The sequence below is a fragment of the Phytobacter palmae genome, from assembly GCF_039409775.1.
GTDB classification, from domain to species: Bacteria; Pseudomonadota; Gammaproteobacteria; order Enterobacterales; family Enterobacteriaceae; genus Phytobacter; species Phytobacter palmae.
Map to the genome: position 1 here is coordinate 113,328 of NZ_JBCIVJ010000002.1, position 113,769 is coordinate 227,096.

General features: G+C 53.3%; 110 protein-coding genes and 1 pseudogene (2 of these 111 running past the window's edge). 49 read left to right on the forward strand and 62 right to left on the reverse strand.

The genetic code is table 11. The annotated features are described in order from the left end of the window. The 8 genes from ugpA to livK all read right to left on the reverse strand — a co-directional run. Positions 1–733, reverse strand: partial view of a sn-glycerol-3-phosphate ABC transporter permease UgpA gene (gene ugpA, locus AAIG39_RS03210; protein ID WP_249572364.1) — the 5' portion only. 155 nt of this gene lie to the left of the window's left edge; the window shows 733 of its 888 coding nt (coding positions 1–733); the start codon lies at positions 731–733; its stop codon lies beyond the left edge, outside the window. Positions 734–861: 128 nt separating this feature from the next. Then, positions 862–2,178, reverse strand: coding sequence for a sn-glycerol-3-phosphate ABC transporter substrate-binding protein UgpB (ugpB, locus tag AAIG39_RS03215; RefSeq protein WP_249572365.1), 1,317 nt, complete (start codon positions 2,176–2,178; stop codon positions 862–864). 192 nt (positions 2,179–2,370) lie between these two features. Further along, on the reverse strand, positions 2,371–2,640 hold the full coding sequence (locus tag AAIG39_RS03220; protein ID WP_090083925.1) for a hypothetical protein: 270 nt from the start codon (positions 2,638–2,640) through the stop codon (positions 2,371–2,373). 95 nt (positions 2,641–2,735) lie between these two features. Then, entirely contained in the window at positions 2,736–3,449 is a 714-nt protein-coding gene (gene livF, locus AAIG39_RS03225; protein ID WP_041851341.1) for a high-affinity branched-chain amino acid ABC transporter ATP-binding protein LivF, read from the reverse strand. Positions 3,450–3,466: 17 nt separating this feature from the next. Next, positions 3,467–4,234, reverse strand: a complete 768-nt coding sequence (gene livG / locus AAIG39_RS03230; RefSeq protein WP_090083923.1) for a high-affinity branched-chain amino acid ABC transporter ATP-binding protein LivG — start codon at positions 4,232–4,234, stop codon at positions 3,467–3,469. Continuing rightward, positions 4,231–5,508: a high-affinity branched-chain amino acid ABC transporter permease LivM gene (locus AAIG39_RS03235; RefSeq protein WP_090083922.1), complete on the reverse strand. Its 1,278-nt coding sequence runs from the start codon at positions 5,506–5,508 to the stop codon at positions 4,231–4,233. The genes livG and AAIG39_RS03235 overlap by 4 nt, the downstream gene beginning before the upstream one ends. Next, positions 5,505–6,431, reverse strand: coding sequence for a high-affinity branched-chain amino acid ABC transporter permease LivH (livH, locus tag AAIG39_RS03240; RefSeq protein WP_090083920.1), 927 nt, complete (start codon positions 6,429–6,431; stop codon positions 5,505–5,507). Before livH ends, AAIG39_RS03235 begins: the two co-directional genes overlap by 4 nt. Before the next feature lie 47 nt (positions 6,432–6,478). After that, a complete protein-coding gene (gene livK / locus AAIG39_RS03245; RefSeq protein WP_090083919.1) occupies positions 6,479–7,588 on the reverse strand; it encodes a high-affinity branched-chain amino acid ABC transporter substrate-binding protein LivK in 1,110 nt (369 codons plus the stop codon). A gap of 427 nt (positions 7,589–8,015) precedes the next feature. Between livK and panM the strand changes: the two genes are divergently transcribed. Beyond that, positions 8,016–8,408 (forward strand): aspartate 1-decarboxylase autocleavage activator PanM, encoded by a 393-nt coding sequence (gene panM, locus AAIG39_RS03250; RefSeq protein ID WP_090083917.1) that lies wholly within the window; start codon positions 8,016–8,018, stop codon positions 8,406–8,408. 203 nt (positions 8,409–8,611) lie between these two features. Here the strand turns inward: panM and AAIG39_RS03255 are convergent, their stop codons facing one another. Then, positions 8,612–9,715 carry a branched-chain amino acid ABC transporter substrate-binding protein gene (locus AAIG39_RS03255; RefSeq protein ID WP_343193175.1) on the reverse strand — a complete coding sequence of 368 codons (1,104 nt, stop codon included), beginning with the start codon at positions 9,713–9,715 and terminating at the stop codon, positions 8,612–8,614. A gap of 252 nt (positions 9,716–9,967) precedes the next feature. Further along, positions 9,968–11,233 (reverse strand): 4-aminobutyrate--2-oxoglutarate transaminase, encoded by a 1,266-nt coding sequence (locus AAIG39_RS03260; RefSeq protein WP_343193176.1) that lies wholly within the window; start codon positions 11,231–11,233, stop codon positions 9,968–9,970. 108 nt (positions 11,234–11,341) lie between these two features. Between AAIG39_RS03260 and pdxR the strand changes: the two genes are divergently transcribed. Continuing rightward, positions 11,342–12,868, forward strand: a complete 1,527-nt coding sequence (pdxR, locus tag AAIG39_RS03265) for a MocR-like pyridoxine biosynthesis transcription factor PdxR (RefSeq protein ID WP_343193177.1) — start codon at positions 11,342–11,344, stop codon at positions 12,866–12,868. A gap of 62 nt (positions 12,869–12,930) precedes the next feature. Here the strand turns inward: pdxR and rpoH are convergent, their stop codons facing one another. From rpoH to ftsY, 4 genes are all read right to left on the reverse strand, one after another. After that, positions 12,931–13,788: an RNA polymerase sigma factor RpoH gene (gene rpoH / locus AAIG39_RS03270; protein WP_041851334.1), complete on the reverse strand. Its 858-nt coding sequence runs from the start codon at positions 13,786–13,788 to the stop codon at positions 12,931–12,933. A 267-nt stretch (positions 13,789–14,055) separates the two neighbouring features. Further along, positions 14,056–15,114 carry a permease-like cell division protein FtsX gene (gene ftsX, locus AAIG39_RS03275; protein ID WP_090083911.1) on the reverse strand — a complete coding sequence of 353 codons (1,059 nt, stop codon included), beginning with the start codon at positions 15,112–15,114 and terminating at the stop codon, positions 14,056–14,058. Then, on the reverse strand, positions 15,107–15,775 hold the full coding sequence (gene ftsE / locus AAIG39_RS03280) for a cell division ATP-binding protein FtsE (protein ID WP_090083910.1): 669 nt from the start codon (positions 15,773–15,775) through the stop codon (positions 15,107–15,109). Before ftsE ends, ftsX begins: the two co-directional genes overlap by 8 nt. Before the next feature lie 2 nt (positions 15,776–15,777). Beyond that, entirely contained in the window at positions 15,778–17,157 is a 1,380-nt protein-coding gene (gene ftsY / locus AAIG39_RS03285; RefSeq protein WP_343193178.1) for a signal recognition particle-docking protein FtsY, read from the reverse strand. A gap of 190 nt (positions 17,158–17,347) precedes the next feature. Here ftsY and rsmD point away from each other — a divergent pair, with 190 nt between their 5' ends. The 4 genes from rsmD (at position 17,348) to zntA (ending at position 21,238) form a co-directional block, all read left to right on the forward strand. Next, on the forward strand, positions 17,348–17,950 hold the full coding sequence (gene rsmD / locus AAIG39_RS03290) for a 16S rRNA (guanine(966)-N(2))-methyltransferase (protein WP_343193179.1): 603 nt from the start codon (positions 17,348–17,350) through the stop codon (positions 17,948–17,950). Then, positions 17,934–18,209 carry a DUF1145 family protein gene (locus AAIG39_RS03295; RefSeq protein WP_090083906.1) on the forward strand — a complete coding sequence of 92 codons (276 nt, stop codon included), beginning with the start codon at positions 17,934–17,936 and terminating at the stop codon, positions 18,207–18,209. The genes rsmD and AAIG39_RS03295 overlap by 17 nt, the downstream gene beginning before the upstream one ends. A gap of 125 nt (positions 18,210–18,334) precedes the next feature. Then, positions 18,335–18,961, forward strand: coding sequence for a lysoplasmalogenase (locus AAIG39_RS03300; RefSeq protein ID WP_343193180.1), 627 nt, complete (start codon positions 18,335–18,337; stop codon positions 18,959–18,961). 75 nt (positions 18,962–19,036) lie between these two features. Beyond that, on the forward strand, positions 19,037–21,238 hold the full coding sequence (gene zntA / locus AAIG39_RS03305) for a Zn(II)/Cd(II)/Pb(II) translocating P-type ATPase ZntA (protein ID WP_343193181.1): 2,202 nt from the start codon (positions 19,037–19,039) through the stop codon (positions 21,236–21,238). Positions 21,239–21,480: 242 nt separating this feature from the next. Here the strand turns inward: zntA and AAIG39_RS03310 are convergent, their stop codons facing one another. From AAIG39_RS03310 to tusA, 4 genes are all read right to left on the reverse strand, one after another. Further along, on the reverse strand, positions 21,481–22,767 hold the full coding sequence (locus tag AAIG39_RS03310; RefSeq protein WP_090083901.1) for a TRAP transporter large permease: 1,287 nt from the start codon (positions 22,765–22,767) through the stop codon (positions 21,481–21,483). Between the two features lie 10 nt (positions 22,768–22,777). Further along, positions 22,778–23,287 (reverse strand): TRAP transporter small permease, encoded by a 510-nt coding sequence (locus tag AAIG39_RS03315; RefSeq protein WP_343193182.1) that lies wholly within the window; start codon positions 23,285–23,287, stop codon positions 22,778–22,780. Between the two features lie 23 nt (positions 23,288–23,310). Further along, positions 23,311–24,294, reverse strand: a complete 984-nt coding sequence (locus AAIG39_RS03320) for a TRAP transporter substrate-binding protein (protein WP_090083897.1) — start codon at positions 24,292–24,294, stop codon at positions 23,311–23,313. 187 nt (positions 24,295–24,481) lie between these two features. Beyond that, positions 24,482–24,727 carry a sulfurtransferase TusA gene (gene tusA, locus AAIG39_RS03325; protein WP_090084089.1) on the reverse strand — a complete coding sequence of 82 codons (246 nt, stop codon included), beginning with the start codon at positions 24,725–24,727 and terminating at the stop codon, positions 24,482–24,484. 307 nt (positions 24,728–25,034) lie between these two features. On the opposite strand from tusA, the gene AAIG39_RS03330 reads away from it, so the two are divergent. Together AAIG39_RS03330 and AAIG39_RS03335 are read left to right on the forward strand one after the other, a co-directional pair. Further along, the gene (locus AAIG39_RS03330; protein WP_090083895.1) at positions 25,035–25,700 is read left to right on the forward strand and encodes a 7-cyano-7-deazaguanine/7-aminomethyl-7-deazaguanine transporter; all 666 of its coding nucleotides are present in this window, start codon (positions 25,035–25,037) and stop codon (positions 25,698–25,700) included. Positions 25,701–25,773: 73 nt separating this feature from the next. Then, complete coding sequence (locus AAIG39_RS03335) at positions 25,774–26,334, forward strand: DcrB family lipoprotein (protein ID WP_041851322.1); 561 nt, start codon at positions 25,774–25,776, stop codon at positions 26,332–26,334. Here AAIG39_RS03335 and AAIG39_RS03340 read toward each other — a convergent pair whose 3' ends face one another. Further along, positions 26,335–27,537, reverse strand: a complete 1,203-nt coding sequence (locus AAIG39_RS03340; protein ID WP_090083893.1) for an MFS transporter — start codon at positions 27,535–27,537, stop codon at positions 26,335–26,337. Positions 27,538–27,681: 144 nt separating this feature from the next. On the opposite strand from AAIG39_RS03340, the gene AAIG39_RS03345 reads away from it, so the two are divergent. Beyond that, entirely contained in the window at positions 27,682–28,731 is a 1,050-nt protein-coding gene (locus AAIG39_RS03345) for an AI-2E family transporter (RefSeq protein WP_090083892.1), read from the forward strand. A 6-nt stretch (positions 28,732–28,737) separates the two neighbouring features. Here the strand turns inward: AAIG39_RS03345 and AAIG39_RS03350 are convergent, their stop codons facing one another. Then, the gene (locus AAIG39_RS03350) at positions 28,738–29,244 is read right to left on the reverse strand and encodes a phenolic acid decarboxylase (protein ID WP_090083890.1); all 507 of its coding nucleotides are present in this window, start codon (positions 29,242–29,244) and stop codon (positions 28,738–28,740) included. A 99-nt stretch (positions 29,245–29,343) separates the two neighbouring features. On the opposite strand from AAIG39_RS03350, the gene AAIG39_RS03355 reads away from it, so the two are divergent. The 7 genes from AAIG39_RS03355 (at position 29,344) to nikR (ending at position 35,707) form a co-directional block, all read left to right on the forward strand. Then, complete coding sequence (locus AAIG39_RS03355) at positions 29,344–30,204, forward strand: LysR family transcriptional regulator (protein ID WP_343193183.1); 861 nt, start codon at positions 29,344–29,346, stop codon at positions 30,202–30,204. 171 nt (positions 30,205–30,375) lie between these two features. Further along, positions 30,376–31,947 (forward strand): nickel ABC transporter substrate-binding protein, encoded by a 1,572-nt coding sequence (gene nikA / locus AAIG39_RS03360; RefSeq protein ID WP_343193184.1) that lies wholly within the window; start codon positions 30,376–30,378, stop codon positions 31,945–31,947. After that, positions 31,947–32,891, forward strand: coding sequence for a nickel ABC transporter permease subunit NikB (gene nikB / locus AAIG39_RS03365; RefSeq protein ID WP_343193185.1), 945 nt, complete (start codon positions 31,947–31,949; stop codon positions 32,889–32,891). The genes nikA and nikB overlap by 1 nt, the downstream gene beginning before the upstream one ends. Next, positions 32,888–33,721, forward strand: coding sequence for a nickel ABC transporter permease subunit NikC (nikC, locus tag AAIG39_RS03370; protein ID WP_343193186.1), 834 nt, complete (start codon positions 32,888–32,890; stop codon positions 33,719–33,721). Before nikB ends, nikC begins: the two co-directional genes overlap by 4 nt. Beyond that, a complete protein-coding gene (gene nikD / locus AAIG39_RS03375) occupies positions 33,721–34,482 on the forward strand; it encodes a nickel import ATP-binding protein NikD (RefSeq protein WP_090083882.1) in 762 nt (253 codons plus the stop codon). Before nikC ends, nikD begins: the two co-directional genes overlap by 1 nt. Beyond that, on the forward strand, positions 34,482–35,270 hold the full coding sequence (gene nikE / locus AAIG39_RS03380) for a nickel import ATP-binding protein NikE (RefSeq protein WP_343193187.1): 789 nt from the start codon (positions 34,482–34,484) through the stop codon (positions 35,268–35,270). Before nikD ends, nikE begins: the two co-directional genes overlap by 1 nt. Beyond that, positions 35,258–35,707 carry a nickel-responsive transcriptional regulator NikR gene (nikR, locus tag AAIG39_RS03385; protein WP_343193188.1) on the forward strand — a complete coding sequence of 150 codons (450 nt, stop codon included), beginning with the start codon at positions 35,258–35,260 and terminating at the stop codon, positions 35,705–35,707. Before nikE ends, nikR begins: the two co-directional genes overlap by 13 nt. Here the strand turns inward: nikR and AAIG39_RS03390 are convergent. Then, on the reverse strand, positions 35,655–36,761 hold the full coding sequence (locus AAIG39_RS03390) for an iron-containing alcohol dehydrogenase family protein (RefSeq protein WP_343193189.1): 1,107 nt from the start codon (positions 36,759–36,761) through the stop codon (positions 35,655–35,657). The two genes, nikR and AAIG39_RS03390, sit on opposite strands and share 53 nt — an antisense overlap. A gap of 227 nt (positions 36,762–36,988) precedes the next feature. Here AAIG39_RS03390 and purB point away from each other — a divergent pair, with 227 nt between their 5' ends. From purB to AAIG39_RS03410, 4 genes are read left to right on the forward strand one after another with little or no spacing between them, the layout of a single operon-like run. Then, positions 36,989–38,356: an adenylosuccinate lyase gene (gene purB / locus AAIG39_RS03395; RefSeq protein WP_343193190.1), complete on the forward strand. Its 1,368-nt coding sequence runs from the start codon at positions 36,989–36,991 to the stop codon at positions 38,354–38,356. Beyond that, on the forward strand, positions 38,353–38,880 hold the full coding sequence (locus AAIG39_RS03400; protein ID WP_343193191.1) for a GNAT family N-acetyltransferase: 528 nt from the start codon (positions 38,353–38,355) through the stop codon (positions 38,878–38,880). Before purB ends, AAIG39_RS03400 begins: the two co-directional genes overlap by 4 nt. Before the next feature lie 10 nt (positions 38,881–38,890). Beyond that, complete coding sequence (locus AAIG39_RS03405) at positions 38,891–40,036, forward strand: amidohydrolase (RefSeq protein WP_249572380.1); 1,146 nt, start codon at positions 38,891–38,893, stop codon at positions 40,034–40,036. Continuing rightward, complete coding sequence (locus tag AAIG39_RS03410) at positions 40,033–41,343, forward strand: MmgE/PrpD family protein (RefSeq protein ID WP_343193192.1); 1,311 nt, start codon at positions 40,033–40,035, stop codon at positions 41,341–41,343. Before AAIG39_RS03405 ends, AAIG39_RS03410 begins: the two co-directional genes overlap by 4 nt. On the opposite strand, the gene AAIG39_RS03415 is transcribed toward AAIG39_RS03410, so the two are convergent. The 4 genes from AAIG39_RS03415 to AAIG39_RS03430 are packed head-to-tail and all read right to left on the reverse strand — an operon-like array spanning position 41,318 to position 46,192. After that, positions 41,318–43,618 carry a molybdopterin-dependent oxidoreductase gene (locus AAIG39_RS03415; protein ID WP_343193193.1) on the reverse strand — a complete coding sequence of 767 codons (2,301 nt, stop codon included), beginning with the start codon at positions 43,616–43,618 and terminating at the stop codon, positions 41,318–41,320. The two genes, AAIG39_RS03410 and AAIG39_RS03415, sit on opposite strands and share 26 nt — an antisense overlap. After that, entirely contained in the window at positions 43,619–44,380 is a 762-nt protein-coding gene (locus tag AAIG39_RS03420) for an amino acid ABC transporter ATP-binding protein (protein WP_343193194.1), read from the reverse strand. After that, entirely contained in the window at positions 44,373–45,299 is a 927-nt protein-coding gene (locus tag AAIG39_RS03425; protein ID WP_343193195.1) for an amino acid ABC transporter permease, read from the reverse strand. Before AAIG39_RS03425 ends, AAIG39_RS03420 begins: the two co-directional genes overlap by 8 nt. Further along, the gene (locus tag AAIG39_RS03430) at positions 45,299–46,192 is read right to left on the reverse strand and encodes an ABC transporter substrate-binding protein (protein WP_343193196.1); all 894 of its coding nucleotides are present in this window, start codon (positions 46,190–46,192) and stop codon (positions 45,299–45,301) included. The genes AAIG39_RS03425 and AAIG39_RS03430 overlap by 1 nt, the downstream gene beginning before the upstream one ends. A gap of 249 nt (positions 46,193–46,441) precedes the next feature. On the opposite strand from AAIG39_RS03430, the gene AAIG39_RS03435 reads away from it, so the two are divergent. After that, entirely contained in the window at positions 46,442–47,236 is a 795-nt protein-coding gene (locus AAIG39_RS03435) for an SDR family NAD(P)-dependent oxidoreductase (protein WP_343193197.1), read from the forward strand. A gap of 42 nt (positions 47,237–47,278) precedes the next feature. On the opposite strand, the gene AAIG39_RS03440 is transcribed toward AAIG39_RS03435, so the two are convergent. After that, positions 47,279–48,253: an AEC family transporter gene (locus tag AAIG39_RS03440; protein WP_090083874.1), complete on the reverse strand. Its 975-nt coding sequence runs from the start codon at positions 48,251–48,253 to the stop codon at positions 47,279–47,281. Between the two features lie 176 nt (positions 48,254–48,429). Further along, positions 48,430–48,705: a LysR family transcriptional regulator gene (locus tag AAIG39_RS03445; protein WP_249572385.1), complete on the reverse strand. Its 276-nt coding sequence runs from the start codon at positions 48,703–48,705 to the stop codon at positions 48,430–48,432. Positions 48,706–49,054: 349 nt separating this feature from the next. On the opposite strand from AAIG39_RS03445, the gene AAIG39_RS03450 reads away from it, so the two are divergent. From AAIG39_RS03450 to AAIG39_RS03470, 5 genes are all read left to right on the forward strand, one after another. Then, the gene (locus AAIG39_RS03450; protein WP_090083871.1) at positions 49,055–50,008 is read left to right on the forward strand and encodes a hydroxyacid dehydrogenase; all 954 of its coding nucleotides are present in this window, start codon (positions 49,055–49,057) and stop codon (positions 50,006–50,008) included. Positions 50,009–50,018: 10 nt separating this feature from the next. After that, complete coding sequence (locus tag AAIG39_RS03455; RefSeq protein WP_090083869.1) at positions 50,019–50,717, forward strand: RraA family protein; 699 nt, start codon at positions 50,019–50,021, stop codon at positions 50,715–50,717. A 68-nt stretch (positions 50,718–50,785) separates the two neighbouring features. Then, on the forward strand, positions 50,786–52,180 hold the full coding sequence (locus tag AAIG39_RS03460; protein ID WP_249572386.1) for a DASS family sodium-coupled anion symporter: 1,395 nt from the start codon (positions 50,786–50,788) through the stop codon (positions 52,178–52,180). A 16-nt stretch (positions 52,181–52,196) separates the two neighbouring features. Further along, on the forward strand, positions 52,197–53,357 hold the full coding sequence (locus AAIG39_RS03465) for a metallo-dependent hydrolase (protein WP_343193198.1): 1,161 nt from the start codon (positions 52,197–52,199) through the stop codon (positions 53,355–53,357). 139 nt (positions 53,358–53,496) lie between these two features. Continuing rightward, entirely contained in the window at positions 53,497–55,371 is a 1,875-nt protein-coding gene (locus tag AAIG39_RS03470) for a sigma 54-interacting transcriptional regulator (RefSeq protein WP_343193199.1), read from the forward strand. Positions 55,372–55,436: 65 nt separating this feature from the next. Here the strand turns inward: AAIG39_RS03470 and AAIG39_RS03475 are convergent, their stop codons facing one another. The 5 genes from AAIG39_RS03475 to AAIG39_RS03495 all read right to left on the reverse strand — a co-directional run bounded on the left by AAIG39_RS03475 (position 55,437) and on the right by AAIG39_RS03495 (position 61,840). After that, a complete protein-coding gene (locus AAIG39_RS03475; protein WP_343193200.1) occupies positions 55,437–57,377 on the reverse strand; it encodes a methyl-accepting chemotaxis protein in 1,941 nt (646 codons plus the stop codon). Between the two features lie 145 nt (positions 57,378–57,522). Next, entirely contained in the window at positions 57,523–58,521 is a 999-nt protein-coding gene (idnR, locus tag AAIG39_RS03480) for a DNA-binding transcriptional regulator IdnR (protein ID WP_090083860.1), read from the reverse strand. Positions 58,522–58,590: 69 nt separating this feature from the next. After that, positions 58,591–59,910, reverse strand: coding sequence for a gluconate:H+ symporter (locus tag AAIG39_RS03485; protein ID WP_090083858.1), 1,320 nt, complete (start codon positions 59,908–59,910; stop codon positions 58,591–58,593). 64 nt (positions 59,911–59,974) lie between these two features. Further along, the gene (gene idnO / locus AAIG39_RS03490) at positions 59,975–60,739 is read right to left on the reverse strand and encodes a gluconate 5-dehydrogenase (RefSeq protein ID WP_090083857.1); all 765 of its coding nucleotides are present in this window, start codon (positions 60,737–60,739) and stop codon (positions 59,975–59,977) included. Positions 60,740–60,763: 24 nt separating this feature from the next. Beyond that, positions 60,764–61,840: an L-idonate 5-dehydrogenase gene (locus AAIG39_RS03495; RefSeq protein WP_343193201.1), complete on the reverse strand. Its 1,077-nt coding sequence runs from the start codon at positions 61,838–61,840 to the stop codon at positions 60,764–60,766. A gap of 215 nt (positions 61,841–62,055) precedes the next feature. Here AAIG39_RS03495 and idnK point away from each other — a divergent pair, with 215 nt between their 5' ends. Further along, a complete protein-coding gene (gene idnK, locus AAIG39_RS03500) occupies positions 62,056–62,580 on the forward strand; it encodes a gluconokinase (RefSeq protein WP_249572391.1) in 525 nt (174 codons plus the stop codon). A gap of 13 nt (positions 62,581–62,593) precedes the next feature. On the opposite strand, the pseudogene AAIG39_RS03505 reads toward idnK, so the two are convergent. From AAIG39_RS03505 to AAIG39_RS03525, 5 genes and pseudogenes are all read right to left on the reverse strand, one after another. Then, positions 62,594–62,686, reverse strand: a pseudogene (locus AAIG39_RS03505) (type II toxin-antitoxin system YoeB family toxin); the annotation flags it as partial. A 59-nt stretch (positions 62,687–62,745) separates the two neighbouring features. Next, the gene (locus AAIG39_RS03510; RefSeq protein WP_343193202.1) at positions 62,746–63,873 is read right to left on the reverse strand and encodes a metallophosphoesterase; all 1,128 of its coding nucleotides are present in this window, start codon (positions 63,871–63,873) and stop codon (positions 62,746–62,748) included. Between the two features lie 220 nt (positions 63,874–64,093). Beyond that, positions 64,094–65,236: an iron-containing alcohol dehydrogenase gene (locus AAIG39_RS03515; protein ID WP_090083852.1), complete on the reverse strand. Its 1,143-nt coding sequence runs from the start codon at positions 65,234–65,236 to the stop codon at positions 64,094–64,096. A gap of 272 nt (positions 65,237–65,508) precedes the next feature. After that, a complete protein-coding gene (gene map / locus AAIG39_RS03520) occupies positions 65,509–66,294 on the reverse strand; it encodes a type I methionyl aminopeptidase (protein WP_343193203.1) in 786 nt (261 codons plus the stop codon). Next, positions 66,291–66,542 (reverse strand): ParD-like family protein, encoded by a 252-nt coding sequence (locus AAIG39_RS03525; protein ID WP_090083849.1) that lies wholly within the window; start codon positions 66,540–66,542, stop codon positions 66,291–66,293. The genes map and AAIG39_RS03525 overlap by 4 nt, the downstream gene beginning before the upstream one ends. Positions 66,543–66,734: 192 nt before the next feature. Between AAIG39_RS03525 and AAIG39_RS03530 the strand changes: the two genes are divergently transcribed. Continuing rightward, a complete protein-coding gene (locus AAIG39_RS03530; RefSeq protein WP_090083845.1) occupies positions 66,735–66,983 on the forward strand; it encodes a biofilm development regulator YmgB/AriR family protein in 249 nt (82 codons plus the stop codon). Positions 66,984–67,101: 118 nt separating this feature from the next. On the opposite strand, the gene AAIG39_RS03535 is transcribed toward AAIG39_RS03530, so the two are convergent. The 7 genes from AAIG39_RS03535 to AAIG39_RS03565 all read right to left on the reverse strand — a co-directional run bounded on the left by AAIG39_RS03535 (position 67,102) and on the right by AAIG39_RS03565 (position 71,595). After that, positions 67,102–67,410 (reverse strand): hypothetical protein, encoded by a 309-nt coding sequence (locus AAIG39_RS03535; RefSeq protein ID WP_090083844.1) that lies wholly within the window; start codon positions 67,408–67,410, stop codon positions 67,102–67,104. A gap of 54 nt (positions 67,411–67,464) precedes the next feature. Beyond that, positions 67,465–67,704 carry a hypothetical protein gene (locus AAIG39_RS03540; protein WP_090083842.1) on the reverse strand — a complete coding sequence of 80 codons (240 nt, stop codon included), beginning with the start codon at positions 67,702–67,704 and terminating at the stop codon, positions 67,465–67,467. A 299-nt stretch (positions 67,705–68,003) separates the two neighbouring features. Further along, on the reverse strand, positions 68,004–68,255 hold the full coding sequence (locus AAIG39_RS03545; RefSeq protein WP_249572395.1) for a hypothetical protein: 252 nt from the start codon (positions 68,253–68,255) through the stop codon (positions 68,004–68,006). Between the two features lie 62 nt (positions 68,256–68,317). After that, the gene (locus AAIG39_RS03550) at positions 68,318–68,533 is read right to left on the reverse strand and encodes a hypothetical protein (protein WP_090083839.1); all 216 of its coding nucleotides are present in this window, start codon (positions 68,531–68,533) and stop codon (positions 68,318–68,320) included. 348 nt (positions 68,534–68,881) lie between these two features. Continuing rightward, the gene (locus AAIG39_RS03555) at positions 68,882–69,097 is read right to left on the reverse strand and encodes a hypothetical protein (RefSeq protein ID WP_090083837.1); all 216 of its coding nucleotides are present in this window, start codon (positions 69,095–69,097) and stop codon (positions 68,882–68,884) included. A gap of 299 nt (positions 69,098–69,396) precedes the next feature. After that, a complete protein-coding gene (locus tag AAIG39_RS03560; protein WP_090083835.1) occupies positions 69,397–70,128 on the reverse strand; it encodes a MerR family transcriptional regulator in 732 nt (243 codons plus the stop codon). 246 nt (positions 70,129–70,374) lie between these two features. Beyond that, the gene (locus AAIG39_RS03565; RefSeq protein WP_090083834.1) at positions 70,375–71,595 is read right to left on the reverse strand and encodes a diguanylate phosphodiesterase; all 1,221 of its coding nucleotides are present in this window, start codon (positions 71,593–71,595) and stop codon (positions 70,375–70,377) included. Positions 71,596–71,945: 350 nt separating this feature from the next. Between AAIG39_RS03565 and ycgZ the strand changes: the two genes are divergently transcribed. The 3 genes from ycgZ (at position 71,946) to AAIG39_RS03580 (ending at position 72,953) form a co-directional block, all read left to right on the forward strand. Beyond that, positions 71,946–72,188, forward strand: a complete 243-nt coding sequence (gene ycgZ / locus AAIG39_RS03570) for a regulatory protein YcgZ (protein WP_343193204.1) — start codon at positions 71,946–71,948, stop codon at positions 72,186–72,188. 131 nt (positions 72,189–72,319) lie between these two features. Beyond that, positions 72,320–72,631: a hypothetical protein gene (locus AAIG39_RS03575; RefSeq protein WP_090083831.1), complete on the forward strand. Its 312-nt coding sequence runs from the start codon at positions 72,320–72,322 to the stop codon at positions 72,629–72,631. Between the two features lie 55 nt (positions 72,632–72,686). Continuing rightward, positions 72,687–72,953 carry a biofilm development regulator YmgB/AriR family protein gene (locus tag AAIG39_RS03580; RefSeq protein ID WP_249569548.1) on the forward strand — a complete coding sequence of 89 codons (267 nt, stop codon included), beginning with the start codon at positions 72,687–72,689 and terminating at the stop codon, positions 72,951–72,953. Between the two features lie 48 nt (positions 72,954–73,001). On the opposite strand, the gene AAIG39_RS03585 is transcribed toward AAIG39_RS03580, so the two are convergent. Then, positions 73,002–74,192, reverse strand: a complete 1,191-nt coding sequence (locus tag AAIG39_RS03585) for a BaiN/RdsA family NAD(P)/FAD-dependent oxidoreductase (protein ID WP_090083828.1) — start codon at positions 74,190–74,192, stop codon at positions 73,002–73,004. Positions 74,193–74,422: 230 nt separating this feature from the next. On the opposite strand from AAIG39_RS03585, the gene pitA reads away from it, so the two are divergent. Then, positions 74,423–75,919 (forward strand): inorganic phosphate transporter PitA, encoded by a 1,497-nt coding sequence (gene pitA, locus AAIG39_RS03590; RefSeq protein ID WP_249569471.1) that lies wholly within the window; start codon positions 74,423–74,425, stop codon positions 75,917–75,919. 38 nt (positions 75,920–75,957) lie between these two features. Here the strand turns inward: pitA and uspB are convergent, their stop codons facing one another. After that, positions 75,958–76,293 (reverse strand): universal stress protein UspB, encoded by a 336-nt coding sequence (gene uspB / locus AAIG39_RS03595; RefSeq protein WP_041851285.1) that lies wholly within the window; start codon positions 76,291–76,293, stop codon positions 75,958–75,960. A 518-nt stretch (positions 76,294–76,811) separates the two neighbouring features. Between uspB and uspA the strand changes: the two genes are divergently transcribed. Then, positions 76,812–77,249, forward strand: a complete 438-nt coding sequence (uspA, locus tag AAIG39_RS03600) for a universal stress protein UspA (RefSeq protein ID WP_047372731.1) — start codon at positions 76,812–76,814, stop codon at positions 77,247–77,249. Positions 77,250–77,405: 156 nt separating this feature from the next. Here uspA and rsmJ read toward each other — a convergent pair whose 3' ends face one another. Together rsmJ and prlC are read right to left on the reverse strand one after the other, a co-directional pair. Further along, a complete protein-coding gene (gene rsmJ, locus AAIG39_RS03605) occupies positions 77,406–78,158 on the reverse strand; it encodes a 16S rRNA (guanine(1516)-N(2))-methyltransferase RsmJ (RefSeq protein WP_343193205.1) in 753 nt (250 codons plus the stop codon). Positions 78,159–78,286: 128 nt separating this feature from the next. Beyond that, entirely contained in the window at positions 78,287–80,329 is a 2,043-nt protein-coding gene (gene prlC / locus AAIG39_RS03610) for an oligopeptidase A (RefSeq protein WP_090083823.1), read from the reverse strand. A gap of 231 nt (positions 80,330–80,560) precedes the next feature. On the opposite strand from prlC, the gene AAIG39_RS03615 reads away from it, so the two are divergent. Beyond that, complete coding sequence (locus tag AAIG39_RS03615; RefSeq protein ID WP_090083821.1) at positions 80,561–81,010, forward strand: hypothetical protein; 450 nt, start codon at positions 80,561–80,563, stop codon at positions 81,008–81,010. Positions 81,011–81,048: 38 nt separating this feature from the next. Here AAIG39_RS03615 and AAIG39_RS03620 read toward each other — a convergent pair whose 3' ends face one another. Next, positions 81,049–82,320, reverse strand: coding sequence for an acid phosphatase (locus tag AAIG39_RS03620; RefSeq protein ID WP_090083820.1), 1,272 nt, complete (start codon positions 82,318–82,320; stop codon positions 81,049–81,051). A gap of 193 nt (positions 82,321–82,513) precedes the next feature. On the opposite strand from AAIG39_RS03620, the gene AAIG39_RS03625 reads away from it, so the two are divergent. From AAIG39_RS03625 to AAIG39_RS03640, 4 genes are all read left to right on the forward strand, one after another. Beyond that, on the forward strand, positions 82,514–83,356 hold the full coding sequence (locus tag AAIG39_RS03625; RefSeq protein WP_090083818.1) for a 23S rRNA (adenine(2030)-N(6))-methyltransferase RlmJ: 843 nt from the start codon (positions 82,514–82,516) through the stop codon (positions 83,354–83,356). 227 nt (positions 83,357–83,583) lie between these two features. Then, entirely contained in the window at positions 83,584–84,936 is a 1,353-nt protein-coding gene (gene gorA / locus AAIG39_RS03630) for a glutathione-disulfide reductase (protein ID WP_249569473.1), read from the forward strand. A gap of 165 nt (positions 84,937–85,101) precedes the next feature. Beyond that, the gene (locus AAIG39_RS03635; RefSeq protein ID WP_343193206.1) at positions 85,102–85,467 is read left to right on the forward strand and encodes a VOC family protein; all 366 of its coding nucleotides are present in this window, start codon (positions 85,102–85,104) and stop codon (positions 85,465–85,467) included. Between the two features lie 33 nt (positions 85,468–85,500). Continuing rightward, positions 85,501–86,211: a helix-turn-helix transcriptional regulator gene (locus AAIG39_RS03640; protein ID WP_343193207.1), complete on the forward strand. Its 711-nt coding sequence runs from the start codon at positions 85,501–85,503 to the stop codon at positions 86,209–86,211. A 65-nt stretch (positions 86,212–86,276) separates the two neighbouring features. Here AAIG39_RS03640 and AAIG39_RS03645 read toward each other — a convergent pair whose 3' ends face one another. The 3 genes from AAIG39_RS03645 to AAIG39_RS03655 all read right to left on the reverse strand — a co-directional run bounded on the left by AAIG39_RS03645 (position 86,277) and on the right by AAIG39_RS03655 (position 90,576). Further along, the gene (locus AAIG39_RS03645; protein WP_343193208.1) at positions 86,277–87,017 is read right to left on the reverse strand and encodes a class I SAM-dependent methyltransferase; all 741 of its coding nucleotides are present in this window, start codon (positions 87,015–87,017) and stop codon (positions 86,277–86,279) included. Positions 87,018–87,159: 142 nt separating this feature from the next. Then, on the reverse strand, positions 87,160–89,058 hold the full coding sequence (locus AAIG39_RS03650) for a methyl-accepting chemotaxis protein (RefSeq protein WP_343193209.1): 1,899 nt from the start codon (positions 89,056–89,058) through the stop codon (positions 87,160–87,162). Between the two features lie 570 nt (positions 89,059–89,628). Then, positions 89,629–90,576 carry a helix-turn-helix domain-containing GNAT family N-acetyltransferase gene (locus AAIG39_RS03655; RefSeq protein WP_343193210.1) on the reverse strand — a complete coding sequence of 316 codons (948 nt, stop codon included), beginning with the start codon at positions 90,574–90,576 and terminating at the stop codon, positions 89,629–89,631. Positions 90,577–90,875: 299 nt separating this feature from the next. Between AAIG39_RS03655 and AAIG39_RS03660 the strand changes: the two genes are divergently transcribed. After that, positions 90,876–91,634, forward strand: coding sequence for a glutamine amidotransferase (locus AAIG39_RS03660; protein ID WP_249569549.1), 759 nt, complete (start codon positions 90,876–90,878; stop codon positions 91,632–91,634). A 40-nt stretch (positions 91,635–91,674) separates the two neighbouring features. Here AAIG39_RS03660 and AAIG39_RS03665 read toward each other — a convergent pair whose 3' ends face one another. Both AAIG39_RS03665 and AAIG39_RS03670 read right to left on the reverse strand, forming a co-directional pair. Further along, positions 91,675–92,637 (reverse strand): fimbrial protein, encoded by a 963-nt coding sequence (locus AAIG39_RS03665; RefSeq protein ID WP_343193211.1) that lies wholly within the window; start codon positions 92,635–92,637, stop codon positions 91,675–91,677. A gap of 296 nt (positions 92,638–92,933) precedes the next feature. After that, a complete protein-coding gene (locus tag AAIG39_RS03670) occupies positions 92,934–93,848 on the reverse strand; it encodes a LysR family transcriptional regulator (RefSeq protein ID WP_343193212.1) in 915 nt (304 codons plus the stop codon). A gap of 129 nt (positions 93,849–93,977) precedes the next feature. Here AAIG39_RS03670 and aguB point away from each other — a divergent pair, with 129 nt between their 5' ends. Both aguB and aguA read left to right on the forward strand, forming a co-directional pair. After that, on the forward strand, positions 93,978–94,865 hold the full coding sequence (aguB, locus tag AAIG39_RS03675) for an N-carbamoylputrescine amidase (RefSeq protein ID WP_090083804.1): 888 nt from the start codon (positions 93,978–93,980) through the stop codon (positions 94,863–94,865). Further along, positions 94,865–95,947, forward strand: coding sequence for an agmatine deiminase (gene aguA / locus AAIG39_RS03680; protein ID WP_343193213.1), 1,083 nt, complete (start codon positions 94,865–94,867; stop codon positions 95,945–95,947). The genes aguB and aguA overlap by 1 nt, the downstream gene beginning before the upstream one ends. Before the next feature lie 115 nt (positions 95,948–96,062). Here aguA and AAIG39_RS03685 read toward each other — a convergent pair whose 3' ends face one another. Both AAIG39_RS03685 and AAIG39_RS03690 read right to left on the reverse strand, forming a co-directional pair. Further along, on the reverse strand, positions 96,063–96,515 hold the full coding sequence (locus AAIG39_RS03685; RefSeq protein ID WP_343193214.1) for a GNAT family N-acetyltransferase: 453 nt from the start codon (positions 96,513–96,515) through the stop codon (positions 96,063–96,065). An 82-nt stretch (positions 96,516–96,597) separates the two neighbouring features. Continuing rightward, positions 96,598–97,359, reverse strand: coding sequence for a sulfite exporter TauE/SafE family protein (locus AAIG39_RS03690; RefSeq protein ID WP_343193215.1), 762 nt, complete (start codon positions 97,357–97,359; stop codon positions 96,598–96,600). Between the two features lie 163 nt (positions 97,360–97,522). Between AAIG39_RS03690 and AAIG39_RS03695 the strand changes: the two genes are divergently transcribed. Together AAIG39_RS03695 and AAIG39_RS03700 are read left to right on the forward strand one after the other, a co-directional pair. Then, positions 97,523–98,428, forward strand: a complete 906-nt coding sequence (locus tag AAIG39_RS03695; RefSeq protein ID WP_343193216.1) for a LysR substrate-binding domain-containing protein — start codon at positions 97,523–97,525, stop codon at positions 98,426–98,428. A 252-nt stretch (positions 98,429–98,680) separates the two neighbouring features. Next, positions 98,681–100,330, forward strand: coding sequence for an alpha,alpha-trehalase (locus tag AAIG39_RS03700; RefSeq protein ID WP_090083796.1), 1,650 nt, complete (start codon positions 98,681–98,683; stop codon positions 100,328–100,330). Between the two features lie 13 nt (positions 100,331–100,343). Here AAIG39_RS03700 and AAIG39_RS03705 read toward each other — a convergent pair whose 3' ends face one another. Further along, complete coding sequence (locus AAIG39_RS03705) at positions 100,344–101,933, reverse strand: STY4199 family HEPN domain-containing protein (RefSeq protein ID WP_343193217.1); 1,590 nt, start codon at positions 101,931–101,933, stop codon at positions 100,344–100,346. Positions 101,934–102,084: 151 nt separating this feature from the next. On the opposite strand from AAIG39_RS03705, the gene AAIG39_RS03710 reads away from it, so the two are divergent. Beyond that, positions 102,085–102,621 carry a GNAT family N-acetyltransferase gene (locus AAIG39_RS03710; RefSeq protein WP_090083793.1) on the forward strand — a complete coding sequence of 179 codons (537 nt, stop codon included), beginning with the start codon at positions 102,085–102,087 and terminating at the stop codon, positions 102,619–102,621. Positions 102,622–102,688: 67 nt separating this feature from the next. Continuing rightward, positions 102,689–103,087, forward strand: coding sequence for a YdeI family stress tolerance OB fold protein (locus AAIG39_RS03715; protein ID WP_090083791.1), 399 nt, complete (start codon positions 102,689–102,691; stop codon positions 103,085–103,087). A 92-nt stretch (positions 103,088–103,179) separates the two neighbouring features. On the opposite strand, the gene AAIG39_RS03720 is transcribed toward AAIG39_RS03715, so the two are convergent. Then, positions 103,180–103,938: an SDR family NAD(P)-dependent oxidoreductase gene (locus AAIG39_RS03720; protein WP_343193218.1), complete on the reverse strand. Its 759-nt coding sequence runs from the start codon at positions 103,936–103,938 to the stop codon at positions 103,180–103,182. A gap of 118 nt (positions 103,939–104,056) precedes the next feature. Between AAIG39_RS03720 and AAIG39_RS03725 the strand changes: the two genes are divergently transcribed. The 3 genes from AAIG39_RS03725 to AAIG39_RS03735 all read left to right on the forward strand — a co-directional run bounded on the left by AAIG39_RS03725 (position 104,057) and on the right by AAIG39_RS03735 (position 107,631). Then, positions 104,057–104,956: a LysR family transcriptional regulator gene (locus tag AAIG39_RS03725; RefSeq protein ID WP_090083788.1), complete on the forward strand. Its 900-nt coding sequence runs from the start codon at positions 104,057–104,059 to the stop codon at positions 104,954–104,956. Between the two features lie 53 nt (positions 104,957–105,009). Beyond that, positions 105,010–106,053, forward strand: coding sequence for an inner membrane protein YhjD (gene yhjD, locus AAIG39_RS03730; protein WP_090083787.1), 1,044 nt, complete (start codon positions 105,010–105,012; stop codon positions 106,051–106,053). Between the two features lie 261 nt (positions 106,054–106,314). Continuing rightward, positions 106,315–107,631 (forward strand): MFS transporter, encoded by a 1,317-nt coding sequence (locus AAIG39_RS03735; RefSeq protein ID WP_090083783.1) that lies wholly within the window; start codon positions 106,315–106,317, stop codon positions 107,629–107,631. Between the two features lie 202 nt (positions 107,632–107,833). On the opposite strand, the gene AAIG39_RS03740 is transcribed toward AAIG39_RS03735, so the two are convergent. After that, complete coding sequence (locus AAIG39_RS03740) at positions 107,834–109,888, reverse strand: AsmA family protein (protein ID WP_343193219.1); 2,055 nt, start codon at positions 109,886–109,888, stop codon at positions 107,834–107,836. A 72-nt stretch (positions 109,889–109,960) separates the two neighbouring features. Beyond that, the gene (pdeH, locus tag AAIG39_RS03745; protein ID WP_090083780.1) at positions 109,961–110,731 is read right to left on the reverse strand and encodes a cyclic-guanylate-specific phosphodiesterase; all 771 of its coding nucleotides are present in this window, start codon (positions 110,729–110,731) and stop codon (positions 109,961–109,963) included. A gap of 231 nt (positions 110,732–110,962) precedes the next feature. Between pdeH and kdgK the strand changes: the two genes are divergently transcribed. Next, entirely contained in the window at positions 110,963–111,892 is a 930-nt protein-coding gene (gene kdgK, locus AAIG39_RS03750; protein WP_343193220.1) for a 2-dehydro-3-deoxygluconokinase, read from the forward strand. A gap of 106 nt (positions 111,893–111,998) precedes the next feature. On the opposite strand, the gene AAIG39_RS03755 is transcribed toward kdgK, so the two are convergent. Further along, a complete protein-coding gene (locus AAIG39_RS03755; RefSeq protein ID WP_090083777.1) occupies positions 111,999–113,492 on the reverse strand; it encodes a M16 family metallopeptidase in 1,494 nt (497 codons plus the stop codon). A 219-nt stretch (positions 113,493–113,711) separates the two neighbouring features. Then, positions 113,712–113,769, reverse strand: partial view of a dicarboxylate/amino acid:cation symporter gene (locus AAIG39_RS03760; RefSeq protein ID WP_090083776.1) — the 3' portion only. The gene runs 1,229 nt beyond the window's last position; the window shows 58 of its 1,287 coding nt (coding positions 1,230–1,287); the start codon falls outside the window, past its right edge — the gene reads right to left on this strand; its stop codon occupies positions 113,712–113,714.

Below are 113,769 nucleotides of genomic sequence, written 5' to 3' on the forward strand. Positions count from 1 at the left end.
CCTGTACCGGTCCACCCGCCGTCGCGGCATCAATCACCGGGAAGGTATCGAAGAAGGCATACACCAGGTTGACCACCAGCAGGAAGAAACTCACCGGGGCAATCAGCGGCAACGAGAGCCTGAAAAAGCGTCTAATCGGCCCTGCTCCGTCAATCGCCGCAGCTTCCACCAGGGAACGGGGGATCGATTGCAGCGCGGCGAAGAAGAATAAAAAGTTGTAACTAATCTGCTTCCAGATAGAAGCAAAAACCACCAGGAACATGGCCTGTCCACTGTTTTGCGCGTGGTTCCAGCTATAGCCAAATTGTTCAAGAAAGTGGGTTATCAAACCGCGACCAGGATTGAAGAGAAATATCCACAACACAGCGGCGACTGCCGGGGCGACGGCATACGGGAGCAGCATCAATGTCTGGTATACACGGCTGCCGCGCACAACGTTGTCGACCAGCGCGGCAAAGAACAGGGACGATAACAGACCAAAAAAGGTGACCAGCGCGCTAAAACGCATCGTTGTCCAGAAGGACTCAAGGTAATAGCTGTCATGGAACAGGGCCACAAAGTTATTCAGGCCAACAAACTGGCTCGACAGGCCGAACGGATCAACGCTTTGTACCGAATACCACAGCGCTTCGCCTGCAGGCCAGATAAAGAAAATAATGGTGATAACCAGTTGAGGCGCGACCAGCAGGTAAGGCAGCCAGCGCGAACGAAACACCGGACGGGATGAGGACATGAGGTTACTCTTCGGCTAAACGGTGCTGAATGAATCCCCGGATGGCGGCGCAAGCGCCTTATCCGTACTTCTTAATGATGTAGCCCCGGTAAGCGCAGCGCCACCGGGGAACATCCAGCATCTTTACATTAAGACTTAGTCGACTGCTCGAAGCGACGTAACAGTTGATTACCACGCTCTACAGCCGAATCCAGCGCCTGCTGCGGAGTTTTCTTGCCGGTCCAGACGCTTTCCAGTTCTTCATCCACAATGGTACGAATCTGTGGCATGTTGCCCAGACGTAGACCTTTGGTGAACGGCAACGGCGGCTTATTCAGCATCTGACGCGTTGCGATGTCCGCACCAGGGTTTTTGTCATAAAAACCTTCTTTACGGGTGAGCTCATACGCAGCGGTGGTAATCGGCAGGTAGCCGGTTTTCTGGTGCCATTCGGCAGCAATTTCCGGTTTAGTCAGGAACTCAAGGAACTGCGCGACACCGGTATAGGTAGGTTTGTCTTTGCCCTGCATAACCCACAGGCTGGCCCCACCGATGATGGCGTTCTGCGGCGCGCCTTTCACATCAGCGTCGTAAGGCATCATACCTACGCCGTAGTTAAATTTGGCGTAATGACGGATATCCGCCAGCGAGCCAGAGGACGCAGTGGTAATCGCGCAGTCACCGTTATAGAACTTCTCAGTCGACTCATCTTTGCGACCGAAATAGCTGAAATCACCCTTCTTGTTCAGTTCTTCGAGCATGGCGATGTGTTTCACCTGCTCCGGTTTGTTGAACTCCAGCACCGCATCCGTACCGTCGAAACCATTGTTTTTGGTCGCAAACGGCAAGCCGTGCCAGGCACTAAAGTTTTCAAGCTGAATCCAGCCCTGCCAGCCGCTGGCGTAACCGCATTTCATCCCTGCGGCTTTCAGTTTGGCCGTGTATGCCGCCAAATCCTGCCAGGTTTTAGGCGGTTGTTCCGGATCCAAGCCCGCTTTTTTGAAGGCATCTTTGTTGTAGTACAACACAGGCGTAGAACTGTTGAACGGCTGGGATAGCAGGTGACCCGTTTTCGAATCGGTGTAGTAACCGGCCACGGTCGGCACAAACTGAGATTCATCAAAGTTGATACCCGCGTCTTTGAACACTTCGTAGACAGGCTTAATGGCTTTCGATGCCATCATGGTCGCCGTGCCCACTTCGTAAACCTGCAACATAGCAGGTGCATTACCGCTACGGAACGCGGCGATACCGGCACTCAGACTCTGCTCGTAGTTGCCCTTGTACACCGGCACAATTTTGTAATCCGGGTGGGTTTCGTTAAAACGTTGCGCCAGGGAGTCAACTTCTTTGCCTAACTCCCCTTCCATGGAGTGCCAGAATGGGATTGTCGTGACAGCCATTGCGTTGCCTGCAAAGATCAACCCAAGAGCCAGTCCTAAAGCTGTGTGTCGTAACGGTGTCATTCGGTTTTCTCTCTTGTTGTGCCGGATGCGCGATTTCACGCGTTTTATGCTCGCGAGGTAACATGACACGCGCGTATGACAGAAAAATAACTGTTCAGTTACAACACGATGAAGGCGGGGAGTCAGCAGGATGATAGAACGATGACGCTCAGATGGCAGTTGCCGGGCGGGAAAACACACCCGGAAGCGGTATTACTCCCGCCATTTTCCAGTTTCAACTCTTTTATACCAGCGGTTTTTTTCCCGCCGCTCCTGCTCTTTTTGCAGGTCGGTTTTCTTGTCATCGTAGCCCGGGCAGGCAGATGGCTGTAATACTTCGCAGGGGTCTGGGTTTTCGCGATCGGTCGTTTTTTTCTCCTGCCAGATTTCAGGATTACTGAGGTCTGGCCTGGCGTCAGCGAGAACGGGAAAGGTGATACACGCGAGGATCAATAAAGGCTTAACGTTCAGGGGCCGTAACATGCTGCTCTCCTTGTCAGCGGGAAAATAGGCCCAGCAACAATAGCAAAACGGCAAAAAAAAAGGAGCCCGCAGGCTCCTGATTCAGAAAAGCACTCTTATCCACCGAGATAGGCGCTACGTACCGCTTCGTTAGCCAGCAGCGCATCACCGGTATCTTCCAGCACCACGTGTCCGTTTTCCAGCACATAACCACGGTCGGCGAGTTTCAGAGCCTGGTTGGCGTTCTGTTCAACGAGGAAGATGGTCATCCCTTCTTTACGCAACTGTTCGATGGTATCGAAAATCTGTTGAATGATGATCGGCGCAAGACCCAGAGAGGGTTCATCCAGCAACAGCAGGCGCGGCTGGCTCATCAACGCCCGGCCAATCGCCAGCATCTGCTGTTCACCGCCTGACATGGTGCCCGCACGCTGAATGCGGCGTTCATGCAGGCGTGGGAACAGCTCGTAGACCCATTTAATGCGGTCCTGGAACTGATCACGGTCGGCAAAGAAGCCGCCCATCGCCAGGTTCTCTTCCACGGTCATACGCGAAAAGACGCGACGCCCTTCCGGCACAATCGCCACCGCTTCACGCATGATTTTCGCCGTCTGCCAGTCGGTGATGTCTTTACCATCAAATACAATACGACCGCTGGTTGCACGCGGATCGCCGCACAAGGTGCCCAGCAGTGTGGTTTTACCCGCGCCATTGGCACCGATCAGGGTGACAATCTCACCCTGATTGATATGCAGGCTGACATCATGCAGCGCCTGGATTTTGCCGTAGTGAGCGCTAACTTTGTCAAAGGACAACATGACTTTTTCCATCTTATGGCTCGCCCCCATTATGCTTCACCTAAATAGGCACGGATTACATCCGGATTGTTACGAATTTCTTCCGGCGTACCGTTAGCCAGCGGCGTGCCCTGGTTGACGACATAAATACGGTCGGAGATCCCCATCACCAGCTTCATATCATGCTCGATGAGCAGGATAGTGGTGTTGTGGTTGTTACGCAGCTCAACGATTAACTCGTCCAGCTCTTTGGTCTCTTTCGGGTTCAAACCTGCTGCCGGTTCGTCCAGCATCAGGATTTCCGGCTGGGTCACCATGCAACGGGCAATCTCCAGACGTCGCTGGTCACCATAAGCGAGGTTACTTGCCTGGCGGTTGGCATGCTCAAGCAGACCAATACGCTCAAGCCAGGTGGCGGCCCGATCCAGCGCTTCGCTCTGCGCGCGGCGGAAAGATGGCGTTTTCAACAGGCCGGAGAATACACCGGTCTTTAGTTGCTGGTGTTGTGCTACCAACAGGTTTTCTATCACCGTCATTTCACGAAACAGACGCACGTGCTGGAAAGTTCGTACCACACCCATGCGTGCGATTTGTTGACCTGGTAGTCCTTCCAGGTGCTGATCGCGCAGCATAATGGTGCCGCCCGTCGGTTTGTAGAAACCGGTCAGGCAGTTAAAGACGGTCGTTTTTCCCGCACCGTTAGGGCCAATCAGCGAGACTATCTCCTGCGGATGTAAATCCAGCGCCACGTTGTTGACGGCCAGCAGGCCGCCAAAGCGCATCATCAGGCCGTTTACGGATAACAATGGCTGACTCATGCCTGCTCTCCCTTTGCCTGACCGTTTTTCAGTTTCAGTTGCGGACGGGTCATCGGCAGCAAGCCTTGAGGACGCCAAATCATCATCAGTACCATCAATCCACCCAGCATCAACATGCTGTATTCATTGAAATCGCGCATCAACTCGCGGGAAACCACCAGCAAAATCGCCGCCAGGATAACCGCGAACTGCGAACCCATACCGCCTAGTACCACAATTGCCAGCACAAATGCGGACTCCGCAAAGGTGAAGGACTCCGGGCTGACAAACCCCTGACGTGCAGCAAACAGCGTACCGGCAAAACCAGCAAACGCGGCGCTGATAGTAAATGCAGTCAGTTTGATGCGGGTCGGGTTGAGGCCCAGAGAGCGACAGGCAATTTCATCTTCACGCAGCGCTTCCCAGGCACGACCGAGCGGCATACGCAGCAGACGGTTGATCACAAACAGGGTGACTACCACCAGCAGCAGCGCAACCATATAGAGGAAGACGACACGGTCGCTGGGGTCATAAGAGACACCAAAAAAGTTGCTGAACGTATCCCAGCCCCCCTCGCGCGCGGTGCGGCTAAACTCCAGACCGAACAACGTCGGTTTTGGAATCTGGCTGATCCCGTTCGGGCCACCGGTAATTTCAGTGTTGTTAAGCAGCAGGATACGGACGATTTCGCCGAAACCGAGGGTGACAATCGCCAGGTAATCTCCGCGCAGACGCAGTACCGGGAAGCCAAGCAGGAAGCCCGCAGCCGCCGATACCAGGCCCGCCAGCGGCAGACATGTCCAGAACCCGAGGCCGTAATAATGGTTCAGCAGCGCGAAGGTGTAAGCACCGATAGCGTAGAAACCGCCATAACCCAACACCAGCAGACCGGACAACCCCACCACCACGTTCAGCCCGAGGCCGAGGATGATATAAATCATGGTCATAGTGGCGATATCCACCGTACCGCGCGAAACCACAAACGGCCATGCCACGGCAGCCACCAGCAGTGCCACCAGGAACAACTTCTGTTTAACGGTCGAACCGTCGATGGCTGGCAGAATGAATTTCGGCCCTGAGACGTTTTTCAGGGTTTTCTGGTAAACAGGGCGCAGCAACTGGAAGAAAAAGACCACAGCCGTGCCAATGAACACCCACTCCCAGCGAATGCTCGCTGCGGTGTTAACCACCAGTTTCGTGCCTGCCAGTTCCAATTGCACGCCCATAAAGACGGACGCCAGCACAAAAAACATGGCGGCTGAGAGCAACGCCATCGCAAAATGCATCGGTTTCATACTTTTTCAACCTCCGGGCGACCCAGGATACCGGTCGGCATCACCAGCAGCACGACGATCAACAGGGCAAACGCCACTACGTCTTTATATTCCGTACTCAGGTACGCCGAGGAGAGTGCTTCGGTGATACCCAGAATCAGGCCGCCGATCATTGCACCCGGAATGCTACCAATTCCGCCCAGCACCGCTGCGGTAAAGGCCTTCATCCCCGCCATAAAGCCGATATAGGGGTTGATTACGCCATAGAACTGGCCAAGCAACACGCCCGCCACTGCCGCCATCGCTGCGCCGATCACAAAGGTCAGGGCAATCACGCGGTCAGTATTGATGCCAAGCAGGCTCGCCATTTTCAGGTCTTCTGAACAGGCGCGGCAGGCGCGCCCCATACGGGAATAACGGATAAACACCGTCAGCGCCAGCATGGAAACAAAGGTCACGATCCAGATAACCAGCTGCATAGTGGTGATGGTGGCAGCGAAATTGTCACTGCTGCCGACCGTCCACTGGCCGTTAAACAGGCTCGGCAAAGCCACATCGCGTGAACCTTCGGTCAGACTGACGTAGTTTTGCAGGAAGATTGACATCCCGATGGCGGAGATCAGTGCAATCAGGCGTTTGGAATTGCGCACCGGCCGGTAGGCCACGCGCTCAATACTCCAGCCATAAGCGCTGGCAATGACAATAGCGCCGACAAAGCCTGCGGCGATCAACAACCAACTGGCGTCGATCCCCATCATCATCAAAGCGGCGATAATCATAAAGGAGACATAACTGCCGATCATATAGACCTCGCCATGGGCGAAGTTGATCATGCCGATAATGCCATACACCATGGTGTAACCAATGGCGATCAATGCATAAGTGCTTCCCAGCGTCACGCCGTTAAACATCTGCTGCAAGAAATAGAGAAACTGCTCGGACATAACGTAACCTTTCTAAACCCGCCCGTATTGCACGGGCGGCGGGATAATTATTTGGCTACCGTGGACGAACCATCGGCGTGCCACTGGAAGACTCCGAAATCAAATCCTTTCAAATCGCCTTTCTCATCCCAGTTCAGCGGCCCAATCACGGTTTTAGCTCCGTTAGCTTTTAAATCTTTCACCAGCGCGAGCGGTTCATTGCTGCCAGAACGCTCCATTGCCTGCGCCAGAGACTGTACTGCGGCATAGGTGATCCAGACATACGGACCACTCGGATCTTTCTTCTCGGCTTTTAACGCGTCAACGATAGCCTGGTTAGCCGGATCCTGATCGTAACGCTTCGGCATCGTCACCAGCATGCCTTCCGCCGCATCGCCCGCAATGTTGGAAAGAGATGCGTTACCTACGCCTTCCGGCCCCATAAACCGGGTCTGCAGGCCATTCGCACGCGCCTGACGCAGAATCTGCCCCATCTCCGGGTAATAACCACCGTAGTAGACAAAATCGATATTTTCTTTCTTCAGGCGAGCAATCAGCGCGGAGAAGTCTTTCTCACCGGCGGTGATACCGTCAAAGAATACGATGTTTGCGCCGCCAGCTTTCAGCCCTTCCTGAACGGAACGCGCCAGACCTTCACCGTACTGCTGCTTGTCGTGAATAATGGCAATACGCTGCGGCTTAACCGTGCCAAGAATATATTTCGCGGCGGTCGGCCCCTGAGATGAGTCCAGGCCCGCAGTACGCATGATGTGCTGATAGCCGCGCTGGGTCAGTTCCGGGTTGGTCGCGCCAGGGGAGATCATCAGAATGCCTTCGTCTTCGTAGATGTCAGACGCAGGCTGCGTTGACGATGAGCAGAGATGTCCAATAACGTATTTGATACCGTCGTTAACGACTTTATTCGCCACCGCAACGGCTTGTTTCGGGTCACAGGCGTCGTCATATTCCACAGCGACCAGTTTGTCGCCCTTAACGCCGCCTTTAGCGTTGATATCTTTGATAGCCTGGCGCGCACCGTTGAACTCCATATCGCCCCATTGAGCAATCGGACCGGACATCGCCCCCACAACCGCAACTTTTATATCCTTCGCCATGGTCGCGTGAGACATCGCAAGTGCAACCATCCCCGCGATTAATGTCTTCGCGTTCCTTCTCATTCTGCAATCCTCGTTCGTGATGTCGTGTGTAAATATATTGTTTTTTTATGGTTAAAAAGCATTCTGTACTTTTTATAGACAACGCTATTTTTACCAGCGCCATGAATGGTTTAGCGCAGTTTTTTGGCAAAAACCAGACTAAATACTCTATTTTTCAGGCGATTAAGCAGAGATAATATTCTGAATTACGCTGGAGATAAACCAAAAAAGTTCAGTTTACAGCATAAAATAATGGCACAATGAGCGGAATAAAACGCTACCTTTCAGGGGAAAATGCTACCTGTTTTTCGATCCCTAATGTTTAAATCTGCCGCAACGCCTGGCTCAAAAGTAATCGCCTGCAAACCGAAAAATAAAAAAGTAACAGCCTGCGTCAGAGGAAATTGTTTACACTGCAGTTATCTTTTGAGACATGGACAAGCTGTGAATGAAATTGACCATTATCCATCTGGTAAGTTTTACCGAGCAGGATCATATTGATTTAGCTAAAGTCTGGCCTGAGTACTCCCCTGCATCGCTGGAGGTTGACGAAACGCATCGCATTTATGCGGCGCGTTTTAACGACCGGCTATTAGGCGCTGTTCGCGTGACCCTGAGTGGCACTCAGGCAGCTCTGGACTCCCTGCGCGTGCGTGATGTCACCCGTCGCCGTGGCGTTGGCCAATATTTGCTCGAAGAAGTGATCCGCGATAATCCGAATATCACCACCTGGTGGATAACCGAAGCCGGCGTGGAAGATCGCAGCGTAATGGCCGCATTCGCTCAGGCGATGGGGTTTACCGCGCAAAAAGATGGCTGGGTGAAGCATATAGAAGCGTAACCCGGATAAATGCAGCGCATCCGGGAAACCCCAACGACGTAAAAACGGCAACCCTCAGGGTTGCCGTTTACATTTATCGCTGTGCAGCCTGATGCCCTTCCCCCACTCCTCTCCCGCAGGGAGATGAGTAAGTGACCGGGGTTAAGGGATGTAGCCAACGCACTTGCGGTGCGAAAGGCGACGGTCAGGTTGCCGTTTACTGTTTATTTTGCGTCTGTCGCGGTGCCATTCGCGTGCCAGGTAAACACGCCAAACTCAAAGCCTTTCAGGTCACCCTTCTCGTCCCAGAACAACGGCCCCATAACGGTCTCAACAGAGTTGCCTTTCAGCCAGGTCGCAATAGCCGCCGGGTCGGAAGACTGGTTCAGACCAGCAGCCAGAGACTGCAACGCAGCGTAGGTAGTCCATACAAATGCGCCGCTCGGATCCTGTTTCTTCGCTTTGATCGCCTCTACGATAGGTTTGTTCGCCGGAACCTGATCGTAGTTCTTCGGTTTGGTCACTAACATGCCTTCGGCAGAGCCGCCCGCAATGTTAGACAGGGAAACGTTCGCTACGCCTTCCGGCCCCATGAATTTGGTTTGCAGACCTGCAGCACGAGCCTGACGCAGGATCTGGCCCATTTCCGGGTGGTAGCCACCGTAGTAAACGAAGTCGATGTTTTCTTTTTTCAGACGCGCAACCAGCGTCGAGAAGTCTTTCTCGCCAGCAGTGATACCGTCAAAGAACACCACATTCGCACCGCCTTTTTTCAGGCCATCCTGTACGGCACGAGCCAGACCTTCGCCATACTGCTGTTTATCATGGATAACAGCAATACGCTGCGGTTTAACGTGTTCCAGAATGTATTTTGCCGCAGTCGGGCCCTGATCAGAGTCCAGACCGGTGGTACGCAGAGTCAGTTTATAACCGCGAGCAGTCAGCTCCGGTGCGGTCGCTGCTGGCGTAATCATCAGAATACCTTCGTCTTCATAAATATCAGACGCAGGCTGGGTGGAAGAGGAGCACAGGTGACCAATAACATATTTGATGCCGTCGTTAACCACTTTGTTCGCTACTGCAACAGCTTGTTTCGGGTCGCAGGCATCATCATATTTCGTGATAACCAGCTTGTCGCCTTTGATACCGCCTTTGGCGTTGATATCAGCAACAGCCTGCTCAGCGCCAGTAAACTCCTGATCACCGTATTGCGCAACCGGGCCAGACATCGCACCCACGACAGCAACTTTAATATCTTTCGCGAATGCCATGTTGCTCATCGCTAACGCGACACATCCTGCCAGTAACGCTTTACCCGTCATTTTCATCCTGAGATTCCCCATTGTTTATGGTGATTGCATTTGTTGTGATGTTGTTGTTTGACACATTATTTTGCTGGCGGTCATAAGCAAAGAATATGATAGTAGCCAGCAAGCATGCCGCCCGTGTCCTGGCAGCATTCTCTGCTAAAACATACCCCATTTTCTGAAATTTGAAACAACAATTTTGAAGGTTATATAACAGTCGGATGACAGTGAGTAAGAAAGCCGCCAGGGGGCGGCTTTCATTGAGCAGATAAATTAGTGGGTCAGCGACTGGTAGAGAATATCCAGCGCTTTACGGAACTGAACTTCCGGAATAGTCAGCGGATAGAGGAAGCGAATCACGTTGCCGTAGACGCCGCAACTCAACAGCAGCAGCCCGGCGGCCAGTGCTTTATCCTGTACCTGTTTAGTGAATTCCGCCGAGGGTTCCCCGCTTTGCGGATCGTTAAATTCCACGGCCACCATAGAACCCTGGGCGCGAATATCCGCGATGTACGGACAGTCCGCTTTCGCTTTAGTCAGCACTTCAACCAAATGTTTACCCAGGTGGTTCGCGCGTTCACACAGGTTCTCTTCGTCAATCACATCCATTACGGCGTGTGCGGCGGCTACGGCCAAAGGGTTACCGGCATAAGTACCGCCCAAACCGCCCGGCGCTGGTGCGTCCATGACCTCCGCACGCCCCGCCACCGCAGACAGCGGCAGGCCACCTGCCAGGCTTTTCGCCATGGTGATCAAGTCCGGTTTGACACTGTAATGTTCCACCGCGAAGAGTTTACCGGTACGCGCAAAACCGGACTGCACCTCATCGGTAATCAGCAAAATACCGTGGGTATCACACAGTTTACGCAGCGCCTGCATAAAATCGTCAGGGGCGATATTAAAGCCACCTTCGCCCTGTACCGGTTCCAGTAAAATGGCAGCAACCTGATCGGGGGCGATATCCGCTTTAAAAATACGATCCAGACTTTTTAGCGCATCAGCCGTACTTACTTCATGCAACGCATTCGGGAATTGCGCATGGAAAATCGATCCCGGGAACGGGCCAAAACCGATTTTGTACGGCGCCACTTTGCCGGTCAGCGCCATGGTCATATAGGTACGTCCGTGGAAACCGCCGCCGAAGGTAATGACACCCGGTCGTTTGGTATAGGCGCGGGCAATTTTCACCGCGTTTTCCAGCGCTTCAGCCCCGGTCGAGAAAAAAGCCGTTTTCGCCGGGCCGTCTACCGGTACACGTTCATTAATGCGCTCTGCCAGCGAGACGTAGCTTTCGTAAGGGACAATCTGATATGCCGTATGGGTAAATGCCTGTAACTGTTTTTCCACTGCTGCAACAACTTTAGGATGGCGATGCCCGGTATTGAGGACCGCAATCCCGGCGGCGAAATCGATGACTTCGTTGCCTTCCACATCCCACAGTGTGGCGTTTTCTGCTTTCTCAGCATAGAAGCCGCACATCACGCCAATACCACGCGGTGTCGCCTGTAAACGGCGTTGATGTAATTCGTTATTCTTCACCTTAAACTCCCCCCGTCATTGATTCATTTCGCAGCAACCCTCTTTTGCAACAATGACACAAGCGGTCCTATAATCGAGTACCAGTTTTGAATAATTAAGGGATCCAATTTGCGTTCGCTCGTGTGTGATTTACTGCAGTTGCGTCTGGACGAACAAACCGAAGGCAAACTGCATAAGAAATTATATAACGCGATTCGCCTGTCGATCCTCGAAGGGAGCCTGGCCCCGCAAAGCCGCCTGCCGCCGAGCCGGGATTTAGCCGCAGAGCTCCGCCTCTCGCGCAACACGGTGCTGACGGTTTACGAACAGCTTGTGGCGGAAGGATATGTCGTTTCCCGTGCCGGAAGCGGTACCTTTGTGGCACAAACGGTGCCTGATAGTCTGCTCTCGGCGCCCCTGTCGCCTGCCGGACGCGCCGCGGGCGATCTCCCCTCTCATCTTTCCTCACGGGGGCAGGCGTTACTGCAAAAAAGCAGCGCCAGCCCGCGTCAGTGGGGAGCATTTTTACCCGGCGTGCCTGATGTCAGTGCTTTTCCACACGCTCTGTTTCGAAAAATCCAGGCACGTATCAGCCGCAAACCTCAGGCCAGCCAACTCTCATACAGCAATGCAGGCGGTAGCCAGGCGTTGCAACAGGCGCTGGTGGAATATCTGCGCGTCACCCGCTCCGTGCGCTGTAGCGCCGGGCAAATTCTGATAACCGAGGGTATACACCAGGCCATCGATCTGGTGTCGCGTATGTTGTGTAATCCCGGCGATAGCGCATGGATTGAAGAGCCAGCCTACTGGGGCATACGTAACGTATTGGCGATGAATGGCGTCGACCTCCAGGCTATTGATGTCGATCATTCCGGCATGCAACCACCGGAGGTCGGGTACACGCCCCCCAGACTAATTTTTGTGACCCCTTCTCATCAGTATCCGCTGGGCTGTGTAATGAGCCTGGAGCGACGACAGCGCCTGCTGGCGCTGGCGCGGCAAACGGGAAGCTGGATTGTTGAGGATGATTACGACAGCGAGTTTCGCTTTTCCGGCCAGCCGATCCCCGCGCTACAGGGGCTGGTTGATGACGCGCCGGTTATCTACACCGGGACATTCAGCAAAACACTCTACCCAGGACTGCGTCTGGGTTATCTGGTATTGCCGCAACCATTGATGCAGGCGCTAAAGACGGCGCATGCAGAGCTGTATCGCGGCGGCCGATTGCTGGACCAGGAGGCGCTCGCACAGTTTATTACCGAAGGACATTACACGGCACATATCCGGCGGATGCGTCTGCTCTACGCCCGTCGCCGCGCCCGACTGGCGGGCCTGATTATCGATGCGCTGGGTAAAGAGGCGCTAAGCGAATATAACGACAATGCCGGTCTGCACCTGGTACTTTCACTGCCTGCTGAGTGTGATGACGTTGCGCTTGCCAGACGTGCGAATGAGCGGGGGATTCTGGTGCGAGCGTTGTCACGGTACTACTCCGGCGATAAACCATTAAAAGGTCTGCTGATGGGGTTTGCCGCCATGGAGGAAGAGGAGATGGAATCGGCGTTTAAGGTATTGCTGGACTGTCTGCCCCAGGATGTGGCGCCGCCTTATCCGGACCACATACCTCCGGCTCCAGCTCTGAAAACAAAAAACTGAACGCCAGAAAACAAAAAGCCGGGTAGCTCTCGCTGACCCGGCCCATTTTTTAACGCGCAGCGTTACGCTTCGATCGCGGCACGCAGTTTTTTCATCGCGTTCTTTTCCAGCTGACGCACACGTTCGGCGGAAACGCCGTAACGATCTGCCAGTTCCTGCAGCGTTGTTTTGTTCTCTTCATCCAGCCAGCGTGCGCGAATAATCGCCTGGCTACGCTCGTCGAGACCTTGCATCGCATCCGTCAGCTTATTAGCAGCCTGCTCTTCCCAGTTATCGTCTTCAATGCCATCGGCAAAGTTCGACGATTTGTCCTGCAGATAAAGAACCGGTGCCATAGGCTGGCTATCGGAAGATTCATCATCTGGCGACATATCGAAAGTCATGTCCTGCGCCGCCATACGTGATTCCATTTCACGCACGTCTTTGCTGGTCACGCCCAGTTCACGGGCCACCATTTCCACTTCGTCCTGGTTAAACCAGCCCAGACGCTGCTTGGTTTTACGCAGGTTAAAGAACAACTTACGCTGTGCTTTCGTGGTCGCGACTTTCACAATACGCCAGTTACGCAGCACGTATTCGTGAATCTCAGCTTTAATCCAGTGCACGGCGAAAGAGACGAGGCGCACACCCACTTCGGGATTGAAGCGACGTACGGCTTTCATCAGGCCGATATTGCCTTCCTGGATCAGATCCGCCTGCGGCAGACCATAGCCCGAATAGTTACGAGCAATATGAACAACAAAGCGCAGGTGTGACAGGATCAGCTTCTTAGCTGCTTCCAGATCGCCCTGGTAATGCAGCTTTTCAGCCAGTGCCCTTTCTTCATCAGCCGTCAACATCGGCCATGCGTTAGCGGCCCGGATATAAGACTCCAGGTTACCAACAGGGGCTAAAGCTAAAGTTTGCATTTCTTTGGTCATTCAAATCCTCTCAAATTACATTCGACTGGCGGCGGTCTGTCCCCATCAGGCAACAAACATGCCAGCGTTAATGAGCAACGAGAATATCATCCACTCTTGTATCAGACAGTGATTTTATCCACAAGTTCCAGGCTGGATTGTGAATAAATTAGGCACAAAATGTGACATAAGAATGAAAAACCGCGGCAAAGGAAAGGAGATATACGCTATACGCTTTCCCTGCGACGGGAATACTGCATTGCAGGGAAAGAGTATATCAGACTTTTTTTACTGCGGAGTAAAGTGACGTAAATGTTGCACAGTTGCAAGCCAGGCAGCGACCCAGCCAATCATTGAGCACACCAGCAGCAACAGCAGACATTCATCAAACGACAGGCCGTCCAGATCGAACTTCGTTCCGAATACCTGCGCCACTTCGCTCACCGCAGAGGAGAGTCGCAGCACCAGAATCTCAGAAAGAATCAGAGATAAAAACGCGCCACTAAACCCCAACAGCGCCCCGCCATACAGGAAAGGACGCAGAATAAATCCGTCCGTTGCGCCAATCAATTTTTGTACGTTAATCGTGTCGCGTCGGGCAAAGATGCTCAGACGGACACTGTTGCCGATAACGAGGAACACCGCCGCGACCATCAGTACGCCAATCATTGCCGATACCCGGCCAACCAGCCCGGTTAGCGCCGCAAGGCGGGCAAACCAGCTGTCGTCCATCCGCACTTCATCAATACCGTGCAGTTTCGAAATACGATCGCGCAGGGTTTTTAGCGATTCTGTGCTCTGGAAATCGAGTTTGGGAATCACCACCGCCACCGCAGGCAGCGGGTTCTCTTCAAGCATATCCAGCGCACCGCCAAAACCAGACCAGTTGCGGAATTCACCGAGCGCATCCTCACGGGAAAGGTAGTTTACCTTCTCCACCCCCTGCTCAGCCTGGAGCTGACCCACCACCTGTGCCGCTGCGTCGTCATCCAGCGCCTTATCGAAATAGACCGTAATTTGCGGGGATGGATAATACTGCGAAGCTGCCTGGTTAACATTTTTGTACACCATATAGCAGACACTTGGCAGCGTCAGGGAAATGGCAATCACCATTACCGTCAGGAACGTGGCAAAAGGTTTGCTTTTCAGGTCCTGTAACGCACCGTGGAAGGCATAACGCACCTGTTCGTTAAAGACGTTGGTCTTACGCGAACTGACTTTCGGCGCACCTTTACCACGTCGCGGCGCGTTACGGCCTGCATCACCGGCACCGCTTGCCGATTTACGAAAACGGTCAAGTTTGCTGCCAAATTGCCGCATTTGATTCAATGCATCACGCTTATTCACCCGCCAGGCCTCCATGCAAATGGCCATCGCTTAAAGTCAGCATGCGGTACGAACGCCGGGAAATCAGCCCCAGATCGTGCGTCGCCATCAACACAGTGACCCCAACACGATTGAACTCCTCAAACAGACGTAAAATCCCTTCTGAAAGGGCCTCGTCCAGGTTACCGGTCGGTTCGTCCGCCAGCAGCACCGCAGGTTTGTTCACTACCGCGCGGGCAATACCCACGCGCTGTTGTTCACCACCGGAAAGCTGAATCGGAAAACTCTTCGCTTTGTCGAGCAGACCCACCTTATCCAGCGCCGCAGAAACACGACGACGGATGTCATCACCGCTGGCCCCGGCAATGATCAACGGAATAGCCACGTTGTCATAGACCGTCCTGTCCATCAGCAAATGGTGATCCTGGAAAATCATGCCGATCTGCCGACGCAGAAAGGGCACTTCACGGTTTTTCAGGCGCGTAATGTCGTGCCCGCCAAACACAATTTTCCCGGCGCTTGGCCGCTCAATGCCACAGATAAGCTTGAGCAGGGTACTTTTCCCTGCGCCGGAGTGGCCGGTCAGAAAGGCCATCTCGCCCGGTTGCAGATGGAATGTCACCCCCTGCAACGCTTGTCTCCCACCGAGATAGGCTTTGCTGACGTGTTCAAAGCGAATCATTGTTAATCCTCTCGGGCAAAAAGTGCCTCTATAAAATCGCCCGCGTTAAACGGACGTAGATCCTCAATTCGTTCGCCGACCCCAATGTAGCGGATAGGAATACCAAACTGGTCCGCTACCGAGAAAATCACACCGCCCTTCGCCGTACCGTCCAGCTTGGTGAGGGTGATACCTGTCAGGCCAACGGCTTCATGGAACAGTTTGGCCTGGCTTACTGCATTCTGCCCGGTGCTGGCATCAATGGTCAGCATCACTTCATGCGGTGCGTCTTCGTCCAGCTTTTTCATCACACGAACGATTTTTTTCAACTCTTCCATCAGGTGCGCTTTATTCTGCAAGCGCCCGGCGGTGTCGGCGATGAGCACATCCACATGACGCGCTTTTGCGGCCTGGATGGCATCGAAAATCACCGAGGCTGAGTCGGCCCCCGTATGCTGGGCGATAACCGGAATATTGTTACGCTCCCCCCACACCTGCAACTGCTCGACAGCCGCAGCACGGAAGGTATCCCCGGCCGCCAGCATCACCGATTTGCCCTGTTGTTCAAACTGACGCGCCAGTTTACCAATGGTGGTCGTTTTACCCACCCCGTTGACGCCAACCATCAGAATAACAAACGGTGTTTTGCCTTCAACATTCAGCGGTTCATCAACTTTGGCAAGGATGTCACCCATCTCTTCTTTGAGCAAACCATACAGTGCCTCGGCATCACGCAGTTGTTTGCGCGACGCGCCCTCCGTCAGACTCGTAATAATTTTACGCGTGGTTTCCACACCGACGTCGGCAATCAGTAACTGCTCTTCCAGTTCTTCGAAGAGATCATCGTCGATTTTTTTACCACGGAACAGACTGATAAATCCGGAACCGAGATTCTCTTTCGTTTTCAGCAGGCTGCGTTTGAGGCGTGCAAAGAAACCCTCTTTAGTCGGTTTCTCCTGTTCAATAACGGCCTCATCAGCAATCTCCTGGTCTGGCTCTTCGGCTTCGTCAAGCGGCACCACCACCAGCGCTTCCTCGGCGGCCTCGGCAGCCAGCGCCTGAGCTTCCAGCTCTTCATCGCTGATCGCTGCGTCTTCGTCGACCGGCTCTTGCTCCGGTTGCCACTCTTGCGCGGCACTTTCCGGTTCGCTCACCTCTTCGGGAAGCGGCAGTTCTTCGCGCGCAACGATCTCAGGCTGTGTAACCTCTTCTACTGGCTGCGGCTTTTCGCTTTCAACCAGCTTTTCAGTAACCTCAACGACCTCTTCTGCAAAGGTTTCGCTCTCTTCCTGAGTATGCGGCGGCTGCGTTTCGGCTGCCTGCTCCGCTTCTTTTTCTTTTACCTGATCTTTTTGCCCAAAGCCCAGCCAGGAAAAAAAGCCACGTTTCTTCTCATCTGCCATTTGCGACTACACTCCTCGCGGTTTATTCATGGCGCAGCCCGTACTGGCGCAACAGGGCTGAAAATTAGGGTTAATTAGAGAGATAGTCTATCACTTTCCTTAACTCGCATCACCGCCTGCGGATTAAGGTTTCGCGCCGCGCCGGGCATCGCTAGAATAGCAGGCCGAAATGATGAGCTAAGCGATAACCATGAAGAAACCCAATCGGGCCGCCACCGGCCAGATACGTATTATTGGTGGGCAATGGCGGGGACGCAAACTCCCGGTGCCGGATAGCCCTGGCCTGCGCCCGACAACTGACCGCGTGCGCGAAACCCTGTTTAACTGGCTGGCGCCGTCCATGGTCGACGCGCGTTGTCTCGACTGCTTCGCCGGAAGCGGCGCGCTGGGCTTAGAGGCCTTGTCGCGCTACGCCGCCAGTGCCACGCTACTTGAAATGGAACGCGGCGTCGCACATCAGTTACAGCAAAACCTTGCAACATTAAAAGCCGCCAACGGCAAAGTGATCACCGGGAACACACTGGCGTATCTCGCCCAAACCGGTACCCCGCACGATATTGTGTTTGTCGACCCGCCGTTTCGCAAAGGGATGCTCGAAGAGACATTAACCCTGCTGGAAAACAACGGTTGGCTGGCAAATGGCGCACTAATCTATGTTGAAAGCGAAGTAGAAAATGGCCTGCCACCGGTCCCGGCAAGCTGGAGTTTGCACCGGGAGAAAGTCGCGGGACAGGTTGCCTATCGCTTATATCAGCGTGAATCACAAGGAGAGGAAGATGAGCATACTGATTAATCTGGGACGACTATTAATGCTCTTTATCTGGGCTTTTTTACTGCTGAATCTGTTTTCCCCGTTTCCTAAACCGCTCAATATTTTCGTCAACGTGGCGCTGTTTTTCACCATCTTTATGCACGCCATACAGGCGACGATGATGAAAAAAACGCTGCCGAAAGATGGCCCGCAAATGACGCGGTTCGAAGAGTTTCGCATCTTTGTTTTTGGCGTTTTTGAGCTGCTGATCTGGCTGAAAAAGCTGAAAGCGAAAAAATAAAAGGCACCATTTTAAGATTCCCCTGTCTTCCGTAACATTGTCATTCACCAGTTACGACCACTAAACTCATAAATAGAGCCGTGGGCATGGTGCTCGCGATACAATAACGGATTCAGGGACTTAATATGCTTTGGTCATTTATTGCTGTCTGTTTTTCCGCCTGGCTGTATGTGGATGCTTCCTATCGTGGGCCTGTCTGGCAGCGTTGGGTCTTCAAACCTGTCACGCTGCTGCTATTACTCTTACTGGCCTGGCAAGCCCCGATGTTTGATGCCATCAGCTACCTTGTACTCGCCGGGTTGTGCGCCTCGTTGATTGGCGATGCGCTAACCTTACTGCCGCGCCAGCAACTGCTTTACGCCATTGGCGCTTTCTTCCTTGCCCATCTGCTTTACACCATCTATTTCGCAACACGGATGTCGCTCTCCTTCTTCTGGCCGCTGCCGGTTGTGCTGCTGGTTGTTGGCGCCCTGCTGATTGCGGTGATTTGGTCACGTCTGGAAGAGCTGCGTTTACCCGTTTGTACATTTATCGCCATGACGCTGGTGATGGTCTGGCTGGCGGGTGAACTGTGGTTTTTCCGTCCTACCAGTCCGGCACTCTCTGCGTTTGTTGGGGCGGCGCTGCTGCTGATAAGCAACGTTATCTGGCTGGGTAGCCACTATCGTCGCCGCTTTCGTGCCGATAACGCGATCTCCGCTGCCTGCTACTTTGCCGGGCACTTCCTGATCGTCCGTTCGTTGTACATTTAAAACGCTTGACTCTGGAGTCGACTCCAGAGTGTATCCTCCGGTTAATGAGAAAATTATCATTCACCGGAGGATGCCATGACACCCCTCGATAATAAAAAGCCCCCGCAGTTTGCGGCTATGAAACTTCGCCCATTGCCGGAGAAAACTGCGTCATGTGCATGCGATATCCCCTGTGAAACGCCCGCCTCGCCTGTCGAAAGTGTCAGCGGCGAACGTTACAGCTGGCTGGTGACGGGAATGGACTGCGCAGCCTGCGCCCGTAAGGTTGAAAATGCCGTTCGCCAGATAGCCGGGGTCAATCAGGTCCAGGTCGCCTTCGCTACCGAAAAACTTACGGTCATTGCCGATAACGATATTCGCCGGCAGGTGGAAAAAGCCGTTCAGCAGGCCGGGTACGCTGTCCATGATGAAAATGCCCCCGGGGCGTCCGCCCCGTCGCGCTGGCAGGAGAATATGCCGCTTCTGGTACTGATGGTGCTGATGGGTGTCAGCTGGCTGCTGGAGCAATTTAACCATCCGCTGGGCCAGACGGCTTTTATCGTGACCACGCTGGTGGGGCTCTATCCCATTGCGCGTCAGGCACTGCGCCTGATGCGTAGCGGTAGCTGGTTTGCTATCGAAACATTGATGAGCGTTGCAGCCATCGGTGCGCTGTTTATCGGTGCGACGGCAGAAGCCGCCATGGTGCTGCTGCTGTTCCTGGTGGGTGAGCGGCTTGAAGGCTGGGCAGCCAGCCGCGCCAGAAAAGGGGTGAGCGCGCTGATGGCGCTAAAACCCGACACCGCCACACGCATCCACGAGGGCGAGCGGCAAACCATTAGCGCACAGGAACTGCGCCCCGGCGATGTTATTGAAGTCCCGGCAGGTGGGCGTTTACCGGCGGATGGCAAGCTTTTGACGTCGTTCGCCAGCTTTGATGAGAGCGCATTGACTGGTGAATCCCTGCCCGTCGAGCACAGCAAGGGCGACAGTATTCCTGCGGGGGCAACCAGCGTTGACAGACTGGTGACGCTGGAAGTGGTTTCCCGCCCCGGCGAGAGCGCCATTGACCGTATCCTCAAACTGATAGAAGAAGCCGAGGAGCGCCGCGCGCCCATTGAACGCTTTATTGATCGCTTTAGCCGAATTTACACCCCGGTGATTATGGTCATCGCCCTGCTGGTCGCTGTGTTGCCGCCGTTACTGTTCTCAGCAAGCTGGCTGGCATGGATCTACAAAGGGCTGACGTTGCTGTTGATTGGTTGCCCGTGCGCACTGGTTATCTCAACACCTGCCGCCATCACATCAGGCCTGGCAGCGGCGGCACGTCGTGGCGCGCTGATTAAAGGCGGCGCGGCGCTGGAACAGCTCGGCCGCATTCAGCATGTGGCGTTTGATAAAACCGGCACACTGACCATCGGTAAACCTCAGGTTGTCGGCGTATATCCACTGGCCGGGAGTAACGATGAGACCCTGCTGACATTGAGCGCTGCCGTAGAGCAGGGTTCGACCCACCCGCTGGCGCAGGCTATTGTGCAGGAAGCACTGGCGCGCAAACTGGCGCCGCCTCCGGCTACTGAACAACGCACGCTGACGGGGAAAGGTATTGAAGCCCGGGTTGAGGGCGAGCACATCCGCCTGAGTGCCCCGGATAAACTGCCGCCAGAGGTGCTGGATGCCACGCTGCTGGCTGATATCAATGCCCGCGAAAGCCAGGGGGAAACGGTGATCGTCGCTCTGCGTGATGGCGTTGTTATTGGTTACCTGTCGCTGCGCGATACCCTGCGAGAAGATGCGCGGGAAGCCATAGCCGCACTCCGTAACCTGGGCGTGGAAGGTGTGATGTTGACCGGCGATAACCCGCGTGCCGCTGCCGCCATTGCCGGAGAGTTGCAGATGGACTTCCGCGCCGGTCTCTTGCCAGAAGACAAGGTGAGCGCAGTGACTATGCTGAACAAAGATGCTCCGCTGGCGATGATTGGCGACGGTATCAACGATGCCCCGGCGATGAAAGCCGCGACGATAGGCATTGCGATGGGCAGCGGGACGGACGTGGCGCTGGAAACCGCCGATGCAGCGTTAACCCATAACCGGCTGAGTGGGCTGGCGCAGATGATTCACCTTGCCCGCGCCACGCAGGCCAACATCCGGCAGAACATCGCTATCGCTCTGGGGCTGAAAGCGATTTTCCTGGTGACAACACTGCTCGGGATAACGGGCCTGTGGCTGGCGGTACTGGCAGATACCGGCGCCACGGTGCTGGTAACCGCCAACGCGCTTCGTTTATTACGCAGATAAAAAACCCGGATGTCACTTCGCAAGTCCGGGCTACATTTTTAAAAATGCACGATAGCGCTCTCCCCGGAGGGGAGAGCGCGAGGGTAAGGAGAATATGCGGCTCAGGAGGTGGCCCCCTTTCACCTTTTGTTCATGGCGAAATGGAACCTCCGAATATATGAACGGGTCAGCGTGACTAAACGTTCACCGCATCTACGGTCAAAGAGTCGCCCGGGTAAGGCCTTGCCGCACCCGGGACGTTCTCATTGCATTCCCAGCATCCCTGGCAGCCAGAGAGAAATCGCCGGAATATAGGTCACCATTCCCAGCACAACCAACAGCATCGCGTAAAACGGCAGCATCGCCTTCACCACCGTTTCAATCTTCTGCTTACTCACCGCACTGGCGACGAACAATACCGATCCCACCGGCGGGGTAATTAAGCCGATCCCGAGATTAACCATCATGATCATGCCAAAATGAACCGGATCGATACCCAGTGCATTCGTAACCGGTAACAGCACTGGCGTCAGGATCAAGATGATCGGCGCCATATCCATCAAGGTGCCAATCAGCAGCAGCATGACATTCAGGTACATCAAAATGACGTACTTGTTATCCGACAGCGAAGTAAAGAATTCGGTGATACGCACCGGAAGCTGCATATAGGTCATCACCGCGCCGAAAGCGGCGGCAAAACCAATTAAAATCATCACAATGGTTACGGTCTTAACCGTGCGACACATTAATTTTGGCAGCTCATTCCATTTGTAATCACGGTAAATGAACATGGTGACGAAGAAGGCCCACAGGCAGGCAACAGCGGCAGATTCAGTGGCGGTAAAAATCCCGGAGAGAATGCCGCCGAGAATAATCACGACCGTCATCAGCCCCCATAGCGCATCAACGAACATCCGGATCGCCTGCTTAAACGGAATCCGCTCCCCTTTCGGGTAACCGCGTTTGTGGGCAAAACCCAGACACAAAATCATCAGGCACAAACCCAACAGTAAGCCCGGCAGGACACCTGCGATAAACAGCGTCGCAATAGATACCGTGCCCCCTGCCGCCAGCGAGTAAATGACCGAGTTATGGCTGGGCGGGATCAAAATCGCCTGTACCGAGCCGCTGGCTGTCACCGCCGCCGCGTATTCGCGCGGATATCCTTTCTTTTCCATTTCCGGGATCATCACGCTGCCGATTGACGCCGTATCGGCGACCGACGAGCCAGAAATCGCGCCAAAAAAGGTCGATGCGACAATGTTCACCAGCGACAGCCCGCCGCGGATAAAGCCAACAAACAAGTAGGCGAAGTTGACCAGCCGCCGGGCTATCCCCCCTTCCGCCATGATCGCCCCCGCCAGAATAAAAAACGGAATTGCCAGCAGCGTGAATTTGTTCACCCCGCTGGTTATCTGGATCATCAGCGCCTCCAAAGGCAGATCAATCCACAGCGCCCCGGCTACTGCGCTCAAACCAACCGCAAAAGCGACCGGCATCCCCAGCGCCAGCAAAATGGCGAGGGTGAACAACAAGACAAATGCATCCATTTTTCACCCCTTACCCATGATTACCAATCAGCACGACCGGGCGGTTCTCCTGCGAACCGAACAACAATCGTTCAAGCACAAACAGGATCAGAATGGCCGATCCTACCGGCAACGGCAGATAACTTTCGCCTGAGGTCAGTAAAGGAAATTCCGCGACAGGTTGTTCCCACAGTTCCACGCACAGCCAGTAGCTGTACCAGCACATTATCAGAGAGATGAGCAGCATCAGCAGATCGACAAGCCGCGCGCATACGGTCTTTAGCATGTCAGGCAGACGATCCGTGAGCATATTGACCGCAATGTGGGAACCGGCGCGGTAACCCACCGCCGCGCCAATGAAGGTAAAAGTGACCATGCAGATGATGGCAATGGGCTCCGGCCATGACTCTCCGCGATTCAATACGTAACGCGAGAAAATGCCAATCGGAATGACGATCGTCATCACCAGTAATGATATTCCGGCTACCGTCATGGCAAGCAGGTACAGACGATCCATCCACTTTAAGTAGAGTTCTGACATAGGTTCTCCGCAGAAAGTGGGGGTTATTTGACGTCAGCGATAGCTTTCATCAGATCCTGGTGCTTGTCGCCATACTGGGCTCGCACCGGCTCTGTCGCTTTAATAAACACCGATTTATCGATGTCATGAAATTGCACGCCGCCTGCTTTCATTTTATCCAGCGCCTGCTGGGTATAGGCTTCCCAAAGCTTGCGCTGTTCAAACTGGGCTTCACGTGCCAGGGCGAGGATTTTTTTCTGATCATCCGCACTGAGTTTGTCCCATTTCACTTTCGAGTAGAGCAGCATTTCGGGGGTAATAAAGTGGCCGCTGAGGGTATAGTTTTTGGCGACCGGCATATAGTTATGGGCAATAAACGTCGGCGGATTGTTTTCCGCGCCATCAATTACGCCCGTTTGCATGCCGCTGTACACCTCACTCACCCCCATCGCCACCGAGTTAGCCCCCATCTGCTTTAACGTCGCCAGTGCGACGGGGCTGCCCTGAACGCGAATTTTCATTCCGTTCAAATCCTCAGGCTTCACAACCGGTTTTTTAGTGATGAGATTGCGCGTACCAGAGTCCATCCAGCCAAGAAATACCAGCCTCGATTTTGGATTGGCGGTCAGCTTATCGCCGATCTCTTTACCGATATCGCCATCAATGACTTTATGCATATGGTCTTCATCACGAAACACATACGGCAGGGTGAACACCTCAATATCCGGGAGAATGGCGGCAACGGGTGCCATTGAGACGCGAATCATATCGATTGCGCCCATTTGCGCCTGCTCGATCATCTGTTTTTCATCGCCCAGGACGCCGCCAGGAAAGACTTTAATCTCCAGCTTACCGTCTGTTTGTTGTTTGAGTTTTTCCCCCATATTCTGCACAGCAACAATATTGGGATAGCCTTCCGGATGCACATCGGCAGCTTTAATCGTCTGTGCGTTAACAGCGGATACAGATAACAGTGACACGGTGGACAGGCACAACGCGGCCAGCAACGGCTTGAAAGTCGTTTTCATCGGGTCTTCTCCAGGGCAGTGAAAGGTAAATGTTAAAACAATGTTTTATTTTTACGCTTAAAAACTAGACTACCGCTGAAAAAGGGAGGGTGAAGCGCCTCACAAAAAGCGCTAAAAAATGAAACAACGGTTTAGAATGGTGGCAAGGATCGCAAACGGCGTAAAAACGCGGCCTGTCATGGGGGAGTTATTGTCCTTTACGCACCAGATAGCGATACGGCAGCGATTGTGTTTCATGGGCCACCAGTTCATGTTCCATAAAACGGCAGAAACCTGGAATGTCGCGGGTGGTCGCCGGATCGTCGGCAATCACCAGCAGGGTTTCACCCGGCTGCATGTTGCGTACGGTTTTGCGCACCATCATCACCGGCTCAGGGCAACGCAGGCCCAGCGCATCAAGAGTATGGTCGGCGGTAATAAACAGGTCGGTCATTTTCATCTCACACGGGGGAAAAACGGCATTAGTTTACGCTGCCCATTTTATGACGCAAGCCAGGTTAACGATTGCGTTAAAAATAACCATTGCATCGCCAAAATGTTGCAGTATCATTCTGCGGCTTTGCACAGTATCAACACGCATTATTGGCGCAGCCCGTTTGTTTGAGGCCAGCACGCCGGCATCGTTACGTACACGGAGTACGTGAAGATGACCAGTGCTTCCCGATATGAAAAGGGCAACGAAGATAAGGCGTTACATGTTTATTGGGTTCCCTCACCCCAAACACTAAAAAGGTCACAATATGACGCAGTTTTCGCAAACTCAGCGCATGAAAGCGCTGTTCTGGCTATCCCTTTTTCACCTGCTGGTGATCACCTCCAGCAACTATCTGGTACAGCTACCGGTCAGTATTTTCGGCTTCCACACCACCTGGGGCGCATTCAGTTTCCCGTTTATTTTCCTTGCGACAGATTTGACCGTGCGTATTTTTGGCGCGCCGCTCGCCCGACGGATTATTTTCGCCGTGATGGTGCCTGCGCTGGTTATCTCCTACGGCATATCTTCACTGTTTTATATGGGAAGCTGGCAGGGCTTTGAAGCATTGACCCATTTCAACCTGTTCGTTGCCCGTATCGCCACCGCCAGCTTTATGGCTTACGCGTTGGGGCAGATCCTTGACGTGCATGTGTTTAACCGCCTGCGTCAGAACAAACGCTGGTGGATGGCACCTGCGGCCTCCACGGTGTTCGGTAACGCCAGCGACACCCTCGCCTTTTTCTTCATCGCCTTCTGGCACAGCCCGGACCCGTTTATGGCTGAACACTGGATGGAAATCGCGCTGGTGGATTACGCCTTTAAGGTCATTATCAGCATCGCCTTCTTCCTGCCGATGTATGGCGTGTTGTTGAATATGCTGTTGAAAAGACTGGCAGACAAATCTGAAATATCAGCGTTACAGGCCAGTTAAGAGTACGCGTTGCCAGTTGTGGTAAGATGGCCCGCATGAGCCGTTATGGCTGTTTATCGAAAGGAAGAAGTCAATGCGCAATCTGGTTAAATATGTCGGTATTGGCCTGCTGGTGATGGGTCTGGCGGCCTGCGACAACAGCGACAGCAAAAAAACGCCCGCACAAGGGGCTTCCGCAGAAAGCAACGCGACCGGGCAACCGGTGACGCTGCTTGATGGCAAACTCAGCTTCTCGCTGCCCGCAGACATGACCGACCAAAGCGGCAAACTGGGTACGCAGTCTAATAATATGCACGTTTACTCTGACTCAACCGGTCAGAAAGCGGTGATTGTAATTGTGGGCGACGACACTCAGGAAGGGCTGGATACGCTGGCAAAACGCCTGGAAGACCAGCAGCGCAACCGCGACCCGCAGCTGCAGGTCGTGACCAACAAGTCTATCGAACTGAAAGGCCAGAAGATGCAGCAGCTCGACAGCATCATCTCCGCCAAAGGTCAAACGGCCTGGTCTACCGTGGTGCTGGGTAAAGTGGACAACAAACTGCTGACGTTGCAGGTAACGCTGCCGGCCGATAACCAGCAGCAGGCGCAGACCGCAGCGGAAAACATTGTTAACACCCTGGTCATCAAGTAATCAGGAAACGGCCTCCAGCGGAGGCCGTTTTTTTAGCCGCCACGTCAGCAATAAAGCCCCCGCCACCAGCACCGCCGTCAGCAGATAAACCATCGATACCCCTGACCATGCCATCAACAGCCCGGCAAGCGGCCCGGTTATCCCCAGCGACAGATCCATAAACACCGTATATGTGCCCAACGCCGCGCCCTGATTGTGCTGCGGCACGGCTTTGACCGCCACCACCCCCAGCGCCGGGAAGACCAGAGAGAAACCGGCCCCGGTCAGGAAAACCCCTATTTTCGCCACCAGCGGGGCATCGGCGATCCCCACCAGAATAAGGCCGACCACTTCCACAGCAAGGCTTATCATCGCCACATTCAGGCCACCCAGGCGGTTAATACTGTTCGGGAAAACCAGCCGTGAGCCTACAAACGCCAGGCTAAACAGCGTCAGGGCGAAGGCGGCGCCATCCCACCCTTTAGCGTCATAAAAGAAGGTAATAAAGGTGGCAATAACGCCAAATCCGGCCGTACCCAGCGCCAGCCCCATCCCATAGATCCAGACAAACCCGAGCACCGCACGAAACGGCAGTGGCTTACCTTTGCTGGCTTTTACCGCCGCACGCGGCAACGCACAGGCAATGGCAACAAACGCCACCGCCATAATGAAGCCACCCAGGCCACTCAGTCCGGCGTAGTTGTAGCAAATGACGCCAAGCGGTGCCCCCAGCGCCATTGCGCCATAGGTTGCAATACCGTTCCAGGAAATAACGCGGGCAATATGCAGTGAACCGACCACCCCTACGCCCCATAGCATCGACCCGGTCCCGGCAAAACTTTGCCCGATACCGAGAATGATGCGCCCTGTACAGAGCAGCACCAGGCTCACCAGCGGCGAGGCGCTTTGCAGATCCGCCAGCAGGTAACTCAACCCGCAAATGAACGCGCCACAGAGGCCAAACACCACCACCTTTTTCGGACCGAGCATATCGGCGTAGCGTCCGGCATGTGGACGACTCATAAGGGTGGCGAAGTATTGCAGGCTGATAACCAGCCCTGCCCAGAAGGCGCTATACCCCAGCGTTTCATGGACATAGCCTGGCAAAACCGCCAGTGGCAAACCTATCGTGAGGTAACTTGCGAAGTTGAAGATAACGACGGAGAGAATCCGCAGATTAAGACGTAATCCGCTTAGCGCCGGTTCAGCGGCTTGTTCGGGCATGGGGTTCACCAGATTTTCACAACGATGTTTCACTATTACCACGTCATGGACTGGAAATCAGCATGCAGTTTAAGAATATCTGCCTCGGGCGAAGCGCCCGCCAGTGGCTACACTTATCGGGCGGTATAGAAAAAGGAATTGCCCATGACACAGCCCCAACCCGATCGTGCGGGTTTACATATTCTTCTCAAACTGGCCTCACTGGTCATTATTCTGGCCGGTATTCATGCCGCCGCCGATATCATTGTTCAATTATTACTGGCGCTCTTTTTCGCCATCGTGCTTAACCCGCTGGTGACCTGGTTTCTTCGCCGGGGTGTGAAACGACCTGTCGCCATCGCTATTGTGGTACTGGTGATGCTGATCTTCCTGACCGCGCTGGTTGGTGTGCTGGCCGCCTCAGTGAATGAATTCATGACGATGCTGCCGAAATACAATCGGGAGTTCACGCGTAAATTTCTCCAGATTCAGGATGCGCTCCCCTTTCTGCACCTGCATATATCGCCAGAACGAATGCTGCAACGAATGGATTCTGAGCGGGTGATGAGTTTTGCCACGACGATGATGACGCAACTGTCTAACGCGATGGCGAGTATCGTTTTACTGGTAATGACCACGGTATTCATGCTCTTCGAAGTGCGTCACGTGCCCTATAAAATGCGTTTCGCCCTGAATAATCCACAGATTCATATCGCCGGTTTACACCGCGCGCTTAAGGGCGTCTCTCACTATCTGGCGCTAAAAACGCTGCTCAGTCTGTGGACGGGAGTGATCGTCTGGGCGGGGCTGGCCATTATGGACATTCAGTTTGCGCTCATGTGGGGGGTACTGGCATTTCTGCTTAATTACGTGCCGAATATCGGATCGGTGCTTTCTGCGATCCCACCGATGATTCAGGCTTTGCTCTTTAATGGCCCATATGAGTGGCTTCTGGTCGGCGCCCTGTTTCTCATCGTGCATATGGTTATTGGCAATATTCTGGAGCCACGCATGATGGGTCACAGACTCGGTATGTCGACACTGGTGGTTTTTCTTTCGCTACTGATTTGGGGCTGGTTGCTCGGTCCGGTGGGGATGCTACTTTCTGTGCCACTTACCAGCGTCTGTAAAATATGGATGGAAACCACCACTGGCGGAAGCAAACTGGCCATTATGCTTGGCCCGGGCAGGCCGAAAAATCGCCTGCCCGGCTAGCCTGCGTTAGCGCAGGTTGTTCGGGAAATCCGCCGGAAGTTCACTGGCTGCGCAGGCGATGACGCTGTCATTGTCTGCGCCACAGTCGCGCACAAATGTAATAGTCGCAAATTCATCAATCACTTCGGTCGGATAGGCCGGCCCTGCCTCACGATAGGATTCCATCAGCGGAATATGATCGTTCTGGAAACAGACGGTTTTTTCCGGATTGTTGATCACCCAACGTGGGAAGAAGATCGTGCCATGAAACAGGCGATCGCCGAGGTTTACGATCAAACTCACGTCAGTGCCTGTCGGCTCGGTCCAGGAGATTTTATAAATGCTCTCGCCAACACGTACAATGTAAGCCTGCTGATTTTTCACCCAACGATTCGCCACGATACCGCTATGAATACGGTAGTCCAGGGTAGTCTCGTTTTTGACATAAATCTCGTAGTTCCAGCCGTTATCGTAGGTATAAACCAGATGTTTGCCGACAAAACCGCTCAGATCATGTTTATCAAAGCTGCTCATAATTGTGCTCCTCTTAGTTGATAAGAAGATCGTACCGCTTCAAAAAATGAATGAATAACGCTATGTTTGAATTAAATTCATTCATTTTTTAGATGATTTATGCATAAAACCACCCTTGAACAATGGTCGCTACTGCAAAAGGTAGTAGAGCTGGGCAGTTTTGCGAAGGCCGCCGAAGAGACTCACCGTAGCCAGTCATCCGTCAGCTACAACCTGGCGCTATTACAGGAGCGTCTGGGTGTGGCATTGCTGATACAGGAAGGCCGCCGTGCGGTACTTACTCCTGCTGGCGAGCTGTTGCTTAATCAGGTTAAACCGTTACTTAAAGCGTTCGACTACGTTGAAACCCGGGCGGTCACACTACGCAACGGGCAACGGACCCGGCTCGACCTGGTCGTCGACAGCATCTTTCCCCGCTCACGGTTGTTTGCCATTTTGCGCCAGTTTCAGCAGCGCTATCCGCAAACGCAGGTGCATCTGACCGAAGTGCTTGAAAACGCCTCTGTGGAGCGCCCCGCCCACGCCGAAGCCGATGTGCTGGTGCTGACCCGTCGCCAGGACATGACCGGGCGCGGTGAATGGCTGATGAATATTGATTTTGTCGCTGTCGCCCACCGGGACCATCCCCTTTGCGCCGAAACCACGATTACTGAGGATATTCTCGCCGCCTGGCCACTGATTCGTATAGCAGACCGTGAAAATCGCCTTCCCCTGGAGAGCGGCGAGTCATGGACTTTTTCTACCATCGATGCTGCCGTAGAAGCAGTGCAATATCAGGTGGGCTACGGCTGGCTGCCCGAGGAGCGCATCCAGTCTCTGCTCTCCAGCGGGGTGCTGAAAATCCTGCCGCTCAGCCACGGTTCGCGTCGCGCCACGCCGCTGCATTTGATTGTCAAAAAAGATCTGATGCCGCCCGATGAGCAGGTAGACACGCTGCTGCAACTGTTTAAGGGGCTGTAGTTAAAGATAGGGAGTTTACTGTCGGCGGAAGGGTTCCGCTGACCAGTCCCCTTCGCTCGTTTCACGATTTCCACACTTTTATCATGCCTTTTTTGATCCCGCGCACCGCATTCGTATGATGAATCCATAAAATCGTCATACTCCTTTTGTGGCAGACTTTCAGGGAAAACCATGTCGTCCTTTCGCTCTCTTAGTGCGTTACTACTGGCCTGTACTACGTTTTTTGCCCAGGCTTCATCCCCGCAGGAGTTGACCACCGCATGGCCGGTCAACGCAGGACCGCTTAATCCGCATCTCTATACGCCGAACCAAATGTTCGCCCAAAGCATGGTTTACGAGCCGCTGGTTAAGTATCAGGCCGACGGCACGGTAAAACCCTGGCTGGCCAAAAGCTGGACCTCGTCTGAGGATGGAAAAACCTGGGTCTTCACGCTGCGTACTGATGTGACGTTCTCCAACGGCGAGCCGTTTAACGCACAGGCAGCGGCGGAAAACTTCCGTGCTGTGCTTGATAACCGCCAGCGTCATGCCTGGCTTGAGCTTGCCAACCAGATAACCGACGTGAAAGCACTCAGCGACAGCGAACTGCAAATTACCCTGAAAAGCGCCTACTACCCGTTCCTGCAGGAGCTTTCCCTGCCCCGGCCGTTTCGTTTTATCGCCCCCTCCCAGTTTAAAAATCACGAAACAATGAACGGTATCGTTGCTCCCATTGGTACCGGGCCGTGGGTATTGCAGGAGTCGCGCCTGAATCAATACGACGTGATGGTGCGTAACGAACACTACTGGGGCGAAAAACCGGCGCTGAGCAAAATCACCATCAAAGTGATCCCGGACCCTACCAGTCGCGCGGTGGCGTTTGAAACCGGCGAGCTCGACCTGCTGTATGGCAATGAAGGGCTGTTGCCGCTTGATACCTTCTCCCGTTTCAGTCAGAACCCGGCGTTACGCACGCAGCTTTCCGCCCCGGTCGAAACGGTGATGCTGGCGCTGAACTCCGCGAAAGCGCCCACCAATGAACAGGCCGTCCGCGAAGCGCTCAATTACGCGGTCGATAAAAAGACGCTGATTGATAGCGCGCTGTACGGCACCCAGAAGGTAGCCGATACGCTCTTTGCCCCCACCGTGCCCTACGCTGATATTGGTCTGAAAGCGCGTGAATACTCCCCGGCAAAAGCTCGTGCGCTGCTGGACGCCGACGGCTGGAAACTGCCGGACGGCAAAACTACCCGTGAAAAAGCAGGGCAGCCCCTGCATGTCGAACTGGCGTTTATCGGCACCGACGCGATGAGTAAATCAATGGCCGAAATTATTCAGGCCAATTTACGCGACATCGGCGTGGACACGGCACTTGTGGGCGAGGAAGAGAGCAGTATTTATGCCCGCCAGCGCGACGGTCGTTTTGGCATGATTTTCAACCGCACCTGGGGGGCGCCTTATGACCCGCACGCCTTCTTAAGCTCCATGCGTGTACCGTCTCATGCGGATTATCAGGCACAACTTGGCCTGCCGGACAAAGCGCAGATCGATAAAGAGATTGGCGAGGTGCTGACGACACGCGATGAGACAGAGCGCCAGGCGCTTTATCGCGACATTCTGACCCGTCTGCACGACGAGGCGGTCTATCTGCCCATCAGCTATGTATCAACGCTGGTGGTGGCGAAGCCTGAACTGGGCGTGATTCCTTTCGCCCCTATCGCCAGTGATATTCCTTTTGAACACATTACCCCGGTGAAACCCTGATGCTGCGCTATGTCATTCGCCGTTTGTTACTGCTTATTCCGATGATTTTCGCCGCCTCGGTGGTCATCTTCCTGCTGCTGCGCATGGGAGCCGGCGACCCGGCGCTGGATTATCTGCGCCTGTCGAATCTGCCTCCTACGCAGGAGATGGTCGCCTCGACGCGCACCATGCTGGGGCTGGATAAACCACTGCCACAGCAGTATCTGCACTGGTTATGGCAGGCGCTGCATCTCGATTTCGGTATCTCATATGCGACCCAACGCCCGGTACTGGAAGATGTTCTGCACTTCCTGCCAGCCACATTGCAACTGGCGGGCGTCGCGCTGATCCTGATTCTGCTTACCTCCGTACCGCTGGGTATCTGGGCCGCGCGCCACCGCAATAGCCTGCCGGACTATATCGTGCGTCTGATTGCCTTTCTTGGCGTCTCAATGCCCAACTTCTGGCTGGCCTTTCTGCTGGTGATGTTCTTCTCGGTTTATCTGCAATGGCTACCGGCAATGGGCTACGGCGGCTGGCGGCATATCCTGCTGCCCGCCGTGTCGATTGCCTTTATGTCGCTCGCCATCAATGCTCGTCTGTTACGCGCCAGTATGCTGGAGGCCGCCGGGCAGCGGCATGTTACCTGGGCGCGGCTACGCGGCCTGAGTGAAAAACAGACCGAGCGTCAGCATATTTTGCGTAACGCGTCATTGCCAGTCATCACCGCGCTCGGCATGCACGTGGGTGAGCTGATTGGCGGTACGATGATTATCGAAAGCATTTTTGCCTGGCCGGGTATAGGCCGTTATGCCGTGTCGGCCATCTTCAACCGTGACTACCCGGTGATCCAGTGTTTTACGCTGGTGATGGTCATCGTATTCGCCCTGTGTAACTTGCTGGTAGATGTAATCAGCGCCGCGCTGGACCCGCGAATTCGTCATCAGGAAGGAGCACATGCATGAGTTTTCTGCGTTCTGCCCGCTGGTCGGTACGCTTTGCCGTGCTGATACTGGCGCTGCTGCTGGTTATCGCCCTGACCTGTCAGTGGTGGCTCCCCTACGACCCGCAGGCAATTAACCTGCCTGCCCGTCTGTTACCACCAGGTAGCGAACACTGGCTGGGCACCGACCATCTTGGGCGGGATATTTTTGCCCGCCTGATGAGCGCCACCCGCGTCTCCTTAGGCTCGGTCATGGCCTGTCTTCTGCTGGTGCTGGTGCTTGGACTGACGTTCGGCGGTTGTGCCGGGCTGGCGGGAGGGCGCATCGATCAGGCAATTATGCGCGTGGCGGATGTCTTTATGACCTTCCCCACCTCGATCCTGTCGTTCTTTATGGTCGGCGTGCTGGGAACCGGGCTGACGAATGTGATTATCGCCATCGCGCTCTCTCACTGGGCCTGGTACGCACGCATGGTACGCAGCCTGGTGATTTCTCTGCGCAGCCGTGAGTACATTCTGGCGGCCCGCCTGAGCGGGGCGAGCTATACGCAGGTATTTATCGACCATCTGGCGGGCGCCGTGGTGCCCTCGCTGCTGGTACTGGCGACGCTCGATATCGGCCATATGATGCTGCACGTGGCGGGAATGTCGTTTCTGGGGCTGGGCGTCAGCGCCCCCACCGCCGAATGGGGAGTGATGATTAACGATGCCCGCCAGTATATCTGGACGCAACCATTGCAAATGTTATGGCCGGGGCTGGCGCTGTTTATCAGCGTGATGGCCTTTAACATGGTGGGCGATGCCCTGCGCGATCGCCTCGATCCTCATCTGGAAACGGAGCATGCCCACTGATGCCTGCGCAACTTGAACTGCGAAATTTCACCCTTGAGGCGCAGCGTCCCCTCACCTGCGACGTCTCACTCACCCTTAAACGCGGGCGCGTGCTGGCGCTGGTGGGTGGAAGCGGCAGCGGGAAATCGCTGACCTGCGCCGCCGCGCTCGGCGTATTGCCTGCGGGTGTGCGGCAAACGGCGGGCACGCTGCTGGCGGATGGTCACCCGATCTCGCCACAGGCGCTGCGCGGACTTAAGGTGGCGACTATTATGCAAAACCCACGCAGCGCCTTTAACCCACTGCGGACCATGGCGGCGCATGCGCGGGAAACCTGCCTGGCGCTGGGTAAACCGGCAGATGACGCCACGCTTGTTGCCGCCCTGACCGACGTTGGGCTGGATGCGCCGGAACGGGTGCTGACGCTCTATCCTTTTGAGATGAGCGGCGGCATGTTGCAGCGCATGATGATCGCCATGGCGCTGCTTAGCGACGCGGCGTTTATTGTTGCCGACGAGCCCACCACCGACCTGGACGCCGTGGCACAGGCCAGAATTCTCGATCTGCTCGAACGTCTCTTGCAGACCCGACATTGCGGCATATTACTGGTCACCCATGATATGGGCGTGGTGGCGCGACTCGCCGATGACGTGGCGGTGATGGAGGCGGGGCGTATTGTCGAGCAGGGCAGTGTCGATGTGCTGTTTAGCGCGCCGCAACATCCTGTGACACGCAACCTGCTGGCGGCACACCTTGCGCTGTACGGTATGGAGCTGGGTTAATGAATTTACTCACGATGTCTGACGTCTCCCACCGCTATCATACTCACCCGGTGCTGGAGAATATCTCCCTTGCGATCAATAGCGGGGAAAGTCTCGCGTTATTAGGACGCAGCGGCTGCGGCAAAAGCACGCTGGCGCGTCTGCTGGTTGGGCTGGAAAAGCCCGTCAGCGGCGATATCATCTGGCAGGGTACATCACTTGCCAGAATGACCGGGGCGATGAAAAAAGATTTCCGCCGGGATATTCAACTGGTCTTTCAGGACGCTATCAGCGCGGCCAACCCACGTAAAACGGTGCGCGAAATCCTCGCTGAACCGCTGCGCCATCTGTTTACCTTAAGCAAAACGGAGCAGTGCGCCCGTATCGAACAGTTGATGCGCGATGTGGAACTGGAAAGCAGCCTGCTGGAACAGCGCCCGCCTCAACTGAGCGGTGGGCAGTTACAGCGCGTCTGCCTGGCCCGCGCGCTGGCGACTCGCCCGACGTTGCTTATCCTTGATGAGGCTGTGTCCAGCCTTGATCTGGTATTGCAGGCAGGCATCATTCGTCTTCTGAAAAAACTGCAACAGCACTCGGGCATCGCCTGCCTGTTTATTACCCACGATTTACGTCTGGTGGAACGTTTTTGCCAGCGCGTGGTGGTGATGGAGAACGGCCATATCACCGAAGATATTGCCGTCACTCACCCATTACGTTTTACCTCCCTGGCCGGACAGGCGCTGCAACAGGCCGTCCTGCCCGCCTTTCCCAAAACCCGAACTCCAGGAACGCTGCCATGCAACGCGTAACCGTTACTCTTGATGATGACCTGCTTGTCACCCTTGACGATCTCAGCCAGCGCCGTGGCTATTACAATCGCTCCGAAGCGTTGCGGGATATTTTACGCGACGCACTCACCCAGCAAGCGGCCTGCGAGCAGGACACACGGGGCTATGCGGTGCTGTCATATGTGTATGAACATGAAAAGCGCGATCTGGCGAGCCGCATTGTCGCCACGCAGCACCACCATCACGATCTCTCAGTTGCCACATTACATGTGCACATCAACCATGACGACTGCCTGGAGATCGCCGTCCTGAAAGGAAAAATGGGCGATGTTCAGCAGTTTGCCGATAGCGTCATCGCCCAGCGCGGTGTGCGTCACGGCCATCTTCAGCGCGTTACGGATGACACTACCCCGCCAGATCACGGGCATACGCACGGGTTGAAACATATTGTTCTGTAAGACGCAGCGCCTGCTCAATACGCGTGGGTTCGAGTGTGAACGGTAAATGCTCCAGAGCATCACGCGGGAAGGGAATACTGCGCGCCACCGCCTGGATGACCGCCAGGCGGATCTCTTTGAGCGGTGCCAGGGTTAGCGGCATTTCATACTGACGCAGTAGCGCCAGTAATACCGGGTCGGGCTGGTTGTTGTCATTTTCCAGAATGGATTGCACCAGCAGACTGAATCCCACACGTTCACCATGCAGCCACTGGCGCAAAGCCGGCTCGTGGGTCAGGCGGTTATGGATCGCATGCGCCACGCCAGGTGTGGGGATTTCGCCGCGCACGCTGTTAGCCATACCGGCCACCGCAATATTGGCGTCAATCACATTGATCAGCGCATCCGACACCACCTGGGCTTTATTATCACGAATAGCCTGTTGACCGTGTTTTTCATAAATATCGACGGCCAGACGCGCATTTTGCACTTTTAATTGCAGCCCGAGATTATCGGGTTTTTTCTGCAAATAGGGACGAAATTCATACCATTTTGCCAGCGCATCGACGATACCTGCTTTTAAATATCGCACGTCGCTACGGGCAATGACTTCGCTATCCACCAGCACCAGGCGCGGCAGCGTGCGTAAAGCCTGGCTACTGATCTGCGCGCCTTCATCCGTATAGAAAACCGCCAGAGGAGACCAGGCCGCACAGGTGGCTGCCAGTGTGGGAATAGTGATGGATTCACCGCCCTCAAGGGTATCGGCGACAGCTTTGGCGGTATCCAAAACGCGACCACCACCGACGCCGACAATAAACTGCACCCCCAGTTTTTTTGCCCGCTGCACATAGCGGGCAACGCTATCTTCGGTACAGTAACCGGTCATGATCTCCGTCTGCCAGCGGATGCCGCTGGCGCGTAAGCTCTCTTCAAGCCCCGGGTTAACCTGCGCCCATGCCTTTACGCTGGTAATAATCAAAATATGTTGGGTAAGCGGCGCAATATATTTTCCTGCGTCATGACGAATACCAGACTGGTGAAACCAGGTCTGCGGAGTTTTTATCGCAAGCATTGGCATGTCCATGTGTGCGCGAATTATTTCGCTTTATCTCACCATGCTACAAAAATAAAAATTAAAAACAATAATCTCTATTTCTTCTATTTTCATATCGATAGAAGAATATTGGATAAGGCAATAAATACCTTGCCCCGCGATATATCCATCAATGAAGATACTTGCAGAAAATAGTGGTTCCCATTATTTCAATTTTCCCTTTCACCGACAGGCAAACGAAAAAAATGGCATCGCATTCTATCGATTTTGTAATTATTGGCAATAACTTCGCCACGCCGGAAATGCGTGCCGTCTGGTCGGAAGAAAATCGGCTTCATCAACAGGTGGCGGTCGAAGTTGCACTGGCTCAGGCCCAGGGCGAACTGGGGGTGATCCCGCAAGAGGCTGCCGAAGAGATCCTTCGCCGTGCTCAGCCAGAAAAACTGCTGCTAAGCGATATTGCCGCTCAGGCCGGACTGATGAAACACTCCTTTATGCCCACGCTGAGCGCCTTGCAACAACAGTGCGGCCCGGCAGGGGAATATCTGCATTACGGTGCCACCACACAGGACATCGTCGACACCGCCACCATTTTGCAGTTGCGCCAGGCATTGACCATTATTCGTCGTGACACCCTGGGCGTTACCCGCGCGTTACGCCAGTTGTCAGCGCGCCATCAGCACACCCTGATGGTTGGCCGCACGCATGGTATGCAGGCACTGCCGACCACCTTTGGTTTTAAAACCGCCGTCTGGCTGGATGAATTTTTGCGCCACCTGACACGCCTCGGTGAAATCACGCCACGCGTGCTCACCGGCAATATCAACGGCGCGATTGGCACCAATGCCGCGCTGGGCGCACAGGGCCCGGAAGTAGAGCGCAGAGCGCTGAGTCTGCTCGGCCTGAATAGCCCAACCATTGGCTGGCAGTCCGCCCGCGACAGGCTGAGCGAATTCGCGTCGGTTGCGGTGCTGATTAGCGGTTCACTGGGCAAAATCGGCAATGAACTTTATAACCTGATGCGCAGCGAAATTGGCGAAGTGGAAGAGCCGTTCAGCAAAGGTAAAATCGGCTCCACGACCATGCCGCATAAACGCAACCCGGCGGCCATCGAAGGGCTGGCAAGCCTGACGCCGCCGATTCGCAAAAGCGCGGCGCTAATCTACGAATCCATGCACCTTGAACATGAGCGTGACGCAATGAGCTGGCGCGCCGAATGGCTGGCCCTGCCGGAAATCTGCCTCTACCTCTCCGCCCAGTTGCAAAATGCCCAGGGTATCCTGAGCGGGCTGACGGTGAATGAAGCGAAAATGCGTGCCAATCTGGATATTCAGGCCGGGCTACTGCTGTCTGAAAAAGTGATGTTTGAGGCAGGCAAAACCCTCGGCAAGCAGACCGCTCATCATCTGGTCTACACCTGTGCCATGATGGCCTTTGAAACCGGACGTGACTTTAAGAGCGTGCTGGCGGAAACCCCGGCGTTTGCCAGTGCCTTCTCAAGCGCAGATCTGGATGCCTGGTTTGACCCTGCACGCTACCTCGGTAGCGCTGTGGAAAAGGTGTCAGATGTGCTGCGCGCCGCCGATGCTGCGCTGGAGCAGGCGTCGGTATGACCGAAAAATATCGTCAGCTCACCCTGGCCGATAGCGATGCCTATCTCGAACTCATGCTCGCCGCCTATGCCCCCTCGCTGACGTTAGGTGTCCATTTCGATGCGGCCACCGCCACGCCCGAGAAGGTCGAACGGCACCTGCGACAGCACGGCGTGTTCGGCCTGTTTATTGAGGATGAACTGGCCGCGTCCGTCACCCTGCGATACCCGTGGGGGCCGCTCCCCGGTCCCTTTGGTTTGCCGCATATTGGCTGGTTCGGTGCGCACCCGCGCTTTCGTGGTCAACAGCGGGGACAGCAAATTTATGGCTGGGTGGAAACTCATATCGTGCGCGACATGCTGCACGCCCCCGCGATTTCGTTAGGTACGGCTATCCACCATCCGTGGCTGATTGAGATGTATCAACACTGGGGCTTTACGCCGCAGCACAAAGCGGATCTGGGGAAAGGCCATATCACCCTGTTTATGAAAAAGATCCTTGATGAGGCAGCCCACACAAGCTGGCTCGCCCGCCAAACACCCTAATGAGTAAACCATGACAGATACCCATGATTTAGCCCTCTGGCTTACCGATTTTCGCCATGAACTGCACCGTTTCCCGGAACTCTCCAACGAAGAATTCGCCACTACCGCACGCCTGCGTAATGTGCTGGAGCAGTATCAGATTTCTATTCTGCCGCTGGATTTACCCACCGGCCTGGTGGTGGAGATCGGCGGGCAAAACCCCGGCCCCCTGGTGGTGCTGCGTGCTGATATTGACGCGCTGCCCATTGAGGAAAAATCCGGCGTTGCGTATCGCTCAGAAAACCCTGGCGTAATGCACGCCTGCGGCCACGATTTCCACTCCTCGGCAGCGCTGGGGGCCGCTATTTTGCTCAAAGCGCAGGAAGCCACGCTGAAAGGCAGGGTGCGTATTCTGTTCCAGCCCGCCGAAGAGACGGGCCAGGGCGCACCGGCGGTGATTGCCACCGGCGCACTGGATGAGGCCATTGCTATTTTTGGTATTCACAATGACCCGGCACTTCCGGTGGGGGTGATGGGCAGTAAAGCAGGCGCGCTGACCGCAGGCGTGGATCGTTTCCGTATTGATATCACCGGCACCGGCAGCCACGCCGCGCGGCCTCATGAAGGTAACGATCCTATCGTGATTGCCGGGCAGTTGATTGGCGCGCTGCAAACGCTCATCAGCCGTAACGTCGACTCCAGTGAAAACGCCGTGCTCTCTATTACTCAGGTACATAGCGGAAGCACCTGGAATGTTATTCCCGATAGTGCCTGGCTCGAAGGCACTGTACGTACTTTTAGCCAGAGCGTTAGGGAAAACATCGAACGCCGTTTTCATGACGTTACGCGCGGTCTCGCCGCCACCTTTGACGCGCAAATCGCACTCGACTGGCAGCCAGGCCCACCGTCGGTCGTGAACAGCGAAAGCTGGGTCGAACTGGCGCTGGAAACCGGTGAACAGGCAGGCTTCGAAGTGCGCCGCATCCCCGCCAACCCCATCGGGGAAGACTTTGCCTTTTACCAGCAGCGTCTGCCTGGCGCGTTTATCATGATTGGTTCCGGCGGACCATTTGCTCTGCACCACCCGCAGTTCCGTGTGGATGACGCCGCCCTGTTCCCGACCGCCGACTGGCTGGCACAACTGGCCGTCGCCGCACTGACAAAGGCAACCGCATGAGCAACCTGACGGTGGAAGTCGCCCGGCTGGTTGCCACCCGACAACCCGACGAAGCTGCCCGTGAACAGGCGCGACAAGGCGTGCTGGATTTTTTCGCCGTCGCTTTCCCGGTGGTCAATGGCACCCTGCCGGATGCCACGCGGGAGACGATACGCGCAATCTGGCCCGGCGAAGACGCGCAGTCACGTGCATTGCGTCTGGGCTACTGTGGACATGCCCTCGATTTTGATGATTTTCACCCGGACTTTCGCGGACATCCTGGCACGGTGATTTTACCCACACTCCTGGCGCTCGGTACGCAGACGCCCCTGCATCTGCTGGATGCGTTTGTGGTGGGCGTCGAAATGGCGGGCAGATTAGGGCTGGCCGTCGGCGGCGGACATTATGTTCAGGGTTTTCACAACACCAGCACGCTGGGGGTTATTGCCGCGGCGGCGGCAGGTGCGAGGCTTGTCGGGGCGACGCAAGAACAAACAGCCGCGGCGCTGGCTATCGCTGCTACCCAGTCTTCCGGATTACGGGTGCAGTTTGGCTCGGATATCAAACCGCTGCATGCCGGTTTTGCCGCACGAGCGGCGGTGACTGCCGTGCAGCTTGCGCAGCACGACATCAAGGCATCCATTGCGGGCGCGCTGGAGAGTTTCCTCGCAGCTTACAGCCCCGCGACACAGCAGCCGCAAAAACTAACGCAAGACTGGGGTGCGCCGTGGCGCATTGTCACGCCGGGCCTGGAGTTCAAACCCTGGCCTACCTGCAGCGGAACGCACGGCGCGGCGCTGGCGGCACTGCGGCTGCGCAAACAGTGGCTGGCAACCGGCAAAACATCCGACAACCTTATCGGGGCCATAGAACATATCGAGATAGCCTTTCCTCCTGGCGGCGATGTGGCAGCCTTTGTGCGTCAGCCTGTAACGGGAGTGGAAGCACGCTTTAGTCTCGAATATGTGATTGCCGAGTGCCTGCTGCACGGAGAACTTGCGCTGACCCGCTTTGACGCCCGTCCTGTCGACCCGCTTACCGCAGAACTGGCTGCACGGGTGACCCGCACGCCAGATGCCAGCGCACCGCCGGATGCTCAAAATCCGAGTGCGCGTTTTCACCGCCTGACGCTGCAACTGCTTAATGGCGAGCAGCTTATCAGCCAGGTGACGCGCCAGGGGTTACTGACTCAGGGCGTCGATTTAGAAGAGAAACTACGCCAGTGCCTGCCCGGTGCGGATGCGCCCACCCGCGCACGCTGGCAGCAGCAGACGCGCCTGCACACCCCGGAGGATCTTGAGGCTATTCGCGGGTTGCTGCTGGGATAAGCGGCGAAAACGCCTGAACCGGCCCGGCATCACCGGTAAAACGGGTAGCCTGAATAACGGTAATCTGTCCGCTACAGCCCTGCGCAAGGGCAGATGTACCAATGTCCCGCGTTAAGACATTCGGGTTACCGTGGCGGCACAGTGGACGCTCCGCCTTTGGATCTACCGGGTCATACCAGGCCCCCGTTGGTAGCTGCACCACGCCGGGCTTAATGTTCACTGAAACGCTCACGACAGCCAGCAACGCCCCCCGCGCGTTATGCAACATCACCACATCCCCTTCGCTAATTTCCCGCGCCGCAGCGTCTTGCGGGTGCATCAAACAGACCTCTTTCCCCTGCCGTTTATGCTTTGCGCTGTACCGGCCATAGTCCAGTTGGCTGTGCAGACGGGTGGCGGGCTGGTTGGCGATGAGCCAGAGCGGATGCAGCGCATTCGGCTGCTCATCCGGCTCCCGCCACACCGGATGACCGGGGCAATCGGCATAGCCAAAACGGTCAATGACGGCAGAGAAGATCTGGATTTTTCCGTCCGGCGTGGGCAACGGATTTGCCTGCGGGTCGGCACGAAAGCGGCGCATCAAACGCCCGCCGTCATCCACCTGGGGCAGGGTCAACACGCCCTGCTGCCAGAAGTGGTCAAAGTCAGGCACCGGGTGGTCTATCTCCACCAGCTTTTGCTGCATCTGCTGGTAGAGATGTTGTAACCATTCGCGCACGCTGCGTCCTTCGGTAAACGCCTCTTCTTTGCCCAGGCGAGCAGCAATGTCGCGGAAAATAGCAAAATCATCCCGGGCCTCGCCGTGGGGTTTCGCCACCGGGTGCATGGCAAAAAGATGGCGATCGGTAGGGGCGCCGCCCACATCTTCACGCTCCAGCGTCATGGTGGCAGGCAGTATGAGATCTGCATGACGTGCGGTGGCCGTCAGGCTGTGTTCATGGACGATTAAGGTATCGAGACGGCAAAACGCCCGCCGCAGTCGCGCCAAATCCTGGTGATGGTGGAATGGATTGCCTCCCGCCCACCAGGCCAGCCTGATATGCGGATAGCGCCGTTCGACGCCATTAAACTGAAAGGGTTCGCCGGGATGAAGCAGCATGTCGGCAATCCGCGCCACCGGAATCAGCGCCTCGACGCCATTTGTCCCCTGTGGCAGCGACGGAAAAGAGACTCGGTTAAATGCCTTACCGTAATGCCCCAGCGCACCCAGCGCATAGGTATACCCACCGCCAGGCAGCCCCGGCTGCCCCAATGCGCAAGCCAGCACCAGCCCGAGCCATACCGGCTGTTCGCCATGCTGAGCGCGCTGTAAGGCATGGGCCACCGTGACCAGAACCCGCCTGCCGTGAAGCCGCTGCGCCAGGGCGATAATCTCGCCCGCCGGAATGCCACAAATTGCTTCGGCCCAGGCGGCATTACGTACCGTGCCGTCCGCCTCCCCCTGAAAATAGCGCACCAGCGTTGGCCAACCGGTGCAGTAACGGGCCAGGAAATCTTCATCCGTGCGCCCTTGCTGATAGAGGGTGTGTAGTAACGCCAGGATCAGCGCCGCATCTGTACCGGGCGTGATCGACAGCCATTCCCCGGCGGCATCCTCCGGCAGATCGCTACGAAGTGGGCTGACGGAGATAAAACGCGCCCCACGACGGGCCGCCTGCTGCATGTATCCGCGCTCGGTATGTTCACTCATCCCACCGCTGGCAACCTGGGCATTTTTCAGCGCCAGGCCGCCAAACGCGAGAACAATGTCGCTATGTTCGGCGATTTCCCGCCAGCTTACGCCGCGCCGGGAGATCTCATCCTGGGGCGCGACAATATGCGGCAAGATCACCGACGCTGCCGCCGAGCTGTAGGACCAGACCGAGCGCACATAGCCGCCAATCGTCGTATTGAGAAAGCGGTGCACCTGACTTTGCGCGTGATGAAAACGCCCGGCGCTCGACCAACCATAAGAGCCGCCAAACACGGCTTGTGGGCCATGAAGCTCCGCCACCCGCTGTAACTCATTTGCTGCCAGACCGAGCGCCTGCTCCCAGCTAATAGCGATATACTCGTCCGCGCCGCGCCGCTCATCCGGGCCGGGCCCGTCTTCCAGCCAGCCACGGCGTACCATCGGCTGAGTGACGCGCGCCGGGTGGGTTAAAGCATCGGTGAAGTTTTCCAGTAACGGGCTGGGATCGGGGTCGGCGGCAAAGGGGGTGATTTTCAGCGCGTTTGCCACACGCCGGGCGGTAAAAGCTCCCCAGTGGGAGCTGTGAGGCACCGGCGCAGACATTTACAAAACCGTTGAAAGGAAGTGGGTTACGCGGGCGTTGGCATTCTCTTCCAGCACCTTGCGCGCCGGGCCAGAGGCAATGACTTTACCGGACTCCATAAAGACAATGTTATCAGCAACTTCACGGGCAAAGCCGATCTCATGGGTGACAATCACCATAGTTATGCCTGAGTGAGCAAGCCCTTTGATGACCTGTAACACCTCGCCCACCAGTTCGGGATCCAGCGCGGAAGTGGGTTCATCAAACAGCATCACTTCCGGGTCCATCGCCAGCGCACGGGCAATGGCCACGCGCTGTTGCTGCCCGCCGGAAAGCTGCTGCGGCCAGTCATTTTCACGCCCGGAAAGCCCCACTTGCTGGAGCAACTGACGGGCTTTTGCTACCACCACCGCACGCGGCTGCTTCTTCACCCGGATGGGCGCATCAGTAATGTTCTGCAAAACGGTGCGATGCGGAAACAGATTAAACTGCTGGAACACCATGCCGATGCGGCTGCGTTGGGCAGCGATTTTGCTGTCGCCCACTTCATACAGCGCCTGGCCTTTTTGCACATAGCCTACCAGGTTGCCACCGATGCGAATAGTGCCCGCATCCAGCTTTTCCAGGTGGTTGATGCAGCGTAGCAGCGTGGATTTACCTGAGCCAGAAGGCCCAAGAATCACCGTGACGGACCCGGCGTCGACGTCCAGGTCAACGGCATCCACCACCGTCTGCCCACCAAAACGTTTGGTGATGTTACGTAATTCGATGGTCTCAGCCATTGCTAACGCCCCTTGCATTGAACAGAAAAACCGGCAGTTTGCGGGCGAACCAGACTTTTGCTGTCTCACGTTTTACCCCACGGGCAAAGTAACGTTCGACGTAGAACTGACCGACAGAGAGCACCGAGGTCAACAGCAGATACCATAGCGTTGCCACCAGCAGCAGCGGAATCACTTCATAGGTGCGCTGGTAGATGATTTGCGCCGAGTAAAGCACGTCCTGTAGCGAGATAACCGACACCACCGCCGTGGTTTTCAGTTGCCCGATGACCTCATTGCCCGCAGGGGGCAGAATGGCGCGTATCGCCTGTGGCAGAACCGTATGACGGAAGATCTGGCTGCGGGTGTAACCCAACGCACGCGCCGCTTCAAGCTGACCGTTGCCGACGCTCTGGATACCGGCACGAATAATTTCAGCCGCATAGGCAGACTGATGCATCACCAGGGCAATCACGGCAGCGCTAAAGGGGCTAATCAGCGCATTGGATGACGCACTAAAGAATTCACCAATCCCTGGCAGGCTCAATGAGACGGTAGGATAAAGTGCGGCGATGTTGTACCAGAGAAACAGTTGTACCAGCATCGGCACGCCCCGGAAAAACCAGGTGTATCCCCAACTGACGGCCACCAGCACCGGATTGGAGGAAAGCCGCATCAGCGCCAGTACCGTTCCCCCGGCGAAGCCCAACACCACCGAGATGGCGGTGAGCTGAAGGGTCATCAGCACGCCGCTGATAATGGAGTCTTCGGTAAAGCTCTCTGCCACTACATGCCACTCAAAACGCGGGTTATTAAAGATAGAGTGCAGCAACCCGGCCAACAGCAGTAAAACGACCAGCGCGCTGAACCAGCGCCCGTAATAGCGCTTACCGATGATGCGCAGCGCGTCCTGAGAAGCGGGAGGTGTGGAGTGAGGCATTAGAAGATGTCCTGATTACGTTTCGACTCTTTCACTGCGCCAAAGCCAATCGACCAGTGATCCAAAATCTTCTGATAGGTCCCGTCTTTGATGAGCGAATTCAGTGCGGCCTGTACTGCTTCTTCCAGTTGCGAGTCTTTCGGGAAGGCGATGGAAACCGGCGCATCGTTGACGCTGATCTGCCCGCTCATGGTCAGCGGTTTGACGGTTTTAACCTGCCAGGTGAGCCCTTCATACGGGCCGAAGAACATCGGCACGCGACCACTCACCACCGCCTGCACACCTGCCGGGAGGTCCGGGAAAACCGCGACCTTGATCGGCGGTTTGCCCTGCGATTCACACGTCTTGCTGGCTTCGTTCAAACGGTTAATCTGCGTGGTACCCGCCCCCGCGCCAATCTCTTTTCCACACACCTGCGTGAGCTCGGTGAACTCGGGAATACTGGCATCTTTACGGGAGATTACTCCCAGACGGGAAGCGTCGTAGTAGCTGACGAAATCGACCTGCTCGAGGCGTTTCTGCGTGGCGTTAATATTGGACAGCGCGACATCATAGCGACCGGATTTGAGGCCAGGGATAATATTGTCAAAGCCCCCGGTATCGTGCCATTGTACCTGTACACCCAGGCGCTCTGCCACTGCGCTCATAATATCGATTTCACGCCCGGCCAGCGTTTTATTATCTTCCTGATAAAAGGTGGTGGGCGGCGTATTCGGGTTTGTTCCGGCAACAATATACCCACGCTGCAAAATGTCTGCCGGAAGTTTGGCTTTTAATGTTTCATCTGCCGTAACAGTAAAATTATTTTTTGCCGGAACAGTTTGTTCAGCGGCAATAACCTGCTGCATGCCGCCCAGGGCCAAAAATAGCGCTAAAATGCTCTGTTTTTTCATTTCGTTTTTCTGTCCCCAAAATTAACCCCGTACGGGGTGGCAAAATAAAATCAGAAGGCGTAAGACGGAATATATTTTGTGATTGTTATTCTGGTTGAGTGGGTAATGTGAGGGAACCAATAAAACCAGAAAAGCAATGCCGGGAATTGCATAAGCCAGCCACCACGCGGAGCCCGTGACGAAAACACCCGCCCGCGAGCAGGCTGCTACGCTTAACGTTCTGTATGCATAAAGATGAAGGAGCAGAGGATGAAAATTGATCTGAGTGGGAAAGTGGCGCTGGTCACCGCTTCCACGGGCGGTATTGGTTTCGCCATAGCCACGGGGCTTGCCGAAAGCGGTGCGGAAGTGATCCTCAACGGACGTAGCGAGGCGTCAGTGAATAAAGCGCTCCAGGCGCTGAATGAGCGTGTACCGGGCGCAAAAGTGCGTACCGCCATTGCTGACCTGAGTTCGGCGGAGGGTGTTGAAGCCTTATTAAGCGCGGCAACGGATGCCGATATCCTGGTCAATAATGCCGGGATTTACGGGCCGCAGGATTTTTATGCCACCGACGATGCGACCTGGGAAAATTACTGGCAAACCAATGTGATGTCGGGCGTGCGTCTTTCCCGTGCGTTGCTGCCAGCGATGGTGAAAAAAGGCTGGGGCCGCGTGGTCTTTATCTCCTCGGAATCGGCGCGCAACATTCCTGCCGATATGATTCATTACGGCGTGACCAAAACGGCCCAGCTCTCGCTGGCGCGCGGGCTGGCAAAATTTGTCGCCGGAAGTGGCGTGACAGTCAACAGCGTGCTGCCGGGCCCAACCCTTTCCGATGGCTTTGCCGCCATGATGCAGGACGAAGTGGCAAGAACCGGCAAGTCACTGGAAACGCTGGCGAAAGAGTTCGTGATGGCCAATCGTCCCAGCTCCGTTATTCAGCGGGCAGCAACGGTTGAAGAAGTGGCGAATATGGTGGTCTACGTTTGCTCAACTCAGGCATCGGCGACCTCAGGCGCGGCGCTGCGCGTTGACGGCGGCGTGGTGGATGACATTCTTTAACGCGTTTCTGGCAGGGCACGCGGTGTGCCCTGCCGGGAGAATTTACGGCCATGCCGGATAGAAGCGGCTCATCAGGATCATCAGCACTGGCGTGGTGAGGGTAGAAAGCAGAGTGGAAATCAACATGCTGGTTGCCGTCGCCCCTTGCAGCGCCTTGAATTTCTGCGCCATCAGATAGACGTTTATCCCCACCGCCATTGACCCCAGTAAAACCACCACCTGGCTCTCCTGCTGCGGCAGATGCAGTGCGTAAGCGAGCGCCCAAATCAGCGCTGGCATCAACACCAGTTTAATCAGACAGATAGCCGCGCTTTCCCGCAGCCCCTGGCTGATATTGTAATGCGAGAGGCTCATGCCCAGCGTTACCAGGGTTAACGGCGCGGCAATCTGCCCAAGCATACTGACGGGGCCATCAACAAATTGCGGCAGAGGATGGTGAGTTGCGCTCCATGCAAAGCCAGAAAAAATGCCGATAATCAGTGGATTACGCAGCACGTTGACCAGGGTTTTGCCGATGCCTTTCCAGGAAAAACTGCCGCTCTGCGCCCACTCCACCGAGACGGTGACCAGCGTCCACAGAATCAGGCTGTTAAACACCAGTACCAGCGCGACCGAGGCGAGGCTGGCCTGCCCCAGAAGAATTACCGCCACCGGGATCCCGAGCATCACGTTGTTGGAAAAAATACCCCCGAGGCCAAATACCGATGCCGAAACAGCGTCGAGGTCAAACACGCGTTTTGCAACAATGCGCCCAACGATATATACCAACAGGCAACTGCCGAAATAGGCTATCAGCAAACGCATATCAACCGGTGGGCTTTGGTAGAACTTACTCATTACCTTAAATAACATGCAGGGTAAGGCAATCGAAAAACAAAAGCGGTTAAATACTCCACTGGCGGCTTCCGGCCAGCCAGCAAAACGTCCCAGACAATAACCTAATGCAATTAATGAAAATAAAGGCGCAGACAATATCATCTGCTGCGTAAGCTGCCCCAGAAAAGTCACCGTCTCCATCCCTCACCCTGCCTGTATCAGCGTAAAAATGAATGATTTTTATCTTTTTTTGGCAGTATAGGGGTTTTGCCTTTCAGAGTCAGTCAGGCTGAAACGGTGTTAGTGGATCATCACAATATTTATAACCACCAGTTCAGCAATTGCACATACTGACGTCGAATCACGCCAGTATGTTTTCACTCATTCCGAAGGGGTGTTTTAATATTCTCCACCTCATACAGCACGGCCATAATCTTCGGTGATAAGGCATAAAACTGCTGCCCTTTTTCGGTTAACGTTACCGACCGAATATTCCGTCCACGTTGAATAAGGGTAAATCCGACATTATTTTCGAGCATTTGCAGACGTTCAGATAAACAGTTCTGACTTACACCTAAAAAGCCTGCTGCGGCTGGAAGACTTCCACTGCGCACTGCAGAAAGGAATGCATTCATTAATTCAACAGTCATCATTTATTCCTACTATTGCGAGCTCAAACAGAGAACCCGAATGCAAAGTATAATTATCAAACAAATAGATGTTGTCAATTTTTTAAGCCTTTTAAAACGGTCATGAATATAGTGTGACAGTGTTAAAAATCAAAATTTAAAAGTGAAATTCACTCATTTCAAAATGAAATGAATGTGTTTGAGACCAGATCTGGTTTTGTGATTTCTGTCACCACAAAAAATATCACACAAAAATAACATAAAATAAAAAATACAATAATATCATAAACTTATTATTTTATTGTATTCGTCATTTACGCTCCTGGCACGCCACCTGCAATTATCAGTGCAAAACAACCATGGAGAGCGTCAGATGACTTATAAAATTTTACTTCCACAAGAAATCATGCAGGAAGGGAGAGAATATCTTGAAAGCCGGGGATATGAGCTTATTACAGGTTCCGGTATGGAAGAAGAAGATATCATCCGCGACATTCCGGATTGCGACGGTATTATTGTGCGCCTTTCAAAAATGTCCGATCGCGTATTTGAAGCCGCGAAAAAACTGAAAGTTGTTGCTCGCCATGGGGCTGGTTACGACACCGTCGATTTAGACTCCGCGAAACGTCACGGCGTGACAGTATTAAATGCACCGATTGCTAATAGCATGTCTGTTGCCGAGCTGGCCATTTTTTACATGCTGCACTGTTCACGTAACTTCAGGCTGGTCGAAGAAAAAATGCTTGAAGATTACTACTGGGCAAAACTGCGCACCCCAAAAGTGGAGCTGGACGGTAAAACCGTAGGCCTGGTAGGGGTGGGCAACATCGGTTCCCGCGTCGCCATCAAAGCCCTGCACGGCTTTAACATGAAAGTCATTGCGTATGACCCGTACAAAACTCAGGACCAGGTGCCGGAAGGGGTTGAGTTAACCAATGACTTTGACCGGATCTTTAAAGAGAGCGATTTTGTCTCCCTGCACTGCCCTACCACGGCCGAAACGACCGACTTTGTTGGCGAAAAACAGTTCTCGCTGATGAAACCGACCGCGTATTTCATTAATACCGCACGCGGCAAACTGGTCGATGAAAAAGCGCTCTACCATGCGCTATCAACACACACCATTGCCGGTGCAGGTGTTGATGTTCTGAAAAAAGAGCCGTTTGACCCCGCAGATCCCATTTTCGCCCTCAGCAATATCGTCATTGGCCCGCATATTGGCGCTGCCACAAAAGAAGCGACCGATCGCGCGTCTTTGCACTCCGCTATTGGTATCGACGAAGTGTTATCAGGTAAAAAACCGTCCTGGCCGGTGCCGGGTTTTTAAGGAGAAAATCATGTCTATTGGTAACCGTATTTTCACCCGGCGTCCGGCGTTCGACGTTGAGTTATTAAAACATTACGAGAAACTGCCCGCAGCGAATATCGCCGACACCATGAATCGTATTGCGGTCCTCGGCAATGGCATTAAACGTATTTCGTCACCGAAGAAACCTATTATGGCGGGCTATGCCATTACGGTGAAAGCGCGCGCGGGTGACAACCTGATGCTGCATGCCGCACTGGATATGGCAACGGAAAATGATGTCATCGTGGTCTCTAACGAAGGCGATCGTTCCCGGGCGCTGATGGGCGAAATCATGGTGGCTTACGCCCACTGCACCAAAAAAATCGCCGGTATCGTGCTGGATGGACCGATTCGCGATATTGATGCCCTTTCCGTTCTGGACTTCCCTATCTTCGCCACCGGTTCGAACCCGGCTGGCCCATTTAAAGAAGGTCCGGGCGAAGTGAATACGCCAATCGCCGTAGGCGGCGTGGCGGTCTGCCCGGGCGATCTGATTGTGGGTGATGCTGACGGAGTTATCGTCATACCGCTGAACGATGCAGCAGACCTGCTCGACAAAGCGACAGACTACTCCAGATTTGATGCGGGCAAAGTGGAAGCGGCGAAAAACGGCACCGCCAACCGCGCATGGGTAAGAAAATCACTAGACGAAAAAGGCGTTGAGTTTATTGACGACGTCTACCGCTAATCAGTGCCAATAATGAAATGCTGCACGTCGCGTGACGGCGTGCGGCTATTAAATACAGGTAATGTAAAATGCTTTATCTTAAACTCTTACCCATTATCTTTTTTCCCGTTCTGTTCTGGGTCATCCCTCACCCGGAAGGCGTTTCTGCCCAGACCTGGGAAATGGTCGGTATCTATCTGGCGATGCTGTGCGGGCTGGTCCTGCGCCCGTTTACCGACGCCGTCATCATGCTCATCATCCTCGGTTTCGCCTCGCTGGTGATTGAACCAGGTCCGCTGTTCGCCGGATTCGGTAGCCCGATGGTGTGGTTTATCATCAGCGCTTTTATTATCTGTAAGGCTTTCGTGATCACGGGATTAGGCAAACGTATCGCCTATCTGCTGCTTCAGCGCTATGGCAAAAATACCCTGACGCTGGGCTACCTGATGATGGTGACAGACACCGTGCTCGCGCCGGCAACTGGCTCGAACATGTCGCGTTCCGGCGGTATCACCTACCCCATTTTCCGTAATATCGCCGAAGCGCTGGGTTCAAAGCCGGATGATGGCAGCCGCAAGATTGGTGCCTATCTCACGATCCTGATGTACGTGGTATCGATGGGTACCTCCAGCCTGTTCCTGACCGGGATGGCAACCAACTCCATTACGGTCTCGCTCGCCAACGAGATAATGCACGTCAATCTCGAGTGGATGGTGTGGTTCAAAGCCGCCATCGTACCGGCAGGCATTGTGCTGTTAGCCGCGCCCTGGATCCTCTATAAGCTCTATGCGCCTGAGCTGAAAACCATCACCAATGTTAACGAAATTGCGGCCAAAGGGTTGCAGGAACTCGGCCCGGTAAAGCGTGAAGAGAAATTACTGATCGTCTTCTTCTTGCTGGGGATTATCGGCTGGATGACCGGCTCCCTTACCGGTATTGAGTTTATTCCGGTCGGTCTCGCCTTCCTTGCCTGCCTGTTATTGTTCGGCGTATTGAGCTGGAACGATGTGGTCAGCGAAAAATCGGCCTGGCAGACGTTCGTCTGGTATGGGGCGTTTTACGGATGTGCGGTCGCGCTCTCCAAAGGCGGTTTCTATGTCTACCTGGTGGATGTGATCAAGGGCTACCTCGACCTGTCGCAACTGAGTGAAATAAGCGCCCTGGGTGTACTGGTGTTTATCAGCCTCGCGGTGCGTTACTTCTTCGTCTCCAACAGCGCCTTCGTGGTGTCGTTCTACCCGGTACTCTTTACCCTTGGGATGACCACCCAGGCACATCCGATGTATGTCGCGCTGTCACTGGCCTTCTCTGCGGGTTATGGGGCGCTGCTTACCCACTACGGCAACGGAGCAGGGGTCTTCACCTTCTCCAGCGGCTATGTTCCGCAAAAAACCTTCTGGCTGCTCGGCACCATCATGGTGCTGGTTAACGTCCTGGTCTTTTTCCTGATTGGTATTCCTTACTGGAAAATGATCGGTATCTGATTAAGGAGAGCACAAAATGAAGCTGGATATTCTGATTAAAAATGGTCTGGTGGCCGACCTTAATAGCGGTAGCTACATCAACCAGAACATCGGTATTGTTGGCAATCGTATCGTGGATTTGCATACCGCCGACAGTCAGGCGGAAACCGTCATTGATGCGGCAGGCTGTATTGTTCTTCCAGGATTGATTGATTTCCATGCCCATGTCTTTCACGGCGGCACCGCCATCAGCGTCAATCCGGATGTGCTCTGCCTGCCCAACGGCGTGACCAGTGTGGTGGACGCCGGGAGCAGCGGCTGGGTTAACTATAAACTGTTTCGCAACAGTGTGATCAATACGGCGCAGACACGCATCAAAAGCTATCTGAACGTGGTAAACGTGGGGCTCTCGACGCTGGGCGGGGGGCCGACGGGGAATCTGGAAAATACCAATCCGGCAAACTACAACGTGGAGAAAATCAGCCAGACGCTCAATGAGAACCGCGACAACATTCTCGGGCTAAAACTGCGTTACAGCCAGGATATCGCAACCGGGCGCAATTTTAGTAGCGATCCGTTTTATGCCACCGTGGCGCTGGCAAGAGAGCTGAAAACAACTCTCTGCGTTCATGTAACCGACTCCCGGTTACCCGCAGATGAGCTGATCGGCCATTTCCAGAGCGATGATATTTATGCCCACTGTTTCCACGGCACGGGTAACGCCATTATCAGGGAAAGCGGTGAAGTGTTCCCGGCCATCAAGGAAGCCAAAGCACGAGGCGTGATTTTCGACTGTTCTAACGGCGTGGCCCATTTTGATTTCACGGTAGCCCGTAACGCAATGGAGCAGGGCTTTAACCCGGATATCATCAGTACCGACCTCACCCTGCGTAATAGCCTACGCACGGATAAGGTCTTTAGCCTGCTGTTTATTATGTCGAAATACCTGAACATGGGGATGTCGTTCTTTGACGTGGTTCGCGCGGTGACCCGCACACCCGCACGCCTGATGAAAATGGAGGGGCAGATCGGTACGCTCGCGCCGGGGGCATTTGCCGATATCGCCATCGTCAAATTGCGCAAAGAAAAGATCGTGTTTGAAGATACCAAAGGCGCACAACTGGCAGGTGACCGTTATATCGATAACTGCGCCGCCATCAGTAATGGGCAAATTGTCTATCGCCGCCAGCGTTTTTAAAAGAAAAGGCAGTGCGTCTCTCTTTTTGCCTGCGCACCGCGAATGCGCAGGCTTTTTCGTTTTACCAGGCAGCGCTTTGCCGCATGTGGAGCGTGAGGATATGATGACTCCCGTATACATCGATAACTCTGGATAACCCATGAAGAACAACGAAATTGCGATTTTCTCGGTGTCAAAAACAATCACCCAGCGCATATCCAACGTGCTTATCGAAAGAAAGATCGACATCCCTGTTTACGAGTTTCACTATTTCGACGTGGTGGAAAAAGCCCAGCAGTTAGTTGCCGGCGGCACCAAAATCATCATTAGCCGTGGCGGCACGGCAGCGCTATTACGCAAAAGTCTTACTATTCCCGTCATTGACATCGCCCACGACTTGCACGGTATTTATCGCATTCTGCAGGAGGCGAGAAAAAAATCGCAGAAGATTGCTGCCGTAGGATTTCCACAATTCTGTAATGTCCTGCGTCATTATCAAAATATGACCAACGAAGATTTTAAAATCTGTCAGGTTTATAACCACTACGATATCGATAACGTTGTAAAAAACCTGGCAGATAACGATTACCAGTTGGTGATTGGCGGCCTGACCGTCGCAGAGATGGCAAAGAAATATGATTTAAATGTCATCATGGGCGATACCGATAATATCTCTATTGAACAGGCGCTGGATGTCGCTGAAAGCCTGTTGAAATACATTAATAATGAAAACATGAAATTAACCATGTCCTGGTCTGCGCTTAATCAGTCGCACGAGGGCATCATGTGCCTGGACCAGTCAGGGGAAATTATCCATATCAATGCCTGTGGCTTTGCGTTATTTCAGTGCAATATTGGCGATAAGATCTTTAAAAAAGAGGCCTTCAAAAGTATTTACGGCAGCATTATCAATGAAATAGATATCAAAGAACAGGCTATCGAGATAGATGGCGAGACGGTTAATATTGCGGCGAAGCACTTTTCTAATAAGCACGGCTTTTATACCGTTATCACCGGTAGCAGACAGGAGCATAACGGCTGGTCGGCTTCCCGTTCCAGCAAGAAGAGCGACCACAAAGGCTTTACCACCACGTATTCGTTTGCCGACATTATCGGGCAGTCCCCGGTGATGCAAACCACGATCGAACGGGCCAAAATCTACGCGGCTCACGACCTTCCCGTCACTATTCTGGGTGAGACCGGCACCGGCAAAGAGTTGTTTGCCCAGAGTATTCATCACGCCAGTAGCCGTAGTGCTGAACCTTTTATTGCCATCAACTGTGCCGCCATTCCGGAGAGTCTGTTGGAAAGCGAGCTGTTTGGCTATGCCGATGGCGCCTTCACCAATGCGCGTCGGGGCGGCAAGCCCGGTATTTTCGAGATGGCGATGAATGGCACTGTATTTATTGATGAAATCAGCGAAGCGCCACTCTCAGTACAAATCAAACTGCTGCGCATTTTGCAGGAAAAGCGGTTCAGCCGGGTTGGCGGTGATTCACTCATTAGTGCCAGGTTTCGCTTAATCACCGCCAGTAATAAAGAGCTGGGCGCACAGGTGGCGGCCGGTGAATTTCGCCAGGATCTCTGGTATCGCATTAATGTACTCGCGCTACAGTTGCCTGCGCTCCGGGAGCGAACCGGCGATGTGATGCTGATTATTGAGGACCTGCTGGCAAAGCATAATAAAGTACTGAGCTTTACTGATGAAGCCGTGAATTTTCTCAGCAGCTACTCGTGGCCTGGCAATATTCGGGAGTTACAGGCGGTGATTTTACGGCTGATTGTATTGTTTGATATGCACGTTGTGGATGTCGATGCGTTGCAGTCACTGTGCCATATGTCTGTGTCTGATGATGAAGAAGATATCATGCCGCAGCCCGGCGACGTGGATTTGCTGAAAAAGCAGGAACAGAAGCTGATCGGCGCGGTAATGAAACGCACCGGAGGCGATAAGTCACAAGCCGCGGTGATGCTGGGGATCAGCCCGACAACGCTGTGGCGTAAGATGAAGGAATATGGGGTGGAGGGGGTTTAACGCGCCCACAGTCCGTAGCCCCGGTAAGCGAAGCGCCACCGGGGGACCAACGATCAGCCTGCTAATTAGCACAAATAGCTCTGCCGCGCATCAGAGAAAAACGCCAGCGTCTCCTCGAGACTTTTCGCCTGTTCCTCCAGCGACATGGCCGCCGCAGAGATCTGCTGCACCAGTGACGCATTCTGCTGGGTGGCGCTATCCATCTGATTGACCGCCTCGCTCACCTGACTCACGCCTTTCGTTTGCTCATCCAGCGCCTGCACAATCTCGGCAATCACCAGATGCACACTGGAAACCGATGCGATGATTTGCTTCATCATCGCCCCCGTCTCATTGACCAGCGTAACCCCCTTACTGACGCGCCCGGAGGACTCCTCAATCAGCGCCGAAATCTCCTTCGCCGCACTGGCGCTGCGCTGGGCAAGGTTACACACTTCACCGGCCACGACCGCAAAGCCTCTGCCCTGCTCACCGGCGCGGGCCGCTTCGACTGCCGCGTTTAGTGCCAGAATATTGGTCTGAAAAGCAATGCTGTCGATGATGCTGTTAATATCGCCAATCTTGCCCGCGCTCTCATCAATCTTGCCGATGATATCAACCACTTCTGCCACCAGCGATTCGCCCTGCCCGGCAATCTGCGCCGCGTTCTGCGTCAGTGATGTTGCTTTGTGCGCATTCTCGGCGTTGTTTTTCACGGTTACGGAAATCTGCTCCATGCTTGCAGCCGTCTGCACAATTGCCGCAGCCTGCTCTTCGGTTCGGGAGGCCAGATCAAGGTTGCCCGCCGCGATTTCACTGCTTCCCGCACGTACAGAATGGCTGGCATCGTTAATACTGCCAACGATACGCCGGAGCTGGGTTTGCATGGTATGCAGGGCATAAAAGATGCTGCTGTTATCGCCGTTACGCACAGAAATCTGATGACTCAAATCCCCTTGCGCCACGGAGAGCGCAATCTCTGAGGCCTCCGTCGGCTCGCCGCCTACCGGACGCGCAACTTTGCGGGTGAACACCATCGCCACCACCACGCTGACAATGATAATGCTGAGGATCATCAAAAGGATGGCGTTACGCAGGTAGTGCCACGCTTCGGCCATTACTACGCTGACCGGGGTGACAATCGCCAGCTTCCACGGCGTCTGGCTGTTACCAATGTCGATGGTGCGCCAGGTGATAAATGCAGGTTCTTTTAACAGGGCATCGTCGGTGCGTATCACCGCTTCTCCGCCGATTGTCCCTGTCCAGGATTTTCCCGTTGTCGCCTTGTCAGGGCTGGAAACGACTTTGTTATCTGCCGAGAGCAACAGCGCATAGCCCGTACCTTCCCACGGCTTGATTGCGCCAATCATTTTTTGCAGTGTTTCCAGCGAGAAATCCGAGGTCACCGACCCCTGAAACTTACCGTCGCGGACAATCGGTGCCGCGATGGAGGTCAGCATCACATCAACACCGTTATAGGGATAGATGTAAGGCTCGATAATCACCTCTTTCTGGCGCTGACGCGGCAAAAGGTAGTAGTCGCCGCTGCCCGGCGTTTCATAATCCACCAGGTTGTGCAGCGCCGGGTTACCGCTGTTATCACGGTCAGCATAGCGCGCGTAGCGGCCTGCCGGATCCTGATCCGCTTTACCTGCAAACTCCGCATCTTTACCGTCAAAGGCATTGGCTTCAAAGGCCAGTGACATCGACAGGAAATCAGGATGCTGGTGCAGATAATCGGTCAGTAACTGGTCCAGGCCACGCCGTTCTGTCAGCCCGGACTGGTGTAATGCCCAGGCGCTGTTGCCCAAATCGCGCGCGGCATTCAGCGCCGAGTCCAGTTGTTGCTGAACACGTAATGATTCAGTGAGCGCAATTTGCTGGAGATGTCTTTTGGCGACCGCTTCCTGCTGGCCCATAGACTGCCAGAGCAAAAGGCCAATGGTGACCAGAAACCCGATGGTGATGGTGACAAAAATAGACGCCAGCATGAGTGTTCTGGCTGTGAGTTTTTTACGTGTGCTCATGTTTCCCCGCTCGGGCAATCGCCCTGTGGCAAATAACCCAATTAACTCATGCTTCATATATCGGTAAAAACCGCTTAACACTTCACAACAATTTGTGATGAATTTTTTTTATACGGAGGGGGAGTCATGGCGGATGGTGCGGGAGTCAGAGGGTTTTTCCCTGGTAGATTTGATAACCCAAATCGACAGTGTTGTGATTGAGCGCGTCATTTTTTAGCTTATTCAATAACATCTGCGCCGCCATTCTTCCGATGTCAAAACGCGGCGTGATCACACTCGCCAGGCTTGGAATCATCTGTTTGCCCATTTCCAGGCCATGAAAACCGGCGATGGAAATGCGCTCCGGAACAGCAAGATCGTGTTCGCGACAGTAAAACAGCGCGCCCATCGCGATATCGTCATTTGTACAAAAAACCCCATCAAGATCCGGGTGGGATTTAAAGGCCTCGGCCATCAGCTGCGACCCAAGATAGATGGACGAACTCGCGCGGGGATTAATACGGTAAGCCTCCAGTTGATGCTGATGCATGGCATCGCAATAACCACAAAAACGCTGCTCATCGCGCATATCGTCTTTCGACCCCAGATAGATAATCTTGCGCCGCTGACGCTTAGCCAGCATGGTGCTCACCATATCGAAGGCGGCCTGGCGATTATCAAATCCCACCTCCATATCCATCCTGGCGCCCTGCACATCCATCAGCTCAACAATGGGTATTTTGGCGGAGCGCAGAAATTTTACCGTGCGAACGGTATGGTGCTTTTCGGAGAGGATAATGCCGTCGATATTGTAGGAAAGCAGATTAATCACCGACTCTTCTTCGGACTCTTTGTTGTAATTGTAGTTAGCGATAAGCGTCTGATAATTATGGTCAGATGTCACAGACTCAATGCCCGCGAGAATGTCAGCAAACAGCTGATTCTGGAAAGAGGGGATCAGCACACCCAGCGTATAGCTTTGCGCATTGAGCAACATGCCAGGCGCACGATTGGGGACATAGTTGATCTCTTCCATGATCATCGCGATGCGCTCGCCGGTTGCCTTCGCGACGGTTTTAGGCGAGCGGATATACCTGCTGACGGTCATTTTGGTGACCCCAGCCAGTGTGGCGATATCCTGCAGTGAAATTCTGTGATTTCTCATCGTCTCTCCCTCCCGGGAAAAGCGGTTTAACCACTTTTCCCGGGAATGCCGTCATTGCGGAAAATGAAGTTAATGGAGGATGGCGTTAAGCGTCAGCACACCCAGTAAGCCCATAAACGAAATCAGCGTTTCCATTACCGTCCAGGTACGCAGTGTCTCACCAACGCTGAGATTAAAGTAGCCTTTGAACAGCCAGAATCCAGGATCGTTGACGTGTGACGCAATTACGCTGCCTGCCCCGGTAGCCAGCACCATCAGCGCCGGATCGGCATGGGTGACATTGATTATCGGCAGCACGACACCCGCGGTCGTGATGGCCGCTACGGTGGCCGACCCCAGCGCGATACGTAATACGGCGGCAACGGTCCAGCACATCAGCAGCGGCGAAAGGGTGGTGCCGGTCATTAATTGTGAAATATATTTGCCTACCCCGCTATCGACCAGGACCTGTTTGAACGCCCCACCGCCCGCAATAATGAAAACAATCATCGCGATAGCACCGATGGAGGCGCCCACCATCTCCATCACATTTTCGAGATTACGGCCATTGCGCAATCCGAGAGTGAAAATGGCGATCACAATAGCAATAAACAGTGCCACCGCCGGGTTACCGACAAACTCAAAGAAAACACGTGCGCCATTGCCTTTTGGCAGGGTAATTTCACAGACTGCCGCAATCGCCATCAGGATCACGGGCATCACCGCCGCGAAAATACTGTTCCAGAAACCCGGCATCTCATGATCGGCAAAGATATGCGGATTGAATAACCCCTCTGGCGGCGCTTTTTCAAAACGCGTCAGCAGTTTCGAAAACAGCGGCCCGGCGACAATAACCGTCGGAATAGTAATGATCATGCCATACAGCAGGGTTGTGCCCAGATTGGCTTCAAAAATGGTGGCGATAGCGGTCGGCCCCGGATGCGGCGGCAGAAAACAGTGGGTCACGGAGAGCGCAGTTACCATCGGTACACCGACATAGAGCAGCGGCAGACCAGACGAAGCCACCACGGTAAATACCAGCGGCAACAGCAGGACAAAGCCCACTTCAAAGAACATCGCCAGCCCCACGACCAGCCCGGTAATGACCAGCGCCCACTGCACCCGCTCTTTACCGAATGTCGAAATCAGCGTAGTGGCAATACGCTGGGCGGCCCCGGTGTCGGAAATCAGCTTCCCCAGCATGGCGCCAAAGCCGAGAATCATCGCCAGGCCGCCTAAGGTTCCGCCAATGCCTCCCTGAATGGAGTGCAATACGGCCTGCGCATCCATACCTTCGGCAAATCCTACGACGGCGGCAACCAGCACCAGGGCGATGAACCCGTTAACTTTAAAACCAATCATTAAGACCAGCAGCAGCGCTACACCTGCCGCGATAATCAGTAATGGCATAATCTTGTCTCTTGTTATGTGCCGAACCAGCAGCGCCGAAGCGCTGCGTCTTAGTGCTAACGAGTCACACAGCGACCAGCATGCCGCCGTCAACGAACAGAAGATGACCGTTAACAAAATCAGAGGCTTTAGAGGAGAGGAACACCGCTGCGCCAATCAGCTCTTCCGGGTTGCCCCAGCGTGCCGCAGGAGTACGTTTGCAGAGCCAGCTGGTGAACGCTTCATCTTCGACCAGCGCTTTGGTCATCTCCGTTTTGAAATAACCCGGAGCAATGCCATTCACCTGAATGTTGTGGCGTGCCAGTTCAACGCACATACCACGGGTCAGCATTTTGACCGCACCTTTAGAAGCGGCGTAGGGGGTGATGGTGTCGCGTCCCAGTTCGCTCTGCATGGAACAGATGTTGATCACTTTCCCGGCCTGACGCTCAACCATGCGACGGGTCACCGCTTGTGATACCAGGAAAACCGCCGTCTGGTTAACCGCGATCACGTCATTCCACTCTTGTTCCGGGAAGTCATTAAACGGATGGCGGCGCTGGATACCGGCATTATTGACCAGAACGTCAATCGGCCCGGTTTGCTCCTCAATACGCGCGATTGCGGCATCAATTTCTGCTTTTTTGGTCACGTTAAACGGCGCGGCCACGGCGCGAATATCTGCTGCGCGCAGCTTCTCGACGGCAGCATCAGCACGCTCCTGATTGATATCGTTAACGATAATTTGTGCGCCGTATTTCCCAAGGCCCGTTGCTAATAAATAACCAATACCCTGTGCAGAACCGGTAATCAGGACATTTTTGCCCGCCAGTGAAAAAAGGTCGTTCATGGTCTTATTCCTTATCACGATGCATTAAAAAACGAGTTGAACTTTGGCGGCCTGAGTTTTATCGCCCGCAAATTTCAGAGCCTGCTCCAGCTCGGTGAAGGGGTATTCGCCGCTCAATAACGGCAGCGGATCCACCACGCCATTCGCCAGCCAGGAGACAGCGGTATTGAACTCAGTGGTGAAACGGAAGGAGCCTTTCAGCGCGATTTCTTTGGCAATTAACATCATCATCGGGAAATCCGCCACCGGGCCGCCCATCCCTACCTGAACCATCGCCCCTCTGGCGCGTGTCACTTCCAGGCAGGTGGTAATGGATGTCGGATTGCCTGACACTTCGAAGCTGACATCGAAATAACCTTTTTCCGCTTTCCACGGTGTCAGGTCAGCGCTACGCGGATAACCTTTTTCCGCTTTCCACGGTGTCAGGTCAGCGCTACGCGGATCGAGTAGCGTGTCGGCCCCCATTTTTTGCGCCAGTTCAAGTGAGCGAGGGCTGATATCCGCACACACAATTTCTGCCGCGCCCAGGGTTTTCACCGCGCTGACAATCAGGCAGCCAATAGGGCCAACACCCGAGATAAAGACGCGTTTACCTTGTAAGTCACCAGCCTGATGGGCTGCGTGAATAGCGACCGCCAGCGGTTCGGCAAAGGCCATGGTTTTGGCATCAGCATTACCGGAAAAAGGAATACATTGCGCAGTATCCACCACTTTAAAACGGGTAAACCCGCCATCAACATGGGGAAAATACATCGCGCTGCCAAAGAAACGCATTTCCGTACACTGGTTTTCTTCTTTCGCCAGACAATATTTACAATGACCACAAGGCTTTGATGGATTTACCGCAACAGTTTGTCCTTCATGTAATTTCTCTGAATCTGAATGGACAACTTTACCAATAACTTCATGGCCTAATACCATCGGTGCTTTAACAGAAAAATTACCGACTTTGCCTTCCTGATAATAATGTAAATCGGATCCACAAATCCCCCCACGGGTTATTTGTACCAATGTACCCTTATTATTCCATTCAATTTCCTGGTCGGTAACGTCAACAGTTTGCTTTCCCGCTACAACGCAGGATTGAGTTTTAATCTTCATGTTTCCTCTCTGGTCAGGACGTGGCCTGGTGGGCATTTAAACGGTTTTATCTGGCCTGAATTGTGATGAAAGTCACGCTCAAAAATTGTTACACTGCAATGTTACGCATAACGTGACGCGCTTTATAATTCTGCTTTGCAACTACAGAAAAACATAAACGCATCGCTATTTGCAGGGTAATATCCGCGTCATCAAAATGAGACGGGAGTAATTAAATGCGCGGTGAGAGTTATATTTTGATGGGGGTATCGGGAAGCGGAAAATCATTGATTGGAGCCAAAGCCGCCGCCATACTTGGTGCGAAATTTATTGATGGGGACGATCTCCATCCGGCAAAGAATATCGATAAAATGTCTGCCAGCATTCCCTTAACCGATGAAGACAGATTGCCATGGCTGGAACGATTAAATGACGCCTCTTACAGTCTCTATAAAAAGAATGAAACAGGTTTAATTGTTTGTTCAGCCTTAAAAAAACGCTACCGGGATATTCTGCGCAAAGGCAGTCCGAATGTACATTTTCTGTGGCTGGACGGCGATTATGAGACCATTCTGGCGAGAATGGCGAAACGGCAGGGACATTTTATGCCGGTAGAATTACTTAAAAGTCAGTTTGCTGCGCTGGAACGCCCGGAACAGGCAGAGGATGACGTCATGCGTATCGACATCAACCATGAGGTTGATAACGTAGTTGAGCAGTGTGTGCAGGCGGTTGCTGCGCTGCGGGCAAAAAAGGGATAACAACACAGCGTTATCAATAGTGATAACGGCAAACCGCCGCCAGGAGTGCATCGTTGGTAACAGAACAGGCCAGACGATGCTCCTCGTTTATCCGTCGGGACCAAAACCGGCCTCCTGGCGAATATCATCAGCCGGAACAGCCGCCATCACGCGGCTGTCTCGCTTTCAACGCGCCGTGGGGGTTGCCGGGTGCAGAATAAGCTCGGTGATTTCAGAAGGACGGCCAAGGCGCAGCGGAAACCCGTTCCACAGCCCGGCACCGTTGCTGACATACAGCGTCATCGGGCCGACCGGATAGCGACCTGATATGTAGCCGTTATTGAGGGGCTTCACCAGTTGATCCAGACCCAGCACCATCCCGCCGTGGGTATGGCCGGAGAGCTGCAACTTCACGCCTGCTGCGGCGTTATCATCGGCGGTACCAGGCCTGTGATCGAGCAGGATCACGGTATCATCGGGGCGCGTACCTGCCAGTGCGCGTTTCAGGTCCGGCCCTTCGAAACCGTAATTTCTCGCCGCTATATCCGGTATACCTGCCAGCACAAGTGAGTCGCCGCCGCGCGCAATACGCACATGCTGATTAGTCAAAAAGGAAATACCCAGCTTCTGCCAGGCTGGCAGCCAGCTTGCGTAGTCAAAATAGTATTCGTGGTTACCGGTGATCGCATAGACGCCATCTGCCGCCCGCAGTTGCGTCAGCGGTTCGACATCCGGCAGTCGGTCCCCAACGGAGCCATCTGACATATCGCCGGTCAGAGCAATGAGATCCGGCTGCAGGGCGTTGGTTTTGGCGACAATCTGCTGCACCCATTTGCGGGGCAACAGGCGCGTGGCATGAATATCAGCCAGTTGCACCAGCCGGTAGCCATCAAACGCAGGCGGTAGCCCGGAGATATCAACGTGGACAGTGCGAACATGGGGTATACGCGTCGCCTGCCAGACGCCGATCCCCGCCAGCACCACAGACAGTGCGAGTAGCGGTAGCGTGATGGGCAAACCGGGTAACGTTTTACGGGTCAGCAGCCCGACCAGTAAAGCGAGAATATCGCGAAGCAGCAGGAAACTGGCGAACAGCACCACGGCGCCAAACAACCCGCCAGCCAGCATCACCAGCGGGCGCGGCCACTCAGGGGAAAAGGAACTCCCCCACAGCCATCGGCTAAGAAAACGGAACTCACAAATGCCCACCAGCACAAGGAACAGGCCGAGGCGCAGCACAGGAGACAGTGGAAGCCACCAGATAAAACGAGAACCAATATAGAGTGCCGGCATCAGCATCCAGATAAAAAACATCGCTATCTCCATACCTGCGTTTGCAACATAAACCGCGCGTGAGTGAACCGTTTTAAAATTAGCATGTTGTCGCGATACGTCAGTTGCTGTTTTCTCAGGCGCAGAGGTGGAGCAACCATTCCCGGCGCTACGGCGATGTTTATGTTCGCTTATCGGGAAGGTCCGGGGCAAAAATAAAAGCGTATGTCGCCATACGCTTTTGTTCCTGTCATCCTGAATATCAGGCGCCGTAATAGGCGCTTGAATAGAGTGTTTTCACATCCTGTACCGTTGGTTGATTGGGATTGGTCAGGGTGCACGGGTCATCTACCGCGTTATGACTCATTCGATCGAGCACCTGCATAAATGCGGCCTCTTTAATTTCAACCTCGCCACATTGCCCAAGGGTTTCAGGAATATTCAGACGCTTGTTCAGATCCTTAATGGCGGTAATCAGATTGCCAATGCCCAGCGCTTTTTCCAGCTTCTGGTATTTATTGGTGTAGATAGAATTATATTGAATGATATACGGCAACATAATGGCGTTCGCCAGACCATGCGTAATACCAAACTCGCCGCCAATCTTATGCGCCATGGAATGCACCAGTCCCAGAGACGCATTAGTAAACGCAATGCCCGCCAGCGCAGAGGCATTATGCATGTGCATACGCGCATTCAGGTCATTCGGCGAAAGATATGCGATTTCCAGATATTCAAACACCAGACGAATGGCTTCTACGGCGTAGGGATCAGTAAAAGAGTTGGCCGCAGTGGAGACATACGCCTCAAGCGCGTGCGTCAGCACATCCATCCCGGTATGTACGGTAACATGCGGCGGCATTTTTGCCGGAATAGTCGGGTCCAGAATGGCAATATCCGGCACCAGGTCTGCCGCCACAATCGGGTATTTGATGTGATGAGCCGTATCGGTGATGACCGAGAACGCGGTGATTTCAGAGGCGCTGCCACTGGTGGACGGAATGGCGACGAAACGGGCTTTATTACGTAATGCGGGCATTGAGCCAACGGGAATAATATCTTCAAACGTCAGGTGTGGGTGCTCGTAGAAGCACCACATCACTTTTGCCGCATCGAGCGCGGAACCACCGCCGAGCGCCACAATCCAGTCTGGCTCAAACTCCAGCATGGCCTTAGCGCCACGCCAGACCGTTTCGACCGATGGGTTGGGTTCGACATTATCAATGACGGTACACTCCATACCGGCTTTATTCAGCTCGCTGATGGCCCTGTCCAAAAAACCAAAGCGTTTCATTGAACTGCCGCCCGTTACCAGCGCGGCTTTTTTCCCTTTGAGGGTTGCCAGATGTTCTAATGCGTTTTCGCCATAAATAATACTGCGCGGAATAGAGAAGGAAAGTGTCATAGAAGACTCCATAAATTTAAGATAAAAGATTGAGTTTTATTTTGCGCGCAGGCAGAAAACGGCAGTCGAAATAAGATGTGCGCAGAGTAAAAGCAAATCTTTGACAGGACACCCGGCGATTGTCGCAGCAATACCCGAAGGAATTTGTGATGAAAGCAGAGGAATTAAACCGTGCCATCAGAGGCGTTTTATTCGCGACAGCCAGAGTACAGAGAGGTGACCAGGCAGGCGGGTCAAAGCGTGTCTGACCCGCTGAAACAAGAAGAGGAGAATTAAAGCCCTGGATACTCGGGTGAAGGGTCCGGCCAGGGTGTAAGCAAATCGAAACCGGTATCAGTGACCGCTACCATATGTTCCCACTGCGCCGAGAGCGAACGGTCTTTGGTAACTACCGTCCAGCCATCGGACAGCACGCTCGTGGCGGCTTTACCGGCGTTAATCATCGGTTCAATGGTAAAAATCATCCCTTTTTTCAGTACCAGCCCGGTACCCGGACGTCCATAGTGCAGGATCTGCGGTTCTGCGTGATATTCCTGCCCCACGCCATGACCGCAATACTCTTTCACTACCGAAAAACCGGCAGACTCCGCCACCTGCTGAATAGCTGCGCCGATATCGCCAAGTGTAGCGCCAGGGCGCACGGCGTTTATCCCGGCGACCCTCGATTCATAGGTGATGTTGGTCAGTCTTCTGGCACGTACTGAGGGTTCACCAACAAAATACATACGGCTGGTATCGCCGTACCATCCATCTTTGATGATCGCCACGTCAATATTGATGATGTCTCCATCCTTAAGGCGTTTCTCCGATGGAATGCCGTGACACACGACATGGTTGACCGACGTACAGACGGTACGGGTATAGCCGTTATAACCAATATTCGCCGGAATTACCTTTAACTCATGGCGAATGAAATCGTGGCACAGCTTGTCGATCTCATCGGTGGTCACGCCCGCGCGAACGTGGGGCTTGATCATTTCCAGCACTTTGGCCGCAGCGTGGCCCGCTGCACGGGCCATTTCAATCTCTTCCTGAGAGTGGAGTTTGATATTCGTCACCTGGCTTCATGCTCCATTTGTAATGACAGCGGTTCATCGTCAACCAGCGTATTGATATCCACACCGCCCTTAAGCTCAGACCGAACCAGCAGGCGGGTAAGCTCCTGGTGCGTTAAATGCGGATACAGCTCTGAAAGCATGCCGATTTTCAGCCAGTGTTCTGCCTGCGAATTGATCGAACGGCTCAACGCATTACTGGCAAGACGCAGGTTTTCGTGCATCAGGTCCGAAATTTTAACAATGCCCATGTTTCACCTTATACGAATCATATATGAAACGTATAATACACCCTCTAAATCTGAAGGGGAATTAATTAATTTGCACGCTAAAGGCAGAAAATGCTTCTGTGGCTATGCAATTTGCCAAAAGAAGCCTAAATTTTCAGAGCAAGAGGATTTTTCTGATTTACCACCGATACAGCAAAAAGGAAAAGAGTTCCTATGACCCTTCACCCGGTAACACAGTTTCTTAACCCGTCACAGACCATTCGGCTGCCGGTTTTCAGCGCCGAGCTTGCTTTTATAAAAACCGTTGAAGAGAAGCTGGCTTCGTTAAATTTGCCAGTCAGTAACAAAGCGGTGATTCTGGCGATCATTCGCCACATTGAAGAAGAGAGCGACCCCGAAAAAACAAGTATGTACCGTAGTGCTCTGGAAATGGTTGTCAGTAGAACGCCGGACGATCTTTGAAAAAATGGCATTGAAACTCTCTCTTCGAAAAGAGAAACACATCTCGCCTGCCCGGACATTTTTATCGGTGAAAGTCGGGGTTCAGTGGAAGCAGAGAAAACGCATAATCTTTTAATACTTAATGTTTTTTATCACCAACGTCTTGTGAAGCAATATTCATTTGCAGCAACTTGCTTTTTTTTACGGCTTGTTGATTCCAGCGGGTCCCTTTTTCTCCGGTACGATCGATAAGTTTGATACTTTCCTGTACCTCATTAATGGCAGCCAGAATAGCTTCCCGCCGTGATTCCCGCTGTTCCTGTTCAAGATTGCGCACGAGTTGTGCGATGAGTGCCTCATGGGAAACGGGGGCATCAGCTTCAAGAAGCTCAAGAATGGCATCTCCCATGACCAGTTCAACCAGACTCTCTTTAACATTTTTAATCATGCTGACTCCAGCGTGCATTTCATGCGAATTAGCGATGACGGTAGCCGCAGATAATTACTCAGCCTCACGGCTGAGTAATACTCGCAAGATATCAGCATAATGCGCTTCAAGCTCGGGGCGAGTATTTTTTTCTATGCATTCAGCGACGGCAATGCAGATGCTATGGCGAGTAATATACCGCCCTTCACGTAACATTTGGATAACGATAGCGCCTAATGTCTGCTCCAGACCCAGCTTCCCATTACCCGAGGCGCCCTCCGTCTTCTGTGGGCCGTCACTGTGTGAGTTATTCATATTTCACCTTACTTATGCATTCAGGAAAATACCTTACGGCCAGTAACCAATTAACACAGCTAAACAATAAGCATGGCGGGCATTGTGGCATTAGCAGCACATAATTGGAAGGATATCTGATCGTGTTAGTAAAAATCACAGCCCGGAGTGTGAGATTAAAGGCATGATACGTTAAAAATTGTGTATCCCATAATGTTATCAACTTAAGATTTTCCTTAACCAAATAATATTAAAAACGAATAACCTCCTGAAATAACATGAATAAAAAACCGAAGGTGGTTATTCACCTTCGGGTCGGGTTAATGAATCTGATAGCTACTGTGGTAAATTCCACTGTGCTGTTGGGGCAAAAAATGCTGGTGCGTCCGCACCTCATCAATCGCCCGGGAATAGCTCATTCGCAGATTCCGATCAGTTACATTTCCCCTTTTATCATCCAGAGTGTGAATTAGTGTGTCATGCGTTATTTCCGCGCCACACTCAAGTAATTGAACCAACGCCTCACTAATAAGAATTTCTGTGGCTTTGTCGGCTGTTTTTACTGTCATCATCTCCTCCTCATGATTGGTATATCAGGCTGCGGATATTATTACACGCAGCCTGTTACATTCATTTACTGCATTTTACGCAAAACCATTTTCCTGGCTTCCTGATAAATTACCTTACGTTCCGCAATATCCGTTCTCTCCTCTTCCATCAGGAGTGTCTGACTTAATCCGCGGGTGGTCACAGGTAAATTATTTTTAATTAAATATGCTGCCGCAAAGCCTATCGCTTCACGAATCAGTTCATCCCGGGTTAAATTTACATTACCGGATTGTTCAGTCATAGAGTGGTAAAATTCTCCTGTTAATTACAGATATAAACTTTTGAATGAATAAGATAAAAGCGCTAATACACTGTTTTCTTACCGCTAATTTTCATTTACATTTTTGCCGCCGACCATTCGTAATGAATCAGGATGTTCCCCAAGAATCATCAACCGACTAAATAAAGTCATAACTCCTCCTCTCCATGCCGTTCACGAAGCAGAGTGCGGTATATAAATCAAATCCCGATGCGGGCTGTTGCCCTGTTAACATCGTGAAATACGATCAATAAATGGGTGCATAGCCTGTTATCAGAGTTGCCTGAAAGCCGATTTAAGCGGCCCTGGTACGTTACTGAAGATTAATTTTCAGTAAGTAGAGTGACTATGGCTGGCATTCTTAAGTATCGAGTGGCCCAGCCAAATTCGCGATAATTGGTATTCATTCGTCACCTCCTCAGCATGTTGCGTTAACATCAGCATTAGTGACTCACGTGATATTTTCTTATTACTGGCAATATGTGCCAGTACTGCTTCACCGATCGCAATATAACCTAATTCATGTTTATCAACGGGTTTAACCAAATCCACCTCCTTTAATTTCAGGCATAAATAATGTCCTGCACTTTTATTATAGCCATTACGTTTTCAGTCAAATAATATTCAGGGGATTCTTAACATGGTAATAGAAGGGATGAAATATGAGAGGGGCCGTAGCCCGAGGAAAATCAGGTCTGAGGAATGAATAAGGTATGAGGAGAGAATATGTCCAAAAGATTATCACTCAGCGATCACTGAGTAAGGACAGACAATCACGGGAAGGTGGAACTGCGCTTCTCACCTTCTGCAAAGTACACAGAAGAGAGTGCGCGTTATATTTTAGCCTATGCTCCATGCAGGGCGATGGCAAAGCCCTGTTCCCGCCAGTGGGTAAATTGTTCTTGTTGATGGCGCGATAATGCTTTCCCTGTCCATACGAAAATATGCAAACCAGGAAAAAGCTCCGGACGAACTGTTTCCAGTGGCTCAGCGAGGACATCAATATTCCAGTCGTGCTGTGACAAACGCCAGGCTTCCAGCCACATCCGGGTACGATCGTCGCTGCCCCAACTAATAAACAGCGCGTCTTTTCCCATCTTCTTACGAGCACGAGTAAGGCATAAGACGGCGTAATCAATTAATACGCCATCTAATAAACTGCACATGGCGCGAGCGGTGCTTTGATCGAGAGAAAGCCGTTGGCGTACTGGTACAAATACATGATCAATAAGCACATCGGCGGTATGTTCCCGCCCCAGGCTCATAATCAAGGCACGCAGTTTCGCAGGACGGACCTGCCGTAACACGGACATCACCTCTTCCTGAAGCGACTCCCATCCATCATGGGAATCTACTTTTTTCTCTTCCAGCAGCGCTTTGACTTTACCGACCGGAACCCCACTTTCAATCCATCGTTTAATTTCCTCAATCCGCTGGATATCTTCTTCATCAAATTGTCGATGACCCCCTTCACTACGCTGAGGTTTCAACAATCCATAGCGGCGCTGCCAGGCGCGCAGCGTGACAGGATTTATTCCACATCGTTCAGCGACATCGCCAATACTGTAAAAGGTCATTGCTTCCCTCAACTCAAACCCAATACGTTACTGTTCAAAATTCAGGCTTCTGTACTGGTTGTACAACTTTCATAACTTGTACAATCCAGAAAGCGCTTATGAGCAAGCATAACCGGAAACGGGCTATGTGCAAAAATGGATTTTATTTCACCGGTGCTCGCGCCTGGAGAGAGAAAGCAAGCTCTCCCCTACCGCCGGCATATGTATTGCGGTAAGGGAAAGTTAACAAATCACGACAGGAGGAATTTACAGGCCGCCCTTCTTTTCCGGCCATGCAACGGCAGGGATGGCACCAGGCGCCGGAGGGGCAAAGAGATATCCCTGAAATTGAGAGATACCTGCCGATTCGAGCCACATCCACTCTTCCGGCTTCTCCACCCCCACGGCCGAAACCATGATTTCCAGAGAAACACAGCATTTGATAATGGCCTGAATAATGGCCTGTCGGGGGCCGCTTTTATGGACATCTTTTATCAGGTCGCGGTTAATTTTGATCCTCTCTGGCTGAAATTGAGCCAGTAAAAGCAGACCTGCGAATCCGGCGCCAAAGTGATCGATGGCCACACGAAATCCTGCTGCTTTCAATAACCTGACGGCATTCGTGAACTCATCCAGACGGGAAATAACTTCATTTTCCGTAAACTCGACAATGATCTGCTCAGGCACCAGATTATTGGCTTTAATGGCATCTAAAAGGAAATTAACCGCGCCGGGAACATTCACCAGCGTCATTGGCAGCAGGTTCACAGAGAGTGTCTGCACCCCCAGATTTAATGCGGCCGCCATGGCAAACGCCACCTTTTTACTTTTCAGATCGGCCTTATAGATTTCATCACTGTTATGCCCCTCAAACCAGGCTTGCGGTGCATGGCCTTCAGGGGTACGAATCAGGGCTTCCACTGAAACGACTTGCCGGGCGAAAGGATCGATAATGGGCTGAAACGCGAAGTAGCAGCCAGCCTCACGGTCAGGGGGCAGCGTTTGTGAAATAGCATCGCTTTCATCAGTCACAAATTCCCAGGCATCCCCTGGCGGAATCTCAAAATAGTTCTCTTTTTCCAGATCCTCAACGAACGTGCGAAAGAACTGAAGTGCGCGATCTTCATAGGTCAGTTGATATTTCGATGTGCCTTTATCAAGCACATGTTGCAGGACTTCCTCTCTGTCATATTCACGTAAATCAAAGAGTTCCATGCCTGACTTACCAAATCGCCGCAGAGGAGCATAGTCACGTAACAACTCCACCAGGTTGTAGTGCCTTTTATCATTACAAATATGCTGGTAGATAGCAGAAACACTTTCCTCAGGGCCTTCAAGTAACTGGAAAAAGTGGGTGCCGTTGAACAGTAAAATCCCGGTGATATCTGCCTCACCATTTTTTATGTTCGCCGCAGCGACCATCTCTTCCAGCACGCTAAAGGAAACGTTATCGCAGATATGGCTGCGGTAAATAAGAGTTGTGAGCATGAACTATCCCAGAGAAAGAGCGTTGTAATTGCCACAATGACAGCTGTTTACGTAGGGTAACCAGTAAACAACCATGACCAACGGCGGGTATACAACAGATGAATGTGGAGACGACAATCCCAACATCCATGTGGTTTTTTTGATGTCATCGCAGATAAACGCATCCCAAAATTGTAGCCTGGAATGGTGAAAGGTTCTGTTTTTTTGCCATCCATCTTATTGAAAAAAAAGAAATAGCACTAATTGTTTAAAAATCTCGTTAAATTTGTACAATTTTTATGTACAGGTTTTCTATAGTTGTATAGCTTAACGACTTCAATAATTAATTACGGGTTATACAGGAGTGATATATGCAACAGAACGGATACCTTCCGGATACAGCGAATGCCATCGCTCGCTATTTCAGCGCAGCAGATCTGCCGTCTCAACAAGAGACGTTAGGTGAGATTGTGGTGGATATCCTCCAGGATGGTCGCCATCTGAACCGTAAATCGCTTTGTACTAAATTACTTAGCCGTCTTGAGCAGGCCTCAACGCCAGAAGAGGAACGCCATTATCAGGGGCTTATAAGTCTGCTTTTTGGTAATGAGTAAGCCAAATGCAGTAAAAGTATCCTGATAAATTAAGTCACTCCTGTGAGTTATGGTGTCAGCCTGCTTCCTTTACAGAGATGACTTCATGCCGCGTTTCATTCATGAACAGAGCGGCAAGCAGAGATACAGTTATGAATAGTAGTGATAATCAGCAACTAGCAGATGAATTGATTGGAGAGGCCCTGCTTTTTCTTCTTAAAGAAAATGGCCCGATAAACACCCTGGCTCTCATTGCCCGACTGCAACAGATGGAGAGCAGTGAGCAGGATAACCAGAGACGAGCGCTGCTTGTGCGTCTGATCGATGAAATTAGTAGTAATAAAATTGCCTCATCCCGTGTTCAGAATGGGGATGAGCAAGATGAGAACACCAGAGATGCCGGAGATAATGTCTATCCATTATTCGGCAATCGCCAACGACAGGGCCGCAGCAGGAAGCAATGATACCTGATGGCCCCATTACGGAAAATTATATTAAGGCGTGAAAATGAACCAGGTGATGCTTGAAAAATCAGAGCTTTATAAGAATTTGCCCAACAAGACATTGTCTGACTATTTTCGTAACGCTGGCGATTTATTGGCCGAAGAGGCCATTATTCTCGGGGGCGTGATCCGCAGTATTCTGGCTTATGATGGTCAAGTCACAAACAAAGCCATCATTCTGCGCCTGATTAACCTGATGGAAAATTCAGAAGATGTCGTCAGAAAGGACGTCCTTCGCAAAACCCTGGAGATCGTGGTCGATCATACGATGGACGATATCTGACTTTTGCATACTGGAAGGCGACATATGCCGGCCCGCCAGGACCTCTTATTATTCTGCTAACGCCTGAGCGCATGCCCAGGCGCTTGCCCATGCCCACTGGAAGTTATAGCCTCCCAGCCAGCCGGTAACATCCATGACCTCGCCAATAAAATAGAGTCCGGGTACTTTGCGGGCCTCCATCGTACGTGAAGAGAGCTCATTAGTGTCGACGCCCCCCAGCGTCACTTCTGCGGTACGATAGCCTTCGGTTCCGTTAGGCTGCACGCGCCAGTTCGTCAGCGTGTCGATCAACGTTTCCTGTTCACGGCTATTGAGCTGCTTGAGTGTGACATCCGGAATTTGCCCCAGTTGTTGCAGGCACTCCACCAGCCGTTTTGGCAGGTGCATCGCAAGCGTATTTTTCAGACTTTGATTCGGGTGCGCCTGGCGCTGTTCATTCAGAAGAGTGTCGGGATCGCACTCAGGCAGCAGGTTAATCGTAACGAACTCCCCTGCCTGCCAGTAGCTGGAAATTTGCAGTACCGCTGGCCCGGAGAGACCCCGATGGGTAAAAAGCAGGTTCTCTTTAAACACCGTGCCATCCTCTGCCGTAATCACAGAAGGCACCGAGACGCCGGAGAGCACCTGGAATTGTTCCAGCAGCGGTTTGTGCAACGTGAATGGCACCAGACCGGCACGCGTCGGCAAAACCTTCAGGCCAAACTGTTCGGCGAGCTTATAGCCAAACGGCGATGCCCCGAGGCCTGGCATGGAAAGTCCACCGGAAGCGACCACCAGTTTTTTCGCCGCCACCGTTTCACCATTCAGTTGCAGTGTATAGCCATCGTCATCACGGGCAACACTCAGGACTTCACTACGCAAACGCAGGGTCACCTTGCCTTTTTCACACTCCGCTACCAGCATGTCGACAATCTGCTCAGCAGAGTCATCACAGAAGAGCTGGCCAAGCGTCTTTTCATGCCAGGCGATACCGTATTTGCCCACCAGATCGATAAAGTCCCACTGGGTATAACGGGCAAGTGCAGATTTGCAGAAATGAGGGTTCTGACTGAGATAAGCCGCAGGCTCGACATAAAGGTTAGTGAAGTTACAGCGACCACCACCGGACATGAGGATCTTGCGGCCTGGCTTCTTGCCATTATCCAGTAATAGCACGCGTAACCCCGCCTGCCCTGCCTGAGCTGCACAAAACATTCCCGCCGCACCGGCACCGATAACAATGGCATCAAACCGTTCCACACTAAAATCCTCTTCATAATGTCGCGGCGGATTGTAAATAGTTCAGAGTGGTCACACCAGCCCGAATACGCAGAGCAATATCCATTTTATTGAAAATTATAAGAATATGCTTAAAACCGTGGAGGCTCAGCAGAAAGAAAGTCAAAAAAAGTCCATATTTCACTTTGCCGATGCCGCCAAACTCCCTGATAATGCGCCGCGTTCATGTCCTCAAAATGGCGTAACGTCCTATGCTACATTTATTTGCCGGTCTGGATCTCCACACCGGGCTGTTACTTTTGCTTGCTCTGGGTTTTGTTCTGTTCTACGAAGCGATTAATGGCTTCCACGACACGGCGAACGCAGTGGCAACGGTTATCTATACCCGAGCCATGCGCTCACAGCTGGCTGTTGTTATGGCGGCGGTATTCAACTTCCTCGGTGTATTGCTGGGGGGGTTAAGCGTGGCCTATGCGATTGTGCATATGCTACCGACCGATTTACTGCTTAACGTCAGTTCAGCACATGGCCTTGCCATGGTCTTCTCTATGTTGCTGGCCGCGATCATCTGGAACCTGGGTACCTGGTATCTCGGCTTGCCTGCATCCAGCTCTCACACTCTGATTGGCGCGATTATCGGTATTGGTTTAACCAACGCGCTGATGACGGGCACGTCGGTCGTGGATGCGCTTAACATTCCAAAAGTGCTGAACATCTTTGCTTCCCTGATTGTCTCGCCAATTGTCGGCCTGATTTTCGCGGGTGGGCTGGTGTTCCTGCTGCGCCGGTTCTGGAGCGGTAGTAAAAAACGCGCGCGTATTCACCTGACGCCAGCAGAGCGTGAAAAGCAAGACGGCAAAAGAAAGCCGCCTTTCTGGACGCGTATCGCCCTGATTCTTTCTGCTATTGGCGTGAGTTTCTCTCACGGTGCGAACGATGGTCAGAAAGGTATCGGTCTGATCATGCTGGTACTGATTGGCGTCGCACCTGCTGGCTTCGTGGTTAACATGAATGCCTCAGGTTATGACATCACCCGTACCCGTGACGCCGTGAACAACGTTGAAGTTTACTTCCAGCAGCATCCGGAACTTCTGCAGAAGGCAACGGGCGTAGAGCAACAACCGCTGACGCCTGCGGAAACAATGGCCACGCCGTCACAATTCCACTGCCATCCGAGCCGCGCCATTATCGCGCTGGATCGTGCAAAAGAGATGCTGACCGGGATTGAAAGCTACGACAAACTCGGCGTGGAGCAGCGCAGCCAGCTGCGTCGCATCATGCTTTGTCTGTCAGATATCACCGACCAGGTCGCGAAACAGCCTGACGTCAATACTGATGACCAGCGTCTGCTTAAGAAGCTGAAAAGCGACATGCTGAGCACCATCGAATACGCGCCTGTCTGGATTATCATGGCCGTCGCGCTGGCGTTAGGTGTGGGTACGATGATTGGCTGGCGTCGTGTGGCGACCACCATCGGCGAAAAAATCGGTAAGAAAGGCATGACTTACGCGCAGGGGATGTCTGCACAGATGACTGCGGCGGTCTCTATCGGTCTGGCAAGCTATACCGGCATGCCCGTATCCACCACGCACGTACTGTCATCCTCAGTCGCGGGGACGATGATCGTCGATGGCGGCGGTCTGCAACGTAAAACCGTCACCAGCATTTTGATGGCCTGGGTCTTTACCCTGCCAGCGTCCATCGTCCTTTCGGGCGTGCTTTACTGGATAGCCCTCAAGCTGATTTAACAACAAAACGGGTCAGGAAACTGGCCCGTTTTTTTTGCTCAGTGCCAAATCATCAGAGCAATCAGGCTCACCAGAATCAGCCCACAGAGCGCGCTGGTTAAGATGAACTGCCCCCGGACGCGCTCACAGCGGCGAATAAACTCTTCATCATGATGGTCGCGATAGCGCTGGCCATAAATGTACCAGACTAAACGCATCTGCTTGCTGGGTTGTCCATGGGAGGTAAAAAAGCCTCCGCCATCAACATACTGGTAAAGCAAGGGGTCACAACCACGAAGTACCACTAACAATGCGCGCAGTGACGAAAAATAACGCGCCATGTTAACCACACAAACGATGCACAAAGCCCAGAATAGCGCGACGGTGCTGATCATATCTCCTCCCCCGGCGAACCGCCCACGGAAACGTGATCCGGGATTACCGCTCCCAGATAATCAACCAAGTCATTCAGTGAAGAGTATTACCAATAGCCGATCAAGATCACAAACTGAAATCCAAACGGCTCATTAAATAGTGTAGGAGATCTGTATATTTTTTTGCCACAACGTTAAACAATCTTGTGCATCTGGTTGTAAATATTGGTTAAGTGAATCGTGATCCAGGCAGATTGACGATAAGTGAACAGAGTTATAAGGTAGAAATATTCCCCATACTCCGGGTAATTCGAGTGACAGGAAGGCGGCAAGAGAATGAATCCCCTGAACATAGATGACGATGTGATGGGATGAACGAACGTAGCCAACGCATCTGCGGCTTGAAGTACGAAGAGTATAAAATGAATCCTTAAGGCCGGGCGCTACCCGTGCAGGTGGTACGCAGGACGCGGGAAACAGTGCTGTGTCAGGGGTGTATAACCCTATGGTCATCGACAACTTATGGAAGGAGTAACACTATGGCTTACAAACACATTCTCATCGCAGTCGATCTTTCTCCTGAAAGCAAATTGCTGGTTGATAAAGCAGTATCCATGGCGCGGCCTTATAACGCGAAGGTGTCACTGATTCATGTCGATGTAAATTATTCTGATCTCTACACGGGTCTTATCGACGTTAACCTCGGCGATATGCAAAAACGTATCTCTGATGAAACACATCATGCATTGACCGAACTTTCTACCAACGCGGGCTATCCGATCACGGAAACCTTGAGTGGTAGCGGCGATTTGGGGCAGGTACTGGTGGATGCCATTAAGAAATACGATATGGACCTGGTAGTCTGCGGGCATCATCAGGACTTCTGGAGCAAACTGATGTCCTCAGCGCGTCAGCTCATCAATACTGTCCATGTGGACATGCTGATTGTTCCGCTGAAAGATGAAGACGAAGAATAACCGCTTCGCATCTTTTGCCTGCTAGCGCCCGCGACTGCGGGCGTTTTGTTTTTCGGCAATCCCATCCGCTGGCACTGTCTGTTTAGCTCGTATTGCCGGACGGCGGCTGGCGCCCTGTACGGGCTACAAACGCCCGGCCGTACAGCCCTTATTCATTCACTCCGGTGTTCCGGGATAAATATCAAACCGGTGCCCCTTCGTCACTACCGCATTAGCGGTCGCCACATCCGCCAGCGGCGGCGCATAATCCGGGCGCTTTACCACCACGCGTTTCTTCGCCAGCTTACGCGCCGGCTCCAGAAGCCCATCGGCGTCCAGATCCGGCCCCACCAGCGACTGAAAAACCCGCATCTCTTTTTTTACCAGCGCACTTTTTTGCTTATGCGGGAACATGGGATCGAGATAGACCACCTGCGGACGTGGGGTAATATCTACAAGTCCGGTCAGGCTGGAAGTATGAATCAGCTGTAAACGCGCCTGCAGCCACGCGCCGATTTCCGGGTCCGCGTAGCCACGCGCCAGGCCGTCATCCAGCAGTGCTGCCACCACCGGGTTACGCTCCAGCATCCGCACCCGGCAGCCCACTGACGCCAGCACAAAGGCATCACGCCCCAGTCCCGCCGTCGCATCCACCACGTCCGGCAAATAATCGCCCTTGATGCCAACGGCCTTTGCAACCGCCTCTCCGCGCCCGCCGCCAAATTTACGCCGATGGGCCATCGCCCCACCCACGAAATCGACAAAAATGCCACCGAGCTTCGGCTCATCACGCTTACGCAGCTCCAGATGAGACGTTGTAAGCACCAGCGCCATCAGGTTATTTTCGTCATGCTCCAGCCCCCAACGGGACGCAAGAACAGATAAGGCGCCGTCTCCGGCGCCTGTTTCATCCATTAAGCAGATTTTCACTACGTCTACCCAAAATAATTCGAGTTGCCTCAAGACAACAAAGGAACGAACCCTGAAAGCGTACCAGAGTACGTGACCAGGGTTCGTGAGTACAGTTGCCGCAGAGGCAGCCTGACGTATGAAGGAGATTAGCCTTCGATACCGTAATGCTCCAGCATCGCGTCCAGCTGAGGCTCGCGGCCGCGGAAACGCTTAAACAGTTCCATTGGCTCTTCTGAACCACCACGGGTCAGAATATTGTCGAGGAAAGACTGCCCGGTTTCGCGATTGAAAATACCCTCTTCTTCAAAGCGTGAGTAGGCATCTGCCGCCAGCACATCCGCCCACAGGTAGCTGTAATACCCGGCTGCGTAGCCCCCCGCAAAGATATGGCTGAAAGCGTGAGGGAAACGGCCCCAGGTCGGGCTTGGCACCACGGCGACCTGTTTTTTAATTTCAAACAGCGTATCGAGGATTTTAGCCCCTTGCTCAGGGCTAAACTCGGCGTGCAGGCGGAAATCGAACAGACCAAACTCCAGCTGACGCAGGATAAACAGCGCTGCCTGATAATTTTTCGCGGCCAGCATTTTATCCAGCAGGTCCTGCGGCAACGGTTCGCCCGTTTCGTAGTGACCCGAGATAAATGCCAGCGCTTCCGGCTCCCAGCACCAGTTTTCCATAAACTGGCTCGGCAGCTCCACCGCATCCCATGGCACACCGCTAATACCTGCCACCCCCGGGGTTTCGATACGGGTCAGCATATGATGCAGACCATGACCAAATTCGTGGAACAGGGTGATCACTTCATCATGGGTGAATAACGCGGGTTTACCGCTGACCGGGCGGTTGAAGTTACAGGTAAGGTAGGCCACCGGCTTCTGCAAAGAGCCATCCGCCATGCGCATCTGCCCTACGCAATCATCCATCCACGCGCCGCCACGTTTGTGCTCGCGGGCGTAAAGGTCGAGATAGAAACTGCCACGCAGTTCATTGCTTTCATCATACAGCTCAAAGAAACGCACATCCGGATGCCAGACATCGACATCGTGACGCTCTTTCGCGGTAATACCGTAAATACGTTTCACCACTTCAAACAGGCCGCTCACCGCTTTATTTTCCGGGAAATAAGGGCGCAGCTGTTCGTCGCTAATGCTGTACAGATGCTGTTTCTGTTTCTCGCTGTAGTAACTGATGTCCCAGGGTTGCAGCTCATCCACGCCAAACTCTGCTTTGGCGAACGCACGCAATTGCGCAAGCTCTCTTTCCCCTTGCGGACGGGCGCGTTTAGCAAGATCGGTCAGGAAGTCCAGAACCTGCGCCGGGTTTTCCGCCATCTTGGTCGCCAGCGATTTATAGGCGTAGCTTTCAAAACCGAGCAGTTGAGCCAGCTCGTGACGCAGGGCGAGGATTTCGGCCATCACCGGGCTGTTATCCCATTTTCCTGCGTTTGGCCCCTGGTCAGAGGCGCGAGTGCTGTAAGCGCGGTACATCTCTTCGCGCAACGGCTGGTTGTCACAATAGGTCATCACTGGCAGATAGCTTGGGATATCCAGCGTCAGCAGGTAACCCTCTTGCTCTTTGGCTTCGGCCTGGGCTTTTGCGGCGGCCAGCGCACTTTCCGGCATACCGGCCAACTCTGCTTCGTCGGTCACCAGCTTTGTCCAGCCCATAGTCGCATCAAGTACGTTGTTGCTGTACTGATTGCCCAGTTCGGACAGACGTGCGGCGATTTCGCCGTAGCGTTTTTGTTTCTCTTTTTCGAGGCCAATACCGGACAGCTCGAAATCACGCAGGGCGTTATCGACCGATTTCTTCTGGGCAACGCTCAGGGTGGCGTAGTGATCGCCATTGCGTAAATCGCGGTAGGCGTTGTACAGCCCTTCATGTTGCCCGACCCAGGTGCTGTATTCCGACAGTAACGGCAGGGTCTGCTCATAGGCTTCACGCAGTTCCGGGCTGTTTTTCACGGAATTCAGATGGCTCACCGGGGAGAACAGACGCCCCAGCACATCGTCCACTTCCGCCAGCGGCTGGCAGAGATTTTCCCAGGTGTACGGCGCACCATGGGCTACCACGCTTTCCACCGCGGTACGGCAATCGTCCAGCGCTTTCGTCACGGCAGGCACGACGTGTTCAGGCAGGATTTTTGAAAACGGCGGTAATTCGAAACGCGTGAGTAATGGATTGGTCATAAGCGCAGTCCTGTCCTGTTAAAGAGAGTGAGTGAAGCGCACGATCCGGCGCTCTGCATAACGTTGTAGCATGGGGTTAAGTGTAGAGGATTTCAATGGCAGGCGTTGCGCTGAACTGCTTATCGCTGCAATACCCATTTGCACAGACGGTGCCGTTTCTACTATGGAATCAAAGTTCTAAGAAGACTCGGACTGCGCGTATACTCATCACAACGGCGACAAGGAGACCGCATGTTGAATTTCATTCAGGCAATACTGCCGCTACTTATGCTTATCGGGCTGGTGCTCATCTTGCCAAAATGGCGACGTCGAAAAAACAGCGCGGCAGAGTCCATGGGATTGCGCAAGATATCGCTAACCACCAAAACTTTTCGGCCCGGCAAAGGGGGCCAGCTGTTACCCACTGATTACTATTTCGATGAAGAGCATTTCTATGAAATTCAGCTTGATGTAAAAAAATCTGTTCCACTGAGTGCGATAACCAAAGTCGAACGCGACATTATCAAGGTGAATAACCGTTCCTTCTGGATAGTGACTTATATAATTGACGGACAGACAAAACAGGCGCGTTTTCGTCACAACTATACCCTGTTCAATACGGCGTTTGCCGATTTCCTGGAGGCGGTTAAACGCGCCAATCCTGATGCCAGCGTACGTGAGCTGAGCACGTGGAACCTGTGAGCATCACGATGCCGGCAACGCCAGCACCGTTGTAACGCTTACTTCGCTTTATGCGCCGTCGCATACGCCGCTGAGAGGTTCAGGCGTTGCCAGAAGTTCTGATCGGCAGTTTCGCCAGAGAGCGGGTAACCGTCTGGCAGTGCGGTTTTCACCATCAATTCACGCCGCGCTGCCGCCGACAGGTTTGGCAGCGCCGCTTCCAGAAGCACTTCCGCCCCTTCCGGTACTTTGACCGGCTGCGCTTTGCCTTTTTGCTGCGGCAGGTCGTAGGACATGGTGAAGCGGTAAAATTCTTTCATCGCCGGATCGCGGTACGGATCGTCTTTGCCCACCGTTTTCGCGCACTCCGCAAGCGACGTGCCGCACTCTTTTTCCAGCGCTACGCGCAGCTGATCGCGCGCTTCATTAAACAGCGCACGATAGCGCGGATCGTTGAGGTAATGCGCCACGTTACGCTGGGCTACCATTCTTGACCCCATCACATCCAGCGGATAGTGCACGCCAAGCACAATGCGCGAGTAGCCATAGCGGGCACCGCGTTCCACCAGAGAATCAAAGCGTTCCGGGATCATCTCTGCCATCAACAGCGCATCGGTATAGCCGGTATTAGTATGGCCGCTCGGGAAAGAGCCACCCTCAGCGGAATATGGTTTGTTGTCTTTCACCACCACATCATCAGGGACCTGGTGGATGGTGTTGCCCTGAATGAGAAACGGACGCTTGTAGTCGAAGTGTTTCTTCGCCGCGCCGGTGCTAACTTCACTGGCTTTAATTAGCGCAGCCGCTTTACCTAACTCACCTTTGTCATAGGCGGTGATAAATGCTTTACCCAGGCGAGGGCCAAGCGCGTCGGACAGGAAGTACAGGTAGCTGATACCTTCTGCATCCGCCAGCGCCTGATGGCGCAGCCCCTGAGTGGCGTCGAGGTTAATTTTCTCAACGGTGTTCAGGTTGGCTTCCAGTTCGGAGGCAGGCAGCTTATTGAATGAGGAGAGCAATTCAATGCCTGCCTGCTGGTTATCTTTTACTTTGAAATCATAGCCGCTGGCTTTCAGCCAGGCGGTGTCGGCCTGTTTTGCACTTTGCGACGCTTTTTCCAGGCGCTCGCGCTCCACCTTTGCGCCGTCGCCTTTGAGCGCAGCACGCAGCGCGGCCAGCGACTGGTTTTCCAGCGCATCAAACGCCTGACTTTCCGAAGCTGGCGTGGTGGTATTGGCAATATCGCGCGCCGTACTGAGTGACACATCTTTCGCCATCGCCTGGTGAGCAAGCAGCAGGGAGGCGGTTAATAGTGTTAGACGGATTTTCATTTTTTATCCTTTTATTCAAGTGATTACCTTGCCTGCGCTCGACGCTAGCCCTACAAGTTGACGCTTTTGTGACAGGGATAAATTTTGAAACGTTTTACGACCGCCTGAAACAACCGCAGGGTTCAACGGCATTCCCGCGCAATCTACGGTAAACTGTCGCTAATCTCGTTCATATTCTGGAAATTCTATCTCCATGCTCAGTTATCGCCACAGCTTCCACGCCGGCAACCATGCCGACGTTCTCAAACACACCGTTCAGAGCCTGATCATTGAAGCGCTCAAGGAAAAAGAGAAACCGTTTCTCTATCTCGATACCCATGCGGGTGCGGGCCGCTATCAACTCTCCGGTGAACATGCCGAACGTACCGGGGAGTATCTGGAAGGGATTGGGCGCATCTGGCAACAGGATGATCTTCCGGCTGAACTTGAGCCCTATATGAATGTGATTCGCCATTTCAACCGTAGCGAAAGCCTGCGCTACTATCCCGGTTCACCGCTGATTGCCCGTCAGTTGCTGCGCGAGCAGGACAGTCTGTTCCTGACCGAGCTGCATCCGAGCGACTATCCGCTGCTGCGCCAGGAGTTTCAGAAAGACGAGCGAGCCCGCGTTGAGCGTGCCGATGGCTACCAGCAGTTGAAATCTAAACTGCCGCCGGTTTCCCGTCGCGGCCTGGTGCTGATCGACCCGCCGTATGAAATCAAAAGCGACTATCAGGCCGTGGTATCCGGCATTAGCGAAGGTTACAAGCGCTTTGCTACCGGTACCTATGCCCTGTGGTACCCGGTGGTACTGCGCCAGCAAATCAAACGTATGGTGCATGACCTGGAAGCAACCGGCATTCGTAAAATCCTGCAGATTGAGCTGGCGGTTCGCCCGGACAGTGACCAGCGCGGGATGACGGCCTCCGGCATGATCGTGATTAACCCACCGTGGAAATTAGAAGCACAGATGAATAACGTGCTGCCGTGGCTGCACAGTAAACTGGTGCCAGCCGGGACAGGCCATACGCTCATCAACTGGATTGTTCCCGAGTAATCGCAGCAATCGAAGGATCTTTGCAGACAGCGCGTTACAATCGCGACACTTTCGACCTCGTTCAGGATTAAGCGCCTGCCCGGTAGGCGTACAGTGTTGCAGCGAGTCTGGACACGGACAGCGCGGAACAACCGCAGCGTACACGCAGTACGTGAGGAGTGTGAGCACTGCCAGGTCCAGGGTGGCAAATAAAATAGCCTAATTGGATAGGCTCTAAGGAATTAACCATGAGCAAACATTACGACTATATCGCCATTGGCGGTGGCAGCGGTGGCATTGCCTCAATTAACCGCGCCGCCATGTACGGCCAGAAGTGCGCGCTGATTGAAGCCAAAGAGCTGGGCGGCACCTGCGTGAATGTGGGTTGTGTTCCGAAAAAAGTGATGTGGCACGCGGCGCAAATCCGTGAGGCTATTGATCTGTACGGGCCGGACTACGGTTTCGACACCACCGTCAATCATTTCGACTGGAACAAGCTGGTCGCCAGCCGCACGGCCTACATTGACCGTATCCACACCTCTTATGACAACGTGCTGGGTAAAAACAATGTCGATGTGATTCGCGGTTTCGCCCGTTTTGTCGATGCGAAGACTATCGAGGTTAATGGCGAGACGATCACTGCCGATCACATCTTGATCGCCACCGGTGGTCGCCCAAGTCATCCGAAGATTCCGGGTGCGGAATACGGTATCGACTCAGACGGTTTCTTCGCCCTGCCCGCGTTGCCGAAACGCGTGGCGGTGGTAGGCGCAGGCTATATTGCCGTTGAACTGGCCGGAGTGATTAACGGGCTGGGTGCAGAAGCACATCTGTTCGTGCGCAAGCACTCGCCGCTGCGTAGCTTCGACCCGATAATCAGCGAAACGCTGGTTGAAGTGATGGCAGCCGAAGGCCCGACGCTGCATACCCAGGCTGTACCGAAAGCGGTGGTGAAAAACGCCGATGGCAGCCTGACGCTGGAGCTGGACGATGGACGCAGCCAGACGGTGGACTGCCTGATTTGGGCGATTGGCCGTGAACCGGCGAATGACACTTTCAATCTGGAAGTCACAGGGGTGAAAACCGACGAGAAAGGTTTCATCGTGGTGGATAAATTCCAGAATACCTCCGTGCCGGGTATTTACGCCGTGGGTGACAATACAGGAGCGGTTGAGCTGACCCCTGTCGCCGTGGCCGCAGGCCGTCGCCTCTCTGAACGCCTGTTCAATAACAAGCCGGACGAACATCTGGATTACAGCAACATTCCTACCGTAGTGTTCAGCCATCCGCCGATCGGCACCGTCGGTTTAACCGAGCCGCAGGCGCGCGAGCAGTATGGCGATAGCGAAGTTAAAGTGTATAAATCATCGTTTACCGCGATGTATACCGCCGTGACCTCTCACCGTCAGCCGTGCCGCATGAAATTAGTCTGCGTTGGCCCGGAAGAGAAAATTGTCGGTATCCACGGCATCGGTTTCGGGATGGATGAAATTCTGCAAGGCTTCGCGGTCGCGCTGAAAATGGGCGCCACTAAAAAGGATTTCGACAATACCGTGGCGATTCACCCGACAGCGGCAGAAGAATTTGTCACCATGCGGTAACCTCCTCCCCTGATGAACCCCTGTCCGGGCTACCGCGTGTAGCCTGGACAGGTGCGCAGCACCGCCTCCGGTAATAATATCTTCCTCCTCGATCTCTCCTGACACTATGCTGTCAGGAGGGGGGTGTCATTATCTCGTTGTCGAAAACACAACGAGGACGAGAAAATGAGCAACATTATCAACTGGTTTGAGATTCCGGTTCAGGACCTGCAACGGGCAACGGCATTTTATGCACATTGCATCAACGCGCAATTTCGTCAGGAGCATGTCGCCGGTATGTCGATGGCGGTCTTTCATTATCAGGAGCCGTCGACTGGCGGGGCGCTGGTAAAATCAGAGACGTTACAGCCTTCAACGGACGGCACCGTGGTCTATCTCTATACCGCAGATATCGCCGCTTCCCTCCAGAAAGTGGCGGAAAAAGGTGGCTCCTGCTGCTTCGGGCCAGAAATTTTACCGGATGATATTGGCACCATCGCGCTTATCATTGACAGTGAAGGGAATAAAGTCGGGCTTCATCAACCAGCCTGATAATGCTTATTGGATGCTGACAGGAAACTTGCCATGAGCCGCCGTGCCGATCGTCTGTTCCAGATAGTCCAGATACTGCGTACGCGCCGTCGGGTCACGGCCGCTCTGCTGGCCGAGAGGCTGGAGGTGTCGGAGCGTACCGTCTATCGGGATATTCGCGATTTGTCGCTTTCCGGCGTACCCATCCAGGGTGAGGCAGGGAGTGGGTATCGCCTGATGCCGGGTTTTGATATCCCACCGTTGATGTTCACCGCGATGGAAGTAGAAGCGCTGATCGCGGCGATCGGCATGCTGCAAACCTGGAGCGGCGACGCACTGGCTAACGCGGCGGGTTCGGCACAGGAAAAGCTGCTGGCGGTGCTGCCGACAGACAGACGCATCCTGGCCGAACGAAACCGCATTCTGACCCCGGACTTTGGCAAGCACCCACAGACGCGGCGCTGGTTTGATATATTCCATCAGGCCATGCGCCAGCGTGATGAGGTCTGGATTGGTTATGAGAACGAGCAGGGTGAAGGCTCTGAGCGGGTGATTCATCCGCTCGGCCTCTCTTTCTGGGGAGAGGTGTGGGTACTGGTAGCCTGGTGCGAGTTGCGTCAGGATTATCGCTGCTTCCGCCTCGATCGCTGCCTGGCCGTGACCTTAACCGGAAACCAGTTTGTCGAACGGCCCGACAGATCCCTTGAGGATTTTATCCGCCAGCAAAAAGCGAGAGCTAAGCGAGACGGTGAAAAGCAGTACTGACCGTCAGCAACCACCAGGCATGACACGCTCAATCTGCCCTCTACCTGCATTAGCGCGCCGGGACGTTACCCTATTTTCCCGGCCCTGATGTTAATCGGCCAGCTAAAGGTGCGCGTGCGGGCCGGGTCGCCCCAGAGGTTGCGCACATCATCGTAAAAACGAATTAGCAGGCCTTCCTGTCCGGCGTCACGCGCGCGCTTCACCGCAGACCAGGTGGAGAGATACCCCATCAAGGCGTCAAGATCCCACTGCAAACGAATCTCCATTTCCGGCACGGCCATTTCCGTAAACGGGAAAGCGATGCCCGCATACCCGTTGTCCACCAGTTGCCGTTCCGGAGGCCAGTAGGGGCCAATCTCGTCGTAGTAGAACTGGCGAAAGCGCGTCCAAATGGTCTCGTCAGGATTGAGAACGCCGTAGCTGATAATCGCGATCACCGCGTCTGGCGCCGCAATCCGCTGAACTTCACGGTAAAAGGCCGGTAAATCAAACCAGTGGGCTGCCTGGGCGACGGTAATCAGATTGATATCGCGCAGCGTCTGAGGAAGCTGTTCCGCCGGGCCTGTCAGATACTCAATGCGGGCATGCGGCGTGGCGTTGTCGATTTGCGTCTGACTGGGATCAATGCCCGTCACCTTGTTGAAAGCTGAGGCCAGTAAAAGGGTTAACTGGCCCGTACCGCAACCGACATCCAGCGCATGGCGACGCTCCGGCGTCACCGAAAGCAGGTAGTCCAGCAAGGCTGTGGGGTATTCCGGGCGATAGCGGGCGTAATCAGCGCCGCCGCTTGCAAACCAGTTCAGCATGGGGATTCCTCTGTTTAGTAAAAATACAGTAGTGCGAATGAATTTTTACGACAAGGGGAATGAAATGGAAATTGACGGGAAGGATAAGTGACGGACGCCGGAAATGAGAAAGCCGACTCCGCAGAGTCGGCCAGGTTGTCTGTTAAAGCTTAAAGCTACCAACGACGTTTTCGAGTTGTACGGTTTGTTCTTCCATGGACTGCGCGGCCGCCGCAACTTCTTCGACCAGCGCCGCATTCTGCTGCGTCGCGCTATCGAGCTGGTTAATGGCGATGTTGATCTGGGCAATCCCACGACTTTGTTCATCGCTGGAAGAGCTGATTTCTGAGATCAGTACGCCCACGCCTTCAACTTTTTCCATCAGGCCGTCCATCGTCGTACCCGCCTGACGGACCAGTCCGCTGCCCTGTTCAATGCTGCTCACCGACTCTTCAATCAATTTCTTGATCTCCTGAGCCGAACGGGCACTGCGTTGCGCCAGTGAACGAACTTCCCCGGCGACCACGGCGAAGCCACGCCCGTGTTCACCCGCCCTTGCCGCCTCCACCGCAGCGTTAAGCGCAAGGATGTTGGTCTGGAAGGCGATGCCGTCAATCACACTGATGATTTCCACCACCTTAGAGGAGGACTCATTGATGTTATTCATCGTGGAGACGACTTTGTTAACCACATTGGCCCCTTGTTTCGCCGCCGCTGAGGCCTCTTCCGCCAGCTTATTCGCCTGCAATGCATTCTCTGCATTAAGGCGCACGGTACTGGTTAACTCTTCCATGGAAGCCGCCGTTTCCACAATCGAGGCCGATTGATCTTCGGTACGCGAGGAGAGATTCAGGTTGCCGCTGGCAATCTGGCGCGAAGCCGAAGAGATCGCCATTGAGCTATTCCCTACCTGCTGCATCAGTTCATTAAGGAACGAAATAAACTTATTGAAGTTATTGATAATGGCGTTAAATTCCGGACTCTTACTTTGCGCAAGACGCTGCGTTAAATCCGCACCACCGCTGGACAGCGCTTCAATATTACGATTGAGCAGCGTCACATTATGGAAAATGTTGCGCACAATGATCATCATGATAAAGACGATAAGTATTCCAATAATCGCCTGCACGATGGTCAGTTTGGTCATAATAGCGTCAGACAGGCTTACCAGGTGGCTGCTCGGAATGTCGACTGCCATAAACCACGGGCTGCCGCTGATTGGCAGAACGAACAGGGAATGCGCCCCGTCTTCACCGTCATAGCTGCCACGCACTTCTTTTGTTTTACCCTGGCCTAACAGGCCCATTAACGGTGCCGCCGCCGGAATGCCCAGATCGCGAACGTTTGACAGCGCCGGTTTATCCTGTACGGAGGAACCGTTGCCGACGATTTTGCCGTCCGCTTCGACAATCAGTACGCTGCCGTTTACCGCTTTGCCCATGTCGACTGCAAGCTGGTTAAAGAAGCCCAGCGTCACGTCAATGGTCGCCACGCCCCAGGCTTTACCGTCTTTCCAGATCGCCATTGCACAGTTAGTCCTCGGCTGCGGGCTGGCTGCGTCCTGATAGGCTTTCGCCCATGCACATTCGCCTTTTGGCGCATTCATGCCGTCTTTATACCAGGGTTGTTCCCAGTATTTTGCCGATTCCGGCTGGTTCCATACGGTATTGACCTGCAGATTGCCGCCTCCGTCGCGGGCATAGAAGGTACTGAATTTGTCCCGTGCCGGATCACGCTGACCAGGCAAAGGCCAAATCCCGCCGCCGAATACGTTTAAATCGCCATATTGGTTAACCAGACGCGGTAATAATTCATCGATTTGCTCACTTTGCAGCCCGACAACCAATTCTGTGATTGAGCGTTGCTGAGCCTTAACGCGGTTCATCTGTTCTTTAATCGCGTTACTTTGTAATTCAACCGTCGCCTGAATATTTTTGGTCTCAGTTTCAATAATCTGCGGAGAAACGAATTGCTTTATAACAATATAGGTAACAATCAATAAGATAACGAAAAAGCTTATAAGCAACAGGCCAATTCGGCCCTGGGTATTTTTCCATGTCATAATGGCAGCACTCAATCTGGTTGAACTAGGTGTAATAACGACATTTATTTGAAATTCTTTAATCTAAATCGTGCTACGGTTTCATATAAAAGCGCATTCAAAGGACAAAATGATGTTTTAGAAAAAAACGCTCTGCCGTTCACATTTTTAAGTGCCATGCCCTGTTTCTATAAAAGATAATATCGGCGTAATGAATTATTTCCTGTGGATGAGCATACATCGATGATATCAATAATATTTTTATCAATATGCGAACATTCTCATGAAACCAGATATGAAAGCATTTTAATCGCTATGAGTAACCTTATATTTCGCAGGCAATTTCCCTAAGCTAAATATGTGCAACGCGATCCGAAACGAATACCATTCCCATCAAAATAAGCGTCTTCCTGTTAAAATGTCAGCCATGAGACAATATTTGCAGGTAATCAGATGAAGTATTTCCGGGTGATACATTGCGGACAACAATTCGGAAAACGGCCGCCAGGTTGAAAACACGTACATCATAAACGTCTGCGCACCGTGAGGGACAATTCACCAATCACTCTCAATATTTACGCTACGCGAGTCTCATACGCGTTTGCGCGTAAACTGTTGTTCCCGCATCTTGCTGCCCCACTGTTCCCCCTGCCACTCTTTTGCCAGCAGAAAACCAAAGGATTCATAAAGCCGCCGCGCCGCATCAAGTCCGCTAAAGGTCCACAGTTGCACCGCTGTGAAATTCTGACTGTCGCAGAAATCCATCGCTTCGCTGAGTAACCGACGGCCCACGCCGCTGCCACGGCAATCATCATCCAGAATGAACCAGCGAAGATGCTCCTCGTTATTACCCAGATCCTGCCCATCAATCGCGAGCGAACCCACAATCCGCCCATGATGAACGGCAAGCCAGATACGATTGCACGCCACATCCAGGCGCCCGGCAAAGTCAGCCAGCCCTGCCGCCACTTTGCTTTCAAAAAAACACCCGAAGCCATAATGGCGGGAGTAATAGCTGGCATGCATTTCGCTAATTCGGCCAATCATGCCAGGACGATAGCCTGAGACGATCTCAATCTCGCGTTGTTGCAATGGCACTTCACCGTTCCGGCAGGCTGCCAGCGCATGTGCATAAGCTGAAAGGCCAGCGGCAACAGCGTGTTGCCGGCAAGGGGTGAGATGCTCAAGCGCTTCAATTACCTGCATGCTGCCGTACTGGTTGATGCGCGCGACGCTCTCTTTTCCCTGAGCGGTGAGTTGCAGCTGTTTAAAACGCGCATCGACTCTGGACGGCACTTCATGAATTTCGCCCGCACGAACGAGCTTACCGAGCATACGGCTTACGCTGGATTTCTCCAGCCCCAACATCTGGACCAGTTGAGCTGCAGTCATAGCCCCCTGGTTGTCAATTTCTAACAGGGTATGCACCGCTGAGGGGGAATAGTCTGTGGCAGCAAGGGTGGCATGCATAAACCCCAGCTCGCGGACCATAAGACGGGAGGCAACACGGATCTCATTAACCAGACTGGCGTTTTGCATACCTGTAGCTCTTCAAAGAGATAGTTGAGTGATACAACCATCTGGTGGCATATCTGTCAACAGTCGCTCATGCGATCGTCTGCGTGAGCGTAAAAAAGCTAAAAATAGTCAAAAAAAGCATAAGCCTTACCGTGATTATTTTTTCACCACTAAAACAACCAAATAGCCACAGAACAGGCCTGCAAAGCGCGCCGTTTGCCGCTTCGCCTTTACAATCCTCTTCGCGCTAAACCCTTCACAGGCCGTATTTTTCGGCGCATAGTTGAGCAAATGTTCAGCAGAGGAAGAGAGTGGTTGTAATGGCAGACCGTCCGTTAATTATCCTGCAAGTAGGTTTCCCCTCAGAGTCTATTCGTGAAGCTCATGGCGATATCCCCGCCTGGTTTTGTCGTGCCATTCAGCATCCTCTGGAGAAAACAGAAGTGGTCAGAGTGTTTGAAGGCGAAGCGCTTCCGCCGCCGGATGCCAGCCGCGTGGCGGTGATTACCGGCTCATGGGCAATGGTCACAGACCGCCTCCCCTGGAGCGAAGCCGCCGCCGCGTGGGTACGCGAAGCCATATCAACAGGTATGTCGCTGTTTGGCGTCTGTTATGGTCATCAGTTAATGGCGCATGCATTAGGTGGGGAAGTGGAATGGCATCCGCAGGGGCGTGAGGTTGGCAGCCAGGCGATTCAACTTCATCCTCACGCCAGTAATGATGTGCTGCTCAGCACCCTGCCGCGTGAATTTCCGGCGCATTTGACCCATATGCAGACCGTCTCCCGCCTGCCGGAAGGGGCGCTGGCGCTGGCGTCATCCGCTCATGATCGGCACCAGATTGTTCGCTACGGACCCAATGCCATGTCGACGCAATTTCACCCGGAATTCACTCCAGAAATCGCCTCTGACATGATTCGCCAGCGCGAGGCTGTGCTGATTGAAGAAGGGTTTGATCCGCAGGCGCTATTATCAGCTGTTCAGCCGTCGCCGGAAGCTACAGAATTGCTGCGCCGCTTTGTACATCAAGCGCTTAATCGTGTGGCACCCCAGCAGGATATGCTGGCGCAGAGTGCCTGATGAACCATTGGGGGCATGGTTATGCCCCTGAAAAGAAAAATTATTGGTAGGTAAAGGTGAATTCACTGTTAGCTTTGACGAGGCCGCTCTGTACTGCACCACCTTTATAGTAATAATAAGCGTTAAAGTTTAAATTTTCACTGTTAGCCGCCGCGCTCAGTACTTCAATATTGTCACCAATTTTTATCGCATTACTGTTATACATAAGTTGAACACCAATATTATCGTTACCACTGAATGTGTTTACCAGAACATCTTCGCTGGCAATACCTGACATTTTGTCACCATTAAATTTGACACTGACTTTGGGTGAGTATTCGCAGGCGAGATTAATATGAAATTCTTTGGTCACACGGGTGTAGCGCCCGGAACCATGGCTCACTAAATCAGTACGATTAACCACGGGTAGGGTAACGTTGTTATCGAAGTTTTTGACATCACAGGTAGGAATAATGGGCGTGACAGATCCATTAAATTTAAAATAGAGATTAGCAAGCGATCCTATCCGTGATGATCCATATTGCCGTAATCCAATAGTCGCAATATTCGCACCATTCGGAATTGCAGCATAAGGATTATGGCTATTTCTCTTTAATCTAATTGACACCGGCTGGGTTGCCCTATTACTCACTGCCGTGGACGTTGAGCCATTCGTAGAGCAAATCCCATCCACCCAGACACATTTATTTATCGCCGTAGTACTGGACATCCAACTTGAATTGGCGATTTTAACTTCAATCGTAAATTCACGATCAATCAGTGCTGGGTCCAGTGTAACTGATTCAATCTTAACCAGATCTTTTGAAATAGGATTTGGCCAGCCATTCGCGGTGACCGACGCTGCTCCACTTGCTAAAGAAGTAATATCTCCCAATGTATTGGGGAAGCCTGAAGCATTCATATAGGCTGTTGCACTTGATTGATTAAAGTTAAAAGCCATAGCGCTTTTGGATAAGAACAATATGAACAGTGCACTTTTAAAATTCAGTTTCCCTTGAATCATAACAATCTCGTCCTTGTAAATGAATTAATGTCACTGGCAACATAACCACCTTGAATTATTCAAAATAGTTATATTTATTCATTCTCAGGCATCCTCAGACGTCTGATGTGATTAATAAAATGTAATTTCCATAACTTATACCCCGCTATTCGGGTCGTCAAGTCAGCAGTTATTAAAAATCAGACATCATTTGATGATTTTATTAATAATTCATTGGATGAATCCTTGGTTATTTAAAATCGATTGCTTACGATGATAAATCTAAGGTTGTTGGTGAAGAATATTTGAAAAAATGGTTATACATCAAAACTAACCACCTTTAATTCACTGATCAGCCACTGCAATGCCGACTGATAATCAAATAAGCGATGTGTTAACAGGATTAAGTCATAAGACGGTGCGCCATCGGGTAAATCCATAATTCGCAGCGGCATCATCGCGGCAAGTTCCTTCGCAATGCGGTACGGTACGCACATCAGATAACCCGACGCCACCGCCACACGCCCACCCACCGCGTAACTCTGCACCACCGTTGTTAGCGGGCGGTAGAGGTGCTGCGTCAGTAGCCAGCTATCAATATGGTCTGCGCCGGAACTGACCGCCGGGAGATGAATTTGCGCTTCCGTGACCAGGTGTTTAAGAGTCAGTTGTTCAGGAAGATCGCGACGCTCCACCGAAGCAATCGCCACATAATGGTCGGAAATCAGTGGGTGTTTATTAAAATAGTGGGGGATGTATTGCAGATTATCCACGCCGATAAAGGCATCCAGTTGCCCGCGTTCCACCCGTTCAAACTTAATGGTTTCCGAAAGAATATCGACGGACAGGCGAACATTAGGCGCAGAGTGTTTAAATTTCGCCGTCAGCGCAGGCATATACATAAATTCGAAGTAATCCACCGCGCCTATGTAGAAGGTGTGCGGATCTTTGCTCGGGTCGAAGTTACCTTTTCCCCGTGTGGCCGCCTCCAGTTTGCTCAGGGCATTTTCAATGACCGGGATCATCGACGCCGCGTAAGGCGTCGGTTCCATGCCATTGCGGGTGCGAACGAACATCTCATCATTAAGCTGTTCTCGCAGGCGATTGAGCGCATGGCTGAATGCCGACTGAGTAATATTGGCTTTGCGTGCCGCCCGGGTGACATTTTTTTCTTTGGCCAGAATAGGCACCAGGCGCAGCAAATTCAGATCCATCACCACTATGTACCCCATTCATTATTTCATGCAAATAATACATTTTATGCATAACACTGGAGATTGCTATAGTCATCACAACGTAAAGTAAGCACGCCTGGTGTTTATAAACTGCACACTTCAACATCTGCTTTTATGGAGACGCTCATGAGAAATGTAACGGTTGCCGCTACTCAAATGGCCTGCACCTGGGAACTGGAAAAAAACGTTGCCAACGCTGAGCGTCTGGTACGTGACGCGCACAGCAAAGGCGCGCAGGTTATCCTGATTCAGGAGCTGTTCGCGGCCCCCTACTTCTGTATCGATCAGAGCCCGGAGCACTATGCGCTGGCGCAGGAAGTAGCCACCAGCCCGTTGATCAAACATTTCTCCGCCCTGGCAAAAGAGCTGGAAGTTGTTCTGCCGTTAAGCCTGTTCGAAAAACACAATAATGCGTACTACAACTCGCTGGTGATGATCGATGCCGATGGCACCGTGATGGAAACCTACCGTAAAACGCATATTCCGAACGGCCCGGCCTATCAGGAAAAACAGTTCTTCATCCCAGGCGATACCGGCTTCAAAGTGTGGAATACCCGCTACGCGAAAATCGGCGTGGGCATCTGCTGGGATCAGTGGTTCCCTGAAACCGCACGCTGCCTGGCACTCAATGGCGCGGAAATCATCTTCTACCCGACGGCAATTGGTTCTGAACCAGCTTACCCGGATATCGACAGCCAGCCGCACTGGACGCGCGTTCAGCAGGGCCACGCTGCGGCAAACCTGGTGCCGGTTATCGCCTCTAACCGTATCGGTACCGAAGCGAGCAAATATATCGAAGGACTGGAAATGACCTTCTACGGTTCATCGTTTATCGCCGATCAGACCGGTGAGCTGGTCGCGCAGGCCAACAAAACCGACGAAGCGGTGCTGGTACACACCTTCGACCTGGACGCGATTGCCGCACAGCGCGCGTCATGGGGCCTGTTCCGCGACCGTCGTCCGAACATGTACGGCACCATCGCCACTTCTGACGGCAGCGAAAGGAGCAAATAATGTCCGCGCTGACAACTCCGCGTCAGGATGGCTTCGCTATGCCTGCAGAATGGGCGCCGCATCAGGCAGTCTGGATGTGCTGGCCTTATCGTACTGACAACTGGCGCGCCAATGGTGCGCCCGCACAGCAGGCGTTCGCCGCCGTGGCTGAGGCCATTTCCCGCACCACGCCGGTTATTATGGCGGTGCCCCGTGCTGAAATGGACAAAGCGCGCAGCACCATGCCAGCCAGCGTGACGCTGATTGAGATGGAAAGCGACGATGCCTGGATGCGCGACACCGGCCCAACCGTGGTCCGTAACCCGGCGGGAGAGATTCGCGCCGTGAGCTGGACGTTTAACGCCTGGGGTGGTTTGCAGGGCGGCCTGTATGAGAGCTGGGATAAAGACCAGCTCGTGGCAGGTCAGGTGGCGCAGTATCACCAGATGCCGTGCTATCACACTGACCTGATTCTGGAAGGCGGCTCTATTCACGTTGATGGCGAAGGTACACTCATGACCACCGCAGAGTGCCTGCTTAACCCGAACCGCAACTCACACCTGTCACAGGCGGAAATTGAGCAACAGTTGCGTGAGTATCTGGGCGTTGAGACCTTTATCTGGCTGCCGGAAGGGGTATTCAACGACGAAACCGATGGCCACATCGACAACATGTGCTGTTTTGTCCGCCCGGGTGAAGTAGCGTTGCACTGGACTGACGACGAGAACGACCCGCAGTATGCCCGCTCCGTTGCCGCACTCAACATCCTGGAAAACACCACGGATGCACGTGGTCGCAAGCTAAAAATCTGGAAAGTGCCGTCACCGCAGCCGCTGTATGCCAGCGCAGAAGAGACCTGTGACGTCGAAAAAGGGACAGCGATTGAGCGCACCGAAGGCAATCGTCTGGCGGGCTCTTACGTGAATTACCTGGTCAGTAACGAGCACATTATTTACCCGCTGCTGGACCCACAAACCGATGCGCAGGCCGAAGTGCTGTTCCGGCAGATGTTCCCGGATTTTCTGATTACCGGCGTTCCGGCTCGGGAAATCCTGCTCGGCGGTGGCAATATTCATTGCATTACGCAGCAGATCCCGCGTTAATTGCGCAGCCCCCTCTCTTTAAAAGGGAGAGGGGCAAACCCGTCATCAGCCCGCTCGATAAATCTCCCCGTCTCCTGTGAGGATTCACGGATGCGGCGCAAGCCCCTTAGCCGGACTACGATTTTGTAGCCCCGGTAAGCAAAAGCGCCACAGGGGAATGCTCCTGACCCCGCGTCATTCGCACGTACTCGACGCCTTTTTTAAAAAACTTCTCACCTTCGGCACGGAAACCAAACTTCTTATAGAAATTGACGGCCCCGATACGCGCATCAAGGCACACTTCCCGTACCCCGTCTGCCGTCATCTTTTCCAGTACCGACTGCAACAAAAAACCGCCAAAACCCTGCCCCTGATAGGTATCAAGAGTCGCGAATTTGCGAATCTGGCAAACCGACGCATCCAGCATAAAGACCGACAGGCAGCTTACCAGCTTACCGTTATGCAGCATGCCGAAATGCAACGCATCCTCGTCACCTTCCACCCGTGACGCATCACGGGGAAGTTGCGGCCATAACACCGGATGGCGAATATCAAGGCACTCATCAAGCGAAACCGTCGCGAATTCCATTATCGTCTCATGCAAATAGTGGGAAAACGCTGACGATAGCACGCAAAGGTGGCGGCAGGTCATTCGATAACCTGATGCACGGTTAATGCAGCGTTTCCCATAACAGCTTTATCAGCAGCGTGGCGGCCAGAATCAGGAACAGACGGCGGATCCACAGATTTCCGCCGCGCAGGGCAACACGTACGCCTACCAGCGAACCACAAATCGCGGAAACCCCTAACGGTATCGCCATTTCGTAATGAATCAGACCATTAGGAATTAAAAAGAATAGCGTGGAGAAATTGGTGCCGAAATTTACCACCTTCGCGCAGGCCGTGGCGCGTAAAAAATCAAAATGGAAAAAACGGATAAATAAAAAGAGCAGAAAACTGCCGGTCCCCGGGCCGATAAAGCCGTCATAAAAACCAATCGCAAAACCTGACAGTATCCCCTTAGCCAAATCGCCCCGGGTGGGTTCCCGGCTGGTATCGCTATGACCGAACTGCGGTTTAAACCACGTGTACGCCAGCATGATCGCCAGTACCACAATCACTATCGGACGCATCCAGTCTGATGGCATAAAATCAAGCAACCTTATGCCCGAGTATGCGCCAATAACCGCACTGATTGCGGTCGGCAAAATCAATGTCCATGGCAATCGCAGGCGCGCGGTAAATTGTTTAATAGACATCAGGTGCCCCATTACTGAGGAGCACTTATCGATTCCCATTATTTCGGCAGGTGTGAAATGCGGCAGAGTAGAATAAAACGTCGGCATGATAATCAACCCACCTACGCCTACCGCCGCATTGATAATTCCGGCAATAAATGCCACGGGTATTAATACCAATAATTCACTGCTCATTTGGTTTCCTGGTTCAGCGTACAGGCCTGCCACCCGCACGCGTGGGGGGAGCCTGTGAAAAGTGGAATCGCGTTTTATTTATAATCCGGCGGCTATAGTAAATTTGCGATTTATATCTGTCCAATATATAAATCTCTATATATTTATATATCCGGAAATATAAATGGAATTCCGTCACCTTCGCTATTTTCTGGCCGTGGCCGAGGAGCTTCACTTCACCCGCGCGGCAGAAAAGCTCAACATCGGCCAGCCGCCATTATCACAGCAGATCCAGGCGCTTGAGGAAGAGCTGGGCGTTCTGTTGTTCAATCGCACCCGGCGCAAAGTCGCCCTCACAGAGGCGGGCGAGCATTTGGCGATTAAGGCGAGGGAGATGTTGCGACTCAGCAGCGACCTGCCCGCAGATCTACAGGCTATCGCGCAGGGAAAAAGCGGGGAGTTACGCATTGGGTTTACCACCACCGGGCTGCTGGTTGATGAACTCAGCGAACCGCTCAAAGCCTTCCGCCGTCAGTTCCCTGCGGTTCGGGTCACCCTCAGCGAGATGTACTCACAACAGCAATTCACCGCTCTGCTGAATGAAGATATCGATGTAGGATACATTCGCGTCACGCCGGGCACAGCCCGTGATGGGCTCAATATCCGGGTTATCAGACGTGACCAGCTCTGCGTCGTGCTGCCGGACGATCATCCCAAAGCCACCTGTGAAACTCTCACCATCACCGATGTGAAAGATGAGCCTTTTATCTTTTATCCCGACACAGCCGGTGCGTCGGTGCCGGATAAGGTCAGGCGCATGTGTCAAAAATCGGGCTTCACCCCGTACGTAGTGCAGGAAGCGGCGGAAGTATTGACCCATATCGGGCTTGTCGGCGCCGGAGTTGGCGTCTCCGTCCTACCCAGGCCTATCGATCAGCTCAAACCAAAGGGGGTGAAATTTATCCCTCTTACCGAAGATGATGCAGAGTTATGCATGGCGATTGTCACCCGGGAGAGTGAAAATAACCCGCGAACGCTGAATTTTTTGCAGTTGCTGCCTGGCATGAATAGAGGAAATTCACCAGGCTAAAGGGATTGCCCGGAATATTCATAACCTGTTGCATTTTGAATGTTCTGAATTCTGGCGCTGCGCTTGCTGACATGTAGTAATTAAGCGACTGAAATAATAAAGATAAATAGATTTCGCTCTGTTTTCACCAGGGATTAAGTGTGATCTAGCGCACGCTTTGCACCCCAAAGATCGAAGCGAATGTCTAAGCTTATATATATGCCGGGAAACACCCGTAATCTCTTACGACGACCTCCGGAGGCCAGTATTATTATGTTCAACCAGAAACTTCACAGCGCTGAATCCGTAGAATTTGGGATCACAGAAGAACCCCGCTACGAAATCGATCCCTGCGAGTTAAAACTGGCTGAAATGATCGACGCGGAGCCGGAACCGGAAATGATCGAGGGGCTGCCCGCTTCGGATGCCCTGACCCCTTCCGATCGTTACCTGGAACTGTTTGAACACGTTCAGTCATCGCGTATTTTTGCCGACAGCAAAACATTCCCGGACTGTGCGCCGAAAATGGATCCGCTCGATATCTTAATTCGCTATCGCAAAATTAAGCGCAAGCCCGATTTTGACCTGCGTCTGTTTGTACAGGCGCACTTCTGGATGCCGGAAACCTATGGCAGTGAATATGTTTCCGATCCGGAAAACTCTCTTAAAGAGCATATCGACCAGCTCTGGCCAGTGCTGACACGTGAGCCGCAGGATCATATCCCGTGGTCATCGCTGCTTGCCCTGCCACAGGCCTACATCGTCCCCGGTGGCCGATTTAGCGAAACCTACTATTGGGACTCCTATTTCACCATGCTGGGGCTGGCGGAAAGCGGTCGCCACGACATGCTGAAATGCATGGCGGATAACTTCGCCTGGATGATTGAACGCTACGGTCATATTCCGAACGGTAACCGTACCTATTATCTCAGCCGTTCGCAGCCGCCAGTGTTCGCCCTGATGGTAGAACTGTTCGAAGAGGATGGTGTGCGCGGTGCGCGGCGCTATCTGGACCATCTGCTGATGGAGTATGACTTCTGGATGGATGGGGCGGAATCGCTGCTGCCAAACCAGGCCTATCGTCACGCGGTACGTATGCCTGACGGTTCCCTGCTCAACCGTTACTGGGACGACAGGGACACGCCGCGAGATGAATCCTGGCTGGAGGATGTGGAAACAGCTAAGCACTCCTCTCGCCCTGCTAACGAGGTTTATCGCGACCTCCGCGCAGGTGCGGCTTCCGGCTGGGACTACTCGTCGCGCTGGCTGCGTGACGCCAATCGCCTGGCAAGTATTCGCACCACCCAGTTTATCCCAATCGACCTGAACGCCTTCCTGTTCAAACTGGAAAGCGCTATCGCCAATATTGCCGGTTTAAAAGGCGAACGGGAGCAGGAGGCGCAATTCCGTCAGAAAGCCAGCGACAGACGCGCGGCGGTCAATCGTTACTTGTGGGATGAGGAAAAGGGCTGTTATCGCGATTACGACTGGCGTCGTGGTGAAATGGCGCTCTTTTCAGCGGCCAGCCTGGTGCCTTTGTATGTCGGCATGGCCACCCATGAGCAGGCCGATAAGCTGGCAGAGGCCACGCGCACCCGCCTGATGACGCCTGGCGGCATTCTGGCAACAGAGTATGAAACCGGCGAGCAGTGGGATAAGCCCAACGGCTGGGCTCCTTTACAGTGGATGGCGATACAGGGCTTTAAATTGTATGGCAACGACGCGCTGGGCGATGAGATTGCCCATAACTGGCTGCGTACCGTTAACCATTTCTACCAGCGCCACCACAAGCTTATTGAGAAATACCATATCGCCAGCAGTACGCCGCGCGAAGGGGGTGGGGGTGAATATCCGCTCCAGGATGGCTTTGGCTGGACAAACGGTGTGGTTAGACGCCTGATTGGCTTATACGGGGAGCCGTAGCTCCCCCGTTGACTCAGTCGATAACATCATAAATAGCCGACTGAATATCCGCCCATTTTTTCGTGTTATCGTCAGGCGCAGCCTTATAACGCAGTTGCGCCTGTTCCATTTCATAACGCTGACGTCTCACTACGGGTTCCGACGTACAGAATGCCTGCAAGTAGTTCTTACGCAGCGATGTCAGCTTCGTGCCAGAGGACATCTCATGCGTCATGTTCTCGATAAACCGACGACAAGGGCGGTTTTCATCCATCTGCAACCGATAACGCAGCAACATCTCCAGCACATCAGTGTAATCATTCGCCATTGCCTGTTCTGTCCATGACAATTTCCAGCTCATCCCCGTGCGCAGAAACAGCGAAACCACGCGGGTATCGTTGCGGTCGATAGCAGAACGGAAGTTGCCCTCATCACGGCTGATCCCCATTTTGGTCAGCTCCTCTTTTGGCGTCACTTTCTCTTTATCCTGAGAGATAGGAACCGTAATGCGCCCTTGATCCGCCAGCGGCACCGATACGGATGAGTCGCTGAACAACCAGAATGCTCCCGCCACGATGACCAGCACCGCAACACCGACTGCGCCCCACAGCGCTTTGGTAAGCATTTGTTCACGCTCCTCGCGGGTACGCGCGGCGCGTTTTTCCGGCCTTTCAATTCCATCGCGAATTTGCATAGCATCACCTCCCGCTGCACGATCTTTCTTGCGCGCCTGTTCCCAGAATCTCTCTAATTCATCTTCCGCCTCTTGCAGCAAGCTTGCGGGATTAATCTGTATGCGCCCGTCATCCCATGCTCGCTGCACTGGCCCGGTAATTTGCGGGTAATAGTTATCCAGCAGCATCACCTGGTTCGAGGTTAACGGTTGCCCCGCGACGACGGCACTGCGGATTTGCCGAATATCGTCCAGAAAAGTTTGCAGCGTTTTGCGCGGCTCAAGAAACAGGCTCAATACCGGTGAATCATTAAAAAGCCGGGCATAATGCTGACTAAATTCTTTTTTATCAATTAATAAAAGTGCCAGCTCGCTAAATAACATACCGCTGAGTACGTCGTTGCGATCGCCGATTTTCAACCAGCGACGAACGCAATCGGCGCCAAAACGCGTTTTCAGATGGTTGCTAAGCCGCAGCGCATCCGGCCAGGCATTCGTAACCAGCGATTTGAGCATCAACTCCAGTGCGCGTAACTGTTTTAACCCCTGCTGTTGCCCTTCGCGGTCCGCATTAAGGGTTGTCGGATAGGTCAGCAACGGCTGCTTTGCCCGTAGATGTTCCAGCGTGCGCACAAAACGCAGAGCGACAATGAGCTGGTTCTCTGTAACGTTCTGCCCCTTTTCATAATAGGGTACCAGTTGTTGCAAATGGCGTAGCTGCAGAGTGAATTGCGTTAATTCCGCATCATTGAGCCTTAACCGTTTCGCGACAGCGCCCCAACCGCCCAGGCTCAGACGCGCAATATCGAGTTGTTCAAGAAACCAGCGAGGGTCCTTCCCTTCGTCAAAATGCACATTAAGCAGCATTAATATTTCTTTTGATGCCTGACGAATAATTCCTGTGCATTGCTCGAATTGTTCCCCCAGGTTCTGCGAGGATATATGGGTCATTCTTTTCCTTTAAGTACAACCGGCGAAATAATTAACTGGCAAAAAGAAACGTTAATTTTTCTTTATTTATGGATAGTTAAAACATAGACCAGTTAATGATTATTATCAGTGATTGCGGTTTTAACACGAAAAAAACAATGGAGCTATTTTTATGCCGACGCTGCAAACTCCCCGGCTCATCTGCACTCCGATAACGCCACAAGACTGGCCTTTTTTCCTCGCACTGCAGCAGGACCAGCAGGTCATGCGTTACGTTGCCGAAGATCGCCCGCCAGAGGTCATCCGCGAGGCATTTGATGCCCGTCTGCCCGCCTGGTCTCCCGGCAGTGAACACTGGCTATGTCTCGTCGTTCGCGATATCGCCACGAAGGCCCCGCTTGGGGTCACGGGTTATCGTCACCATGAAGCAGACTGCGCCGAAGTCGGTTTTCTCTTTGCCACCCAGGCGCAGGGTAAAGGTTACGGGCTGGAGTCGTTACAGGCACTCTGCCGCTATGCCTTTGCCGAAGGGGGAGTACGCCGACTTATCGCGACCGTGACGGCAGGAAACAACGCCTCAAAGCGTTTGCTGGAAAAGGTGGGTTTTGTGCAGGAAGGTGAACTGCGCGAGGCGTTCTGGCTGGCGGGTCGCTGGCATAACGACTGGCTATTTGGTCTGCTGCACCATGAATACCGCGAAAGCAGATAATTCACCTGTCATCTTCCTCTCTCTGTGCCAGGCTTAGGCAGTGTTTTGGCAATAAAGAGGAGTGCATATGAAGAAGATTCTGCTGATAACAGGTTTTACAGCATTATTCTCCATGGCGGCATTCGCGCAGGATGCGACTGGTTTAAAGACGGATAAAGCGCCGCCACCGCCGCATAAAATGGAAGATGGCTATCGTGGAATGGAAGATGCCCGTAGCATGACCATTCAACAGGCAAAAACCATGCATGACGGAGCTTCCGTTTCGCTCAAAGGGTACCTTGTGAAGAAAACGGGGGAAGATCTCTATCAGTTCCGCGACAAAACCGGGCAAATTGACGTGTATATCCCTATGGCCATCTTCGATGGCAAAAATGTCTCCCCGGATGAACTGGTGGGCATTAGCGGGTCGTTAGATGCTAAACAGAAGCCGGCGCGTATCAAAGTGAGTCACTTTCAGAAGCAATAATTATCTCACCGCCCGGGGGCATGACGCCGCCGGGCAAATGATAACGCATTTTACTGATATCAATAGAGAAACCACGCTAAGCTATCGGACTTCTACAGGAACATCCCGCCAGAGACTTCCACGCGCTGAGCATTCATCCATGCCAGATCATCACTCAGCAGTGCCGCCATCGCGCCACCAATATCATCCGGCTTACCAACGCGCCCCAGCGCCGTTTGCCCGGCAATATGTTTATTAATTTGCGGGTTATCACGGACTTCGCCACCGCGGAAATCGGTCTCAATCGCGCCAGGGGCAATGATATTGACGGAAATCCTGCGAGCACCCAACTCTTTGGCCTGATAGCGGGTCAGCACTTCCATCGCCCCTTTCATTGCGCCATAAGTCGCGTATCCCGGCAGCGCAAAACGCGCCAGTCCGCTGGAAACATTGAGGATGCGACCACCATCCGCCAGCAACGGCAACAGGCGCTGCGTCAGGAAGAAGGGACCTTTAAAATGGATGTTCATTAATTCATCAAATTGCGCTTCGCTGGCCTCAGCGAAGGGAACTGCAATGCCGACACCGGCATTGTTCAATAAATAATCAAACGTATCCCGATTCCACACGTTTTTAAGCTGCTGTTGTACATTCAGGGCGAAAGCTTCAAAGCTCGCTACATCGCCGACGTTTAACTGTAAAGCCACCGCTTTCACGCCTTTTCCCTCAATTTCCGCCACAACTTCATCAGCCGCCTGCTGGTTGCTGTTGTAGGTCAGGATAACGGCGGTTCCGCGTTCAGCCAGCTTCAGCGCTGCGTTTTTCCCCAGTCCACGGCTGCCGCCGGTTACTAATGCGATACGTTGTGTCATAAGAAACCTCGTTTTGTTTGCTGTTCACTGTGGAAAAAGCTTATTAGCTGGTGGTAAAACAATAAAGACGCTGAATTACGCTTCACTGTTTCATTTACAACAACAATGGATGCAGGCGATGGATAAAATTTATGCAATGCAACTGTTCATCCGCGTGGCAGAACTGGAGAGTTTTTCCCGCGCGGCAGACTCATTAGGACTCCCCAAAGGCAGTGTTTCGCGCCAAATTCAGGCACTGGAAAATCACCTCGGTACACAGCTCTTACATCGCACAACACGACGGGTACAGCTCACCCAGGACGGTATGGTCTATTACGAGCGGGCCAAAGATTTGCTCGCCAATATGGACGAACTCGACGGCCTTTTTCTGCACGACCCTTCAAGCATCAGCGGGCGGTTGCGCGTTGATATGCCTGTGGCGGTAGCGAAAAACCTGGTTATTCCACGGCTACCCGCGTTTTTGCAGCACTATCCCGGCATTGAGCTGGAGCTGAGCAGCAGCGACCGGCTGGTGGATATTATTCGCGAAGGGTTTGATTGCGTGGTGCGCGTCGGCACGCTGAAAGATTCCGGCCTGATTGCCCGCCCGCTGGGTAAGCTTTCGATTATCAACTGCGCCAGCCCCGACTACCTGGCGCGCTTCGGCTATCCGGAGAGTCTGGAGGATCTCTCTTCGCATGCGGTCGTCCATTACGCCCTCAACCTCGGCGCACGTCCGCAAGGCTTTGAAGTTTGTCTTGATAAACAGACCACATGGGTGAAAACCGGCGGTATTTTGACGGTAAACAGTACCGAGACCTATCACGCCGCCTGCCTCGCAGGACTGGGGATTATCCAGGTGCCGCGCGTCGGCGTACGGGAGGCTCTGCGCGCAGGAAAGTTGGTGGAGATCCTGCCGCAATATCGTGCAGAACCCATGCCGGTATCACTTATTTATCCCCATCGCCGTAATCTGTCGCGCCGCGTACACCTGTTTATGGAGTGGCTGGCCGGGGTGATGAAAGATTATGTCGATTAGACGCAGTCTATAATTTTATTTACTGCGAGCTATAAAGAAGGAAAATTGCCCTGATGACGCCGGAAAACAGCGAAAAACGTCCGACCCAGGATCTGGATTACGAGCCAGTCAGAAAAATGGACACCTCGGGAATATCAACGAAAGACAACACTCCCAAATCTGATGACAACGCGGCGCGATCAACGCTGGAAACCGTCACTGACGTGGCGAAAAAAGTGCAGCGCCGTCCGATGATTGCGCATCTGATTCGCGCCACTGAGCGTTTTAATGACCGTATGGGAAACCAGTTCGGCGCGGCCATCACCTATTTCTCATTTTTGTCGATGATACCCATCCTGATGGTCTCTTTTGCCGCTGCCGGGTTTGTTCTGGCCTCACACCCCACGCTATTGCAGGATATTTTCAATAAAATCCTGAACAACGTGAGCGACCCGACGCTGGCGACAACCCTGAAAAACACCATCAATACCGCCGTGCAACAGCGAACGACGGTAGGTATTGTCGGGCTGGCCATTGCGCTCTACTCCGGCATTAACTGGATGGGCAACCTGCGCGAAGCGATACGCGCACAGTCGCGGGATGTCTGGGAGCGAAACCCTCAGGACCAGGAAAAAATCTGGGTGAAATATTTCCGTGATTTTATTTCGCTGATTGGTCTGCTGGTGGCGCTGATTGTCACCCTTTCCATCACTTCCGTTGCCGGTTCGGCGCAGCAGATGATTATCTCCGCACTCTATCTGGATAATATTGAGTGGCTTAAACCTGCATGGCGACTGATTGGTCTGGCGATCTCTGTATTTGCCAACTACTTGTTGTTCTTCTGGATTTTCTGGCGTCTACCGCGTCACCGTCCACGTAAAAAAGCATTGATTCGCGGTACGTTTATTGCGGCGATCGGCTTTGAGGTGATTAAAATCGTGATGACATATACATTGCCATCGCTGGTGCAATCGCCTTCTGGCGCCGCCTTCGGTTCGGTACTGGGCCTGATGGCATTCTTTTACTTTTTTGCCCGACTGACGCTGTTTTGCGCCGCATGGATTGCCACTGCGCACTACAAAGACGATCCACGCATGCCAGGCAGAACACACCGTTAAAACCCTAATTGGGCTGAATATTTCAGCCCAATTCATCATTTCAGCATTAATATCCAGGTTGTAACTTTTATTTAACCGAAAACCAGTTTTAAATTCTATTATTGAAAATATGTGAAGCATTTCATAGAAGATAAATCGTAAGTCTGAAAATTATCCGCTTTTTGCCTGGTTTTCGTACGTTTCCGCACTTTGTTACAGATTGAAATGTCGCTTTTGCTGTGGCTAATATGGTCGTTCGTTCGCCAAAAATAAGAAAATTTTATGCAAGCCACAGCCACAACCTTAGACAACGAGCAGGAAATCACGCCGGTAAACTCACGCAGTAAAGTCGTTATCGCTTCACTGATTGGTACCGCCATCGAGTTCTTCGATTTCTACATTTATGCCACTGCGGCAGTTATCGTTTTCCCGCATATCTTCTTCAAGCAGGGGGATCCGACCGCCGCAACGCTGCAGTCGCTCGCTACCTTTGCGATCGCTTTCGTTGCACGTCCAATCGGCTCCGCCGTGTTTGGTCATTTCGGCGACCGCGTAGGGCGTAAAGTCACCCTGGTTGCGTCGTTGCTGACAATGGGGATCTCTACTGTATTAATTGGCCTGTTACCGGGCTATGAGACCATCGGCGTGATGGCGCCGCTGCTGCTGGCGCTGGCACGTTTTGGTCAGGGTCTGGGCCTGGGCGGCGAATGGGGCGGCGCGGCGCTTCTGGCGACAGAGAACGCACCGCCACGTAAACGTGCGCTGTATGGCTCCTTCCCACAACTGGGCGCACCGATTGGCTTCTTCTTTGCAAACGGCACCTTCCTGCTGCTCTCCTGGTTACTGACCGACGAGCAGTTTATGAGCTGGGGCTGGCGCATACCGTTCATCTTCTCTGCCGTGCTGGTGCTGATTGGCCTGTACGTGCGTGTTTCCCTGCATGAAACACCGGTTTTTGCGAAAATTGCCGCTGCGAAAAAACAGGTGAAAATCCCGCTGGGTACCCTGCTGACCAAACATGTCCGTGTAACCGTGCTGGGTACCTTCATTATGCTGGCCACTTACACGCTGTTCTACATCATGACCGTCTATTCCATGACGTTCAGCACCTCGCCGACCGGGCTGGGTATGCCGCGAAACGAAGTGCTGTGGATGCTGATGATGGCGGTAATTGGTTTTGGTGTGATGGTGCCGGTCGCCGGACTGCTGGCCGATAAATATGGCCGTCGTAAAAGTATGATCACAATTACAACACTGATCATTCTGTTTGCACTGTTCGTTTTCCCGCCGCTGTTAGGCTCCGGCAACCCGGCGCTGGTAATGGCTTATCTGCTGATCGGTCTGAGCCTGATGGGGCTGACTTTTGGCCCGATGGGTGCACTGCTGCCAGAACTGTTCCCGACCGAAGTGCGCTACACCGGTGCATCCTTCTCGTATAACGTGTCATCGATTCTGGGCGCGTCCGTTGCCCCGTATATCGCCACCTGGCTGCAGGCGAACTACGGTCTGACGTATGTGGGGATTTATCTGGCGGTAATGGCAGCCTTGACGCTGACCGCGTTGGTGCTGACTCACGAGACCAAACACCAGTCACTGTAATGGGCAGGGCCTGATGGCCTGCCCCTGACCTCTTTCCCGGGTGCGGCGTAAACGCCTTATCCGGGCCACGTTCTCGTCATCTGCTATCCACACCAGTGCCTTTTTACCCCGGCAAGCTTCGCACCGCCGGGGTTGTCTCTGCGTTTTTACATCTGTCACCTGACCGTCCCCTCTCCCCTGCAGGGATGGCGTCGCGATCACATTACTTTTTCATCTGTGCCAGAATCGTCCGGCACTGGTTTGCTTCGCCTTCCGATGGAGAAATTAATGCCAGTAGCGCAGCCGCAGGCGTCACCAGCGTTGCCAGCGCCGCGGCCACCGCACCACGGGCAATCAGCGGTCCGGGTTTTACCCCGGCCTGCGGATTTTTAAAAGTCCCGCGCACATACAACGGCGAACGCAGCGTAACGATACGGACTCCCTTACTTTCCGGGTTAATGGTCAGGTCCAGTTGCTCCGAGGCGAAACTCGCCGTACCCGTGACATTCACCAGTGCATTTTCGGTATCAAACGCGAAGATTTGCGGACGCGCCACGCCATTAACCAGATCGAGATTCGCCGCAGCGCAGTTCACCCGCACTTCATCGTCGCCAAAGATCGTACCAATAACGTAATTTCCCACGTTCAGCCCGGCAATCTCCATCAGGTTACGGCTGATAAGCCCGTCATTCATCAACAGCTTAAGGTTCCCGTTGCTGGTACCCAGCAACGCCGCCACGGAGTTCCCTGTACCCCTGATATCCGCATCGCCATTCATCTCCCCCAGCGTTTTCTGCATCAGTTCGACATTTGGCATCAGTTGTTTCAGTTTTAACCGTCGAGCCTGAATTTCCGCCCGCCCCTGCATCGGCTTTTTATCCCCTTCGAGACGAACATTGGACGAAATCGTCCCGCCCGCTAAGCCAAACTTCAACGGCTGCAGTTTCAGATCAGCATTCTGTAAAATGATATGAGTGGTGAGGTCGCTGATTGGCAGCGTGCTGCCATGTTCAATACGCTTACCTTTAAAACGTACGTCAGCATCCATGGTGTCCCATTTATCGGTTTCAAAACGATCGTACGGCAACACCTTCCCGGCAGGCTGAATATTTTTTTCACCCTTCTTCTGCTCTGCCTGTTTCGCTTTCTCTCCTCCTTTACCGGAATCCACGCCGATCAAGGGTCCAAGGTCGGCCAGGCGAAGCTGACGGGATTCCAGATTGCCTTCCAGTTTCGGACGTGGTTTACCGGTGGTGTAAGTTAGCGAACCATGGATATCGCTGTCGCCAATACGCCCGTTAAAATCGCGATAATCGTAGACACTGCTTTTTTCACTATCAATTTTCGCCACTAAATGACCATCCGTTTCAAACGGCGGGGTATCCGGCAGCAGCACACCCGTCAGTTCGTAGAGATCCCCCAGGGTATCGCCAGCGAATTTCAACTGCAGGTCGACGCCACCCATTTTCATCGGGTCGTTAACTTTACCGACAAACGCGACACGGGTGTTCCCGGAACGGAAATCAGCCTGAACCGGGAAAGGTGTGCTCTCGCTGCGTAGCGCCAGCATGCCACCGATTTTTCCCGTGCCTGTGAGCGGTTGGCCGTTGTAACGTCCCTGCGCTTTCAGCCCGAAAACATAATCTGCCACGCGGGTCTTATCTTTACTGTCGCCAGTGACTTCATTGAAAGGGAGCGGTTTTCCTAACGGATCGACCAGGATCTCGATATCCGCTTTACTCACCTTGTCGTCGATTGCGATACGCCCCTGATCGAAGAGAATATTGTCCAGACGGAAGGACCAGCCAGAGGGCTGCGCATTGGGATCGTTATTTTCTGCACTGGCGAGATTAAAGGTCCAGTTGTTGTTCTTTTCAGACAGGCGGATCAGGCGTGCATCCGGCTTTTGCAGTTTGATCCACGGCAGATAAACGGTTTTGGTTAATAGCGCCAGCGGTGCGAGAGTGGCTTCAACGCGCGGCAGGTGCACCATGGTGACTTCCGGGATCTCAGGCGGGTTACCCAGGATAATATCGTCGGCATGAATGTGCGGCCAGGGTATCCAGCTACGCCAGCCCGTTTCCTCTTTTTGTCGCTCCCATACCACTCCTAAATCGCCGCGAATAGCAAAGGGGCGATTAAGTTCGGTAGAGACTTTCTGATTAATAGTAGGTTTGAGGCGGTTCCAGTCAAAGGTGGCGATAATAATGATGGCCACCACAATCAATAAAACCAGTGTTCCAGTGACAGCAATAATCGCTTTGCTTGCTTTCGTCATGCGGGCGCCCTTTCTTTATTGCCTTGCCTGTCATAAAGATAGCCGAGGCTGGCAGAAAGGGGTTGCCTGCGATCAGAGCTCCAGCAATACGTTTTCCAGCGTATCCAGCGGAACCGGGCGTGAAAGGAAGTAGCCTTGTGCGGCAAAAGCAGGAGAATTCTGAACGTCGCGCCACTCGTCAAGGGTTTCAACACCTTCAACAATCACGCCCTGGCAATAACGATTCATCAGCTGAATGAGCAACGTGAACAGGTTGCGTCCTTCCGGCGTCTTGCGCAGCATAATAAACAGATCGCGCGATACTTTGATGTAGTCATAATGCACTTCGCTAAGCGCCGAGAAGTTAGCCATGCCGGTACCGAAATCATCCAGCCACAGCGGCCCCATTTCGCTGATCGTGGCGAAAGTGGAGTCTTGCGGCAGGCGAATATGCTCTACCAGTTCAAAACGGATCCACGGTACGGTGTCGATAAGTGCTCTTAATGTTTTATTCGAGCGCATTGCAATTAGCGTGGGCCCGTCGACATTTACGGATGCCAGCACGCCGTGCTGCTCGAAAAAGTCTTTCTGTTTGGCCAGCAGAGCGATCTGTTCGTGTACTACATCCACACGCTGACGCACCGCGACCTCAGAAAAATAGCGGTCCGGCGGAATGCGCTGATCGGGCTGGCTCGGATGCGTCACAATGGTCAGCACTTCAACCGCCATCAGGCGACCATCGGTTTTGTAAATAGGCTGGTAAGTATAAGCACGCTCACACTGCAGCCAAAAACGACGTTCCTGTAGGCTTTCTATGCTCGCCTCGGAGTAGTTCAGCCGCTGGATAACCTGCTTTAACTTCATTTCTTCTTCCTGTTGAAAATGAGTAGCTCCGGAGCTCTCGTCATTGGGTTATCGGCCCGTGAGGAGAGAACTTTACCTCCAGGAGCCACGCAAAATGAAAAAGCACTTTGCGCAATCAGCAGAGAATACGTTCTGTGTCAAAAAAATAATGGAACGTCGTTTTAATATAGTTGACCGTGAAACGCGCACAACGCACACTACCGTTAACTTATCTGATTCAGGTTCCGGACTATGTCAAAGAAAATTGCCGTCATCGGCGAATGCATGATTGAACTGTCACAAAAAGGCGCGGAAGTGAATCGCGGTTTCGGTGGCGACACACTCAATACGTCGGTTTATATCGCCCGTCAGGTAGACGCCACGGCGTTATCCGTGCACTACGTTACTGCGCTGGGTACCGACAGTTTCAGCCAACAGATGCTGGAATCCTGGCAGGCAGAAAACGTCGATACCAGCCTGACACAACGTATGGAAAATCGGCTGCCGGGCCTGTATTACATTGAAACCGATGAGACCGGCGAGCGTACCTTTTATTACTGGCGTAACGAAGCTGCGGCAAAATTCTGGCTGGAAAGCGAGCAGTCTGCCGCCATTTGTGAAGAGCTGGCAACCTTTGATTATTTGTATCTCAGCGGCATCAGCCTGGCCATTTTAAGCCCGGCCAGCCGTCGCAAACTGCTTTCGCTGTTACAGGAATGCCGCGCAAACGGCGGTCAGGTGATTTTCGACAATAACTACCGTCCGCGTTTGTGGGCCAGCAAAGAAGAGACCCGCGAGGTCTATCAGCAGATGCTCGCCTGTACCGACATCGCGTTCCTGACGCTGGATGATGAAGACCTGCTGTGGGGCGCACAGCCGGTGGAAGATGTTATCGCACGCACTCAACAGGCTGGCGTAAAAGAGGTGGTAATTAAACGTGGCGCGGATTCCTGCCTGGTCGCAATCCAGGGAGAAGCCCTGAAAGAAGTGCCAGCGGTGAAATTGCCAAAAGAGAAAGTGGTGGATACTACCGCAGCGGGTGATTCCTTCAGCGCCGGCTATCTGGCGGTGCGCCTGACAGGTGGTGATGCCGAAGCCGCCGCCAGACGCGGCCACTTAACAGCCAGTACGGTGATTCAATACCGTGGCGCGATAATTCCGCGCAACGCTATGCCGAATTAAGGTTTTTCCTGCCTCCTGTCCGGGGCAGGTCTTTTTCCCCTCCCCCAAAAGGGAGAGGGGAAGTTCGCAGATACCGTTATGCCGCATCCGGGAATGTCCCAAAAGATTACTGCTGTGGCGGAATATCCGACACATCCTGATGGGCATCATCTGTATTTGCTGGCGCGGCATTCTGCTCACCAGAAGACATCAACTCTTCCCAGCTCGCCTGCAGGTCCTTCATGTTGTATTCCGGCTCGCCTTTCGGCTGCAGTAATACCAATGCCATATCCTGCGAAAGCTGCTGACGTAAATCCTGATTCAACATCTCTTTCGTCAGGCTGCTCAGGAAGTTCTGACGCAACTTTTGATACTGCTCGGGAGCGATATCCACCACCTGGTTTTGCAGCGAACGCATACGCTGGCTAATCAGGATGTCGGTATCGGTTCGGGCATAAGTGGCAAACAGCTTCTGGAGTTCAAGGTTTTTTTGCGCGACCAGCGCATCAAACTCTTCTTCCGGCAGACCGCGATCGCGCACTTTCGCCAGTTCGCGGGCCACGATATCCAGATTGCTGTTCAGTTTATCGTTTGGTGAATCAAGATTGATTGCGCATTGCGCGCGCTGGAATAACACCCGGCAGTCGAAGCTCAAACCAATGTCTTTCACGTTGGTTTTCGTCAGATACTGCTGAACATGCCAGAATAGCGCCTCGCGGGCTAAGTCTGCGCGCCAGTAACGTTGCAACGCTGCAGATTCACGAATCGGCTGCCAGGCGGTATCCCACATGATGGACAGGCGATCCTGACGCACTGAATCCGTCATGATACTCACTGGCTGACGCGGTAGCGGCGATAAGGTTGGTACTGGTGCGGGCGTTTCGCGCTTGCCTTTCAGATCGCCAAACGCCTTATTAATCTGTTCCGCAACCGCCCGGCTGTCTACGTTACCCACCACAATCAGCGTCATCGCATCCGGGGTGTACCATTTCTGATGGAACGCCTGGAGCTGTTTTGCATCCAGCGGTTGTTTAAGAGTTTCGGCCGGATCATGGCCGAGCAACGACGAGCCTTTCAGGCGGTAGCGCCACCAGTTGTCTTTGGTGTTACCCGGCCAGGTCGCCACCATATCTTCGCTGGCCAGCGCATGATTAATCGTTTCCGGCGTAATGGCGAGTCGCCCGGTGCTGTCTGATAGCCAGACCAGCGCTTCTTTGAGCAAATCGTTGCGGTTATTCGGCAGGCTCAGGTTGAACATCGTGTATTCATACGAGACCAGCGCGGGGGGTAACGGACGCTTCGGGTCGATACCCTGCTGCCACAGTGAACGGACCTGCGCGGGTTGCAGGCTGCCGCTGTGGGTCAGCGCAATACGTGGGAGAAAATGGCTAAAACCGCTCTGTTGCGTACTCTCGGTGAGCGAACCGGTATTAATAGACAGACGTACTTCGATGCGATCGCTGGGGCGTTGTGGTGTGGCCAGGACTTGCCATTGCAAACCATTTGCCAGTGTCCCCTGCTGCCAGGCCGGGTCGGGCTGGAGCGCATCTGCCTGCACATAACCGACAGCTGCCATCATGAGCAAACCGCCTGTTAGCAATCGAATTTTTGTGCCCTGCATGAGAACCCCTGATCAACGTTCCTGGTTAAAAAGTCAGCCCCGACATGTCTGGAGGCTAAAAGATACTTTAACACTTCGCTGTTAGACCTCGCGAATCGCAAAATGTCACACAGCGAAGTGAAATATCCCGAGCAATTCGTTATGAATTGTGACGGGCCAGGGATTAATTATGCGCAGGCACCCGCAGCCCGACAAGGACTACGGGGCTAAGTAGTGAAATTAAGAGGAGATTTCGCCGGTTTTGCTACTCGATACACGATTATTCAGCGTATCTGTC

Bases quoted from the DNA above. Each gene is read 5' to 3' on its own strand.
- ugpB (WP_249572365.1), bottom strand. From the start codon at position 2,178: ATGACACCGTTACGACACACAGCTTTAGGACTGGCTCTTGGGTTGATC.
- AAIG39_RS03220 (WP_090083925.1), bottom strand. From the start codon at position 2,640: ATGTTACGGCCCCTGAACGTTAAGCCTTTATTGATCCTCGCGTGTATC.
- livF (WP_041851341.1), bottom strand. From the start codon at position 3,449: ATGGAAAAAGTCATGTTGTCCTTTGACAAAGTTAGCGCTCACTACGGC.
- livG (WP_090083923.1), bottom strand. From the start codon at position 4,234: ATGAGTCAGCCATTGTTATCCGTAAACGGCCTGATGATGCGCTTTGGC.
- AAIG39_RS03235 (WP_090083922.1), bottom strand. From the start codon at position 5,508: ATGAAACCGATGCATTTTGCGATGGCGTTGCTCTCAGCCGCCATGTTT.
- livH (WP_090083920.1), bottom strand. From the start codon at position 6,431: ATGTCCGAGCAGTTTCTCTATTTCTTGCAGCAGATGTTTAACGGCGTG.
- livK (WP_090083919.1), bottom strand. From the start codon at position 7,588: ATGAGAAGGAACGCGAAGACATTAATCGCGGGGATGGTTGCACTTGCG.
- panM (WP_090083917.1), top strand. From the start codon at position 8,016: ATGAAATTGACCATTATCCATCTGGTAAGTTTTACCGAGCAGGATCAT.
- AAIG39_RS03255 (WP_343193175.1), bottom strand. From the start codon at position 9,715: ATGAAAATGACGGGTAAAGCGTTACTGGCAGGATGTGTCGCGTTAGCG.
- rpoH (WP_041851334.1), bottom strand. From the start codon at position 13,788: ATGACCAAAGAAATGCAAACTTTAGCTTTAGCCCCTGTTGGTAACCTG.
- ftsE (WP_090083910.1), bottom strand. From the start codon at position 15,775: ATGATTCGCTTTGAACACGTCAGCAAAGCCTATCTCGGTGGGAGACAA.
- ftsY (WP_343193178.1), bottom strand. From the start codon at position 17,157: ATGGCAGATGAGAAGAAACGTGGCTTTTTTTCCTGGCTGGGCTTTGGG.
- rsmD (WP_343193179.1), top strand. From the start codon at position 17,348: ATGAAGAAACCCAATCGGGCCGCCACCGGCCAGATACGTATTATTGGT.
- AAIG39_RS03295 (WP_090083906.1), top strand. From the start codon at position 17,934: ATGAGCATACTGATTAATCTGGGACGACTATTAATGCTCTTTATCTGG.
- AAIG39_RS03300 (WP_343193180.1), top strand. From the start codon at position 18,335: ATGCTTTGGTCATTTATTGCTGTCTGTTTTTCCGCCTGGCTGTATGTG.
- zntA (WP_343193181.1), top strand. From the start codon at position 19,037: ATGACACCCCTCGATAATAAAAAGCCCCCGCAGTTTGCGGCTATGAAA.
- AAIG39_RS03310 (WP_090083901.1), bottom strand. From the start codon at position 22,767: ATGGATGCATTTGTCTTGTTGTTCACCCTCGCCATTTTGCTGGCGCTG.
- AAIG39_RS03315 (WP_343193182.1), bottom strand. From the start codon at position 23,287: ATGTCAGAACTCTACTTAAAGTGGATGGATCGTCTGTACCTGCTTGCC.
- AAIG39_RS03320 (WP_090083897.1), bottom strand. From the start codon at position 24,294: ATGAAAACGACTTTCAAGCCGTTGCTGGCCGCGTTGTGCCTGTCCACC.
- tusA (WP_090084089.1), bottom strand. From the start codon at position 24,727: ATGACCGACCTGTTTATTACCGCCGACCATACTCTTGATGCGCTGGGC.
- AAIG39_RS03330 (WP_090083895.1), top strand. From the start codon at position 25,035: ATGACGCAGTTTTCGCAAACTCAGCGCATGAAAGCGCTGTTCTGGCTA.
- AAIG39_RS03335 (WP_041851322.1), top strand. From the start codon at position 25,774: ATGCGCAATCTGGTTAAATATGTCGGTATTGGCCTGCTGGTGATGGGT.
- AAIG39_RS03340 (WP_090083893.1), bottom strand. From the start codon at position 27,537: ATGCCCGAACAAGCCGCTGAACCGGCGCTAAGCGGATTACGTCTTAAT.
- AAIG39_RS03345 (WP_090083892.1), top strand. From the start codon at position 27,682: ATGACACAGCCCCAACCCGATCGTGCGGGTTTACATATTCTTCTCAAA.
- AAIG39_RS03350 (WP_090083890.1), bottom strand. From the start codon at position 29,244: ATGAGCAGCTTTGATAAACATGATCTGAGCGGTTTTGTCGGCAAACAT.
- AAIG39_RS03355 (WP_343193183.1), top strand. From the start codon at position 29,344: ATGCATAAAACCACCCTTGAACAATGGTCGCTACTGCAAAAGGTAGTA.
- nikA (WP_343193184.1), top strand. From the start codon at position 30,376: ATGTCGTCCTTTCGCTCTCTTAGTGCGTTACTACTGGCCTGTACTACG.
- nikB (WP_343193185.1), top strand. From the start codon at position 31,947: ATGCTGCGCTATGTCATTCGCCGTTTGTTACTGCTTATTCCGATGATT.
- nikC (WP_343193186.1), top strand. From the start codon at position 32,888: ATGAGTTTTCTGCGTTCTGCCCGCTGGTCGGTACGCTTTGCCGTGCTG.
- nikD (WP_090083882.1), top strand. From the start codon at position 33,721: ATGCCTGCGCAACTTGAACTGCGAAATTTCACCCTTGAGGCGCAGCGT.
- nikE (WP_343193187.1), top strand. From the start codon at position 34,482: ATGAATTTACTCACGATGTCTGACGTCTCCCACCGCTATCATACTCAC.
- nikR (WP_343193188.1), top strand. From the start codon at position 35,258: ATGCAACGCGTAACCGTTACTCTTGATGATGACCTGCTTGTCACCCTT.
- AAIG39_RS03390 (WP_343193189.1), bottom strand. From the start codon at position 36,761: ATGCTTGCGATAAAAACTCCGCAGACCTGGTTTCACCAGTCTGGTATT.
- purB (WP_343193190.1), top strand. From the start codon at position 36,989: ATGGCATCGCATTCTATCGATTTTGTAATTATTGGCAATAACTTCGCC.
- AAIG39_RS03400 (WP_343193191.1), top strand. From the start codon at position 38,353: ATGACCGAAAAATATCGTCAGCTCACCCTGGCCGATAGCGATGCCTAT.
- AAIG39_RS03405 (WP_249572380.1), top strand. From the start codon at position 38,891: ATGACAGATACCCATGATTTAGCCCTCTGGCTTACCGATTTTCGCCAT.
- AAIG39_RS03410 (WP_343193192.1), top strand. From the start codon at position 40,033: ATGAGCAACCTGACGGTGGAAGTCGCCCGGCTGGTTGCCACCCGACAA.
- AAIG39_RS03415 (WP_343193193.1), bottom strand. From the start codon at position 43,618: ATGTCTGCGCCGGTGCCTCACAGCTCCCACTGGGGAGCTTTTACCGCC.
- AAIG39_RS03420 (WP_343193194.1), bottom strand. From the start codon at position 44,380: ATGGCTGAGACCATCGAATTACGTAACATCACCAAACGTTTTGGTGGG.
- AAIG39_RS03425 (WP_343193195.1), bottom strand. From the start codon at position 45,299: ATGCCTCACTCCACACCTCCCGCTTCTCAGGACGCGCTGCGCATCATC.
- AAIG39_RS03430 (WP_343193196.1), bottom strand. From the start codon at position 46,192: ATGAAAAAACAGAGCATTTTAGCGCTATTTTTGGCCCTGGGCGGCATG.
- AAIG39_RS03435 (WP_343193197.1), top strand. From the start codon at position 46,442: ATGAAAATTGATCTGAGTGGGAAAGTGGCGCTGGTCACCGCTTCCACG.
- AAIG39_RS03440 (WP_090083874.1), bottom strand. From the start codon at position 48,253: ATGGAGACGGTGACTTTTCTGGGGCAGCTTACGCAGCAGATGATATTG.
- AAIG39_RS03445 (WP_249572385.1), bottom strand. From the start codon at position 48,705: ATGATGACTGTTGAATTAATGAATGCATTCCTTTCTGCAGTGCGCAGT.
- AAIG39_RS03450 (WP_090083871.1), top strand. From the start codon at position 49,055: ATGACTTATAAAATTTTACTTCCACAAGAAATCATGCAGGAAGGGAGA.
- AAIG39_RS03455 (WP_090083869.1), top strand. From the start codon at position 50,019: ATGTCTATTGGTAACCGTATTTTCACCCGGCGTCCGGCGTTCGACGTT.
- AAIG39_RS03460 (WP_249572386.1), top strand. From the start codon at position 50,786: ATGCTTTATCTTAAACTCTTACCCATTATCTTTTTTCCCGTTCTGTTC.
- AAIG39_RS03465 (WP_343193198.1), top strand. From the start codon at position 52,197: ATGAAGCTGGATATTCTGATTAAAAATGGTCTGGTGGCCGACCTTAAT.
- AAIG39_RS03470 (WP_343193199.1), top strand. From the start codon at position 53,497: ATGAAGAACAACGAAATTGCGATTTTCTCGGTGTCAAAAACAATCACC.
- AAIG39_RS03475 (WP_343193200.1), bottom strand. From the start codon at position 57,377: ATGAGCACACGTAAAAAACTCACAGCCAGAACACTCATGCTGGCGTCT.
- idnR (WP_090083860.1), bottom strand. From the start codon at position 58,521: ATGAGAAATCACAGAATTTCACTGCAGGATATCGCCACACTGGCTGGG.
- AAIG39_RS03485 (WP_090083858.1), bottom strand. From the start codon at position 59,910: ATGCCATTACTGATTATCGCGGCAGGTGTAGCGCTGCTGCTGGTCTTA.
- idnO (WP_090083857.1), bottom strand. From the start codon at position 60,739: ATGAACGACCTTTTTTCACTGGCGGGCAAAAATGTCCTGATTACCGGT.
- AAIG39_RS03495 (WP_343193201.1), bottom strand. From the start codon at position 61,840: ATGAAGATTAAAACTCAATCCTGCGTTGTAGCGGGAAAGCAAACTGTT.
- idnK (WP_249572391.1), top strand. From the start codon at position 62,056: ATGCGCGGTGAGAGTTATATTTTGATGGGGGTATCGGGAAGCGGAAAA.
- AAIG39_RS03510 (WP_343193202.1), bottom strand. From the start codon at position 63,873: ATGTTTTTTATCTGGATGCTGATGCCGGCACTCTATATTGGTTCTCGT.
- AAIG39_RS03515 (WP_090083852.1), bottom strand. From the start codon at position 65,236: ATGACACTTTCCTTCTCTATTCCGCGCAGTATTATTTATGGCGAAAAC.
- AAIG39_RS03525 (WP_090083849.1), bottom strand. From the start codon at position 66,542: ATGGGCATTGTTAAAATTTCGGACCTGATGCACGAAAACCTGCGTCTT.
- AAIG39_RS03530 (WP_090083845.1), top strand. From the start codon at position 66,735: ATGACCCTTCACCCGGTAACACAGTTTCTTAACCCGTCACAGACCATT.
- AAIG39_RS03535 (WP_090083844.1), bottom strand. From the start codon at position 67,410: ATGATTAAAAATGTTAAAGAGAGTCTGGTTGAACTGGTCATGGGAGAT.
- AAIG39_RS03540 (WP_090083842.1), bottom strand. From the start codon at position 67,704: ATGAATAACTCACACAGTGACGGCCCACAGAAGACGGAGGGCGCCTCG.
- AAIG39_RS03545 (WP_249572395.1), bottom strand. From the start codon at position 68,255: ATGATGACAGTAAAAACAGCCGACAAAGCCACAGAAATTCTTATTAGT.
- AAIG39_RS03550 (WP_090083839.1), bottom strand. From the start codon at position 68,533: ATGACTGAACAATCCGGTAATGTAAATTTAACCCGGGATGAACTGATT.
- AAIG39_RS03560 (WP_090083835.1), bottom strand. From the start codon at position 70,128: ATGACCTTTTACAGTATTGGCGATGTCGCTGAACGATGTGGAATAAAT.
- AAIG39_RS03565 (WP_090083834.1), bottom strand. From the start codon at position 71,595: ATGCTCACAACTCTTATTTACCGCAGCCATATCTGCGATAACGTTTCC.
- ycgZ (WP_343193204.1), top strand. From the start codon at position 71,946: ATGCAACAGAACGGATACCTTCCGGATACAGCGAATGCCATCGCTCGC.
- AAIG39_RS03575 (WP_090083831.1), top strand. From the start codon at position 72,320: ATGAATAGTAGTGATAATCAGCAACTAGCAGATGAATTGATTGGAGAG.
- AAIG39_RS03580 (WP_249569548.1), top strand. From the start codon at position 72,687: ATGCTTGAAAAATCAGAGCTTTATAAGAATTTGCCCAACAAGACATTG.
- pitA (WP_249569471.1), top strand. From the start codon at position 74,423: ATGCTACATTTATTTGCCGGTCTGGATCTCCACACCGGGCTGTTACTT.
- uspB (WP_041851285.1), bottom strand. From the start codon at position 76,293: ATGATCAGCACCGTCGCGCTATTCTGGGCTTTGTGCATCGTTTGTGTG.
- uspA (WP_047372731.1), top strand. From the start codon at position 76,812: ATGGCTTACAAACACATTCTCATCGCAGTCGATCTTTCTCCTGAAAGC.
- prlC (WP_090083823.1), bottom strand. From the start codon at position 80,329: ATGACCAATCCATTACTCACGCGTTTCGAATTACCGCCGTTTTCAAAA.
- AAIG39_RS03615 (WP_090083821.1), top strand. From the start codon at position 80,561: ATGTTGAATTTCATTCAGGCAATACTGCCGCTACTTATGCTTATCGGG.
- AAIG39_RS03620 (WP_090083820.1), bottom strand. From the start codon at position 82,320: ATGAAAATCCGTCTAACACTATTAACCGCCTCCCTGCTGCTTGCTCAC.
- AAIG39_RS03625 (WP_090083818.1), top strand. From the start codon at position 82,514: ATGCTCAGTTATCGCCACAGCTTCCACGCCGGCAACCATGCCGACGTT.
- gorA (WP_249569473.1), top strand. From the start codon at position 83,584: ATGAGCAAACATTACGACTATATCGCCATTGGCGGTGGCAGCGGTGGC.
- AAIG39_RS03635 (WP_343193206.1), top strand. From the start codon at position 85,102: ATGAGCAACATTATCAACTGGTTTGAGATTCCGGTTCAGGACCTGCAA.
- AAIG39_RS03640 (WP_343193207.1), top strand. From the start codon at position 85,501: ATGAGCCGCCGTGCCGATCGTCTGTTCCAGATAGTCCAGATACTGCGT.
- AAIG39_RS03645 (WP_343193208.1), bottom strand. From the start codon at position 87,017: ATGCTGAACTGGTTTGCAAGCGGCGGCGCTGATTACGCCCGCTATCGC.
- AAIG39_RS03650 (WP_343193209.1), bottom strand. From the start codon at position 89,058: ATGACATGGAAAAATACCCAGGGCCGAATTGGCCTGTTGCTTATAAGC.
- AAIG39_RS03655 (WP_343193210.1), bottom strand. From the start codon at position 90,576: ATGCAAAACGCCAGTCTGGTTAATGAGATCCGTGTTGCCTCCCGTCTT.
- AAIG39_RS03660 (WP_249569549.1), top strand. From the start codon at position 90,876: ATGGCAGACCGTCCGTTAATTATCCTGCAAGTAGGTTTCCCCTCAGAG.
- AAIG39_RS03665 (WP_343193211.1), bottom strand. From the start codon at position 92,637: ATGATTCAAGGGAAACTGAATTTTAAAAGTGCACTGTTCATATTGTTC.
- AAIG39_RS03670 (WP_343193212.1), bottom strand. From the start codon at position 93,848: ATGGGGTACATAGTGGTGATGGATCTGAATTTGCTGCGCCTGGTGCCT.
- aguB (WP_090083804.1), top strand. From the start codon at position 93,978: ATGAGAAATGTAACGGTTGCCGCTACTCAAATGGCCTGCACCTGGGAA.
- aguA (WP_343193213.1), top strand. From the start codon at position 94,865: ATGTCCGCGCTGACAACTCCGCGTCAGGATGGCTTCGCTATGCCTGCA.
- AAIG39_RS03685 (WP_343193214.1), bottom strand. From the start codon at position 96,515: ATGGAATTCGCGACGGTTTCGCTTGATGAGTGCCTTGATATTCGCCAT.
- AAIG39_RS03690 (WP_343193215.1), bottom strand. From the start codon at position 97,359: ATGAGCAGTGAATTATTGGTATTAATACCCGTGGCATTTATTGCCGGA.
- AAIG39_RS03695 (WP_343193216.1), top strand. From the start codon at position 97,523: ATGGAATTCCGTCACCTTCGCTATTTTCTGGCCGTGGCCGAGGAGCTT.
- AAIG39_RS03700 (WP_090083796.1), top strand. From the start codon at position 98,681: ATGTTCAACCAGAAACTTCACAGCGCTGAATCCGTAGAATTTGGGATC.
- AAIG39_RS03705 (WP_343193217.1), bottom strand. From the start codon at position 101,933: ATGACCCATATATCCTCGCAGAACCTGGGGGAACAATTCGAGCAATGC.
- AAIG39_RS03710 (WP_090083793.1), top strand. From the start codon at position 102,085: ATGCCGACGCTGCAAACTCCCCGGCTCATCTGCACTCCGATAACGCCA.
- AAIG39_RS03715 (WP_090083791.1), top strand. From the start codon at position 102,689: ATGAAGAAGATTCTGCTGATAACAGGTTTTACAGCATTATTCTCCATG.
- AAIG39_RS03720 (WP_343193218.1), bottom strand. From the start codon at position 103,938: ATGACACAACGTATCGCATTAGTAACCGGCGGCAGCCGTGGACTGGGG.
- AAIG39_RS03725 (WP_090083788.1), top strand. From the start codon at position 104,057: ATGGATAAAATTTATGCAATGCAACTGTTCATCCGCGTGGCAGAACTG.
- yhjD (WP_090083787.1), top strand. From the start codon at position 105,010: ATGACGCCGGAAAACAGCGAAAAACGTCCGACCCAGGATCTGGATTAC.
- AAIG39_RS03735 (WP_090083783.1), top strand. From the start codon at position 106,315: ATGCAAGCCACAGCCACAACCTTAGACAACGAGCAGGAAATCACGCCG.
- AAIG39_RS03740 (WP_343193219.1), bottom strand. From the start codon at position 109,888: ATGACGAAAGCAAGCAAAGCGATTATTGCTGTCACTGGAACACTGGTT.
- pdeH (WP_090083780.1), bottom strand. From the start codon at position 110,731: ATGAAGTTAAAGCAGGTTATCCAGCGGCTGAACTACTCCGAGGCGAGC.
- kdgK (WP_343193220.1), top strand. From the start codon at position 110,963: ATGTCAAAGAAAATTGCCGTCATCGGCGAATGCATGATTGAACTGTCA.
- AAIG39_RS03755 (WP_090083777.1), bottom strand. From the start codon at position 113,492: ATGCAGGGCACAAAAATTCGATTGCTAACAGGCGGTTTGCTCATGATG.